100 protein-coding genes, 3 rRNA genes and 1 pseudogene (2 of these 104 cut by a window edge) are annotated in these 113,018 nt (G+C 66.6%); 39 read left to right on the top strand and 65 right to left on the bottom strand.

The genetic code is table 11. The annotated features are described in order from the left end of the window. Positions 1 to 671, top strand: the 3' portion of a protein-coding gene (locus ACZK08_RS02160) for a LysR family transcriptional regulator (protein ID WP_065182533.1). Its footprint begins 211 nt before the window's first position; only the last 671 of its 882 coding nucleotides appear in the window; its start codon lies off the left edge, out of view; it ends in the stop codon at positions 669 to 671. A gap of 66 nt (positions 672 to 737) precedes the next feature. Here the strand turns inward: ACZK08_RS02160 and ACZK08_RS02155 are convergent, their stop codons facing one another. Beyond that, entirely contained in the window at positions 738 to 3,689 is a 2,952-nt protein-coding gene (locus ACZK08_RS02155) for a bifunctional diguanylate cyclase/phosphodiesterase (protein ID WP_231107785.1), read from the bottom strand. Positions 3,690 to 3,976: 287 nt separating this feature from the next. On the opposite strand from ACZK08_RS02155, the gene ACZK08_RS02150 reads away from it, so the two are divergent. Further along, positions 3,977 to 6,088, top strand: coding sequence for a M13 family metallopeptidase (locus tag ACZK08_RS02150; protein WP_065175391.1), 2,112 nt, complete (start codon positions 3,977 to 3,979; stop codon positions 6,086 to 6,088). A 331-nt stretch (positions 6,089 to 6,419) separates the two neighbouring features. Further along, entirely contained in the window at positions 6,420 to 7,034 is a 615-nt protein-coding gene (locus ACZK08_RS02145) for a hypothetical protein (RefSeq protein WP_053518857.1), read from the top strand. 39 nt (positions 7,035 to 7,073) lie between these two features. Here ACZK08_RS02145 and ACZK08_RS02140 read toward each other — a convergent pair whose 3' ends face one another. The 9 genes from ACZK08_RS02140 to ACZK08_RS02100 form a co-directional block, all read right to left on the bottom strand. Continuing rightward, complete coding sequence (locus ACZK08_RS02140; protein WP_053518860.1) at positions 7,074 to 7,418, bottom strand: hypothetical protein; 345 nt, start codon at positions 7,416 to 7,418, stop codon at positions 7,074 to 7,076. A 32-nt stretch (positions 7,419 to 7,450) separates the two neighbouring features. Next, positions 7,451 to 8,218, bottom strand: a complete 768-nt coding sequence (locus ACZK08_RS02135) for a LytR/AlgR family response regulator transcription factor (protein WP_065182534.1) — start codon at positions 8,216 to 8,218, stop codon at positions 7,451 to 7,453. Then, positions 8,208 to 9,470, bottom strand: coding sequence for a sensor histidine kinase (locus ACZK08_RS02130; RefSeq protein WP_053518853.1), 1,263 nt, complete (start codon positions 9,468 to 9,470; stop codon positions 8,208 to 8,210). The genes ACZK08_RS02135 and ACZK08_RS02130 overlap by 11 nt, the downstream gene beginning before the upstream one ends. A 159-nt stretch (positions 9,471 to 9,629) precedes the next feature. Then, positions 9,630 to 11,279: a M28 family metallopeptidase gene (locus ACZK08_RS02125; RefSeq protein WP_065182535.1), complete on the bottom strand. Its 1,650-nt coding sequence runs from the start codon at positions 11,277 to 11,279 to the stop codon at positions 9,630 to 9,632. Positions 11,280 to 11,333: 54 nt separating this feature from the next. Beyond that, the gene (locus tag ACZK08_RS02120) at positions 11,334 to 12,602 is read right to left on the bottom strand and encodes an RNA polymerase sigma factor (protein WP_065175393.1); all 1,269 of its coding nucleotides are present in this window, start codon (positions 12,600 to 12,602) and stop codon (positions 11,334 to 11,336) included. A gap of 45 nt (positions 12,603 to 12,647) precedes the next feature. Then, a complete protein-coding gene (locus tag ACZK08_RS02115; protein ID WP_053518847.1) occupies positions 12,648 to 13,004 on the bottom strand; it encodes a DUF1428 domain-containing protein in 357 nt (118 codons plus the stop codon). 30 nt (positions 13,005 to 13,034) lie between these two features. Then, a complete protein-coding gene (locus tag ACZK08_RS02110; RefSeq protein ID WP_065182536.1) occupies positions 13,035 to 13,445 on the bottom strand; it encodes a VOC family protein in 411 nt (136 codons plus the stop codon). Positions 13,446 to 13,483: 38 nt separating this feature from the next. Next, positions 13,484 to 13,906, bottom strand: coding sequence for a VOC family protein (locus tag ACZK08_RS02105; RefSeq protein WP_065182537.1), 423 nt, complete (start codon positions 13,904 to 13,906; stop codon positions 13,484 to 13,486). Between the two features lie 51 nt (positions 13,907 to 13,957). Next, the gene (locus tag ACZK08_RS02100) at positions 13,958 to 14,371 is read right to left on the bottom strand and encodes a YciI family protein (RefSeq protein ID WP_053518842.1); all 414 of its coding nucleotides are present in this window, start codon (positions 14,369 to 14,371) and stop codon (positions 13,958 to 13,960) included. A 182-nt stretch (positions 14,372 to 14,553) separates the two neighbouring features. Between ACZK08_RS02100 and ACZK08_RS02095 the strand changes: the two genes are divergently transcribed. Beyond that, on the top strand, positions 14,554 to 14,958 hold the full coding sequence (locus tag ACZK08_RS02095; protein ID WP_065175397.1) for a YciI family protein: 405 nt from the start codon (positions 14,554 to 14,556) through the stop codon (positions 14,956 to 14,958). Here the strand turns inward: ACZK08_RS02095 and ACZK08_RS02090 are convergent. From ACZK08_RS02090 to cycA, 4 genes are all read right to left on the bottom strand, one after another. Further along, positions 14,936 to 17,014, bottom strand: a complete 2,079-nt coding sequence (locus tag ACZK08_RS02090) for a gluconolaconase (RefSeq protein ID WP_065182538.1) — start codon at positions 17,012 to 17,014, stop codon at positions 14,936 to 14,938. The two genes, ACZK08_RS02095 and ACZK08_RS02090, sit on opposite strands and share 23 nt — an antisense overlap. A 9-nt stretch (positions 17,015 to 17,023) precedes the next feature. Next, a complete protein-coding gene (locus ACZK08_RS02085; protein WP_155761053.1) occupies positions 17,024 to 18,376 on the bottom strand; it encodes a hypothetical protein in 1,353 nt (450 codons plus the stop codon). 133 nt (positions 18,377 to 18,509) lie between these two features. Continuing rightward, a complete protein-coding gene (locus tag ACZK08_RS02080; protein WP_065182540.1) occupies positions 18,510 to 19,286 on the bottom strand; it encodes a lytic transglycosylase domain-containing protein in 777 nt (258 codons plus the stop codon). 61 nt (positions 19,287 to 19,347) lie between these two features. Beyond that, on the bottom strand, positions 19,348 to 20,721 hold the full coding sequence (gene cycA / locus ACZK08_RS02075; RefSeq protein WP_065182541.1) for a D-serine/D-alanine/glycine transporter: 1,374 nt from the start codon (positions 20,719 to 20,721) through the stop codon (positions 19,348 to 19,350). 226 nt (positions 20,722 to 20,947) lie between these two features. Between cycA and ACZK08_RS02070 the strand changes: the two genes are divergently transcribed. Next, positions 20,948 to 22,564, top strand: a complete 1,617-nt coding sequence (locus ACZK08_RS02070) for an EAL domain-containing protein (RefSeq protein WP_065182542.1) — start codon at positions 20,948 to 20,950, stop codon at positions 22,562 to 22,564. A 3-nt stretch (positions 22,565 to 22,567) separates the two neighbouring features. On the opposite strand, the gene ACZK08_RS02065 is transcribed toward ACZK08_RS02070, so the two are convergent. Next, positions 22,568 to 23,752: an MFS transporter gene (locus tag ACZK08_RS02065; protein ID WP_065182543.1), complete on the bottom strand. Its 1,185-nt coding sequence runs from the start codon at positions 23,750 to 23,752 to the stop codon at positions 22,568 to 22,570. Further along, positions 23,749 to 24,927, bottom strand: coding sequence for a serine hydrolase domain-containing protein (locus tag ACZK08_RS02060; RefSeq protein WP_065182544.1), 1,179 nt, complete (start codon positions 24,925 to 24,927; stop codon positions 23,749 to 23,751). Before ACZK08_RS02060 ends, ACZK08_RS02065 begins: the two co-directional genes overlap by 4 nt. A gap of 197 nt (positions 24,928 to 25,124) precedes the next feature. On the opposite strand from ACZK08_RS02060, the gene ACZK08_RS02055 reads away from it, so the two are divergent. Further along, positions 25,125 to 26,024: a LysR family transcriptional regulator gene (locus ACZK08_RS02055; protein WP_065182545.1), complete on the top strand. Its 900-nt coding sequence runs from the start codon at positions 25,125 to 25,127 to the stop codon at positions 26,022 to 26,024. Positions 26,025 to 26,187: 163 nt separating this feature from the next. Continuing rightward, positions 26,188 to 27,798, top strand: a complete 1,611-nt coding sequence (locus ACZK08_RS02050) for an ATP-binding cassette domain-containing protein (RefSeq protein WP_065182546.1) — start codon at positions 26,188 to 26,190, stop codon at positions 27,796 to 27,798. A 10-nt stretch (positions 27,799 to 27,808) separates the two neighbouring features. On the opposite strand, the gene ACZK08_RS02045 is transcribed toward ACZK08_RS02050, so the two are convergent. Beyond that, positions 27,809 to 29,134 carry a GTP-binding protein gene (locus ACZK08_RS02045; protein ID WP_065182547.1) on the bottom strand — a complete coding sequence of 442 codons (1,326 nt, stop codon included), beginning with the start codon at positions 29,132 to 29,134 and terminating at the stop codon, positions 27,809 to 27,811. 68 nt (positions 29,135 to 29,202) lie between these two features. On the opposite strand from ACZK08_RS02045, the gene ACZK08_RS02040 reads away from it, so the two are divergent. Continuing rightward, positions 29,203 to 29,580 (top strand): MerC domain-containing protein, encoded by a 378-nt coding sequence (locus ACZK08_RS02040; protein WP_053518817.1) that lies wholly within the window; start codon positions 29,203 to 29,205, stop codon positions 29,578 to 29,580. 24 nt (positions 29,581 to 29,604) lie between these two features. Here ACZK08_RS02040 and ACZK08_RS02035 read toward each other — a convergent pair whose 3' ends face one another. Continuing rightward, a complete protein-coding gene (locus ACZK08_RS02035; RefSeq protein ID WP_049417302.1) occupies positions 29,605 to 29,889 on the bottom strand; it encodes a metal-sensing transcriptional repressor in 285 nt (94 codons plus the stop codon). Positions 29,890 to 29,940: 51 nt separating this feature from the next. Between ACZK08_RS02035 and dmeF the strand changes: the two genes are divergently transcribed. Then, a complete protein-coding gene (dmeF, locus tag ACZK08_RS02030; protein WP_065182548.1) occupies positions 29,941 to 30,915 on the top strand; it encodes a CDF family Co(II)/Ni(II) efflux transporter DmeF in 975 nt (324 codons plus the stop codon). 24 nt (positions 30,916 to 30,939) lie between these two features. Here the strand turns inward: dmeF and ACZK08_RS02025 are convergent, their stop codons facing one another. Beyond that, on the bottom strand, positions 30,940 to 31,224 hold the full coding sequence (locus tag ACZK08_RS02025) for a hypothetical protein (RefSeq protein WP_065175406.1): 285 nt from the start codon (positions 31,222 to 31,224) through the stop codon (positions 30,940 to 30,942). An 85-nt stretch (positions 31,225 to 31,309) separates the two neighbouring features. On the opposite strand from ACZK08_RS02025, the gene ACZK08_RS02020 reads away from it, so the two are divergent. The 3 genes from ACZK08_RS02020 to ACZK08_RS02010 all read left to right on the top strand — a co-directional run bounded on the left by ACZK08_RS02020 (position 31,310) and on the right by ACZK08_RS02010 (position 33,505). Next, complete coding sequence (locus ACZK08_RS02020; protein ID WP_053518813.1) at positions 31,310 to 31,726, top strand: hypothetical protein; 417 nt, start codon at positions 31,310 to 31,312, stop codon at positions 31,724 to 31,726. 127 nt (positions 31,727 to 31,853) lie between these two features. Continuing rightward, complete coding sequence (locus ACZK08_RS02015; RefSeq protein ID WP_155761054.1) at positions 31,854 to 32,528, top strand: hypothetical protein; 675 nt, start codon at positions 31,854 to 31,856, stop codon at positions 32,526 to 32,528. A 134-nt stretch (positions 32,529 to 32,662) separates the two neighbouring features. Further along, complete coding sequence (locus ACZK08_RS02010) at positions 32,663 to 33,505, top strand: class I SAM-dependent methyltransferase (RefSeq protein WP_065182578.1); 843 nt, start codon at positions 32,663 to 32,665, stop codon at positions 33,503 to 33,505. A 3-nt stretch (positions 33,506 to 33,508) separates the two neighbouring features. Here ACZK08_RS02010 and ACZK08_RS02005 read toward each other — a convergent pair whose 3' ends face one another. Beyond that, positions 33,509 to 34,477 carry a polysaccharide deacetylase family protein gene (locus ACZK08_RS02005; RefSeq protein WP_065182549.1) on the bottom strand — a complete coding sequence of 323 codons (969 nt, stop codon included), beginning with the start codon at positions 34,475 to 34,477 and terminating at the stop codon, positions 33,509 to 33,511. A 54-nt stretch (positions 34,478 to 34,531) separates the two neighbouring features. Further along, entirely contained in the window at positions 34,532 to 35,176 is a 645-nt protein-coding gene (locus tag ACZK08_RS02000) for a hypothetical protein (protein WP_053518811.1), read from the bottom strand. A gap of 91 nt (positions 35,177 to 35,267) precedes the next feature. On the opposite strand from ACZK08_RS02000, the gene ACZK08_RS01995 reads away from it, so the two are divergent. Beyond that, the gene (locus ACZK08_RS01995; RefSeq protein WP_081284427.1) at positions 35,268 to 36,011 is read left to right on the top strand and encodes a hypothetical protein; all 744 of its coding nucleotides are present in this window, start codon (positions 35,268 to 35,270) and stop codon (positions 36,009 to 36,011) included. Here the strand turns inward: ACZK08_RS01995 and ACZK08_RS01990 are convergent. Together ACZK08_RS01990 and ACZK08_RS01985 are read right to left on the bottom strand one after the other, a co-directional pair. Further along, positions 36,008 to 36,178, bottom strand: a complete 171-nt coding sequence (locus ACZK08_RS01990) for a hypothetical protein (protein WP_196768759.1) — start codon at positions 36,176 to 36,178, stop codon at positions 36,008 to 36,010. The genes ACZK08_RS01995 and ACZK08_RS01990 overlap by 4 nt on opposite strands. Before the next feature lie 20 nt (positions 36,179 to 36,198). Next, the gene (locus ACZK08_RS01985) at positions 36,199 to 37,011 is read right to left on the bottom strand and encodes an alpha/beta fold hydrolase (RefSeq protein WP_065182550.1); all 813 of its coding nucleotides are present in this window, start codon (positions 37,009 to 37,011) and stop codon (positions 36,199 to 36,201) included. 219 nt (positions 37,012 to 37,230) lie between these two features. On the opposite strand from ACZK08_RS01985, the gene ACZK08_RS01980 reads away from it, so the two are divergent. Then, positions 37,231 to 37,707 (top strand): nuclear transport factor 2 family protein, encoded by a 477-nt coding sequence (locus ACZK08_RS01980; protein ID WP_478452414.1) that lies wholly within the window; start codon positions 37,231 to 37,233, stop codon positions 37,705 to 37,707. 113 nt (positions 37,708 to 37,820) lie between these two features. Here the strand turns inward: ACZK08_RS01980 and ACZK08_RS01975 are convergent, their stop codons facing one another. Then, positions 37,821 to 38,960, bottom strand: coding sequence for a YncE family protein (locus ACZK08_RS01975; protein WP_065182552.1), 1,140 nt, complete (start codon positions 38,958 to 38,960; stop codon positions 37,821 to 37,823). 689 nt (positions 38,961 to 39,649) lie between these two features. On the opposite strand from ACZK08_RS01975, the gene ACZK08_RS01970 reads away from it, so the two are divergent. Continuing rightward, complete coding sequence (locus ACZK08_RS01970; protein ID WP_065182553.1) at positions 39,650 to 40,018, top strand: hypothetical protein; 369 nt, start codon at positions 39,650 to 39,652, stop codon at positions 40,016 to 40,018. A 569-nt stretch (positions 40,019 to 40,587) separates the two neighbouring features. Here the strand turns inward: ACZK08_RS01970 and ACZK08_RS01965 are convergent. Both ACZK08_RS01965 and aceE read right to left on the bottom strand, forming a co-directional pair. Further along, positions 40,588 to 43,875, bottom strand: coding sequence for a DEAD/DEAH box helicase (locus tag ACZK08_RS01965; RefSeq protein ID WP_081284428.1), 3,288 nt, complete (start codon positions 43,873 to 43,875; stop codon positions 40,588 to 40,590). Positions 43,876 to 43,979: 104 nt separating this feature from the next. Then, complete coding sequence (aceE, locus tag ACZK08_RS01960) at positions 43,980 to 46,667, bottom strand: pyruvate dehydrogenase (acetyl-transferring), homodimeric type (protein WP_065175416.1); 2,688 nt, start codon at positions 46,665 to 46,667, stop codon at positions 43,980 to 43,982. Between the two features lie 573 nt (positions 46,668 to 47,240). Between aceE and ACZK08_RS01955 the strand changes: the two genes are divergently transcribed. Then, on the top strand, positions 47,241 to 47,798 hold the full coding sequence (locus ACZK08_RS01955; RefSeq protein ID WP_053520111.1) for a PadR family transcriptional regulator: 558 nt from the start codon (positions 47,241 to 47,243) through the stop codon (positions 47,796 to 47,798). A 59-nt stretch (positions 47,799 to 47,857) separates the two neighbouring features. Continuing rightward, entirely contained in the window at positions 47,858 to 48,655 is a 798-nt protein-coding gene (locus ACZK08_RS01950) for a siderophore-interacting protein (protein WP_065182554.1), read from the top strand. Between the two features lie 16 nt (positions 48,656 to 48,671). On the opposite strand, the gene ACZK08_RS01945 is transcribed toward ACZK08_RS01950, so the two are convergent. Beyond that, positions 48,672 to 49,496, bottom strand: coding sequence for a hypothetical protein (locus tag ACZK08_RS01945; protein ID WP_065182555.1), 825 nt, complete (start codon positions 49,494 to 49,496; stop codon positions 48,672 to 48,674). Between the two features lie 181 nt (positions 49,497 to 49,677). Here ACZK08_RS01945 and ACZK08_RS01940 point away from each other — a divergent pair, with 181 nt between their 5' ends. Next, entirely contained in the window at positions 49,678 to 50,079 is a 402-nt protein-coding gene (locus ACZK08_RS01940) for a hypothetical protein (protein WP_065182556.1), read from the top strand. 104 nt (positions 50,080 to 50,183) lie between these two features. Here ACZK08_RS01940 and ACZK08_RS01935 read toward each other — a convergent pair whose 3' ends face one another. Together ACZK08_RS01935 and ACZK08_RS01930 are read right to left on the bottom strand one after the other, a co-directional pair. Then, a complete protein-coding gene (locus ACZK08_RS01935; protein WP_081284429.1) occupies positions 50,184 to 50,894 on the bottom strand; it encodes a YceI family protein in 711 nt (236 codons plus the stop codon). An 85-nt stretch (positions 50,895 to 50,979) separates the two neighbouring features. Further along, positions 50,980 to 51,570, bottom strand: a complete 591-nt coding sequence (locus tag ACZK08_RS01930; RefSeq protein WP_053520115.1) for a malonic semialdehyde reductase — start codon at positions 51,568 to 51,570, stop codon at positions 50,980 to 50,982. 126 nt (positions 51,571 to 51,696) lie between these two features. On the opposite strand from ACZK08_RS01930, the gene ACZK08_RS01925 reads away from it, so the two are divergent. Both ACZK08_RS01925 and ACZK08_RS01920 read left to right on the top strand, forming a co-directional pair. After that, positions 51,697 to 52,656, top strand: a complete 960-nt coding sequence (locus ACZK08_RS01925) for a mitochondrial fission ELM1 family protein (protein WP_065182557.1) — start codon at positions 51,697 to 51,699, stop codon at positions 52,654 to 52,656. 101 nt (positions 52,657 to 52,757) lie between these two features. Continuing rightward, positions 52,758 to 53,324 carry a queuosine precursor transporter gene (locus ACZK08_RS01920; RefSeq protein ID WP_053520117.1) on the top strand — a complete coding sequence of 189 codons (567 nt, stop codon included), beginning with the start codon at positions 52,758 to 52,760 and terminating at the stop codon, positions 53,322 to 53,324. 111 nt (positions 53,325 to 53,435) lie between these two features. Here the strand turns inward: ACZK08_RS01920 and glnE are convergent, their stop codons facing one another. Then, positions 53,436 to 56,231, bottom strand: coding sequence for a bifunctional [glutamate--ammonia ligase]-adenylyl-L-tyrosine phosphorylase/[glutamate--ammonia-ligase] adenylyltransferase (gene glnE, locus ACZK08_RS01915; RefSeq protein WP_065182558.1), 2,796 nt, complete (start codon positions 56,229 to 56,231; stop codon positions 53,436 to 53,438). Positions 56,232 to 56,549: 318 nt separating this feature from the next. Between glnE and ACZK08_RS01910 the strand changes: the two genes are divergently transcribed. Then, positions 56,550 to 58,064, top strand: coding sequence for an acetyl-CoA hydrolase/transferase family protein (locus tag ACZK08_RS01910; RefSeq protein WP_053519658.1), 1,515 nt, complete (start codon positions 56,550 to 56,552; stop codon positions 58,062 to 58,064). Between the two features lie 598 nt (positions 58,065 to 58,662). Here the strand turns inward: ACZK08_RS01910 and hglS are convergent. The 9 genes from hglS to ACZK08_RS01865 all read right to left on the bottom strand — a co-directional run bounded on the left by hglS (position 58,663) and on the right by ACZK08_RS01865 (position 69,337). After that, positions 58,663 to 60,024: a 2-oxoadipate dioxygenase/decarboxylase HglS gene (gene hglS, locus ACZK08_RS01905; RefSeq protein ID WP_065182559.1), complete on the bottom strand. Its 1,362-nt coding sequence runs from the start codon at positions 60,022 to 60,024 to the stop codon at positions 58,663 to 58,665. A gap of 100 nt (positions 60,025 to 60,124) precedes the next feature. Next, entirely contained in the window at positions 60,125 to 60,613 is a 489-nt protein-coding gene (locus tag ACZK08_RS01900) for a hypothetical protein (RefSeq protein WP_053519656.1), read from the bottom strand. A 31-nt stretch (positions 60,614 to 60,644) separates the two neighbouring features. Beyond that, positions 60,645 to 61,397, bottom strand: coding sequence for an HAD family hydrolase (locus tag ACZK08_RS01895; RefSeq protein WP_053519655.1), 753 nt, complete (start codon positions 61,395 to 61,397; stop codon positions 60,645 to 60,647). 95 nt (positions 61,398 to 61,492) lie between these two features. Beyond that, on the bottom strand, positions 61,493 to 61,900 hold the full coding sequence (locus ACZK08_RS01890) for an EF-hand domain-containing protein (protein ID WP_065175425.1): 408 nt from the start codon (positions 61,898 to 61,900) through the stop codon (positions 61,493 to 61,495). 227 nt (positions 61,901 to 62,127) lie between these two features. Further along, positions 62,128 to 62,499, bottom strand: coding sequence for a hypothetical protein (locus ACZK08_RS01885; protein WP_065182560.1), 372 nt, complete (start codon positions 62,497 to 62,499; stop codon positions 62,128 to 62,130). A 71-nt stretch (positions 62,500 to 62,570) separates the two neighbouring features. Beyond that, on the bottom strand, positions 62,571 to 63,284 hold the full coding sequence (locus ACZK08_RS01880) for a M15 family metallopeptidase (RefSeq protein ID WP_081284430.1): 714 nt from the start codon (positions 63,282 to 63,284) through the stop codon (positions 62,571 to 62,573). Beyond that, positions 63,217 to 64,788 (bottom strand): serine hydrolase domain-containing protein, encoded by a 1,572-nt coding sequence (locus tag ACZK08_RS01875; RefSeq protein ID WP_065182562.1) that lies wholly within the window; start codon positions 64,786 to 64,788, stop codon positions 63,217 to 63,219. The genes ACZK08_RS01880 and ACZK08_RS01875 overlap by 68 nt, the downstream gene beginning before the upstream one ends. Before the next feature lie 37 nt (positions 64,789 to 64,825). Continuing rightward, positions 64,826 to 67,825, bottom strand: coding sequence for a TonB-dependent receptor (locus ACZK08_RS01870; RefSeq protein WP_065175428.1), 3,000 nt, complete (start codon positions 67,823 to 67,825; stop codon positions 64,826 to 64,828). Positions 67,826 to 67,876: 51 nt separating this feature from the next. Continuing rightward, on the bottom strand, positions 67,877 to 69,337 hold the full coding sequence (locus ACZK08_RS01865; protein WP_065182563.1) for a transglutaminase-like domain-containing protein: 1,461 nt from the start codon (positions 69,335 to 69,337) through the stop codon (positions 67,877 to 67,879). Between the two features lie 132 nt (positions 69,338 to 69,469). Here ACZK08_RS01865 and ACZK08_RS01860 point away from each other — a divergent pair, with 132 nt between their 5' ends. From ACZK08_RS01860 to ACZK08_RS01835, 6 genes are all read left to right on the top strand, one after another. After that, entirely contained in the window at positions 69,470 to 70,906 is a 1,437-nt protein-coding gene (locus ACZK08_RS01860; RefSeq protein WP_065182580.1) for an SH3 domain-containing protein, read from the top strand. Next, entirely contained in the window at positions 70,903 to 72,009 is a 1,107-nt protein-coding gene (locus ACZK08_RS01855) for a dipeptide epimerase (RefSeq protein ID WP_065182564.1), read from the top strand. Before ACZK08_RS01860 ends, ACZK08_RS01855 begins: the two co-directional genes overlap by 4 nt. Before the next feature lie 73 nt (positions 72,010 to 72,082). After that, the gene (locus tag ACZK08_RS01850) at positions 72,083 to 72,928 is read left to right on the top strand and encodes a MurR/RpiR family transcriptional regulator (RefSeq protein ID WP_065175430.1); all 846 of its coding nucleotides are present in this window, start codon (positions 72,083 to 72,085) and stop codon (positions 72,926 to 72,928) included. A gap of 27 nt (positions 72,929 to 72,955) precedes the next feature. Beyond that, on the top strand, positions 72,956 to 73,732 hold the full coding sequence (locus tag ACZK08_RS01845; protein ID WP_065182565.1) for a L,D-transpeptidase family protein: 777 nt from the start codon (positions 72,956 to 72,958) through the stop codon (positions 73,730 to 73,732). Next, positions 73,729 to 75,027 (top strand): APC family permease, encoded by a 1,299-nt coding sequence (locus tag ACZK08_RS01840; protein ID WP_065175432.1) that lies wholly within the window; start codon positions 73,729 to 73,731, stop codon positions 75,025 to 75,027. The genes ACZK08_RS01845 and ACZK08_RS01840 overlap by 4 nt, the downstream gene beginning before the upstream one ends. Before the next feature lie 111 nt (positions 75,028 to 75,138). After that, entirely contained in the window at positions 75,139 to 75,483 is a 345-nt protein-coding gene (locus ACZK08_RS01835; RefSeq protein WP_478452410.1) for a hypothetical protein, read from the top strand. A 90-nt stretch (positions 75,484 to 75,573) separates the two neighbouring features. On the opposite strand, the gene yiaA is transcribed toward ACZK08_RS01835, so the two are convergent. Continuing rightward, the gene (yiaA, locus tag ACZK08_RS01830) at positions 75,574 to 76,023 is read right to left on the bottom strand and encodes an inner membrane protein YiaA (RefSeq protein ID WP_053519474.1); all 450 of its coding nucleotides are present in this window, start codon (positions 76,021 to 76,023) and stop codon (positions 75,574 to 75,576) included. A 169-nt stretch (positions 76,024 to 76,192) separates the two neighbouring features. Between yiaA and ACZK08_RS01825 the strand changes: the two genes are divergently transcribed. Continuing rightward, a complete protein-coding gene (locus ACZK08_RS01825) occupies positions 76,193 to 77,377 on the top strand; it encodes a PQQ-dependent sugar dehydrogenase (RefSeq protein WP_065182566.1) in 1,185 nt (394 codons plus the stop codon). Between the two features lie 45 nt (positions 77,378 to 77,422). On the opposite strand, the gene ACZK08_RS01820 is transcribed toward ACZK08_RS01825, so the two are convergent. From ACZK08_RS01820 to tsaD, 5 genes are all read right to left on the bottom strand, one after another. Continuing rightward, positions 77,423 to 77,938, bottom strand: a complete 516-nt coding sequence (locus ACZK08_RS01820) for a hypothetical protein (RefSeq protein WP_065182567.1) — start codon at positions 77,936 to 77,938, stop codon at positions 77,423 to 77,425. Positions 77,939 to 78,044: 106 nt separating this feature from the next. Then, complete coding sequence (locus tag ACZK08_RS01815; RefSeq protein ID WP_065175435.1) at positions 78,045 to 80,219, bottom strand: glycoside hydrolase family 3 N-terminal domain-containing protein; 2,175 nt, start codon at positions 80,217 to 80,219, stop codon at positions 78,045 to 78,047. 128 nt (positions 80,220 to 80,347) lie between these two features. Beyond that, positions 80,348 to 81,619 (bottom strand): mechanosensitive ion channel family protein, encoded by a 1,272-nt coding sequence (locus tag ACZK08_RS01810; RefSeq protein ID WP_065175436.1) that lies wholly within the window; start codon positions 81,617 to 81,619, stop codon positions 80,348 to 80,350. A 65-nt stretch (positions 81,620 to 81,684) separates the two neighbouring features. Continuing rightward, positions 81,685 to 82,038 carry a dihydroneopterin aldolase gene (folB, locus tag ACZK08_RS01805; RefSeq protein WP_053519479.1) on the bottom strand — a complete coding sequence of 118 codons (354 nt, stop codon included), beginning with the start codon at positions 82,036 to 82,038 and terminating at the stop codon, positions 81,685 to 81,687. Between the two features lie 124 nt (positions 82,039 to 82,162). Continuing rightward, positions 82,163 to 83,188 carry a tRNA (adenosine(37)-N6)-threonylcarbamoyltransferase complex transferase subunit TsaD gene (gene tsaD / locus ACZK08_RS01800; protein ID WP_065175437.1) on the bottom strand — a complete coding sequence of 342 codons (1,026 nt, stop codon included), beginning with the start codon at positions 83,186 to 83,188 and terminating at the stop codon, positions 82,163 to 82,165. Between the two features lie 167 nt (positions 83,189 to 83,355). Between tsaD and rpsU the strand changes: the two genes are divergently transcribed. Beyond that, positions 83,356 to 83,571: a 30S ribosomal protein S21 gene (gene rpsU / locus ACZK08_RS01795; RefSeq protein WP_002808376.1), complete on the top strand. Its 216-nt coding sequence runs from the start codon at positions 83,356 to 83,358 to the stop codon at positions 83,569 to 83,571. 133 nt (positions 83,572 to 83,704) lie between these two features. Beyond that, a complete protein-coding gene (locus ACZK08_RS01790) occupies positions 83,705 to 84,151 on the top strand; it encodes a GatB/YqeY domain-containing protein (protein WP_065175438.1) in 447 nt (148 codons plus the stop codon). A 78-nt stretch (positions 84,152 to 84,229) separates the two neighbouring features. On the opposite strand, the gene ACZK08_RS01785 is transcribed toward ACZK08_RS01790, so the two are convergent. After that, on the bottom strand, positions 84,230 to 85,168 hold the full coding sequence (locus tag ACZK08_RS01785; RefSeq protein WP_231107787.1) for a hypothetical protein: 939 nt from the start codon (positions 85,166 to 85,168) through the stop codon (positions 84,230 to 84,232). A gap of 212 nt (positions 85,169 to 85,380) precedes the next feature. Here ACZK08_RS01785 and ACZK08_RS01780 point away from each other — a divergent pair, with 212 nt between their 5' ends. The 4 genes from ACZK08_RS01780 to ACZK08_RS01765 are packed head-to-tail and all read left to right on the top strand — an operon-like array spanning position 85,381 to position 89,635. Then, entirely contained in the window at positions 85,381 to 86,307 is a 927-nt protein-coding gene (locus tag ACZK08_RS01780; RefSeq protein ID WP_053519482.1) for a YihY/virulence factor BrkB family protein, read from the top strand. Positions 86,308 to 86,367: 60 nt separating this feature from the next. Then, the gene (dnaG, locus tag ACZK08_RS01775) at positions 86,368 to 88,107 is read left to right on the top strand and encodes a DNA primase (protein ID WP_053519483.1); all 1,740 of its coding nucleotides are present in this window, start codon (positions 86,368 to 86,370) and stop codon (positions 88,105 to 88,107) included. A 27-nt stretch (positions 88,108 to 88,134) separates the two neighbouring features. Next, positions 88,135 to 88,635, top strand: a complete 501-nt coding sequence (locus tag ACZK08_RS01770; RefSeq protein WP_065182568.1) for a protein tyrosine phosphatase family protein — start codon at positions 88,135 to 88,137, stop codon at positions 88,633 to 88,635. 28 nt (positions 88,636 to 88,663) lie between these two features. Next, positions 88,664 to 89,635 (top strand): bile acid:sodium symporter family protein, encoded by a 972-nt coding sequence (locus tag ACZK08_RS01765; RefSeq protein WP_065175442.1) that lies wholly within the window; start codon positions 88,664 to 88,666, stop codon positions 89,633 to 89,635. A gap of 96 nt (positions 89,636 to 89,731) precedes the next feature. On the opposite strand, the gene ACZK08_RS01760 is transcribed toward ACZK08_RS01765, so the two are convergent. The 6 genes from ACZK08_RS01760 to ACZK08_RS01735 all read right to left on the bottom strand — a co-directional run bounded on the left by ACZK08_RS01760 (position 89,732) and on the right by ACZK08_RS01735 (position 94,631). Beyond that, a complete protein-coding gene (locus tag ACZK08_RS01760) occupies positions 89,732 to 90,475 on the bottom strand; it encodes a hypothetical protein (protein ID WP_155761056.1) in 744 nt (247 codons plus the stop codon). Between the two features lie 5 nt (positions 90,476 to 90,480). Further along, on the bottom strand, positions 90,481 to 90,855 hold the full coding sequence (locus ACZK08_RS01755) for a hypothetical protein (protein WP_155761057.1): 375 nt from the start codon (positions 90,853 to 90,855) through the stop codon (positions 90,481 to 90,483). Between the two features lie 363 nt (positions 90,856 to 91,218). Then, positions 91,219 to 92,112 (bottom strand): heme o synthase, encoded by an 894-nt coding sequence (cyoE, locus tag ACZK08_RS01750; protein WP_053519487.1) that lies wholly within the window; start codon positions 92,110 to 92,112, stop codon positions 91,219 to 91,221. 4 nt (positions 92,113 to 92,116) lie between these two features. Continuing rightward, complete coding sequence (locus ACZK08_RS01745) at positions 92,117 to 93,280, bottom strand: COX15/CtaA family protein (protein ID WP_053519488.1); 1,164 nt, start codon at positions 93,278 to 93,280, stop codon at positions 92,117 to 92,119. A 10-nt stretch (positions 93,281 to 93,290) separates the two neighbouring features. After that, positions 93,291 to 93,860 carry a hypothetical protein gene (locus ACZK08_RS01740; RefSeq protein ID WP_053519489.1) on the bottom strand — a complete coding sequence of 190 codons (570 nt, stop codon included), beginning with the start codon at positions 93,858 to 93,860 and terminating at the stop codon, positions 93,291 to 93,293. A 57-nt stretch (positions 93,861 to 93,917) separates the two neighbouring features. Then, on the bottom strand, positions 93,918 to 94,631 hold the full coding sequence (locus tag ACZK08_RS01735) for an SURF1 family protein (protein WP_065182570.1): 714 nt from the start codon (positions 94,629 to 94,631) through the stop codon (positions 93,918 to 93,920). A gap of 57 nt (positions 94,632 to 94,688) precedes the next feature. On the opposite strand from ACZK08_RS01735, the gene ACZK08_RS01730 reads away from it, so the two are divergent. Further along, complete coding sequence (locus ACZK08_RS01730) at positions 94,689 to 94,907, top strand: twin transmembrane helix small protein (protein ID WP_008264755.1); 219 nt, start codon at positions 94,689 to 94,691, stop codon at positions 94,905 to 94,907. A 21-nt stretch (positions 94,908 to 94,928) separates the two neighbouring features. Here the strand turns inward: ACZK08_RS01730 and ACZK08_RS01725 are convergent, their stop codons facing one another. The 6 genes and pseudogenes from ACZK08_RS01725 to ACZK08_RS01700 form a co-directional block, all read right to left on the bottom strand. Then, positions 94,929 to 95,804, bottom strand: coding sequence for a cytochrome c oxidase subunit 3 (locus tag ACZK08_RS01725; RefSeq protein WP_053519491.1), 876 nt, complete (start codon positions 95,802 to 95,804; stop codon positions 94,929 to 94,931). A gap of 13 nt (positions 95,805 to 95,817) precedes the next feature. After that, positions 95,818 to 96,408 carry a cytochrome c oxidase assembly protein gene (locus tag ACZK08_RS01720; RefSeq protein WP_053519492.1) on the bottom strand — a complete coding sequence of 197 codons (591 nt, stop codon included), beginning with the start codon at positions 96,406 to 96,408 and terminating at the stop codon, positions 95,818 to 95,820. Continuing rightward, the gene (locus tag ACZK08_RS01715; protein ID WP_065182571.1) at positions 96,405 to 96,611 is read right to left on the bottom strand and encodes a hypothetical protein; all 207 of its coding nucleotides are present in this window, start codon (positions 96,609 to 96,611) and stop codon (positions 96,405 to 96,407) included. Before ACZK08_RS01715 ends, ACZK08_RS01720 begins: the two co-directional genes overlap by 4 nt. An 8-nt stretch (positions 96,612 to 96,619) precedes the next feature. Beyond that, complete coding sequence (gene ctaD, locus ACZK08_RS01710; protein WP_053519494.1) at positions 96,620 to 98,227, bottom strand: cytochrome c oxidase subunit I; 1,608 nt, start codon at positions 98,225 to 98,227, stop codon at positions 96,620 to 96,622. A gap of 59 nt (positions 98,228 to 98,286) precedes the next feature. After that, the gene (gene coxB / locus ACZK08_RS01705; RefSeq protein ID WP_053519495.1) at positions 98,287 to 99,234 is read right to left on the bottom strand and encodes a cytochrome c oxidase subunit II; all 948 of its coding nucleotides are present in this window, start codon (positions 99,232 to 99,234) and stop codon (positions 98,287 to 98,289) included. A gap of 11 nt (positions 99,235 to 99,245) precedes the next feature. Then, positions 99,246 to 99,723: pseudogene (locus ACZK08_RS01700) on the bottom strand (DUF2244 domain-containing protein). Between the two features lie 273 nt (positions 99,724 to 99,996). Between ACZK08_RS01700 and putA the strand changes: the two are divergent. Then, positions 99,997 to 103,215: a bifunctional proline dehydrogenase/L-glutamate gamma-semialdehyde dehydrogenase PutA gene (putA, locus tag ACZK08_RS01695; protein WP_053520202.1), complete on the top strand. Its 3,219-nt coding sequence runs from the start codon at positions 99,997 to 99,999 to the stop codon at positions 103,213 to 103,215. 118 nt (positions 103,216 to 103,333) lie between these two features. Here putA and pnuC read toward each other — a convergent pair whose 3' ends face one another. Beyond that, positions 103,334 to 103,933, bottom strand: coding sequence for a nicotinamide riboside transporter PnuC (pnuC, locus tag ACZK08_RS01690; RefSeq protein WP_065175455.1), 600 nt, complete (start codon positions 103,931 to 103,933; stop codon positions 103,334 to 103,336). A 105-nt stretch (positions 103,934 to 104,038) separates the two neighbouring features. Then, the gene (locus ACZK08_RS01685; protein ID WP_065175449.1) at positions 104,039 to 105,460 is read right to left on the bottom strand and encodes an outer membrane protein transport protein; all 1,422 of its coding nucleotides are present in this window, start codon (positions 105,458 to 105,460) and stop codon (positions 104,039 to 104,041) included. Between the two features lie 226 nt (positions 105,461 to 105,686). On the opposite strand from ACZK08_RS01685, the gene ACZK08_RS01680 reads away from it, so the two are divergent. After that, positions 105,687 to 106,379: a rhomboid family intramembrane serine protease gene (locus ACZK08_RS01680; protein WP_053520204.1), complete on the top strand. Its 693-nt coding sequence runs from the start codon at positions 105,687 to 105,689 to the stop codon at positions 106,377 to 106,379. A 39-nt stretch (positions 106,380 to 106,418) separates the two neighbouring features. Here ACZK08_RS01680 and ACZK08_RS01675 read toward each other — a convergent pair whose 3' ends face one another. Together ACZK08_RS01675 and ACZK08_RS01670 are read right to left on the bottom strand one after the other, a co-directional pair. Continuing rightward, a complete protein-coding gene (locus ACZK08_RS01675) occupies positions 106,419 to 107,843 on the bottom strand; it encodes a S41 family peptidase (protein WP_053520205.1) in 1,425 nt (474 codons plus the stop codon). A 108-nt stretch (positions 107,844 to 107,951) separates the two neighbouring features. After that, complete coding sequence (locus ACZK08_RS01670) at positions 107,952 to 109,295, bottom strand: murein hydrolase activator EnvC family protein (RefSeq protein WP_428992349.1); 1,344 nt, start codon at positions 109,293 to 109,295, stop codon at positions 107,952 to 107,954. Positions 109,296 to 109,345: 50 nt separating this feature from the next. On the opposite strand from ACZK08_RS01670, the gene ACZK08_RS01665 reads away from it, so the two are divergent. Then, positions 109,346 to 110,008: a DUF4097 family beta strand repeat-containing protein gene (locus tag ACZK08_RS01665; protein WP_053520207.1), complete on the top strand. Its 663-nt coding sequence runs from the start codon at positions 109,346 to 109,348 to the stop codon at positions 110,006 to 110,008. 76 nt (positions 110,009 to 110,084) lie between these two features. Further along, positions 110,085 to 111,806, top strand: a complete 1,722-nt coding sequence (locus ACZK08_RS01660) for a M28 family metallopeptidase (RefSeq protein ID WP_065182581.1) — start codon at positions 110,085 to 110,087, stop codon at positions 111,804 to 111,806. A 146-nt stretch (positions 111,807 to 111,952) separates the two neighbouring features. Here the strand turns inward: ACZK08_RS01660 and rrf (ACZK08_RS01655) are convergent. The 3 genes from rrf (ACZK08_RS01655) to ACZK08_RS01645 form a co-directional block, all read right to left on the bottom strand. Continuing rightward, positions 111,953 to 112,067: ribosomal RNA gene (gene rrf, locus ACZK08_RS01655) — 5S ribosomal RNA — on the bottom strand. A 132-nt stretch (positions 112,068 to 112,199) separates the two neighbouring features. Further along, positions 112,200 to 112,314, bottom strand: a 5S ribosomal RNA gene (gene rrf / locus ACZK08_RS01650). Positions 112,315 to 112,439: 125 nt separating this feature from the next. Then, positions 112,440 to 113,018: ribosomal RNA gene (locus ACZK08_RS01645) — 23S ribosomal RNA — on the bottom strand; it runs 2,302 nt beyond the window's last position.

The raw sequence follows: 113,018 nt of genomic DNA, 5'->3' as shown, positions 1-113,018 counted from the left end.
GCCTGCTGGCGGAGTTCGACGCACTGGAGGCCAGCATCGGCGCACAGGCACTGGAACCGTCCGGCCTGCTGCGCATCAATGCGCCGGTCAGCTGGGGCATCGCCCGTCTCGGCCCGCTGCTGGCCGGCTTCCGCGAGCGGTTCCCGCAGGTGGAACTGGACCTGGCCCTGTCCGACCGCCTGGTGGACATGGTCGAAGAAGGCTACGACGTGGCCATCCGCATCACCCGCGAGCCCGGGCCCACGTTGATCGCGCGTCGCCTGGGCGAATCGCGGATCAGCCTGTGCGCGGCGCCCTCCTACCTGGCTGCGCACGGCACGCCGGCCACGCCGCAGGCACTGCAGGATCACGCATGCCTGGGCTACAGCTACTGGGCCGGCGGCGACCAGTGGCCACTGCACGGCCCCGGAGGCGACGTCCAGGTCACGGTGAACAGCGTGCTGCGCGCCAACAACGGCGACGTGCTGCGCGAGGCGGCCATTGCTGGCATGGGCGTGATCCTGCAACCGGATTTCCTGCTCCAGGAGGCGCTGGCCGACGGCCGCCTGGTGCGCATCCTGCCGGACTGGGAAGCGGCGCCGATCGGCATCTTCGCCGTCTACACCAGTCGCAGCCACCTGGCGCCGAAGGTACGCAGCTTCATCGATTACCTGGTGGAGGCCGGGATCTGACCGCGCCACCGGACAACACCCGTGACACGCGGGCGCAAGGCCGTGCCCGGCGAGCCGCAACATGGGCTAGACAGCGACCTCGTCCAGCATGCCGATGATCCGCTCCAGAGGGGCCGGACGTCCCAGCAGGTAGCCCTGCACCTGGTCGCAACCGTGCGCGGCCAGCCAGTCGAGCTGCCCCGGCGTTTCCACGCCCTCGGCAATGATGGTCAGGCCCATGCTGTGGCCCAGCGACAGCAGCGCCCTGCAGATCGATGCGTTGCGCGGATTGGTCTCCACGTCGGCGACGAAGCTGCGGTCGATCTTGAGGATGTCCAGCGGCAGGTGCTGCAGGTAGGACATGCTGGAGTAGCCGGTACCGAAATCATCCAGCGACACGCAGATGCCCTGCTCGTGCAGGCGCTGCATGGTCTGCATCGCCTGCGCCGGCTTGCGCATCAGGCTGCTCTCGGTCAGCTCCACATGCAGCGCGCCGCGGGCCAGGCCGAAGTCCTGCTGGGCACGGGTGAACTCGGCCACCAGGTCGCTGTTGAAGAACTGCACGGCCGACACGTTCACCGCGATCGGCAGATCGCCCCAACCCGCCTCCACCAGGCGCCGCTGCGCCTGGGCCGCCGCACGGATCACCCAGCGCCCCAGGGCCAGGATCAGACCGGTGTCCTCGCACAGCTGGATGAACTCGTTGGGAGGAATGAAGCTGCCATCGGCCTGCGGCCAGCGCAGCAATGCCTCCAGTGCTGCCGGACTGCCGTCGCTGGCGTGCCGGATCGGCTGGAAGTACAGCTGGAACTCGCTGTCGATCGCCGCATGGATGCGCCCGGCCAGGCGCAGGCGATCAGCCAGGCGCGTGGTCACCGCAGCGTCGAACCAGGCCACCACATCCCCTTCGGCGCGCGCGGCGTGCGCCGCCTGTGCCGCCATGCCGATCACCTGCTCGGCGCTGTGGCCATCATCTGCCGTGTGCACCGCCACGCCGATGCGCGGCTCGAACTGGTGCAGCGAATCCTTGCCACGCATCGGTGCCGACACGATCTGCAGCAGATCGTCGAGTACGCGCCGGGTGTCATGCGCGGCGCCGATGGCGAACACGAAATCTTCCGCCGGCTGGAAGGCCAGCGCGCCGTAACGTGCCGCCAGCACAGCCAGGCGCGAGGCCATCGACTGCAGCACCGCATCGCCGATCTCCCGGCCCAGCGTGTCGGCCACCAGCTGCAGGCCACGCAGCTGCACGAAGGCGATGGTATAGCCCTCCGCCTGGGCATCCAGCTGCTCGGTCAGCGCGCGCACGTTGAGCAGCCCGGTCGCCGGGTTGTGCCGCGCCTGGTAAGCCAGGTCGCGCTCATAGGCCATCCGCTCGCTGACATCCTCGGCCAGTACCAGGCAGGCCGGCTGGCCATCGAAATCCAGCCGGGACAAATGCGCGCGCACTTCGAACACACTGCCATCCTTGCGCCGGTGCAGGCGCACGGCAGCATCGGGAAGGTCGCCCACGCGCGCCCGCGCGATGGCTCCCTTGACCTCGTCCCACCCTTCCCGCGGCCGGATGTCGAGGACGCTCATGGTGAGGAATTCCTCACGGCTGTAGCCGTACTGCCGCACGGCCGCATCGTTGACCTCGATGAAGCGCAGCGTGTCCGGATCGAACACCCAGAACGGCGCAGGATTGCGGTCGAACAGCAGGCGGAAGCGCCGTTCGACCTGGTTCATCTGTTCACGGGCCTGATACCGCTCGCTGAGATCGGTGAGCGCGCCGATCATGCGCCGCTGGCGATCGGCCACCGGCACGCGCTGGCCCCGCGCGCCGACCCAGCGCACCGCACCCCCCGGCAGCACCAGGCGGAATACCTCATCCATCACCGCGTTGCCGGCAAATGCCTGGTCAAACGCCTTCTGCAGCCGTGCGGCATCATCGCGGTGCACCCGGGCAAAGAAATCGGCCACCGGCAGCGCGTCGGTCTGTACGCCGAAGATCTCGCGTGCCAGCGGTGACCAGCGCAGCAGTGCAGCGTCCTCATCGACATACCAGGTGCAGACCCGCCCGACCTGATGGGCCAGCCGCAGTTCCGCATTGCCGGCCTGCAGTTCCTCGGCCATCGATTGCTGCCGGCGGATCGTTCGCCGGACGGCGAACAACAGCACCAGCAGCACGGCCACATAGACCAGCACGATGGCCACCGATGCCTGCAGGTAGGGCCACCACGGCGCCAGCACGTCCTTTTCGGCCAGGCCCACCTGCACCGCCAGCGGGTTGCGTTCCAGCGTACTGATGGTGGTGATGCGCGGCACGCCGTCGACCACGCCGGGCATGTTCCCCAGTTCGATCACCGCCTGCCTGCCGAGCAGATCGCGCCCGGGCAGCTCGTAGCGGTGTCCGACCGTGCCATGCGGATCGGGCACGCGCGCCAACATATAGCCTTCGGCATCACTGATCGACACCAGGCCGTTCGGGCCCACGTCCAGCCCGCCGATGATGCGCTGCAGTTCGCCGCAGCGCAGGCGCGCCAGCAGCCAGCGGTCGTCGTCCAGCGGCAGCGCCAGCGGCACCACCCAGCCATCATCGCTGCCCCGCTGCGGCGGCCCGATGTACAGCGCACTGCCAGGGCCGCGCCGTTGCGGATCGGTCCACAGGGGCAGCTGCAGGTCGCCCTGGCCCGCGGTCAGCGCACGTCCGTAGCTGTCGAGCACCACGATGCTGTGCAGCTCGGCGTGCCGTTGCAGCACGCCGGCCACGGCCGCATCGAGCAGCCGCGGTGCCTGTGCCGGCACGCTCCGGAACAGCTCGGCGGCGTCGGCGGAAATGCCGCCCATTGCCCGCTCCAGATTGCGCAGCTGCAATGCCAGCAGGCGCTCGCTGCCGACCGCCAGTGCCCGGCTCTGCCGCTGCGCCGCTTCCAACCGCCGATGGTGGTCATTGACCAGCATCATCGCCAGACCGGCCACCAGCAGCACGCCCAGCACCACCCCGCCCCAGGTGATGGCGCGCAGTGGCCGGGCCAACGCGCGTCTCAGCGCGGGCATCGGTGGGTGTTCCCTGTCCAGTCGGCTGGCTTCATGCGCGAACGATTCCTCCACATCCCCGACCTCAGCGGCCGGCGACTGCCATTCTTGACCGCCGGGCCCGCCACGCCGGATCACCGCCCTGCGTCCGCGCGGGGGTCCGGCATGCAGCATGCACCACGGCGGTGACGGCGTGAAGATCGCCGCACCGCGTTCAGCCAGATCGTGCACAGCCTTGCGCCACAACGGTGCGACCCATCGCATCGGAGCGGATTAGACTTGGCGTTTTCCCGCCGCAAGAGAAGTCCATGTCCAAGCTGCGCCGTCCCACCCTGGCACTGGCCATTGCTGCCAGCCTGTCCCTGGCCGCCTGCGACCGCGCCGCCGATCCGGCGGCCAGTACCGCCGCGCCGGCCGCATCCGCCCCCGCAGCCGCCAAGCCGATGCTGGGCAGCTTCGGCTTCGATGCCAGCGGCATGGATCGCAGCATCGCCGCCGGCGACGATTTCTTCGGCTTCGCCAATGGCACCTGGGTGAAGAACACCCAGATCCCCGCCGACCGCTCGCGCTTCGGCAGCTTCAACGTCATCGCGGAGAAGACCCAGGCCGACACCCGCGCCATCCTCGAAGGCGCTGCCGGCAATGCCCAGGCCAGCGGCGAGGACAAGCTGATCGGCGATTACTACGCCGCGTTCATGGATGAGGCCGGCATCGAGCAGCGGGGTATCGCACCGGTGCAGCCGCAGCTGAAGGCGATCGATGCGATCACTGACAAGGCCGGCCTGGCCCGCGCGCTGGGCGGCGACATGCGCGCCGATGTCGACCTGCTCAATGCCACCAACTTCTACACCGACCGCCTGTTCGGCCTGTGGGTCTCGGTCGATCTGCTGCAGCCGGACCGCACCGCGCCGTATCTGGTGCAGGGCGGACTTGGCATGCCCGACCGCGACTTCTATCTGGGCGACGGCCGCATGGCCGAACTGCGCAAGCAGTACCAGGCCTATATCGCGCAGCTCCTGCAGCTGGCCGGCAGCGCCGACCCGGCCGGCAAGGCGCAGCGCATCGTTGCGCTGGAAACGAAGATCGCGCAGGCGCACGCCACCCAGGAAGAAACCAACGACGTGACCAAGGGTGCCAACCCCTGGACCCAGGCTGACTTCAACGCCAAGGCCCCGGGCATGGACTGGACCGCCTTCCTCGATGCCGCTGCACTGGGCAAGCAGCAGGACTTCATCGTCTGGCAGCCCAGGGCGGTGGCCGGGCTGTCCAGGCTGGTGGCCACCGAGCCGCTGGAGGTCTGGAAGGATTACCTGGCCTTCCATGCGCTGGATCGCGCCGCGGCGTACCTGCCGAAGAAGTTCGCCGATGCCCGCTTCGCCTTCCACGGCACCGCGCTGAGCGGCACGCCGCAGCAGAGCGATCGCTGGAAGCGCGCGGTGGATGATGCCAACCACGCCGTCGGTGAGGCCATCGGCAAGCGCTATGTCGAGAAGCACTTCGACGCCAGGACCAAGGAGCGCGCGGACGAAATGGCGAAGAACATCATCGCCGCGTTCGCCAGGCGCATCGACGCGCTGTCGTGGATGTCGCCGCAGACCAAGGCCAGCGCCAAGGCAAAGGTGGCCGGCCTGACCGTGGGCATGGGGTATCCGGAAAAATGGCGCGATTACAGCGGTCTGGAAATCCGCCGCGACGACCCGCTGGGCAATGCACAGCGCGCCGAGCTGTTCGAGTACCAGCGCAACATCGCCAAGCTGGGCAAGCCGGTCGACCACGGTGAGTGGGCGATGCTGCCGCAGACCATCAACGCGATGAACGTGCCGCTGGAGAACCGCCTGGTGTTCCCGGCCGCGATCCTGCAGCCGCCGTTCTTCGATGGGGCCGCCGATGATGCGGTGAACTACGGTGCGATCGGTGCGGTGATCGGCCATGAGATCAGCCACGGGTTCGACAATGCCGGCGCGCTGTTCGACGAGACCGGCAAGCTGCACAACTGGTGGACCGCCGAGGACCTGAAGCAGTTCAACGCCGCCGGCGACGCGCTCGCGGCCCAGTTCAGCAGTTACGAGCCGTTCCCCGGCGTGCACGTCAACGGCAAGCTGACGCTGGGCGAGAACATCGCCGACGTCGCCGGTCTGGGAACGGCGTACGACGCCTACCAGCTGTCGCTGCAGGGCAAGCCGGGCCAGACCCTGGAAGGCTTCACCCCGGACCAGCGCTTCTTCCTCGGCTTCGCCCAGGCATGGCGCAGCAAGAGCCGCGAGCAGGCGCTGCGCAATTCGCTGCTGACCGACGTGCACGCGCCGGGCCAGTTCCGCGCGCTCACCGTGCGCAACATCGACGCCTGGTACCCGGCGTTCGAGGTGAAGGAGGGCCAGAAGCTGTACCTGGCCCCCGACAAGCGGGTCAAAGTCTGGTGAGATGAGGGAAACGGGCGCCGCGAGGCGCCCGTTTTCATCCGCACCGGGCCTGGCAGGCTGCGCGGTCGGTGCCGATTCAGGCCGAAGACGAGGCCGATTGCCGGGATCCCTGCTCATCCCCGGTTTCATGTGCGCCCGCAGCACGTTTCACCCTGCGACATCCTGTCGCAGGGTGCGGGCACTGTGCTGCATCGCACAAAACTTCACCCGGCCGGACAAGACCCTTACGCCGCTTGGCGTTCCGCCCATTGCACCGCTCGCTGGAAGTGCTAGAACTGAACCCGCCACACCGTCCAACGCTGATCGACGCACGTTCCACAAGGAGCCAGCCATGATTGCTTTGTTCAAGGGTTTGGGAATTCTGCTTCGCGACAACGAGCTCTACAGCAGCCCGTTCGACAAACAGGTCGCGCACTGGCGCAATCTCAGCGAGCAGCAGATCCGCGATGAAGTGGCGGTGCTGGCCCAGGCCAAGTGCCAGTGGCTGATCGCCTCCATCATCGGCTGGCAGGCGGCGTCGCTGGTGATTCTGGGCCTGATCGCCAACTACCTGTGGCGTGACGACTTCCATATCACCTTCACCCGCGTGGTGATCGTGTTCGGCTCATGGGTCTCGATCCTGTTCGTGATCTGGTTCATGGCCAACATGTTCGACCAGCAGGCCGGCTTCGAGCGCTGGATGAAAGCCTTCAACAGCCGGGCCCGCATCAGTTCCAAGGCCGACAGCGTCGAGCATGTGGCCGAGGCGCTGGACCTGGCCGAGCACTACCCGGAAGTGCTGGACTACAAGCAGGCGGTCACCGCCAGGCGCGAGCTGCGCCATGAGGACATCCGCATCATGACCGAGATCGGACGGATGAAGCAGCACTCCGAACTGGTCGGGCGGCTGAACCATGTAGGCGAAACCGAACACCATCACGAACTGACGCTGCAGCCTGCCTACTGACCCTTGCGGAAAACGGGGGGGTCCACAATGCCACCGTGATCACTCACGGTGGCATTGTTCTATCGGGTCCTGGCTGACGCATTGGTGGAAGCCCTCGGGCAGGCCTCGCATGGTTTCGGTTTGGCCTACGGCCACCGAAAAACGCCGCAGGGGCGGCGTGGCGCAGGTGGCCTCGGTGCTGCAGGCCGGATCCAGCACGAGATAGTGGCACCTGCCACTGCTGCTGGCGATGCATTGGAACCGCGCCTGACCATCGACGACGGTGCCCTTGCTGTACAGCGTGTCCACGCCGTTGGCGCGCGCGCGGGTAATCGAGGAATTACTGGATTTTTCGCAGCCGGCCAGTGCCAGCAGCACAGCACACACAAGCAGCAGACGGGGCATGGTCATTCCTCGGGGCAGATGCAACGTCGCGGCTACATGCCGCGGAACAGGCTCATGAAGGGCTGGCTGACCACCAGCGTTTCCGGCCGCTGGCGCAGGCGCAGCACACCGCGCCCGGTATCGTCGCGGCTGACCGCAGCGACCGATTTCATGTTGACGATGGTCGAGCGGTGGATCTGGCGGAAGTGCTGCGGATCGAGCACTTCCAGCAGTTCGCGCAGCGGGGTGCGCAGCAGGCTCTCGCCGGCGGCGGTGATCACGGTGGTGTACTTGTTGTCCGCGCGGAAGTAGACCACGTCCTCCAGCATGATCAGCTGGGTCTCGCGGCCATTGCTGGCGGTGATCCACGCCAGCGGCGGGCGGTCATCGTTCTGTCCCGGTCCCAGACGCTGCAGCAGGCGTTCCAGCACCGCATCATCGTGGCGCGTGGAGGGCAACCGTGCCAGGATGCGCTCGCGCGTGGCCAGCAGGCGCTCATCGCTGACCGGCTTGAGCAGGTAGTCCATCGCACCCTGTTCGAAGGCATCGATGGCGTACTGGTCGTAGGCGGTGACGAACACCACCTGCGTGCGCGGGCTGAGCTCGGACAGTGCACGCGCGACCTCGATGCCGGTGATGCCCGGCATGCGGATGTCGAGGAAAGCGATGTCCGGCTGCTTCTCGGCCAGCTGCTCCAGTGCACTGGCGCCGTCTTCGCACTCGGCCACCAGCTTCAGCTCCGGCCACAGCCGGCGCAGCTGGTCCACCAGCGACTGCCGCAGCAGTTCCTCGTCCTCTGCAATCAGGGCTTCAAGCGGCATGGCTGCGTTCCTTGCTGGATGGCGGCAATGTCATGGTCGCAGCAACGCCGCTGGGGAAATTGGCGACGATCGCTACGCCGGACTGCTCGCCGCAGGTCAGGCGCAGCCGCTCGCGCAGGTTCTTCAGGCCGATGCCGGTGCCACTGGTGGTGCCTTGGCTGAAGCCGAGCCCATCATCGGCCACGGTCACCGTCACGTGGTCGTCGAAGCCGCGCGCCAGGATCCAGATCGTTCCACCTCCCGGCTTGGGCTCCAGGCCGTGCTTGATCGCGTTCTCGACCAGCGTCTGCAGCGCCATCGCCGGCAGCTTCACCGCATGCAGTTCCGGCGGCACCTGCACCTCCACCGCCAGCCTTGCGCCCATGCGGATCCGCAGGATCTCCAGGTACGCGCGGGTACGCTCCAGCTCCACGCCGAGGGTCGACATCGATTCGTCCACCTGCGGCAACGAACTGCGCAGGTACTGGATCAGGTGTCCCAGCATCTGCTCGGCCCGCGCCGGATCGGTGCGGGTCAGCACTTGGGCATTGGCCAGCGTGTTGTACAGGAAGTGCGGCTCGACCTGCGCGTGCAGCAGGTTCAGGCGCGCCACCGACAGCTCCTTTTCCACCTGGGTCTGCTCCGCGGCGGCCTGCTCGGTGCGGCGCTGGTCGGCCACCCGACGGCTGATCGCACGGGTGACCGCTTCGGCATTCTCGTAGTTGCTGCCTTCGTCCAGCGCCAGCAGATCGGCCCACCAGCCCGCATCGGGCTCGAACAGCAGGGTGACGGTACTGGTGCCCTGCCCGGGCGTGACCGTGGCCAGCACGCCGTTGCGCTTGATCGCCAGCCGCGCGGGCAGGTTCCAGCGCGAGGGCTGGCGGCCGTTCCAGGGGTCGACGCGGCGCACGTAGGCGCGCACCTGCAGGCTGCCGGCCGCGCTTTCCACGTCCTCTACCCGGGGCAGCTCGGCCACGGCCGCCTCGACCACGGCAAAGGCCTGGCCGGCATCCATCGGCAGTTCCACCTGCCGACGCTGGCGCCCGGACAGCGTGCTCGCGTCCAGGCGCCCGGCCACCAGCCAGACCCGGCGCACATGGCTGATCGCACTGCCCAGCGCGGTAATCATCAGGAACATCGCCAGCAGGCCGAAGATCCAGCCCGGGCCATCGTTCATGCCGCTGAAGATGCCGCTCCAGACCATGCCGGCCACGACCAGCGCCGCGGCCCAGGCCAACAGATGACGGAAAATGAGAGTGAGGCTGGCGAACACGGCGGCGCCTTGGTGAAAGGGGTAAGCCGAGCATAGGGCGGCCTGCCGGGCAGACAAGCGGCCTGCGACGAAGTGCGGGAAAGCCGCGATGGAACCCCTCACGGAAACGCCGGGCGTGGCCCGGCGCTACCGGGGGGCGGGGCAGCGCCCCGCCTTCCCTTACTTCCGCTGCCCCGCGCTTTCGTCACGCACGGCGCGGAACGACTCGTCCTTGCTCCAGTTCGGCCAGCTGCGCGAGTTCGCCAGCTGGTTGCCCAGGGTGTACAGCACCTCCAGGTCGCGGGCGGCGCCGGCGAACACCCAGTCCGGCTGCCACTCGTCGCCCTGCTGGTGGTAGCGCTTGGCGGTGTAGTCCTCCGACGCCTTCCTGCCAGCAGCCACGCCCCCGTCCACCCAGTCCTGTCCGGCCGACCAGGACAGCGCCGGCACGCCGCGCTTGGCGAACGGGAAATGGTCAGAGCGGAAGAACAGGCCCGCTTCCGGCTTCGGATCGGGCGTATAGCGGATGTCCCAGCCCTTGGCCACCTCTTTCAGCTGGTCCAGCAGCTCGAAGCGCGCGGCACCGTAGATGCCGAAGTCGCGCGAGGGGCCGAACGGCGCCATGCCATCCATGTTGATCACCGCCACGGTCTTCTCCAGCGGATACAACGGATGGGTCGCGTAGTACTCCGAACCCAGCAGGCCCTTTTCTTCGGCGGTGACCGCCAGGAACAGCAGCGAGCGCTGCGGCTGCTTGCCCTTGGCGAAGCCACGGGCCAGTTCGATCAGCGAAGCGGTGCCACTGGCATTGTCCAGCGCACCGTTGAAGATGCGGTCGCCGCGGGCATCGGGCTCGCCCACGCCGATGTGGTCCCAGTGGGCGCTGTAGATCACGGTCTCGTCCGGGTGGCTGCTGCCTTCCAGCCGCGCCGCCACGTTGTGCGAGGTGATCACCTCGGTCTTCACCGCATACTTCGCGTCCAGGCTGGCGCCGGTCAGCGTGACCGGCGTGAAGTCGCGCTGCTGCGCCTTCTTCTTCAGTGCCTCGAAATCCTGGCCGGCCGCGCGGAACAGGTCCACGGCCAGGTCGCGCTGGATCCAGCCTTCCAGCAGAGGGTGACTGTCGGCCGGGTTGTCGCGCACCACATCGAACATGGTGTTGGTGTTGGAGCCGGCCACCGTTGCCCAGCCGTACGAGGCCGGTGCGGTCTCATGCACGATCAGCACGCCCAGCGCGCCCTGGCGTGCGCCTTCCTCGTACTTGTAGGGCCAGCGGCCGTACCAGGTCATGCCCTTGCCGTCGAAGTCGCCCTTACCGGTCTCGAAGTCCGGGTCGTTGATCAGCACGACCGCGATCTTGCCCTTCAGGTCCACGCCCTTGAAGTCGTCCCAGTTGCGCTCCGGGGCCTTCACGCCGTAGCCGAGGAAGACCAGCGGCGCCTTGCTGATGTCCACCGTGCTGGCGCCGTTCATGGCCGCGCGCACGGCGATCTGCTTGCCCTGCTCCAGCGCGATGGTCCTGTCACCCTGATGCAGGGCCAGCTGCGGCGTCCCCACGATGTCGCCCTTGCGCAGCGGCACGGCCTGGGTCCACAGGCGCTTGCCGTCCTTCAGGTCGCCGCCCGGCTGCAGCCCGGCGTCTGCAAACTGCTTGCTCAGGTAGGCGATGGTCTTCGCTTCGCCCGTCGTGGCCGGCGAACGGCCCTCATAGGCGTCCGAGGCCAGTTCCTTCACGTCGGCGGAAATCCGCGCGCCATCGAATTTCGGCGTGGCCGCCATCAGCGCGCCCGACACCGACAGGGCCAGCACGCCCAGTGCTACTCGCTTCATTGCTCTCTCCAGCAGGGAAATCCCAGCCGAGTGTACAAAAGGGGCCCGAGGGATTTAAGGCGCTTTTGGCACTGTCGGATGGGCCCGTGCCAGCAGGTGATCGCGTTCGCGCACGTTGTCGGTGAGCGCGGCAGCGGCCTGGAACGCCTGCCGGGCGTCTTCGACCCGACCCAGGTGCTGCAGCACCTCGCCACGGACGACCTGCAACGGTGCGTAGTCACGCAGACGGTCATCGGAGAGCAGCGGCTGCAGATGCGCCCAGGCAGCGAACGCGCCCTCACTGCGCAGGATGGCCACCACCCGGTTCAACGCCACCACAGGCGAAGGCTGGATCTGCAGCAGCCGCGAATACAGCCCGGCGATGCGCGCCCAATCGGTCTGGTCGGCCTGGCGCGCCGTTGCGTGGCACTCGGCAATGCAGGCCTGCAGCACGTAGGGATCGTCGCTACCGCCGGCCGACAGCGCGCGCGCCAGCGCCTGCCGCCCGCGTTCGATCTGCAGCCAGTCCCAGCGTGCGCGGTTCTGCTGGTCCAGCAGCACCGGCCGGCCCTGCGCATCCACCCGCGCCGCGGCGCGCGACGCCTGCAGTTCCATCAGTGCCAACAGTCCCAGCACGGCGGCGGCCGGCATGCGGTGGGCGAGAATGCGCGCCAGGCGAAGCGCCTCCTCGCACAGCGCTGGCCGCATCCAGTCATCGCCGGCACTGGCGGCATAGCCTTCGTTGAACACCAGGTAGATCGCTTCCAGCACGGAGGCCAGGCGCGCGGGCAACGCTTCGGCACGCGGCACTTCATAGGGCACCTGCTTCTGCGCGAGCGTGCGCTTGGCACGCACCACGCGCTGGGCGATGGTCGGTTCCGGTTGCAGGAACGCGCGCGCGATCTCGCTCGTGGTCAGCCCGCCGAGCAGGCGCAGGGTCAGCGCCACGCGCGCGTCGGCGGGCAGTACCGGATGGCACGCCACGAACATCAGGCGCAGCAGATCGTCGCCAAGATCGTCTTCCAGCGCGGTGCTGTCATCGGGTGCCGGCAGCGCGGCCGGATGCAGCGCCTCGCCCCACTGCGCATGCTGCTGCGCCACCCGCTGGTGCTGGCGCAGTACATCGATGGCCCGGTTGCGCGCAGTGGTCATCAGCCAGGCTCCAGGATTGTCCGGGATGCCCTGCTCCGGCCAACGCTCCAGCGCAGCCAGCCAGGTGTCCTGGGCCAGTTCCTCGGCACGGCCGACATCACCGCCGAGCAGCCGCGCCAGGCGCGCGATCAACACTGGCGATTCCATCCGCCAGAGAGTCTCCAGGCGCTGGGTCAGGGAGGGCTCGTGCATGCGTCGATCACAGCATGCACGTTCCCGCCGCACAAGCACCGGCAGTCACGCTTCGACGATGGGCCTGAAACCGCCCCAGAACATCCGCCGGGTATCGAACGGCATGTCCTTCGGGCCGATGCCGGCCAGGCGCGGATCGGCCATCACCTTCGCGTTGATGCGGTCACGTGCCGCACGCGATCGGAACACCACGAAGGCCACGATCACGGTCTCGCCCGGCTTGGCCTTCACCGCACGCGGGAACGAGGTCGACGTGCCGGGTTCCACGTCGTCGGCCACGCATTCCATGTACTGAAGCGCACCGTGATCCTTCCACACCGCACCGGCCTTGCGGGCAAGGCGGCGGTAGGCCGCGACCTTGTCCTCCGGGCACGGCAGCACATAGGCATCGACGTAAGCCATGAGCGTTCTCCTGTCGTCCGGCGTAGCCGCTCAGCCCGGCTCGCCGTCCATGTGGACGATTTCCCAGAGATGTCCGTCCAGGTCCTGGAAGCCACGCTGGTACATGAAACCCTCGTCGCGCGCCGGCTGCGGTTCACTGGCACCGGCGGCAAGTGCCTTGTCCACCATCACGTCCACTGCGTTGCGGCTGTCGGCGGACAGGCAGGTGATCACCTCGGTCTGCGCCTGCGCGTCGGCGATCGCCTTGGTGGTGAACTGCTGGAAGAACGGCTTGACCAGCAGCATCACGAAGATGCTGTCGCTGACCACCATGCAGGCCGCGTTCTCATCGGTGAACGCCGGGTTGAAGTGGTAGCCCAGTGCGGCGAAAAAGGCCTTGGACTTGTCCAGATCCTGCACGGGCAGGTTGACGAAGATCATCTGCGGTTGCGGTGTGCTCATTGCTCAGGTTCCCTGGGAAATGGAAAGAAGGCGGGCGATCAGGGCTGCTTCATGCAGTTGACCATCCACGGCTTGCCGTAGCGATCGGTCAACATGCCCCAGCGGTGCGCCCAGAACGTCTCGGCGATCGGCATCTGCACCTGGCCCCCATCGGCCAGCGCGGCGAACACGCGCTCGGCCTCCTCGATGCTGTCGACATCGACATTGATGGTGGTCGAGCCGCCTTCGCCGGCACCGGGGCCGTCGGCGGCCATCAGGATGGCACTGCCGATTTCCAGCTGGCTGTGGGCCACGTGGTCAAGGGTGTCGGCCGGCATCTCGTTGCATCCCGGCGAGCCGTCGGAGGGGGGCATGTCGCGGTACTTCATTTCCGAGGTGACCTGGCCACCCAGGGCCTTGGCGTAGAAGGCCATCGCCTCGTGGGCCTGGCCGCTGAAGCCAAGGAAGGGAATCAGTTTCATCGGGGTGCTCCGTTCGGTTGAAGATGTCGAGTGTTCGCGGCGCGGCGGGGCTCAGCCTTCGAGCTGCTCGCGCAGACGCTGTTCCTGCTGCTGTAATTCGGGGGTGAAGGCTTCGCCGAAGTCTTCGGCGGAGATCAGCGGGCGCACCTCGAGCGTGCCACCACTGCCAAAGGGGGCGCGGCTGGCCCATTCCACAGCCTCGTCGAGCGAGCGGACATTCCACAGCCAGAAGCCTGCGATCTGGTCGGCGACGGGCGCGAACGGGCCGCTCTCGACCTGCGGTCCGGCGCCGCCGAAGTGAATGCGGCGGCCACGCGCGGTGGCATGCAGGCCTTCACCGGCCAGCATGATGCCGGCGGCAACCAGCTGTTCGTTGTAGGCGCCCATGGCCGTCAGCTCCTGCTCGCTGGGCAGGCGTCCGGCTTCGGAATCGGCGTTGGCTTTGACGATCACCATGACTTTCATGTGGGTCTCCCGTGGGGCGCAGGTGCGCGCCCTTCACTGTTACAACGAACGAGGGGACGGGGAATCGACAAATTCTGAAAGTTTTTTTTGGGGGGGGCATCGGGCACCGGTCTCCCGCGCTGCAACATGCCCCGGCGCAAACCTGCGCGATCATGCAGGTCCGCCCCCGCCAGGATCGCGCCATGCAGCAGTACCTGCTTCTGATCTACATCGAACCTGCCTTGCTGCAGGCCCTGCCGACCGAGGCTTTCAACACCTTGATGCGCGACTGCCTGGCCCACGCCGACAGGCTGCAGGCCGAAGGCACGCTGCTTCTGGCGCAGAAGCTTCAGCCGGTGGATACCGCGCAGACCCTGCGCGTCCGCGATGGCCACAGCCGGGTGCTGGATGGCCCGTTCGCCGAAACCCGCGAGCTGCTGGCCGGCTTCAATCTCATTGTGGCGCGCGACCGTGACGAGGCGATGCGCATCGCGCGCGAGTTCCCGTGGGCACGGTTCGGCAGCATCGAAGTGCGCCCGCTGGAGGACATGGACGCCGAGCGTGAGCGCTGCGGCGCCCCGCCCGCTATGGCAGCAGCCGTACTCTGACCTCGCGCTTGCCGATGCCCTCGTTGCCGCTGTAGTCGCGCACGCTGGCACGCACGATGTAGTCCCCCGGCGGCAGTGCTGCCGGCTGCCAGCGACCGGTCTCCATCAGGCCATCGCGCACGGTGTTGGTGACCAGGTAGCGGAAACGGGTGACGGCGCTGCCGTGCACCGTGATGCCGCTGTCCGGTGCGTAGGCAACCTTTACGGCGGCATTCTGCGGCGGCATGCGGTTGAACACGATGTTCCAGCGCGGCTGCTCGTAGCCCTGCAGCGGCCGACCGGCCGCATCCAGGATCTGGTAGCCCACCTGGTACGCGCCCAGCCTGCGCCGGGCCAGGTTGTTGTCGACCTGGTCCCAGGCCTCGACCACGATCTGCACGCCCCGTCCCTGCCGCGCGACCATCACGCTGCCGTCGCTCCCCGCCGTCATCGGTTGGTCGTTGGCGTCCAGCAGCGCCACATCGGTGATGCGCGGCGCGAAGTGATCGGCGAAGTTGCGGAACCCCAGCGCGACCGCGTTGGTTTCAAAGCCGCTGGTGCCCACCGCCAGATGCACGTGCGCCTGGCTGTTGATGCTGCCCAGGCGATCGCCCACGTGGATGCGCGTGCCCCGGCGCACGCGGATGCGTTCCAGCGCGCCCTGGTCGTCATACAGCGCCTGCCAGCGCGCGTCGAACGGTTCCCCGCGCGGCGTGCGGCCCACCCGCATGTGGATGTACTTCAGCCGGTCCACCGCCAGCCCTTCGCCCTGCCCGCCCAGGCTCCAGCTGGCCACCGGGCTGCTGATCTTGCCCTCGGCAATGGCCAGCACGGTCTGGCCGACATCGCCGCGCACATCGAAGCCGCCGTGCAGATGGTGCCGGCTCTCACCCCTGAAATTGCCCCGCACCTCGCCCAGCGTGCCGACCACTTCGTGCCAGCCCTCCTGCGGTGCCAGCGGCCAGCGCCCGGCCGTGTCCGGCAGCGCTGCATCAGCGGCGGGTCCGACCAGCGCAGGGGCCGGAAGCTCGCCCACCGGCAGCGGCCGCAGCCGATGCAGCCGGTATCCGGCCGCGTCGGCCACCAGCAGGCTGCCATCCGCATCCAGCGCCAGGCCGCTGGGGCGCGCCAGCCGCGGCAGTCGGTCATTACCGACCAGTGCGATCTGGTGGCCCTGTGCGGTGACCTGTACCACGCGTCCCTCAAGGTCGCCCACGTACAGCACGCCATCATGGGTCGCGGTCAGCGACAGCGGCCCGTTGATGACCCCGCCACTGCCGACCCACGTGCTGACCGTGCCATCGGCACCGACACGACGCACCGCGTTGTTGAACAGATCCGCCACCAGCAGGACCCCGTGCGCGTCGAAGGCCAACGCCACCGGTGTATCGAACCGCGCCTCGCCTCCTGCCGCGTCGATGAAGCCGGGCCGATCGCCCCCGGCGAGGGTGCGCACACTGCCGTCGGTGCCGATCACCCGGATCCGGTCGTTCCAGGTATCGGCCACGTAGATCTGCCCCTGCGCATCCAAGGCGATACCCATCGGCGCATCGAAACGTGCCTGCGCGCCGGGACCGTCGGCGTATCCCTGCTCGCCGCCGGCCACCGTGGTCACCTGGCCATCGACGCCAATGCGGCGGATCGCATGGTTGCCGGTGTCGGCCACGTACAGATTGCCCTGTGCATCGGCGGCGATGCCGGACGGCGTGTGGAAGCGTGCCTGCAGTGCCGGGCCATCGACGCGACCTTCGCCCTGCCCGGCCACGGTCTCGACGCGGCCATCGGGCAGGCGGCGGCGGATACGGTTGTTGTCGCCGCCATCGGTGAAGTAGACGCTGCCATCGTCCAACCGCAGCAGCGCGTAGGGATCGGCGAAGCGCGCCTGCACGGAGGCCCCATCCCGATCACCCGGATGGCCATCACCGGCCAGCAGTTCGATCTGCGCGGTCCATGCCAGCGGCGTCGGCGCCGGTCCCGCAGGTGTCTCGGGGTGGGGTTCGTCCGGCAGCCAGAAGGTCGCCGCCAATGCACCGGCGGTTGCCACCGCAACCGCCGCCATCCAGTATCGCCGCGCCATCGTGTTCCATCATTCAACGGGGAGCGACGAACTTAGCCAGTAGTTCCACCAATGCCAACCCGCATCGGCCTCAGCCGCACGCTCGGGTGCTGTTGCAGCGCGCACTTTTATTTCGTCAGGCCAGGCATCGCTGTGCTTCAGCGGCCCTACCCTGCGCTCGCACAGCGCAGCCTGGTTGGCCGGCTCCAGCGCGGTGTCGAGCAGCAGCGCGTCGGCGAACAGCTTCCAGTCGCCATCCTGCATGTAGGACGCTACCGCATGGGGATGCGATCTCAGCGCGGGCTGCGGAAACGCGACGGCCCACACCTGCTTTCGCCCGTGCGATTCGCTGCTGCGCAGGTCGCGCCGTACCGCTGCGCAGGAATAGCGGATGTGGGTGGCCATGCAGGTGTTGCCCGCCATCCTGCACGACCCCAGCCGGCGGCCCTTGCCGGTGGCGAAATCGTGCCGGCTCAGGCCCAGGATCAACCGGTCGGGGATCGTGCCGAATGTCTGCTCCAGGCGCGGATGATGGTAGTTGGCCATCGCCGTCGGCGGCTGCGCCGGCACCAGCATGGCCATGCGCAGGTTGCGCAGCGGCGGGAATCCATAGCCATCCAGACCGGCAGCGCGACGGTAGTAAGCGTCCTGCATGCCGCGCAGCGGCGAAGAGCCGTTGCCCAGTGCGTTGTTCATCACGTACGCACCCGAGCTGTGGGTGAACACCCGCAACGGCATGTCCCTGTTGTCCACACCCGCCAGCACCCTGCGCAGCTCCAGCCCCACGTAAGGCCCGTTGAGCTGGGCGGCGCCCCAGATCCGGAACGCATTGCCATGCAGGCCATCCCAGTACACGCGCACGAATGACAACGTCTGCCCGCTGGCCGCCCCGCGCTCGCGGAAATCACGCTCCACCCGTTCGTACCAGGCGGCCGCCTCGCGGTAGTCGTTGTTGTAGCCGTGCACCAGCAGCACCACCACACGGCCGTCCTCCGCAGCACGATCCAGCTGCTGCGAGGCGCGCGCACGCAGCACCTGCTGGATCTGCTGCCAGGTGTCGGTGAAGGCGGCGTCGGGCGTCACCCCGGTATCGGCAAGCAGGCTGCGCCACGCCTCTGCCGAGGCAGCACCTGGCACTGCCGACTGCTGGTAGAGATGCCGGAGCGTCGCGAAATCCGCCGACGACGGGCGTGCCCCTTCCAGCATCTGCTGCACCGGCACCGCTACGCTGGCTGCAGGGTAGAGACTTCCCTCACGGTCCAGGAACAGCGCGGTTGCGTCCTGTCGTCGTTCGGCATCGCGATACAACACGTTCTTGCTGGCACAGCCATTGCATGCGATCGCGAACAACAATGCCGCGACCACGCTCCTGATAGGCTTCATGCACATCCCCCTGTGGATTCGATGCTGCAGGCCGGATCGTCCCTCGACGCCCGGGCCGGCGCTCCCCCGCCCACCCGTGCAGCGCCATCCTGCCGCGGCCGAGGGGCGCCCACAATCACCGTCCGACGAGTGGCTACTTTGCCGGCACCTCGATGCGGATGCCCATCGCCTCGCGATAGCGCGTGTACAACGCCATCACCTTGTCCACGTAGGCCAGCGTTTCCGCGTAGGGCGGTACGCCCTTGTAGCGGGTCACCGCGCCGATGCCGGCGTTGTACGCGGCCGCGGCAAGCGTGCGGTCGCCGTTGTAGCGGCGCAGCAGCGCGCGCATGTAGCGCGCGCCACCGTCGATTGACTGCTGTGGCGAGAACGGGTCGCTCACCCCGTACTCCAGTGCGGTCTCGGGCATCAGCTGCATCACGCCCTGGGCGCCCTTGCTGGACACCGCCAGCGCGTCGAAGTTGCTTTCGGCGTGGGCGATGGCACGCAGCCAGGCATCATCAACACCGGTTGCCTTCGCTGCCGCCCTGAACTGCCGCGCGTGCGGTGCCAGCTGCGGCTTGCCGACCCGGCCCAGGCCCTCATGCGCAGGCTCGCCCGGCGGCGTGGCCACGGTGAATTTCAGGAACACCCGCGAGCCCGGCAGATTGCGGGTGGAATAGACCAGCCGGCCGTCCTGCTCACGTTCGTACAGCACGCCGCTGAACACCCCCATGTTGCCCCACAGGTTCGGGGTCTGGATGGCGTTGTCGTCGATATCGCGCGCGGTGCAGCGCGAACCGGGTTCCGGCGCGGTGGCCAGGCTGACGGTGTTGCCCTGCACGCAGCGGTACACCGTGCGCGCAGCCGCCGTCCCGGCCCACAGGAGGGACAGCAGCATCAGCGCAGCGAGGACGGGGCGGCGGGTCATGGCGGCCGGATCATCCGGCCGCCCCCGCTAACGATGGGTGAATGCGGTGGTGGCCGCGCCCCTAGCGGGCCATCCGGCTGCGCAGCGCATAGCCCACGCCCAACAGCACGAACCACGCCGGGCTCGCGATCAGGGCCTGGCGGGTATCGGCCTGCAGGCTCAGCAGGACCAGAACGCCGGCGAAGAACCCCAGGCACGCCCAGCACATCGCCACGCCACCGGGCATCTTGAAGATCGAGGCCGCGTGGCGCTGCGGGTAACGGCGGCGGTAGACCATGTAGGCCACCAGGATCAGCGACCAGACGAAGATGAAAAGCACCGTCGCCAGCGTCGTCACCAGGGTGAAGGCGGTCACCAGATTCGGGATCAGGTAGATCAGCAGCGTGCCGCCCAGCAGGCACAGGCAGGAGAACAGCAGCCCGCGGGCCGGCACCGCCGCGCGCGACAGTTTCGACAGGCCGCGCGGCGCGTGGCCTTCTTCCGCCAGGCCATACAGCATGCGGCTGGTGGAGAAGATGCCGCTGTTGGCCGAGGACGTTGCCGAGGTCAGCACCACGAAATTGATCAGGCTGGCGGCGGCAGGGATCCCGGCCAATACGAACAGCTGCACGAACGGGCTCTTGTCCGGCACCACCTGCCGCCACGGCGTCACTGCCATGATCGCCACCAGCGCAAGCACGTAGAAGATGATGATGCGCACCGGGATCGAGTTGATCGCCTTGGGCAGGTTGCGCTCCGGGTCGGCGGTTTCAGCGGCGGTGGTTCCCACCAGCTCGATGCCGACGAAGGCGAACACCGCGATCTGGAAACCGGCAAAGAAGCCGACCAGTCCCATCGGGAACATGCCACCGTCGTTCCACAGGTTGGCCAGCGAGGCGGTGTGCCCGCTGGGCGAGGTGAAGCCCCACGCCACCAGGCCGGCGCCGGTGATGATCAGCGCGCAGATCGCCACGATCTTGATCAGCGCGAACCAGAACTCCATCTCACCGAACAGCTTCACTGTCACCAGATTCAGCCCCAGCAGCAACAGCACGCACATCAGTGCCGGAATCCACGCATCCAGGCCGGGGAACCAGAACTGTGCGTAAGCAGCGATGGCGATGACATCGGCGATGGCGGTGACGATCCAGCAGAACCAGTAGGTCCATCCACAGAAGAAGCCGGCCCAGGGCCCGAGCAGATCGGTGGAAAAATCGATGAAGGATTTGTACTGCAGGTTGGACAGCAGCAGTTCGCCCATCGCGCGCATGACGAAGAACAGCATCGCGCCGATGATCAGGTAGACGAACACGATGGACGGGCCGGCCAGGCTGATGGTCTTGCCCGATCCCATGAACAGACCGGTGCCGATGGCACCGCCGATGGCAATCAGCTGAAGGTGGCGGTTGGACAGGCTGCGGCGCAGATGCTCGGGGGGCTGGGCAGGGTCGGTCATGGCGCGGAATCGGCGGGCGAAGCGTCCGACGGTAGTCCTCCCGGGCCGGTTGCGCCAGCTGGGGACGGGCTGAATCCGGCAAAGTTAGCCGCTTTCACCACAATGTGACCGAATACCTGATTCGTCCCATTCCGCCCGGCGCGGCGGCATGCTCAGATAGCCGCATCTGCCCAAGGATCGGCCCGACCATGCGCCCTGCCCTGCCTGCCTTGCTGGAGCCCCGGACGTGAGCCGACTGCGGATCATCATCGGGGGAACCGCGCTGGCGCTGCTGGCGGCGGCCATTCCCATCGCCGTCATGGCCTACGCCACGTGGGACCGCGCCGTGAGCGTGGAGCAGCAGCGCCTGCATGACATCGCCGAACGCACCCTGCGGCGTGCGGACCTGTCCTACCAGGAAGCACTGGCCGCACTGAAATCAGCCGAGGCCACCGCACTCCCCGCCTGCAGCCCGGAGCACATCCGGCGCATGCAGACGCTGGTGATGACCACCCCTTCGGCCGATCAGCTGGGCTATTTCGAAGGCGGCAAACTGCGGTGCACCTCATGGGGGCCGTTCCTGTCCGACGTGAACCAGCCCAGGCCGGACCACGTCACCAGCGACGGCGCCGGCATCGCGGTCGATGTGCGTCCCGAGACCAGCGGCCGCCGCAAGGTGCTGTCGATCCTGTATGGCTCCTACGACGTACTGGTCGATCCCCGCCGCTTCGTCGATGTCATCGTTGATCCGAACGTGCGGCTGGCCCTGGCCAGCCCCGACGGCCGCCTGCTGGCCCGGCAGAACGACATGGATCCGGCGCTGCTGCAGAGCCTGCTGCGCGATCCCGGCATTGGTCTGGACCAGAACACGCTGTACGCCACCGCTCGCAATGAAGAATGGCTGGCCATCGCCACCACCCCGCGGACCGCGCTCACCGCCAGCTTCCGCCAGCAGGCGTGGCTGTTCGTGCCGCTGGGCGTGCTGCTGGCCGCCGCCGGTGCCGGCCTGGTGATCTGGTTGTCGCGCCGCCGGCTGTCGCTGCGGGGTGAACTGGCCACCGCCATCCGCCGTCGCGAGCTGTACCTGCATTACCAGCCGATCATCGAACTGGACACCGGCATCTGCGTGGGCGCCGAAGCGCTGGTGCGCTGGCAGCGTCCGGACGGCACCCAGGTGCGTCCGGACCTGTTCATTCCGCTGGCCGAAGAGGCCGGCATGATCGGCGATGTCACCGATCTGGTGATCGAGAACGTGGTGCGCGACCTGCGCGAACTGCTGGTCGGCGATCGCAGCGCGCACGTGGCGATCAACCTGGCAGCTGAAGACATCAGCAGCGGCCGCGCGTTGAAGATGATCGCCAAGCACATGACCGGCAGCGGCATCCTGCCGCAGCAGATCTGGATGGAGGCCACCGAGCGCGGCTTCCTCGACCTGGACCGCGCCCGCACGATGCTGGCCGCGGCACGCCGCGCCGGGCACAGCGTCGCCATCGACGATTTCGGCGTGGGCTATTCCAGCCTGCAGTACCTGGCACAGCTGCCACTGGATGCGCTGAAGATCGACAAGTCCTTCGTCGATGCGATCGGCACCGACAGTGCCACCAGCCCGGTCACCCCGCACATCATCGGCATGGCGCGCGAGCTGGGCCTGTGGGTCGTGGCCGAAGGCGTGGAGACAGAAGCGCAGCTGGCCTATCTGCACGGTCAAAAGGTGCAGTTCGGGCAGGGCTGGCTGTTCTCCCGGCCGCTGCCACGTGACGAATTCGTGGCGTTCCACCACAAGCGGCAGCAGCGCTACGGCGCAGCGCGCGAACAGATGCAGAACCCGCGCAGCGTACCGATCGAACAGGAGCCACTGCCGTAAGCGTTACGCCCAGGCCTTCGGGCGTGCGATCAGCCACGCCGCACTTGCCGCCAGCAACAGCAGCGGCAGCCAGCCCAGATGGCGCGCGTCACCGGACTGCAGCACCAGGCCACCGGCCACTCCGCCAGCCGCAATGGCCAGGTTCCAGCCGGTCACCAGCATCGACTGCGCAAGGTCGGCCGCCGCGCCGGCGCGCCGCGCCAATGCCGTCTGGAACAGGGTCGGCACCGCGCCGAACGCCACACCCCACGCGATCGTCGCCAGCAGCAGTGCGGTCGCGCTCACCGGCCACAACAGCAGCGCCATGACGGCGGCGATGAAGCCCAGCACCGTGCTCCAGACCAGCGCATGCAGGTGACGATCCACGCCCCAGCCAGCGATCGCGATACCGACAAGGGCCGCCATGCCGAACGCCAGCAGCAGGCGGTCCAGCCAGGCCCCCGCACCGGCCTGCAAGGCCAGAGGCTCGATGTAGGTGTACAGCACGTTGTGCGCGAGCACGTACAGCGCCATCACCAGCAAGGTGCTGCGCACGCCCGGCATGCGCCATACCGCAGCCAGCGACACACGCCGTCCGGAACCAGCTGCGGGCAGGGCCGGCAGGGCCCAGCGCGCATAGACCAGCAGCAGCACCGCCAGCACGCTCATCAGGGCGAACGCCCAGCGCCACCCGATCTGCTGGCCCAGCAGGGTGCCGGCCGGGACGCCCAGTGACAGGGCCAACGGCGATCCGATCATCGCCACCGCGATGGCCCGTCCCTGCAGTTCAGCCACCACCATGCGCGCGGCGTAACCTGCTACCAGCGACCACAGCAGGCCGCCACTGACGCCGGCCAGGAAGCGCGCCGCCAGAATCAGCGCGTAGCTGCTGCTCAACGCGGTCAGCGTATTGACCAGCACGAAGCCGGCGATCGCGGCCAGCAACAGGGGACGACGCGGCAAACGCTGGGTCAGCGCGGTCATCGGCAGCGCCGCCAGTACCGAACCCAGCGCGTACACGCTGACCAGCTGACCCACCGCCGCATCGCTCACACCCAGGCTGGCGCCCATCGGACGCAGCACCCCGGCCGGCAGTGTTTCCGTCAGCAGGGTGATGAAGGCACCGCCGGCCAGCGCCAGCAGGCCGGCCCAGGGCAGGCGCGAGGCCGCACCCGCGGGTGCGGCCGCATCGATCGCGTGGCCACTCATCGTGCAGCCTCCAGATCGGCGTAGATCGCATCGCGCAGTTCATCCACGAATGCACCGTCCATGCCCTCGTACAGCGTATTGGTCAGCGCCACCACGCTCAGGCCCCGTGCCGGGTCGACGAACCAGCTGTGGCCGTAGGCACCGCCCCAGCGCCAGCTGCCCGGCGCCTGCGGCGTTGCGCCGGCAACCGCATCGCGCAGCACGGCAAATCCCAGGCCGAAGCCCCAGCCTGCCGGCTCCGGCGGCCCCGCCTCACCCACCTGCGGCGTGCCCATCTGCGCCAGCAGCGGGGCCGGCAGCAGCGCAGACGCCTGCCCGTCGCGCAGCGCCTCGAGCACGGTCATCAGATCGTCGGCCGTGCCGACCAGGCCCGCGCCGGCCGACGGATAGCGGCTGGCATCGGTGGCCCGGGCCAGGCTGTACTCGATACCGACCGTTTCCGGGAACACCGGCACGACCTCGCCCTCGCGCAGGCGGTGCGGCAGCGGGTCGTCGCTGACATAGGGCGTGGCCAGGCGGCTCGCGTCGCCGGTTGCGAAGGCGGTGTCGCGCAGGCCGAGCGGCGTCGCCAGCAGGCGCTCGAACAACGCCTGCAGGGTCTCGCCCGTTGCGGCTTCGGCCACCGCCCCGGCCACGTCCACGCCCAGCGAGTACATCCACTGGCTGCCCGGCGGGAACAGCAGGGGCACCTGTGCGATACGCCGCACATTGTCGGCCAGCGACAGCGGATTGGCATCCATGCCATCACTGACGCCGGCGCGCGCGTAGGGGCCGTGCGCATCGGCTTCCAGGAAGCGGTAGCCCAGGCCGCTGCTGTGACTGAGCAGCTGGCGCAGGCTGATGGCCGGCGTGCTGCCGTCGGCGAGCGTCGGCCGGAAATCGGGCAGCCAGTGCTGCACGGGCGCATCCAGATCAAGCACGCCCTCGGCGACCAGGCGCAGGATCACCACCGTCAGCAGAGGCTTGCTCACCGATGCCAGGCGGAACAGATGGTCACGGCGCATCGGTTCGCCGCGTTCACGGTCGGCCAGGCCGGTGGCGCTGGCGTGGCGCAGCACCCCGTGCACGCGCACCTGCACGACCGCACCGACCAGCCGATGAGGGTGCACCTGCTGCAGCAGGCGCTGCACCGACGGCAGGGCGGGTTCAGTCACTGGGGAAAGAGCGGCATTCATGACGGCAGTCCGTGGGGGGAGAGGCCGCCACCTTAGGCAGCCTGGACGCCGGCAAAAAGCCGGTTGCCGCTCCGCGCATCATGGACCGGGGAGTCCGCAATGGGCATGATGCCCGGAACCGGAAGGCCATCATCGCGCGTCAACGCGCTGCATCACGGTGTTGCATTCCCCCCGCCGCTCCCCTGCCTGCCACGCCCATGTCCGTTCTCGACAATCTCGCCAACCTGCAGACCTTCGTGCACGCCGCCGACACCCGCAGCTTCGTCGAAACCGGGCGCCTGCAGGGCATTTCCGCCTCCGCGGCGGGCAAATGCGTGGCGCGGCTGGAACAGGCCCTGGGCGTACGCCTGTTCCACCGCAGTACGCGCAGCATCACCCTCACCGCAGAGGGCCAGCTGTTCCTGGCCCGTTGCCGGCGCATCCTCGACGAGCGCGATGCCGCGCGTACCGAACTGGCGCAACCGCATGCCACGCCCAGTGGCACCCTGCGCATCAGCCTGCCGCTGGTCGGCGACCTCACCCTGCCGCTGATGGCCGAATTCATGGCGGCGTATCCGGACATCCGCCTCGACCTGGACTTCAGTGACCGCCTGGTGGACGTGATCGAAGAAGGATTCGACGCAGTGCTGCGCGTGGGCGAGCCCAGCGATTCGCGCATGAACGCGCGTCGGATGGGGGTGTTTCCCCGGCGTGTCGTTGCCTCGCCGGCCTATCTGCGGCGGCGTGGTACGCCCCGCACCCCGGCCGACCTGCTGCAGCACACGCTGCTGCACTACCGCTTCCCCAGCAGCGGCAAGCTGGAGCCATGGCCGATCCACTGGCCCGAAGGCGAACCCGTGCAGGAACTGCCCGTGCACATGGTCGCCAACACCATCGAAGCCCGTGTGGCCCTGGCCCTGCGCGATGTCGGCCTGGCCTTCGTGCCCGTGCATTCAGTGCGCGATACGCTGGCCGACGGGCGCCTGGTGACGGTGCTGGACGAGTACGTGCACTCCTGCGGCACCTTCCACCTGTTGTGGCCCTCGGGACGCCACGTGCTGCCGAAGCTACGCGTGTTCATCGACTTCGTCGGCGCGCGCCTGGACACCGTGCCGTAGCCACGCCGCAGCGCGACCGTTCAGCCGCCGGCGCTATACTGGCCGCTCATTCCTCCTTGAGGCTCGCGACCGATGCGCCATTGATGCCGCCGTCTTCGTACTAGACGGCCCGACGCTTCCCGCCCCTGCGCGCAGGGGAGAACACGGCATCCATGGAGGTCGCATGACCGCACATTTCCTCACGCTCGATCGCGTGTCGTATCGACTGGCCGATGGCCGGTCGCTGTTTTCAGACCTGTCGTTTTCCTTTGAACCGGTCGCCACCGGCCTGGTCGGCGCCAACGGTGCCGGCAAGAGCGTGCTGGCGCGCCTGCTGGCGGGGCAGATCACGCCGGACAGCGGCGACGTGCACCGCAGCGGCAACGTGTTCCTGCTGCCCACGCCCGGCCACCCACCCCGTGGCAGCGTCGGCGAACTGGCCGGCGTCGGCCCGCAGCTGGCCGCACTGGCGCGGATCGAGGCTGGCAGCATCGACGAGGCCGACTTCGCCTGCATTGGCGAGCATTGGGATCTGCGCGAGCGGCTGGCACAGCACTGGCAGGCGCAACAGCTACCGGACGATCTCGATCCTGCGCAGCCGGCGGCCCGCCTCAGCGGTGGCCAGGCGATGCAGGTGGCGCTGTCCGGCGCCTGGGCCAGTGGCGCCGACTGGCTGATTCTGGACGAGCCCAGCAATCACCTCGACGCCCGCCATCGGCAGCAACTCTACGCGCAGCTGCAGCAGTGGACCGGCGGTCTGCTGGTGATCAGCCACGACCGCGAACTGCTATCGCACATGCAGCAGATCGTCGAGCTGGACGCGCACGGCCTGCGTCGCTACGGCGGACCCTGGCAGCACTATGCCGAGGCACGCGCCGCCGAGCGGGACGCAGCGGACGCACAGCTTGACCACGCACGTGCGCAGCACCGGCGGCAGCAACGCAGCGCGCGCGAGCAGCACGAACGCCAACAGCAGCGGCAGGCACGCGGCACACGCGAGGCGAAGCAGGCCAACCAGGCACCGATCCTGCTCGGCCGGCAGAAGCAGCGCGCAGAAGCCAGCCACGGGCGTGCGCAGCAGATCCAGAACGAGCGCTTGCAGGCCAGTGCCGCGCAGCTGCGCGCCGCTTCATCGGCCGTGCAGGCCACACCCGAGCTGGCCCTGTTTGCAGGCGAGGGCGAACGTGGCAGTACGCGCCTGTTGCAGGCGACTGATCTCGTACTGCCGTACGGTTGCAGCCTGCCGTTGCAGCTGGAGATCCGTCGCCGGCAACGCATCGCCGTGATCGGCGACAACGGCAGTGGCAAATCGACCCTGCTGCGTGTGCTGGCCGATCACCTGCCCGCCCGCAGTGGCGCCGTGCAGCGCCTGGCGCCGCTGGCCCTGCTGGACCAGCAGCTGCTGGGGTTGTGCGGTACGCGCAGCATTCTGGACAGCGTGCAGGCCGCCAACCCCGCCGCCGATCCTGGCGAGCTGCGCACGCGCCTGGCGTTGCTGGGGCTGGATGCGCAGCGCATCCAGCGTCCCGCCAGCAGCCTCAGCGACGGCGAACGGGTGAAGGGCGCACTGGCCAGCGTGCTGTATGCCGACCCGGCACCCCAGCTGCTGCTGCTCGACGAGCCCGGCAATGCCCTGGACCTGGGGGCACTGCAGGCGCTGGAACAGCTGCTGGATGCATGGCCGGGTGCGTTGATGATGGTCAGCCACGACCGTCACCTGCTGCAGGCCTTGCGGCCCACGCAGGTACTGCAGGTAACAGCAGACGGTTGGCAATGGCACGACCCACGCCCTTGAACCCCTCCCGTCAGCGCTTCCATGCCGGGAACGACTGAGGCAACTGCTGCCACAACAGCGGGCCGGCGCGGAGCTCCTGGTCATCCAGCAGGCACGCATCCAGTTCCGCGCGCACCGCGCGTTCGTCCATGTGCACGCCGATCACCACCAGTTCCTGCCGACGGTCCCCCCATAGCGGATGCCACAGCCGCGCCATTGCGGCATGCGCGGCGCGATCCGAGAAGTCCTCCACGCCCGGCAGCGGAGCGCTCCAGCAGTTGGCCTGCTGGCGCGCCCAGCCCACATCGCTGTACGGCAGGGGTGTCGGCGGCAGCAGCGGCGTGGTGTCTTCCAGGCCTGCACGTACGCGATCACGCGCGGCGTACCAGAACCCTGCGGCCTGCGTGCGCGTTGCCGCGCCAACCGAGTTCAACTCGCCCACCCAGTCCATGCGGTTGGCCAGCCAGAACCAGCCCTTGCTGCGGATCACGCCGGGCATGCCACTGCGCAACGCGCGCGCGAAACGGGCCGGATGGAACGGCCGCCGTGAACGGTAGACGAAACTGGCAATGCCGTACTCTTCGCTTTCCGGCGTGTGCTCGCCACGCAGCTCCTTCACCCAGCCCGGTGCGCGCTGCGCCCGCTCGAAGTCGAAGCGGCCGGTATCGAGCAGTTCCGTCAGCGGTACATCACCGAAGCTGGACAGCAGCAGCTTCGCATCGCGGTTGAGGCCGCGCAGCACGGCCAGCGTGTCCTGCACCACTTCCTCATCCACCTGGTCGATCTTGCTGACCACGATCACGTCAGCGAACTCGACCTGCTCGCAGAGCAGGTCGACTACCCCGCGGTCGTCGTCCGGTCCCGCCTGCTGGCCACGCTCGGCCAGGCGCAGGGTCGATCCGAAGTCGGCCAGGAAGGCACTGCCGTCGACCACGGTGACCATCGTGTCCAGCCGGGCGATGTCGCTCAGGCTGAAGCCCTGCTCATCGCGCACCGCGAAGGTCGCGGCCACCGGCATCGGTTCGCCGATACCGGTGGATTCGATCAGCAGGTAGTCGTAGCGGCCGCTGTCAGCCAGCCGCCGCACTTCCTGCAGCAGGTCCTCGCGCAGCGTGCAGCAGATGCAGCCGTTGCTGAATTCCACCAGCGTCTCTTCGGTGCGGCGCAGTTCGGCGCCACCGTCGCGCACCAGCTGCGCATCGATGTTGACTTCGCTCATGTCGTTGACGATGACCGCCACGCGCAGGCCCTCGCGGTTGCGCAGGATCTGGTTGAGCAGGGTGGTCTTGCCGGCCCCCAGAAAGCCGGACAGCACGGTGACGGGCAAGCGGCGGTCGGCGCGGGAAACAGTGTTCATGTCGGAGCGGTCTGGCTGCGGAAAAGAAATGTTACTGTATAACAATTGCTACGCAAGGAACCTCCCCCATGAAGTCCCCTTCCCCCGCACTGCTCGATGCCGGAGCCCTCGCCCTGTCGAGCCTGTGCCTGCTGCACTGCCTGGCGCTGCCCCTGCTTGCCGCCGCGTTGCCACTGTTCGGCGCCTGGGCCCAGGCCGAATGGGTGCATCTGCTGTTCGTGGCGATCGCCCTGCCGCTGACCGGCTACGCCCTGTGGCGGGCCGACCGCCGCCATCGCCTGCCCGTCATGGCCTGGACCGCGGCCGGTCTCGGCCTGGGCCTGCTGCTGGCCGGCGCGCTCGAGCTGCCTTCGCATGCCTGGGAAACGCCGCTGACCGTCACCGGCAGCCTGCTGCTGGCCGCCACCCACGTCTGGAACGCGCGGCGCCGGCACCGCCACTGCTGAGCATCGCCGACGGCCCGCTCGGCGTTACTTCCCGTAACGCCGCAACAGTTCGACCAGCACCTCGGCCTCCGCCGCCCGCTGCTGCGGGTCTTCAGCCCCGACCACATGCTCCTGCAGGTGCTCGTGCAGCAACTCCATCAACAGGCTGTGGGCCGCACCACGCACCGCCGCAACCTGCACCAGCACGTCCGCACAGTCGCCCGCTTCACCCTCGGGCCTGTCCAGCGCCTGCTCCAATGCCGCCACCTGGCCGCCAATGCGGCGCACCCGGGTCAGCAGCTGTTTTCGATTTCTGTGTACATGTGCCATGGGTGGATCGTATACCCTATGGGGGTATCAACTCCACCCGCCGGTCACTCCATGCATCTGGACACACTCGCCGCTGCCCGTCGCCACGACCATCGCTTCGACGATGGCAATCCCCTTGCCGAACGCAATACCCGCCGCGCCCTGTGGCTGACCGTCGGCATGATGCTGGTGGAGATCATCGGCGGCTGGTGGTTCAACTCCATGGCCGTGCTGGCCGACGGCTGGCACATGAGCTCGCACGCACTGGCACTGGGCCTTTCGGTGTTCGCCTACCGCTGTGCACGGCGCTACGCGCACGACCCGCGGTTCGCCTTCGGCACCTGGAAGATCGAGATCCTGGCGGGCTATACCAGCGCCATTGCCCTGCTGGGTGTCGCCGCGCTGATGGCCGCGCAGTCCGTGCAGCGGCTGTGGGTTCCCGCGCCGATCCATTACGACGAAGCCATCGCCATCGCCGTGGTCGGCCTGGGCGTGAATCTGCTCTGTGCGTGGTGGCTGCACGACAGCCCCGGCCACGCGCATCATGCGCATGGGCACGACCACGCGCATCATCACGGGCATCACCACGATCACGTTCATGCCCCTTCGCATGGCCACGATCTCAATCTGCGCTCGGCCTACCTGCACGTGCTGGCCGACGCGGCCACCTCGGTGCTGGCCATCGTCGCACTGCTCGGCGGCAAACTGCTGGGCCTCACCTGGCTGGACCCCGTGATGGGTCTGGTCGGCGCCGTGCTGGTCACGGTGTGGGCGGTCGGCCTGCTGCGTGACAGTGGCCGCATCCTGCTCGACGCGCAGATGGACGCGCCGGTGGTGGCCGAGGTCCGCGAGGTGATCGAGCAGGGCCCATGGCCGGCACGCCTGGCCGACCTGCACGTCTGGCAGGTGGGCCGGGGCAAGTACGCGGTCAGCGCCAGCGTGGTCACCAGCGACGCCCGCCTTGATGCCGATACCGTGCGCCAGGCGCTGGCGATCCACGAGGAGCTGGTGCACGTGACGGTCGAGATCCATCACAGCCCGTCCTGACAGCGCCGAGCCCTCGCCCCGGCTTCAGAGCTTCAGCATCATCCGCAGCAGGTACATCAGCAACGGCAGCGCACTCAGCACCGCGCCCACGATACCGATCCAGGGCCAACGCTCGCCCCGCACCCGCGACGCCACCGCCAGCCCGCATCCCACCAGTGCCGAGCCCAGCACGCCCACCCCCAGGCCCGCGGCGATGCCATTGCCTCCCGCGGCCACCGCCGCCTGTGCCGCAAGCGTGCCTGCAGCCCACCCCACGACCAGGCCCAATCCACTGGCCACACCGCACCACGGTGCCTTGCCCTGTGCCATTGCACGCGTCCTCTTGCCGAATTTCTGTACGGGCCACGCCCGCCTGCTGCCTACACTAGCCGCACCTGCCTCGTCGGGACATCCCATGCGCGCGCTTCGCCTGCTGCTGCCCGGTGCCCTGCTGCTGTTCACCGCCTGTGGTGGCGATGCACGGCTGCCGTTCTCCTCCGATGCCCTGCAAGGCTGCTTCGCCACCAGCCCGCGCAGGACCGCCGATTTCCGCATCGAGCGCGAAGGCAGCCAGTACTTCGTTTCCTTCAACCGCGATGGCCAATGGCAGCGCGACCCGAACGGGCTGCACAAGGCCACCTCCAGCGAGATCAGCCGCTACTTCCGCGACGATGCGGCACAGATCGACAGCGCCTTGATCCGCATGGCCGGCGGCTTCGGCCTCTTCCACTTCAACAGGGGCGCCACGCTGAAGGGCAAGGCCAGTGACAGCGACTACATGGCACTGATGCTGATCGGTGCCGGGCCGGTGTATGCGGTGAAGTGCGATTGATCGAAGTGCAGGGATTCAAGCGGATGAGGAAAGTTTCAAATTCGATCAGGCACAACTTCGGTCACAATCGAGATGCCGGATATTGTTGAGCCTACTGTCTCCGCCACCATGAAACGGAGACTCACACATGAGCAGACGCACGCTGATCCTATGTTTAGCGACGGCCATGGCTGTACCTGCGTTCGCAGAAACACCCTTGAGTGTCGACAGAACCGAGTTGGACTCCAAGGGCGAGATCATCATCGTTCGTCGTACAACGTGGCCAGACTTCGACGGAGCACACATCCAGGTTGATCAGCATCTCAAGCCAGATGGATTTGGACGCCTGATCTATCGATACAGTGACCAGTCGGAAGCCACCAAGCTCTATCATCAGGCCTTCTGCGCCTCCATGGATATGGAACCGTCTCAGGGGGAAGGGACGATTGAAGGGCCGGCGGCGGGCTGGGTATGCACTCGTGAGAACGCCCCCGGTAGTTCAGCCTCAAAATTGAACTGGAAGAGTATCGACTGGGTTACAGCAACTGCTCCGAATGGACGTGTGCCTGTGGGCATCTCCTACTACTCAACGGGCCAGATGAACGCAGAAAGTTCTGTCGCCGGCGCCCGAACGGCCACACTTGGTGTTGACAATGGCAGATGCCACCTTAGCGATACACGTCATTTCTCATCCCCCTTCTCTCTCAGCGAGGGAATTGGCGTCATCTGCACCGTAAACGAGTCGCGATTCGTGAGCACCTCGCTGGATGTATGCATACCAAAGCAGTGCGCATCCAATCGCGGAACTCAGTTTGCCCAATAGGCCGTTTCTTCCTGGCGACCTTCATCCTTTCAATGAAGGTCGTCGCAGCAATGCACAGGGGTCCGACACCGCTCTTTCTATCCTTCATGGCAGCTGCGGTACCATGCCCTCCCCCGAACCGCCCGATGCCTGCCGTGCCCCACTACACCGGCCCTCTGCTGACCCGCGACAGCGCCGATGCCCTGCGTCGTGCCCATGACAAGGGCGCGCCCGAGTGGCAAGGCTCGCTTGACCTGGGGCGCAGCCAGGACAGCGTGGGGCTGGACGCGGAAGGCTTCCATTTCCGCGGCCAGCACTACCCGTGGCCGGGCAAGCTGAAGGACCGCACGCTGTACTACTGGGAGGGCGAAGACTTCGCCCCCATCTCACGCTACAGCGGTTCACTGATCAAACTGGTGCCTACCGAGTGGGGTGCGCCGACCTTCGAGATCGACGGCATCAAGATGCTGCCCACCTCGAAGCTGTCGCCGTTCGAGGACGCGCGCCGCAAGGTCGAGCTGGTTGCACCAGCGGGCAAGGCGCTGCTTGATACCTGTGGTGGGCTCGGCTACTTCGCCGCCTGCGCACTGGAGGCCGGCGTCGGCCAGATCCGCTCGTTCGAGAAGAACGCCGACGTGATGTGGCTGCGCACCCTCAACCCGTGGTCGCCCGATCCCGACTCGGCCGCTGCCGGCGGTCGCCTGCACTTCAGCCAGGGCGACGTCTCGCAGCAGATCGAGCAGATCGCCAGCAACAGCGTCGATGCGATCCTGCATGATCCGCCGCGCTTCGGCATCGCAGGCGAACTGTATTCGCAGGTGTTCTACGACCATCTCGCCCGCGTCCTGCGCAAGGGCGGCCGCCTGTTCCACTACACCGGCGCGCCCAACAAGCTCACCAGCGGCCGCGATGTGCCGCGCGAAGTGGCCAAGCGCCTGGAAAAGGCCGGGTTCAAGGCCGAGCTCGCGCTGGACGGCGTGCTGGCGGTCAAGCGCTGAGCGCTACTCCGAATCCACCTTCGCCAGCGTCATCACCCACGCCGGCACCACCGGTTCGCCGGCATAGAAGTCCTTCGGCTTGTTCTCGGCCATCGCCCAGCGATGCAGCCAGCTGGGGCCGTAGCGGCCGTTGTAGCCTTCCGCGCCGCGCGCATAGGCGGGGTCACGCATGGCTTCTTCCAGCGTGATGAAGCGGTAGCCGCGCCGCCGGGTGGCCGCCACCAGTTCGGCGAAGGTGGCCGCGTTCAGTTCATTGGCATGCATCAGCCAGACCTGCGGCAAGGCATAGCCCAGCAGCGCCTGCGACTGCCGCTCGTAGTAGTCCAGCTTGTTGAGCATGTACGGCACATAGCCCTTGCGCAGCTGCGCCAGCGTAGCCTCGCGGGCTGCGGACGGCGGCTGTTCATTCATCACGTTGGCGTAGGCGAAGGCCCAGACCCATTCGCCGTTGTCCACCGTCACCGGCGCCACGCGGTACCTGTGGTCGCGGAAGAATCCGTCCATTGCCGCGCGGTCCTCGGCGGTCCGGCCCGCACGCAGATACGGATGGCGCATCCACTGTGGCCGCTGGCCGCGCTCGGCCAGCAGTGGCCGCAGCACCTGTTCGCCACGCAGGAAATCCTGCTGGAAGGCGGCTACGCCCTGCGCATTGAGGTCCATGTGCGAATAGGTGTGGTTGCCCAGCCCATAACCCGCGTCGAGCCAATCGCGCAGCATCTGCACCCGCGCCGGCTGCACCTGGCCATCAACCTCCAGCTTGTTCTCGTTGACGAAGCCCACCACCGGCACATCGGCCTGGCGGAGCTGCGCCATCAACGCCGCATGGCGCGTCTGCAGATCCGCAGGCAGGATGGTGTCCACGCGCGCCCACGGCAGATCATCAATGGTCACCGCGATGCGCCGGTCCACCTCCGCGGCGTGCACCGCCAGCGACAACAGCAGCAACGGCAGGGCACACAGCCACGTACGCATGGACCATCCTTGTGTCGGCAGGAACGCCGACTGTAGCCCAGCGCGCGAGCGCCGTCAGCGCCCCTCTTCCGCAGCCGCGGCCCGCCACAGCGCAACACCGCCTACCATCGCGGCCGTCAGCAGCGCCACCAGCACCAGGGCCAGGTCATCCGGATTGCGCTGCAGCGGCGCGTGCGCGCGGGTGAAAATATGGAAGACCACTTCCTGGGCCTGCTCCAGTGGCATGCGTCCCTGCTGGGTCAGATCGACCAGACACGCCGTCGGAGACAGCCTGACCACGCTGTTCCATGCGTCTTCGTACAGATGCAGGGTCCACGCCGCCAGCGCCATGGCGCTGGCATGCAGAGCCATCAGCCCAAGCGCGGTGGTGCGCAGGGGCCGCCGTACCCGGTGCCACCAATGCACGCAGATGGCCATCGCACCCAGCAGTGCGAGCACCATGCCCGCTACCGGCAACCACCGCAGTGGCTGCCAATCATCCAGCGCGCCGGCACGCGCCATCAACACTTCGGCCATCCGCAGTCGCGCCGCGGGGTCCGGGCCACCGCAGGCAGCCGTCACCGGCTCCAGCAACAGATCTACACGGTGATGGAAATAGCCTGCGGCCAGGCCAAGGCCCAGCACGGCGACCACCTGCAGCAGAAGCAACATCAGTCCCGGGGCGCGCGTGCGGCCCTGAGGGAACGGAGTGGATGTCATCGTTACACTCGTGTGGGCGGTCTGTCATCGTAACCAAGCCGATCACGGCTGTCGGCTGGCGGATGCGACAACACGTGTGCTCGGCGGTACGATGTCCACCGAGGAAGAACCGCTGCATGGAGTGCGCTGGATGCTGACGCTGTACCTGCTGGTGCATTACGGCACCGGCCTGTTGATGATCGCAGGGGCGGCCTACGCCGTGTCGCGTGTCATCCAGACCCAGCGCGCAAAGCTGCCACCGGTGACGTCGCCCCTCCTGCCTGCGGCCACACCACCGCGCCGTCGCGAACGCAAGGCACTACGGCGCCTGCAACGTCGTCATCCGCAGTGGAGCTACCCCGTTGCCGCACCGGTTCCCCGCCGCTGGTACTTCGTCGGCTGCATACCGATCTTCGCCACGGCAGCGGTATGGGCCGTCGCCATGCCGGACGGCGCACGCTTCCAGGTCATGGTTGAAAGCACCGTCGGCTACCCGGCGAGCATCGCCCAGGTGCGCCTGCCCGCATCCCGGCACGCCGCGCTGTTGCAGGCGTGGCAGCCTGTCATCGCACAGGGCGCACGCACGGTCGAGATGGACTACACCATCGGCCGCCCACCGCTGGCAATCCAGTCGCGCGACGTTCTGCCGGTACAGGTACGGCAGCAGGGTGACCTGCTGCAGGTCGCGTTCGCACAGCCGATGCAGACACAGCGGCTGCAGGCCGCACTGACCGCGCGGGGCGCTCTGGCCGCCGGTGCGGTGCAGGTCCACCCACGCACGTTCGCGCCTTGGCGCGAACGCGGTTGGACGCCCCTGCTCGCCCCTGCACCAGCGGGCCGCCCAACGCCGCGCTAACCGCGCGGCAGCTTGGCCGCCCACATGTTGTCGACCAGGTTCGGATAGGGTCGCCCGTTCTCCTCCGCGCGCCGCCGCGCCGCCTCCTTCTGTGCAGGCGACAACGGCTGCGACTTCTGGCCCTTCGGGTTGGGCTTCTTCCACGGTGGCGTGCGGGTCTGGCGCATGCGACGAGTGTAGAGGCCGGTTACTGCTTGAGGAAGTTCAGCAGCGCCAGATTGAAGTCGTCGGTGTGGCTGGTGTTGCAGCCATGCGGCGCGTTATGCAGCACCACCAGCTCGCTGCCGCGTATGGCGCGCTGGGTGCGCTTGCCCGAGCCCTCCAGTGGCACGGTGGCATCACTGTCGCCGTGCAGCACCAGGGTGGGAACGCTCACCTTCTGCAGGTCGCGACGGAAGTCGGTAGTGGCAAACGCCTTCATGCAACCCAGCGCCGCCGCCTGGTCGGACTGGTGGCACAGCGCGATCGCCGCCTGGCGCTCGGCCTCGGTAACCATCAGCTTGCCGTTGGCGCTGAAGAAATCGCGGGTGAAGCCATCGAAGAAGGCTTCGCGGTCCTGTTCCAGGCCGGTGCGCATCTCGTCCGCCTTGTCCTGGGTCAGCGGGCCCTCCGGGTTATCGTCGGTGCGCAGCAGGTAAGGGGGCACCGCAGCCGCGAACACCACACTGTGCAGGCGCGCCTCGCCGTGATTGGCGATGTAGCGCGCCACCTCGCCGCCACCCATCGAGAAACCGACCAGCGTGACCTCCTTCAGATCGCGTTGCTCGATGATGTCGGCCAGATCGGCCGCCAGCGTGTCGTAGTCATAGCCGTCGGCTGGCTTCTCGGAGCGACCGAAGCCACGCCGGTCATAGCTGATCACGCGGTAGCCCGCATCCCGCAGGATCGGCACCTGATCCTTCCACGCCTCGGCCGAGAGCGGCCAGCCATGGATGAGGATGACCGGGCGGCCCTCGCCGCCGGTGTCTTCGATGTGCAGCCGGATGGGGGAAGCAGGCATGGGAACTCCTGGTGAAAGGATGGCACCAGCCTAGGCAGCGCCGCCTGTGGCGACCGTGAGGGAATCCGCCCGCGCCATGACATGCCCTACACGCCTGGCGCCCGGCACCCGCACCCGGAATCCGGGCGTTCGTACCTGGCAGACGGGGCTTCGTCGCACCCGTGCGCTGACCGCCCCCGCAGCGTGCCACTGTGCGCCCGACATCCACGGAGACGCGCCATGCTGTTCGCCCTGCCCCTGCTCGCCGCCGGCCTTGCCGCCAGCCCTGCCCCGTCCGATACCCTGCGCGAGCAGATCCGCCAGGCCGATACCCAGCTGTTCGCGTTGGCGTTCGAGGCCTGCGATGCCGATCGGGCCGCGGCGATGACCACCGAGGACATGGAGTTCTTCCACGACAAGGACGGCAAGTCGGCCAGCAGCCGCGAGGACTTCCGGCGCAGCGTGGCCCGCATGTGCGACAACGCGCGCGAGGGCGGCTGGCGCCTGCGCCGCGAACTGGTGGACCGTTCGCTGCAGGTGTTTCCGCTGCACGACGAGCGTGCCTTGGAGATGGGCGACCATCGCTTCTACGAACGCGGCAAGGACGGTGTGGAGCGTTGGGTGGGGCAGGCGCGCTTCGTGCAGGTGTGGCGACGCGTGGACGGCACCTGGCAGGTGGAGCGGGTGATCAGCTATGACCACCGCGGGGTGGATTGAGGTTCGGGGTGGCAGGCGGCGGAGGGTCCACGCCGCCACTCTGGCGCCCACCTGGCGAAATCCCATGCCTGTAACAGGTGGCCGCGCCTTCCCAGCGCGGCCACCTCCAGCCGTTACAACTGGATGCGCGCCACGCTCTCGTTCGCGTCCTTGGCATCCTTCTCGCCGTTCTTGATGCTCACGTACAGCACGTTGTTCTTGGCATCCAGCGCCAGGCTGTTCGGGTGGGTCGGCACCGGGTAGGTGGCCACCTTCTGGTAGCTGTCACTGTCGTACGCGGTCACCGTGCCGCCATCGCGGTTGGTCACGTACAGGCGCTTGCGCGGTGCGTCCAACAGGATGCCCAGCGGGCCGGCGTCGGTCGGGATGCTGGCCAGTTCCTTGCCGGTGGTGCGGTCGAGCACCAGCACGCGCTGGCCCGGGTGCTTGCTGGCGAAGCCCGCGCTGCTCTTGGTCATGTAGCTGCGGATCATCTCCGAGCCCTGGTCGGTCACGAACAGGCGCTTGCCGTCCGGGTGCAGTGCGATGTTCATCGGCTGCTCGGCGCTGATCTTGTGCTGGGCCACCACCTTGTTGGCGTCGGTGCCGACCACTACCAGGTCGGCCAGCAGGTTGCTGGTATACACGCGCTTGTTGGCGGCATCCAACGCCAGGCCCGGCGCCTTGGCGTTGCCGAGGCCCGGAATGGTGTTGATCACCTTCAGGATGGTGGTATCAACCACGAACAGCACGCTGCCTTCGCTGGAATGGCCGGTCACGTACAGACGGTTGGCCGGGCTGTCGACCACCAGTTCGCGCAGGTCGTGGGTGTAGGCGGCCTTGCCGTCCTTGCCGACCTTCTTCTCCATCAGCTGCACGATGCCGATGGCCTTGTTCTGGGCGGTATCGACCACGGTTACCGAGGTATCAACGGTGTTGCCGACGTACAGGCGGTTGTGGGCGTCATCCAGCACCACGCCGAACGCCTTGCGCTCCAGCGGGATGCGGGTTTCCACGGCCAGCGTGGCCGGGTTCAGGCGCAGCACCTGCGACGGGCCGGCGTCATCGCCGAAACCACCGGATGAGGCCACGAACACGGCGTTCTGGGTGGGGCTGTACGCCAGTTCGTACAGGCCCTTGGCGACGGCCTGGCGCTGCACGGCAGCGGGGGTGCTGGCGGCGGGCGCGTTATCGGCGAAGGCCGCCGGGGCGCCGACGCTGAGCGAAATGGCAAGGGCCAGGGCGGCCGAGCGGAAAGCGGAATGACGGAACATGCGAGCATCCTTGAAAGGGCACGGAAGGGTGTCCTGGCTCGCTGGGCCGTACGGCGACGGCCCGCCCCGGGTGTGTCTGCGCGGGGTGGGCTGGCTGGGTTGCGGGGGAATGGTAGCAGGCTGGGGAGAGGCGTGGCGCCGAGGACGACGGCCCGAAGTGTCGTTTTTGGCTCGCCTTTTTGGCTGCGGGGCGGTGACGAGGGCCCGATTCCGGTGTGGACGGAGGATTTCGGAAGGCCCTGCGCGATCGGCAGGCGGTTGCGTTCTTTGCGGGCGCACAAGCTGATTACGATCTTTCCTGTCGTAGAAAGCTTCCTTGAAGTTCGATTGCGGAGATTGTCGTCGCATACGGCACGCTGGCCATCTGCGACAATAGTCCTGCTCTGTGGAACTGCGTGTTTTCTCCGCAAATTCCAATTGGATTTCAGGGCGCAGGCGTGAGCAGATTGGCGCGCCACCGGAAAGGGGTGGCGCGGGACTCGAAAACCCGTCTGATACCCAGTGCTTTGCGCTTGTCAGTCGGCGTCACCTCTCGGTGGCGCCGGCTGACAATCCGTTCGCGTTCCATGGCGGGCGGTGCGTGGGGGCCTTCGAGCCCGCCGGCTTGGGTAATCACCGGTTTTCGAGCCACGCATCGTCCCGCCACCTCCATCGGTGGCGACTCTGTTTGTCCTGTACGGAGCATTGCCATGAACGAATCGGATTTCCGTTCCCTGCACGCGCAGTACGATCCGGCCAATACCGAACCCGAGCGCGACGCATCCCCCGATCCCAACGGATTTGTCTCCACCCTGCGTCGCATAGGAAAGGGTGCGGCCGCGGATGGCCAGCCGTGGCCCGAGCGGCATCAGTTGCCTGGGCGTTGTCTTCAACTGGCGGATGCGGATTGCGCGCTAGCGGGATTGCGCGTGGTGGCAGAGCTGATGCTGGCTGCGGAGCGCACGCGGCAGAATGGTGCGCCCGAGGAGTACGTGGGGGATCGGGTGATGGAGGGGTTGAAGATGGCGTGTGTAGCGTTGACTGCGCAGGCTACTGAGCGATTGCAGGTTCGGGAGTAGCGAGCCTTCCGGGTTGCCTCATGAAAGGGTCCGACTCTCCCCAACCGCGCTTGCCGTGCTGTTGCTTACCGTAGTGATCGCGCGGCTCACCTTATCGCTGGCCGATGTTGAGATTCTTGCTTCCGAGAGAATCTCTAGTAATGACTACTCAAGCCTACAAGAAGGGGCCTTTCGAACGACCTAGGCTGAATCGGCAGGTGGAACTTCGCTAGGTTTTAAAGAGAATGAGCGCGGATTCTTTGAACTATTCATCGAAGGAAAACCCTACGTGCTAATCGAAAACTCACTCCATCTGCTAGTTATCGTATTCAATGACCGGAAGCATGATATAGACATTAGTTCCCTACTGGATGAGCGCTGGCATGAGCAACTGATGGAACTGGGCGTGCGGGCTAGTTTCAGCTTAGCCCGCCGCCGCGACCTTTGAACTGTCGACCCACCGCTCAGACAGGTCTAGCAAACGGCACTCAAGATCAAACGGAAGGACAGACCGAAGCAGCATGTAAGCGGAGGCCAGCTAGTTTGGCCACTAGCCAGCCCAAGCCCAGAAGCTTTGTCGACTCCCGTTCCTACGCGCTTGCAACCACCCCCAGCCGCCTCCCGGTAAACTCAAGGACAAAGTTTTCAGCGGAACCCAGAATAGAAGAAAGATCTGGAGTGAGCGCTCCGGCAGAGAGCCCGGGCTGCACAATGAATATCTGCAGGGACATTCTGTAGGTCGACACCCTAGTCTTTAGCGACTTCATCCCGCCAATATCTCCAACTTCAAAGCGAGTGGGGCGACCTCCACGCTGTGACTCACGCCTTATAATGTGAGCCACCAGGTCTTCCGCCCTATTCAGAATTCGGCAACTCTTGATTGCCTGGCCGCAGACTTCGTAGAGATCAGCGACTCTCGCACCGGCACTAGATCCATGTGCGTACTTGCAGTGGTAGAGGGACACTCTAAGTTCTTTACCAACCCGATCATCTTCTATGGCAATTACGTCTGCAACCTCTCCGCTATCATCGTCGTCAATTATGTAGTCATAACTGCCCGACTTCAGCATAGTCACCATAAACTCCTGAATAGAATTACTTCTAAATAGTCCACCTTTCCACATCGACTCGAGCCTCAGGTTAACGCCCGTCCAGTCTGGCGTACTTATCGATGCTGCGCTGAATGAATAGACTGGAGAGGAGAGATACTTAAAGTGATGCCCACCTACTATCTCAGAGCCATCCACAAGTATCAGAGCCGGAGGGTTGTCCGAAAGATAGGACTGCAGAGAAACCTCATGCCCTTCATCCATTACGAAAACGTCAGGCCCCGCTATCCTTGATACTTTATATCCACCACCCCACGTCATTTTCATCAGGATAGTTCCCTGCCCGTCAGCACGAACTTCAAAGTCGATTGAATCAGCGTCTCTTGAAACAACCTGGAAATCCAGATTTGATTGCGTCACACTTAATGTTGACCCGGAATATCGCAGGCGCTTCTCCCCGTGATAGCTTCCGGGAAGGAGCTCATCCGGCGGAATACAGCTAAACACGCGAGTTGGAGGTGGAGATACTATTTCCGTCGGAATAAGCGTAAAAGCAAGGAAGCTGTTCGTAGGAATTGTGCTATCAAGAATCTTTCTTGAAATCTTCCTTGCCCACGCCAACCATTGAGGCAGAGACGCAGATGCCATCGACCACACTTTCCCTCTGAACGAAACGCCGATGCTCTCTTTGACACCATCAACATATCCGGCTGCGAATAGGTTTGATTTGGAGCTCCCGGCCTGTATCGCTTGTGATACGTGTTGGCCGACGTCTATTCCTACTAGCATTTGAAATCTAACCTGCCCTCTTTTGCGTAGCCCGACGTTATGAAGCACAGCACGCTTCATATCGCTAAATGCCCTAAACATATGCTCGCCGGCAATGGGCGAGGCTGTTTTCCGACTCACCGTCTCGACTAAACGCTTGGTCTTCCCGCGCCCAAGAGTGCTATTAACCATGAGCAAACTCTTGTCAGAGTCGTAGGACACTATGAAAAGATTCCACTCAAACCCCCGAGCATCCTTTGTTTTTGACCAATCTGGCGAAGTGTAGTCTCGAGTAATTGCGACAAGCGTTCCATTCTCTTGATCCATCCATATCTGATGGAGCATCGAATCCTTGCTGCTCCACTGAGTCAGCGCCCCAGGCTCAAAATTTTCAACCCGATAGAACTGAGATGAGAGGCCAGGAGATATTAAAGAGATGTCGAATACCTTGTCATCCGGAGAAACCAACTGCCTCATCCTTTGAGCTAGCTCTTTAACTTCAGCGTCAGAATCAATGGCACTTGCACTGAGTTCTGGAACTATTTCGTTCCAGTCGGCGTCCTCGGAGAATAGCTCTGCCACAGCAGTATCGGCCATAGGCTCCGCCGTGTTAATGATGACTGTAGCTGAACCAACGGCATTAGAGGCGCGCGTAAATCTACCCACGAACTGTAGCGTCACGGGGAGGCTTTTATGCAACTCGTGCATTGCCGCTATCTTTAGAGCCGAGAAATCAAATCCCTCCCCTAACATATCGACACATATCACCACTCGACTTACGAGTGACTTCATGCTCTCGATAGCGACTTCCTTCTTCCTCCGAGCCATCCCCGAATGAAGAAGAACCGGGGAATACTCAGGGGCTAAGCGTTGATAGACGTCAAGCAAACTATTCGCATGATCTATAGATCGAGACCTCGCCAAGATCACATGATCGAAACCTTCAACCGCGTCTTGTCGAAGCACCTGCACTGCTGCTCGCGCTATAGCCTCATCAGCAATCTTCGCATCAGATTGATCAACCTTCACCACGTTTATTTTAGTAAAGTACCCATAGCGCTGAGCCAATCTCAATGGAAATTGATACACCAATTCACCAGGAATTCGCTTTCCATCGTTCCTGAACGGAGTTGCCGTTAACGAAAGTATTTTCGTAGAACTAGGAATTCTTTGCCTTATCCGTTCCCAAGAGGCAGCCGGAAGGTGGTGCGCCTCATCGAATGTAACAAGGTCAAATACTTCAAGCAGTTTCTCAATGATTGAGTTTTCCGTTGAAAGGAGCATTTGCGTCGTTGTCACAACTACGTTCGCATTCAGAAGCGCAGAAATATCTTGCTCCGATTTTGGCGATTTTGATAGCAGTCCAACAACTGGGGTAAGGCACTGATCATCGATTACCCCAATTTCCTCAAGCACGCCCAACTTTACGAACTTCTCGACCGTTTGGGCGCGCAATGAGTCACTAGGAACAACGACAAGTGTACGTTCTGCCGATAGAAGTAGTGACGCAGCAATCAAAACTTCCGTCTTTCCTGTCCCTGTGGGGAGTACAACTAGTGCGTGCCCATCTTTTACGCTCCAGTGCGAAGCCAGCGCGTGTAGTGCACCAGCTTGTGCCTTCCGTAAGCCCTTTCTTTGAACGATTCCATCGATGCCAACTATCTCCTCGAGTATGGCAGGATACGTCGACCAGGACTTCTGAACTTGAGACCGTAGCGCGCCCGACTTCGCTTCATTTTGCCTAGGGTGCAACTTCCAGGAAGCGTTCTCGCCAAGGGAGATCGAGGCACCGTTCATTTCCGCCGATGGTGCGTGAATCTCTGCAGTCGCACCGGCCGGAGAGTATCGTTTACCGAGGGCTAAAGTAACCTCCACTTCGTGCAGGCGTAGTTTAGCCTGGGTTAGAACGCCCGCCCGCTGAGATTCGACTGTCAGCGTCGCCGGGCCCAGCCTCCTCTTTTCGACTATAGCGTTTAACTCTACGACTCCTACTCGATCTGATATTCGATACTCTGGAATACAGGCTGTAACGTTATAGATTCCATCCTCAACTCTGATCATTACTATCCCCTGTAGTGAACTAGCAGTTAAGCGTACTTCGAACTGCTGAACATAAAAAAGGGCGACCGATGGCCGCCCCTTCTCACGTCAATCAACTGACGAAATCAAACCCCAACAGGATTAGCCTTCTCCGGATCAATCTTGTACTGCTTGATCGCCCGGGCCACATCCTTCGCGGTCATCTTCCCTTCCTTCGCCAGCGCTGCAATCGCGGCATGCGCGATGTAGTACCGGTCAACCTCGAAGAAGCGACGCAGGTTCGCACGGGTATCCGAACGGCCGAAACCATCCGTACCCAGCACGGTGTAGCTCATCGGCACGAACGCGCGGATCTGGTCCGCATACGCACGCACGTAGTCGGTAGCGGCAATCGCCGGGCCCTGGCGGCCTTCCAGCAGCTCGGTCACGTAGGCCTTGCGCTGCTCGCCTTCCGGATGCAGGCGGTTGTGGCGCTCCACATCGAAGCCGTCGCGGCGCAGTTCGTTGAAGCTCGGGCAGCTCCAGATATCGGCGGTCACGCCGAAGTCCTTGTCCAGCAGCTCGGCGGCGGCGATGGCTTCGCGCAGGATGGTGCCCGAACCCAGCAGCTGCACGCGCAGTTCGCCCTTCTTCGGCTTGCCGGCGTCGGTCAGCAGGTACATGCCCTTGACGATGCCCTCGGCTGCGCCTTCCGGCATGTCCGGGTGGGCGTAGTTCTCGTTCATCAGGGTCAGGTAGTAGTACTCGTCTACCTGGTCTTCCATCATCGCCTTGGTGCCGTGCTGCAGGATCACCGTCACTTCGTAGCCGAAGGTCGGGTCGTAGCTGCGCACGTTCGGGATGCCACCGGCCACCAGATGGCTGAAGCCATCTTCGTGCTGCAGGCCTTCACCGTTCAGCGTGGTGCGGCCGGCAGTGCCACCCAGCAGGAAGCCGCGGGTACGCATGTCGGCGGCCTGCCAGGCGATGTCGCCCACGCGCTGGAAGCCGAACATCGAGTAGTAGATGTAGAACGGCAGCATCGGCACGTTGCTGACCGAGTAGCTGGTACCAGCGGCCATCCACGAGCTGATCGCGCCCGGCTCGCTGATGCCCTGCTGCAGCACCTGGCCGCTCTGGTCTTCGCGGTAGAACATCAGCTGGTCGGCGTCCACCGGCTTGTACTTCTGGCCGAACGGCGCGTAGATGCCAATCTGGCGGAACAGGCCTTCCATGCCGAAGGTGCGGGCTTCGTCGGCCACGATCGGCACGATGTGCGGGCCCAGCTCCTTGTCGCGCAGGGTGATGTTCAGGCTCTGCACGAACGCCATGGTGGTGGAGTACGTGCGTTCGCCGCTGCTCTTCAGCAGGCGCTCGTAGGTTTCCAGCTTCGGTGCGTTGAAGCTCTTGTCGGCCTTGCGGCGGCGCTGCGGCAGGTAACCGCCCAGGGCGGCACGGCGCTCCTGCAGGTACTGCACTTCCGGCGAGTCCGGGCCCGGGTTGTAGAACGGCACCTGGCCGTCCTTGAGCTGCTCGTCGGTCACCGGAATGTTGAAGCGGTCGCGGAAGTGCTTGACGGCTTCGTCGTCCAGCTTCTTGGTCTGGTGGGTCGGGTTCAGCGCTTCACCGGCGCTGCCCATGCCGTAACCCTTCACGGTCTTGGCCAGGATGACGGTCGGCATGCCCTTGGTGTTCACGGCCTGGTGGTAGGCGGCGTACACCTTGTGCGGGTCGTGGCCACCGCGGTTGAGGCGCCAGATGTCGTCGTCGGACAGGCCGGCGACCATCGCGGCGGTCTCCGGGTACTTGCCGAAGAAATGCTCACGGGTATACGCGCCGCCGAAGGCCTTGCAGTTCTGGTATTCGCCGTCGACGGTTTCCATCATCAGCTTCTTCAGGACGCCGTTGGTGTCCTTGGCCAGCAGGGCATCCCAGTAACCGCCCCACAGCAGCTTGATGACGTTCCAGCCGCCGCCGCGGAACACGCCTTCCAGTTCCTGGATGATCTTGCCGTTGCCGCGCACCGGGCCGTCCAGGCGCTGCAGGTTGCAGTTCACCACGAAGATCAGGTTGTCCAGGCCTTCACGGCCGGCCAGGGCGATGGCACCCAGGGTTTCCGGCTCGTCCGACTCGCCGTCGCCGATGAAGCACCATACCTTGCGGTCGGACTTCTCGATCAGGCCACGGTTTTCCAGGTAACGCATGAACTGCGCCTGGTAGATGGCGGCCAGCGGGCCCAGGCCCATGGACACGGTGGGGGTCTGCCAGAAGTCCGGCATCAGCCACGGGTGCGGGTAGGAGGACAGGCCACCGCCGTCCACTTCCATGCGGAACTTGTCCAGCTGCTCTTCGCTGATGCGGCCTTCCAGGAAGGCGCGGGCGTAGATGCCCGGGGCGCTGTGGCCCTGGATGAACAGCAGGTCGCCCGGGTGGTTGTCGCTCGGGGCGCGCCAGAAGTGGTTGAAGCCCACGTCGTACAGGGTGGCACCGGAGGCGAACGAGGCGATGTGGCCGCCCAGGTCGCCCGGCTTGCGGTTGGCGCGGACCACGGTGGCCATCGCGTTCCAGCGGATGATCGAACGGATGCGCCATTCCAGCTCGGCATTGCCCGGGCTCTTGGCCTCGAACTGCGGCTCGATCGTATTGACGTATTCGGTCGTGGGAGAGAACGGCAGGTAGGCGCCCGAGCGACGGGTCAGCTCCACCATGCCTTCCAGCAGCTGATGCGCGCGCTCGGAGCCCTCGACATCAATAACGGCCTTCAACGACTCGATCCACTCCTGGGTTTCCACAGGATTCGGGTCGTTGTTCAGCACCTCGTTCAACCAGTTCATTAGCGCTCCCATAACCGCACGCACGCGCGCGACTGTTGTATAGATATCTAGACCGCAAAGTGTAGCGCACCAAGGGCTTTCGTCACTTGGCTACGCTGGCGTATGGACGCATGCAGCCAGTGTCCGCAAGGCATGTCCCGCCTGTCTTCGGCGGGCCAGCAGGCGCGCTGCAGGCCGCTGCGGCGGGCCTCGGACCGCTTCGGGCACGTCGCGATTGCCCGCCTGGCGCATGTGCAGAACGAAGTGTTACCCAGGGCGATGACCGTTGTAGGGCACGGCCGACCGCGTGTGGGCCTGCGCCGGGGGCACCGCAGCTGAATGACTGATGCGGTGTCGCGCCCGGCTCTGGACCGGGCTGCGCCGGCCGCGCAAGGTGACGGCGAGTGTTGGCACTGCCGCAACGGCCCGCCGTCTGGCTGCCTCGCTCCCTTCCACAGTGGTCCCCGGGGCGCACCGCAAGGGCGCCCTTTCTGTGTACGTGGCCCAAACGCGGCACGGTTGTGGCCGGATCGATGCTTGCCGGCGCCCGTCCTATCGATATATCGTTTCGATACTCGTTACCGATATATCGAAATGAGCCGTTCCCCTTCCCCCAGAACCCGTTCCAGCGAATCGGCCGTGCCCCGCCGCCATGGCCAGCCACGCGTGCTGAGCCGGGGCGACCTGCGCCTGCTGGTGCTGGCCCTGATCGGCGAGCAGCCGCGCCATGGCTACGAGCTGATGCAGCTGATCAGCAACCAGTTCCTGCAGGCCTACACGCCCAGCGCCGGCACCATGTACCCGCTGCTGGCGAGCTTCGAGCAGGCCGGCTGGGTGGCATCGGAGGAAGTGGATGGCCGCCGGGTGTTCCGCATCACCGCCGCCGGCGAGTTCGAGCTGAAGGTGCAGCGCACCCAGGTGCGCCTGGCCCAGCGACGGGCCTTCGATCGCGCCCGCGAGATCACCAAGGCATCGCTGCCGCCGCCGCTGGCCAGCGCCCTGCGTGACTTCAAGCGGGCGCTGGTGCATCACCACGGCCGCTGGGCCGAAGGCGAGGCCGAGCAGGTGGCGGCGCTGCTGTCGCAGGCATCGGCACTGATCAACGGCACCACCGGTAGCGAGCCCACCTCTTCAACGACCCAGCCAGACTGACTCCAGCCAGGTCTCCCCCTACGCCGCGCCCCCTGCGCGACACCTTTACAGGTATTCCCATGACTGAGCATCACAACGCGCGCCTGCGCCTGGATGTGAGATTCCGCGAACTGACGGTGCTGCGCACCGAGGTGGTCACCCCGCACATGCGCCGCGTCGTGCTGGGCGGCGATGATCTGGCCGGCTTCGATTCGCCCGGCGCCGACGACCACATCAAGCTGTTCTTCCCCAACGCCAGCGGCGAAATGGTGCTGCCGGTGCTGACCACCGAAGGCCGCAGCTACCCGGACGGCAAGCAGCCGTCTCCGGCACGCGACTACACCCCACGCTGGTGGGACCACGACGCCGGCGAACTGGCCATCGACTTCGTGCTGCACGACCAGGGCATTGCCGGGCCATGGGCCGAACGGGCGCAGCCGGGCGACAGGCTGGTGATCGGCGGCCCGCGCGGCTCGTTCGTGGTGGCCGACAGCTACGACGCCTATGTGCTGATTGGCGATGAAACCGCGCTGCCGGCCATTGCCCGCTGGCTGGATGTGCTGCCGGAGGGCGCCGAGGTGCAGGCTTTCATCGAAGTGAGCGACGAAGCCGAGCGCCAGGACCTGCCGCAGTACGAGAACGTGCAGATTCACTGGCTGGAGCGCAATGGCTTCCCGGCGGCCAGCAGCACGCTGCTGGAAGACATGCTGACCGACTTCGAGGCACCGGAGGGCGACACGTTCTACTGGATCGCCACCGAATCGCGTCGCGCACGGATGATGCGCAAGTTCATCGAAGGCCATCTGGGCGTGCCGCGCGACTGGATCCGTTCGACCGGCTACTGGAAGGCGCACCCGGACGATACCGACGGCGACTGAGCGCGCCGCGTTTGCCTCAGTCTGCGTGAGCCGGGCATGGCCCGGCTCTGCAGCAGGCAGCCACCGGCATGCGCTCCTGTCGCCATCCGAACCGGTGCGCGGCCCAGATTTCCAGCGCCATCAGCAGCACAACGACCAGCCACGGCAGCAGCAGGCCGAAATACACGCCCGGCATCATGCCGTTGATCTGCGCTTTCACCAGCCGCAACACGCCGCGGGTGTGCAGCAGTTCGTCCACGCGCATCGTCAGCGCTTCGCGCACCACCGTCGGCTCCACGCCCAGTACACCGGCCTTGTCCACCAGGGTGTCTTCCACCAGGCCGCGCAGCACGCCTTCGCGCACCTTGCCGATCACCCAGCCACTGGCGCGTGCCAGTACGCCGTCACCCAGGCGATCCAGTACCGGCAGCGGGTGTTCGCTGAGGTAGGCCGAGGCGACCGCTTCGGCCACATCGCCCACCGTGCCTTCGCTGTGCAGCGCATCGCGCATGCGCGGGTCGTCAAGCGAGTCGGTGAACCCGTGGCTCCACTGGGCCACGAGCGTCTGCAGATGCGGCTGGAAATGGTCCATCTGCTGGAGCAGCGCGCGGTGTGCGCCCGCGGTGAAACCCAGCTGCAGGCCGAAGAAGGCGGTGCCCAGCGGCAACAGCAGCGCGTAACTGGCCAGCAGCCAGTGATGCCAACGCCTGCGCCGCTGCAACCAGCCGCGGCGGCGCAGCGCGTACCAGCCGGCCAGGCCGACCATGAGGCCCAGCAGCGCGCCCAGCACGCTGCCCACTGCCAGATCGAGCACGCTCAACCCGGCCCAGAATTCGTTCAACCAGTACTGCACGTCCTGCATGGCCTTACCTTCCGTGGATGAAACAGCAGGCGATTGTAGGACCGGGTTAACCCTCGGTGGCTCTTCGGCCCATGCCACGGGGTCAGACCCCTTGTCCCACGGAGCGGCGCATGACGCCGGCATCGGATCGACCCGGGCAGATGCGACAATCGCGCTCCTTTCCAGTTGCAACGAGGCCCCTGTGGGCAAACTGACCTTGGCCGGCGTCGATGCGCTGCGCTCCCGCTTCAACGACGACGACGCCTGTGATGGCGCGCTGGCGGCCTTCGCTGATCCGGCCGCCCTGCGTGCACCGCTGCGGGACCTGTTGGACGCCGAACGCCGGTTCCTGCAGGCCGAGTACGAAGTGGCGCAGGTGGCCGATGTGCTGCGCCGCGACCAGAAGTACGCGCCGGTGGGCCGGCCGTCGGTGCATATCGTGCAGCTGCGCAAGCAGCAGGCGGCGACCAGGCAGGCCGCGTTGATCGCACGTCAGGTGGTGGCGCAGGCCGCGCAGACCTTCGTGCGGGTGAGTGGCATGACGGTGAAGGCCAAGCAGAGCCCGAGCGAGGCGTGTGCAGCATGGCTGGGCGCGCTGCGCTGAGCGCACGTACCCGGTAGCGGCCAACGCGCGTTGCCCGCGCTCAAAAAAGAAGGCCCGCTTCGCAGCGGGCCTTCTGCCTTCTCACGACGAGTGAGCGGGGTGCATCAAGCGGCCGGCTTCTCGCCGGTGGCTTCGGTGGTGATGCGGATCTTCACTTCATCGCTGACGTTCGGGGCGTAGGCGCCCACGCCGAAATCGCTGCGCTTGAGGGTGGTGGTGGCATCGAAGCCGGCGGCCGGAACCTTGGCCATCGGGTGCTCGCCGCCGCCGTTGATGGTGACGTCCAGGGTCACCGGCTTGGTGATGTCCTTGATGGTCAGATCGCCAGTGACGGTCAGCTTGTTGGTGCCGGCCGATTCCACCTTGGTGCTCTTGAAGGTGGCCGCCGGGAACTTGGCAGCGTCGAAGAAATCGGCGCTCTTCAGGTGCTCGTCGAACTTGGCGGTGAAGCTGTTGAGGCCGCTCAGCGGCAGCTTCACTTCCACGGTGGACTTGGTCACGTCGGCGGCGTCGTACACCAGGGTGCCTTCAGCGTTGCCGAAGTGTGCGCTCGGGTTGGAGAAGCCGAAGTGGCTCCACTGCGCCAGCACGTCGGTGTGGCTCGGGTCGAGCTTGTAGGTGCCCGAGGCGATCTGGATCGCTTCGGCGGCGGGCGCGGCAGCGGAAGCATCGGCAGCCGGGGTGGCGGCCGGCTGTTCGGTGGCGGCCGGAGCGGCGGCATCAGCGGCCGGGGCAGCGGTATCGGCCGGCTTGGAGCAGGCGGCGATGGCCAGGGTCAGGGCCAGCGGCAGCAGCAGTTTACGGGTGGCGCTCATCTGAGGAACTCTCCGGATCGTAGGGTGGGTACAGGGTGCAGCAATGGCCCGCCGCAACCGGCGGGCCCGAAACCGATACAGCGACTTACGCGATGCGCGCCGCTTCGTCGAACGACAGACGCGGCAGGCGCGGGAACAGGCCCGCCGGGTCACCGTACCCCAGGTTGACCAGGAAATTCGACTTGATGCTGGTGCCGGCGAAGAAGGCTTCATCGACCTTGGCCGGGTCGAAGCCGGACATCGGGCCGGCATCCAGGCCCAGCGCGCGCGCGGCCAGGATCAGGTAGGCGCCCTGCAGGCTGCCGTTGCGGATGGCGGCCTCGTGGCGGCCTTCCTGCGGGCCGTCGAACCAGGACTTGGCGTCGGCGTGCGGGAACAGGTACGGCAGCTTCTCGTGGAAATCCAGGTCGAAACCGATGATGACGGTGACCGGTGCGGCCATGGTCTTGTCATGGTTGCCTTCGGACAGCGCGGGGGCCAGCTTGGCCTTGGCTTCGGCCGACTTCACGAACACGAAGCGCGCCGGGCTGGCGTTGGCCGCGGTTGGGCCCCACTTCACCAGCTCGTACAGTTCCTGCAGCAGGCTGTCGTCCACCGGGGTGTCGAGGAAGGCATTCTGGGTGCGGGCGGTGCGGAACAGCTGATCCAGTGCGGCGGCGTCAAGCGCGTGGGACATCGGTGCATCTCCAGGGCGGCGAAGGGGAGTCAGTGCCCGCGGACAACGCGGGGCGAAACGACCAGCCGCAGTGTAGAGTGTCGCGACTGTTGCAACACCCAGCAGGGCTGAAACGAATTAATGCCAATGGTGAAACGATCGAGCGCACCGTGGACGGTCACCGATGGCCGTGCAGGCAATGTCCGCCAGGCGGTCGCGCTGGCCTCGGCGTTGCGCCAGGGTACCTATCGGCCGGTGGTGCTGCAGCCTCGGGCGCCCTGGCGCTGGATGTCACCACGGCGCCTGCCCGGTGACGTGAACGGCTACGGCGATGCGTTCGCGGCGCTGGCTGCCAAGCGCCCCGCGCTGGCGATCGGCTGTGGACGCCAGGCCGCCGGTGCGCTGCGCGTGCTGCGCGCCCGCGGCACGCAGGTGGTGCAGATCCTCGACCCGCGCATCGGCGCCAGGCATTGGGACGTGGTGGTGGTACCCGAGCATGATCGCCTGCGCGGCAGCAATGTGCTGACCTTGATCGGCAGCCTCAACCCGGTCGATGACGACTGGCTGGCCTGGGGACGGGCCGCGTTCGCCGGCTTCAGCACCCTGCCCGGTCCGCGCACTGCACTGCTGGTGGGCGGCCCGACGCCGCTGGCGCCGTGGGACGAAACGGCGATGGTCGGTGTGTTCCGCGCCCTGGCCGCGCAGATCCGCAGCGAAGGCGGCAGCCTGCTGGCCACCACCTCGCGACGCACCCCGCCGGCACTGGCCGAGATCCTGCGCGCGACCTTCGCCGACCTGCCGCACGTGATCTGGGGCGATGGCGGCGACGGGGTGAATCCGTATGGCGGCCTGCTCGGCTGGGCCAACCGGGTGGTGGTATCGCCCGATTCGGTGAACCTGCTCTCTGAAGCCTGCGCCACGCGCATGCCGGTGATGGTGGCGCTGGCCGATACCGTACAAGGGCGGCTGGCGCGCTTCCAGCTGCAGCTGCACGAGCGCGGGCGATTGCAGACACGCTGGCTGGACTGGCAGTACGACCGCATCGAGCCGCTGCGCGAAACCGCGCGCATCGCCGCCGAGGTCAGGGCGCGGCTGGCATTGGGGTAACGCCCCACCGTTGACGGCTGGTGTGTTCCTGAACGGGTGGTTTTGGATTTGCCTTTGGCCGGGCGGATAATGGGCGATTCCCCTTGTCCTCCTGGCTCGCCATGTCCGTGCGTCCTGCCCCCGTTTTTGCCCCGCTGACCCCGCGCGCCCTGGTGCTGGCCGTGCTGGCGATGGGCGCGGTGGTGCTGCTGTCGAACGTGCTGGTGCAGTACCCGATCAACGACTGGCTGACCTGGGGTGCGTTCAGCTATCCCGTCGCGTTCCTGGTGAGCAATCTGATCAACCGTCGCTTCGGCCCGGGACCCGCCCGGCGCGTGGCCTGGATCGGTTTCGCGGTGGCGGTGCTGTTGTCGGTCTGGGTGGCGACGCCGCGCATCGCCATCGCATCGTGCTCGGCCTTCATCGTGGCGCAGCTGCTGGACATCACCGTATTCGACCGCCTGCGCCGGGGCAGCTGGTGGCGTGCGCCGATGGTAGCCACCACCTGCAGCGCGACGGTGGACACCACGATCTTCTGGTCGATCGCCTTTGCCGGTTCCAGTCTGCCGTGGGTGAGCTGGGCGGCAGGCGATCTGGCCGTGAAGCTGGCCATCGGCGTGTGCCTGCTGGCGCCGTTCCGCGCGCTGCTGTGGAAGATGGCGCCGCTGCGCGCGGAAAGCGCGCGGTGATTCCGCCGGGCATGGCCAGGCGCTACCGCTGCGTTTGTTTGGATGACGCCGGCATGGCGCAGCGCGCCTGTTCGGGTAGCGCCGGGCCATGCCCGGCGGCCTCGCTGCCGATCAGCCGAACGGCAGGCCGGCCGCCCGGCAGGCCGCACTGATTGCTGCGCAGGCCGCTTCGATGGCCGGTGTGGTCGGTGCCAGCCGCGGGCGACGGTCCAGCGTGCAGGCCAGGCCCACATCCAGCAGAGTGGCATGCGCAGCGTGCAGTGCCTGCGCGGTGGCAACCGGCAGGAATTCCGCTGCGGCCAGTGCATCGATCAATGACGGCGTATCGCGGGGTGACAGCAGCGCCGGTACCTGTGCACTGCGCTCGAGCACACCGGTCTGCAGCAGGAACTCCAGGTCCACCACGCCACCGGCGCCCTGCTTCAGGTCGATGCGCGCGGCATCGCTGCGGTCCAGTTCGGTGCGCATGCGCCCTCGCATCTTCAGCACATCGGCATAGAGGGTGGCGGGGTCGCGTGCACGGCCCAGGGTCTGCGCACGCACCTGCTCGAAGTCGGCCAGCAGGCTGGCATCACCGGCCACGCCGCGCGCGCGCACCAGCGCCTGATGCTCCCAGGTCCACGCGCGTTCGCGCTGGTATTCGGTGTAACTGGCCAGCGACGAGACCAGCGAGCCTTTGCCGCCGTCCGGCCGCAGGCGCACGTCGATGTCGTACAGGCGACCGGCGGCGGTGACCGCGCCGAGCAGGGCCATCACCTTCTGTGCCAGCCTCGCGTACCAGCGTCCCGGCTCCAGCGCGCGCGCGCCATCGCTGGTCTCCACGCCCACCGGATGGTCGTGCAGGAACACCAGGTCCAGATCGGAACCGAAGCCGAGTTCGAGGCCCCCCAGGCTGCCATAGCCGATGATCGCAAAGCGCCCGCCGGGAATGCCCCCGTGCGCGGCCTGCATGTCGGACTCGGCCATGGCCAGCACCGTGACCACCACCGCCTGCGCCAGCTCGGCCAGTTGGCGGGTGCTGTCGACCGCGCCCTGGCGGCCGTCCAGCGTGGCCATCGCCATGCGGAAACTCAGGGCCAGCCGGGTTTCGTTGAGCCAGCGCAATGCGGCCTCCGGATCTTCGACCGTCAACGCCTGCTGGCATTCGGCCAGCATGCCGGCCGCATCCGGCATCGGGCCGGACACGCGCACGTCCAGCAGTTCGTCCAGCAGCAACGGATAGGCCGCCAGGCGCTCGGCCAGCAGCGCGCTGCGCGCCAGCACATCCACCAGCCGCGCCAGCGCACTGGGCTGTTCGTCCAGCAGGGCCAGATAACTGGTCCGGCGCAGCACCGCCTGCAGCAGGCCGAGTACGCGCTTGAGCGCGGCATCCGGTTGCGGCGAGCGCGTGGCGGCGTGCAGCAGCGCCGGCAGCACGCGGTCCAGCCGCGCGCGCGCGGCGTCGGACAGCGACTTCACGCCGGTGCTCTGCGCGAAATCGCGCAGCGACTGATCGGCGCCGTTCGCATCGAGGAAACCGGCTTCGGCCAGCAACGGCGCGTCACTGCCACCCGGCAGGCTGCGCCAGTAGTTGGCCAGCGCATCCGGCGCCGCCTGGCCCTTGCGCGGTGCCAGCAACGCAGCGAACTCGGTGCTGACCCGCTGCTGCTGCACGGTCAGTGCGGCGCGCAGCGCCTCCCAGTCCGGGTAACCCAGGCCGAGGGCGATGCGCTCGCGGTCGATCGCATCGCTGGGCAGCACATGCGTCTGCGCATCGCGCAGCATCTGCAGCCGGTTCTCCAGGCGGCGCAGGAACAGGTAGGCCTGCTCCAGCGATGCGCCGTCTTCGGGCGCGATCTGGCCCGCCGCCACCAGCGCGTGCAGCGCCACCAGCAGGCGACGTTCACGCAGGGCCGGTTCGCGGCCGCCACGGATCAGCTGCAGTGCCTGGCACAGGAATTCGATTTCGCGGATGCCACCGGCACCGCGTTTGATGTCTTCATGCAGTTCGCGGCGGGCGACTTCAGCCGTGATCGCAGCCTTCATCTCGCGCAGTCCGTCCAGCGCGGTGAAGTCCAGATAGCGTCGATAGACGAACGGGCGCAGCGTCTGCAGCCACGCCTCACCGGCGGCGATATCACCGGCCACGGCACGTGCCTTCAACCAGGCGTAGCGTTCCCAGTCGCGGCCCTCCCGCTGGAAGTACTGGTCCATCGCAGCGAACGACAGCGCAACGCGGCCGGCACTGCCGAACGGGCGCAGGCGCAGGTCGACGCGGTGGCTGAAGCCATCGACGGTGGTTTCATCCAGCAGCTTGGCCAGGCGCTGGCCGAGCCGCGCGAAGTATTCTTCGGCGGCCAGCGGACGCGGTCCGTCCGATTCACCGCCCTGCGGGTAGGCGTAGACCAGGTCGATGTCGGAGCTGAAGTTGAGTTCGCCACCGCCGAGCTTGCCCAGGCCAAATACGACAAGTTGCTCGACGCGGCCCTCGTCATCACGGATCACGCCGTGGCGCTGTGCGAATTCCTGCTGCAGGGCGTCCAGCGCCAGCCGCAGGCAGTCTTCGGCCAGGGCGGTGGCGCCGGCCAGGGTCTGCGCCACGTCATCCAACCCGACCAGATCGCGCCAGACCAGGCGCGTCGACATCGCTGCACGCCAACGCCGCAGCTGCGCCGGCCATTCACCGGGCTGCACCGGGTCGAGCACCGGCGTCGGCAACGGCGGGCACCCCGGCTGGGCCAATTGCGACAACAGGCCGGGCTGCCGCACCAGCGTGTCCAGAGCGAAGTCACTGGCGATGGCCAGGTGGGTCAGCAGGGGCCGCAGGTCGGCCGGAATCGGTTCCGGAACCACCTGGGCCAGGCGCGACAGGGCACGATCAACCAGGGGCTGCAGCGCGGCGGGCAGTTCGGCGGGGGCGAGGGTCATGCGTTGATTCTCGCGGCGCCGGGCGCCTTTGCCAACGGCGGGAAGTCGCTGCGCCGCCGTCCATCGCGCGCATTCATCCTGGGCAGCGGGCAATAAAAAAGCCCGCTTGCAGCGAACTGCCAGCGGGCTCTGCTCCCTCCCCCACGTCGGGATGCAGGGCCATCCTGCGGGCTGCGAAAGGACTTTGCACGCTGCACTGCAAAACAGAACCGGCGGGTATGGATAGCCCCGCCCGCGAAAAGCCATTCCACGAAGGTAGCCCCCCCGTACGCCGGGGGATGGCCGATAATCGAGGCTCCCCCCAGAAACACTGTCGTCATGTCTGTTGATCGCATCGCCAACGCGCGTCTCCGCGACCGCGTGGTCTCCGCCGAGGCCGCAGCCGCGCTGATCCAGCCGGGTGAAACCGTGGCCATGAGCGGGTTTACCGGCTCGGGCTATCCCAAGGCCGTCCCCGTGGAACTGGCGCGCCGCATCGAAGCGGTGCATGCCCAGGGCCAGCCCTTCCAGATCAAGCTGATGACCGGCGCCTCCACCGCGCCGGAGCTGGACGGTGCGCTGGCCAAGGCCGATGGCATCGCCATGCGCATGCCCTTCCAGAGCGACCCGGATGCGCGCAACCGCATCAATGAAGGCAAGCTGGATTACATCGACATCCACCTCAGCCACGTCGCCCAGCACGTCTGGTTCGGCTTCTACGGCGAGATCGACACCGCCGTGGTGGAAGTCTCGGCCATCCGCGAGGACGGCTCGCTGGTGCCGTCCACCTCGGTCGGCAACAACAAGACCTGGCTGGACCTGGCGAAGAAGGTGATCGTCGAGGTCAACGAGTGGCAGCCGGCCGGCGTCGATGGCATGCATGACATCTACTACGGCACCGCACTGCCGCCGCATCGCAAGCCGATTCCGCTGGTCAACGCCAACGACCGCATCGGCGATACCGCGCTGCGCTGCGACCCGGACAAGATCGTGGCGGTGGTCCGCACCAACGGCCCGGACCGCAACAGCCCGTTCAGCCCCATCGATGCGACCAGCGAGCAGATCGCCGCGCACCTGATCGACTTCCTCAAGCACGAAGTGAAGCACGGCCGGCTGCCGCCGAACCTGCTGCCGCTGCAGTCCGGCGTGGGCAACATCCCCAATGCGGTGCTGGCAGGCCTGGCCAGCAGTGGTTTCCGTGATCTGGCCGCGTTCACCGAGGTGATCCAGGACGGCATGCTCGACCTGCTGCGCGACGGCGTGCTGAGCTATGCCTCGTGCACGGGCTTCGCGCTGAGCCCGCAGGCCAACGAGACGTTCAAGGAGAACATCGACTTCTACCGCGAGCGCATCATCATGCGCACGCAGGAAATCTCCAACCATCCCGAGCTCGTGCGCCGGCTGGGCTGCATCGGCATGAACGGCATGATCGAGGTGGACCTGTACGGCAACGTCAATTCGACGCACGTGATGGGCACGCGGATCATGAACGGCATCGGCGGCTCTGGTGACTTTGCCCGCAACGGGTTCCTGTCGGCGTTTCTCAGCCCGTCCACGGCGAAGAACGGCACCATCTCGGCGATCGTGCCGATGGCCAGCCACGTCGACCACACCGAACACGATGTCTCGGTGATCGTCACCGAGCAGGGCCTGGCCGATCTGCGCGGCCTGACCCCGCGCAAGCGTGCGCAGGTGCTGATCGACCGCTGCGCGCACCCGGATTTCCGCCCGCAGCTGCAGGACTACTTCGACCGCGCCAGCCGTGAGAGCTATGGCAAGCACACCCCGCACCTGCTGCCGGAAGCGTTGTCCTGGCACCAGCGGTGGCTCGATACGGGCACGATGAAGGGTTGAGGCATAGGGTTCGCCGGGCATGGCCCGGCGCTACCCGTGCATCCTTCGCCGTCTCGCCGCGCATGGCCCGGCGCTACCGTTGCGTCCTTCGCCGTTTCGCCGGGCATGGCCCGGCGCTACCGCTGCATCCTTCGCCGCTTCGCCGGGCATGGCCCGGCGCTACCGCTGCATCCTTCGCCGTTTCGCCGGGCATGGCCCGGCGCTACCGCTGCATCCTTCGCCGCTTCGCCGGGCATGGCCCGGCGCTACCGTTGCATCCTTCGCCGTCTCGCCGGGCATGGCCCGGCGCTACCGCTGCATCCTTCGCCGTTTCGCCGGGCGTGGCCCGGCGCTACCGTTGCGTCCTTCGCCGTTTCGCCGGGCATGGCCCGGCGCTACCGTTGCATCCTTCGCCGCTTCGCCGGGCATGGCCCGGCGCTACCGCTGCATCCTTCGCCGCTTCGCCGGGCATGGCCCGACGCTACCGCTGCATCCTTCGCCGTTTCGCCGGGCATGGCCCGGCGCTACCGCTGCATCCTTCGCCGCTTTGCCGGGCATGGCCCGGCGCTACCGTTGCATTGTCCCTGGTAGCGCCGGGCCATGCCCGGCGACCGACGCATCAACTGCGCAGGCTCGCCAGTGATTCGGCCTGCAGGCGCTCGTAGATGTCGAACTCATCGTTCACCGGCACGCCCAACGCCTGCTCGAACGCTTCGCGGTTGGCATGTGCGGCATAGGCGCGCTGCTCTTCGCCCCCCAGGTTCGACTGGAAGATGCCTGCGGCGCTGACCGGCAGGAAATCCTCGTAGACGATCGGGTCGGCCACCACCAGCCCCGCCGCGATCAGGGCTTCCGCCGGCAGGTCACCGATCCCGCCAGGCGCGGCGCGGCCGGCCTCGGTCAGCTGGTAGCGGAAGTAGCCCAGACCCTCGCGGCGCAGGGTGTCATGGTCGTCCGGGAACGCTGCGAACGCTGCCTGCAGGCGCTGGCCATAGTCGCCACCGGTGCTGCCCGCACCTTCGCTGTTGCGCGCCTGCGCCAGCAGCTGGTCGTACAGCGCGCGCCCCTTCGGCGTCAGGGCCAGGCCACGCTGCTCGATCTCGCCGAACCGCGCGGTGTGGGTGCCGGCATCACCGCCCTGCTCATCGGGGAAATGCACGGCTTCTTCCAGCGCTTTGAAACTGGTCTGCCGCAGCAGGATCGGACAGGCGCGGCGCGGCGGACCTTCGATGACCGCCTTGGCGGCCATCCCCTGCTCGATCATCGCTGCCTGCGCGGCATCGATGTCCAGCGTGCGCGGGGTCAGGTGGTTGATGTGCGGGCCACGGAAGCTGACCACGTCGGCCACCAGCCGGTGTGCCTGGTGCAGCGCATGGTAGGTCGGCAGGTCGACGGTGGCGTCACCGTGCCAGCGGAAGGTCTCCAGCGCCTCCGCCACGAAGCGCTCGGCGTCGTGCTGCGACAGCCCGCCATCGCGCTCGGCCTGGTCGATCAGGGCCAGGGCGGCATCGGTGAAGATGCGGCGGCGGGCCAGGATCTGTGCCGACTGCGCACGCAGGGCCTCGTCCTCGATCAGTTCCAGGCGAAGCAGCGAGGTGAACACGCGGAACGGATTCTGCGCCAGCGCCCCACCGGTGAGCGGGCGGAACGCGGTGGAATGCACCGGCACCCCGGCCACCGACAGGTCGTAGTAGCCGACCGGAAACATGCCCATCACCGCGAACAGGCGGCGCAGGGTGGCCAGCTCCTGCACGGTGCCGACGCGGATCGCGCCGTGCCGCTCCTCGTCCAGCCGGCCGCGCTCATCGTTGCGCTGCAGCTGCGCAGCCAATGCCGGGTCCTGCGCCAGCACCTGCGCGTTGATCCGCTCCACCAGTTCCACCAGCGTGCCGTACAGCGGCACTTCGGTGCGGTACATGCGGGACATGGCCTGGGCGAACAGGCGGCGGATCACATCAGGCGAAACGAAAGAGGCGCTCATCAGTCACTCGATTACGGGAACGGGGAACAGCTCGAACCCGTATTGTCGCCGGAGCGCGGGGCCGGCGGCGATATGCAGAGCAGCATGGAGCGGAACGGCGCTACCGGTTGAGCTGGCGCTTCAGGGTGGCATCCAGGGTGATCGGCCGGTCCCAATGCTCATAGCTGGCCACGATGGCGTGGCGCACGGCGCGGTAGTGCAGGTTGTCCGGTGCCTTGGGCATCCGCTTCACCACGGCCTGCCAGCCGCCAGCCGGGTCACGGCTGAAGGCACGCACGCTGTCGCGGCAGGTCTGGCCGCTGGCCTTGGCCCAGAAGCAGGCGAAGTACAGATCACCCGCCTGCCAGCCGTGGGTGCTGAACAGCGCGCTGACATAGCCACGCGGCACATCGGCATAGCGCGAGACCTCGTCGAGGAAGGCATCGGGGTAGCGCTCGGCGTAGTGGTTGATGTCGCGCAGCTGGGCGTCGATCCAGCGGTCGCCGGTGTCCACCTCATAGGCCGCCGAGCGTTCGGCCGTCTGCTGTGCCAGCACGGTGGCCGGCGCCAGCAGCAGGAGCATCAGCAGCGTGAGCAGGCGAGCATTCATGCCCCGATTCTGCCGCAGCCGTCGCGCCCTGTCAGGCCGCGACGCTGGCCTTGGCTTCGATCGCGGCCAGTGCGGCCGGCCAGTCCCAGGCGGTATCGGCGCTGACCATGCGCGGCTCGTCGTCGGCCACGCCATGCTGGGTCTCATGCGCCCAGGTGACCGCATAGGGCGTATGGATGCCCCAGCCCCCCAGCGTGACCACCGGCTCGATGTCCGAGCGCAGCGAATTGCCGACCATCACGAAGCGCTCGATCGGCAGGTCGAACTCGGCCAGCACGCGGGCATAGGTTGCCGGGTCCTTCTCCGAGACGATCTCGATGCGCGGGAACAGTTCATGCAGCCGGGCGACGTTGATCTTCGCTTCCTGGTGGAACAGGTCGCCCTTGGTGATCAGCACCACCGGATAGTGCTCGGCGATGGCCGCCACCGATTCACGCACACCGTCGATCAGCTCGACCGGATGGCGCAGGGTGTCGTGGCCGATATCGAGGATGCGCTGGATGTCCCTGGCCTCGATGCGCTGGCCGGTGATGTCGATGGCCGCCTCGATCATCGACAGCGCCATGCCTTTCACGCCGTAACCGAACACACCCAGGTTGCGCTGCTGCACTTCCAGCAGGTGACGGGCGGTCTGGGTGTCGTGCACGTCGATGTAGCGCGACAGCAGGTCAAGGTAGTCCTGCTCGGCCTTGCGGTAGTAGTCCTCGCTCTTCCACAGCGTGTCGTCACCGTCAAAACCGACCAGGCCGATGGCGCGCGCGGGCGCAGGCGTGGAGGTGTTCATCGGACAAGGATACAGGCGCGGCGAGGGCGAAAAAAACCCGGGCGGCTGGCGCCGCCCGGGTACCCATGCACCGGTTGTCCCGAATCAACGGTGGATCAGCGGCCCTGTGCGGCGCCGCCGGCACCGGCCTGCTGGGCGGCCACATAGGCCTTGTACTCATCGGCGCTCAGCTCGCCGTCCTTGTTGGCATCGGCCTGGTCGAACACCTGGGCAAGCCCGGCGTTGACCTGTGCCTCGGACTTGCTGATGGTGCCGTTGCCGTCGGTATCGATGCTGGCCCAGGTCTGGCCGCCGCCGCTGGCCTGCGCCGACGCGGCCGCCGCTGCGTCAGTGGCCTGGTTCGCGGCCTGGCCTGCCTGCGCGGCGGCCTGCTGGGCCTGCGCTGCATCATTCTGCGCCTGTGCGGCCTGCTGCTGCGCGGTCTGTGCCATGGCCGGAATGGCCAGTACGCTGCCGGCGGCGACAATCAGGGCGATCAGGGGCTTGCGGTTGCGAATGGTCATCAGGGATGTCTCCTTGGGGTGGTGTTGCGCGGCCTGTTGTTTCCGCACGGCACCTACCCTGCCACCCCGTTTCTGAATCGATTTTGCGCCGCGACCGTCATCCACACGCGCGGTTAACCACTGCCCGGCGTGCATGCATTAGCGCGGTGGTTAGGGTGGAGTGATCGGCCCATAAGGCGAACATTCAACGCCCTTGGATTTAACCCGCAGGCAACGAAAAACCTGCGTCATTCGACGTTCTGGGACGATGACCGCGAACTGAACAACACCCATCCCAGCGCCACACCGGCGAGCGCTCCGGCAATCTCCAGCACCACGCGGCTGCCGAGTTCGTTCGGATCGTGGATGGTGGCCAGGAACAACCGCGCATACAGCGGCGACTCCAGCCGCACGATTCCCATGTAGAAGAGCTTCCATGCATCGATGCCGGCCGAGATCACCACGGCGATGACGCACGACCAGCCGATGGCATGGCCTACCGTCCAGTGCAGCAGGCGGCACAGCCGATGCCAGAGCAGGTACACCAGCAGGCCAACCAGCAATGCGATGGCGCCAGCTTCCAGGGTACCGAGCAGGCCGAAATGCAGGGGAAGATTCATCGGGTGCGCAGGAGGGGAAAGGCGGCCAGTGTACGACGGAGGGTCTCGGCGGCGCGGACCCGCCGGTGCTGCTATCGAACGGGCACGTCGTAGGCGGTCATCGGGTCCGGCTCGGGCTGCAGCGTGTAGTGCCACCACTCCTGCGCATAGTTGCTGAAGCCATGCCGGGCCATCGCCTGCAGCAGACGGGCACGGTGGGCCCGCTGTGCGTCATTGAGTCCCTCGGCCGCGGTGTGCGCCCGCGGACCGAAGAAATCGAAATCGGTGCCCATGTCCAGCGGCGTGCACGTGTCGCGCCGGCACGCCAGCAGGCCGACGTCCACGGTGGCGCCGCGACTGTGGCCCGAGCGCTCGGCGATGTAGCCTTCGCTCAACAGCTGCGGCTTTTCCAGATCCGGATACTGCAGTGACTTGCGTGACTGCTCCGCGGGGTCATGTGCCCAGGCCACGAACGCCTGCACCGCGCGCACCGGGCGATAGCAGTCGTAGATGCGCAGAGCGAAGCCCTGCGCGCGCAGATCCGCTTCGACCCGTGCCAGTGCGGTCGCGACCGGCGCCAGCAGATAACAGGCCGGCGCTTCATAGCCAGGCACGCGTGCGCCCGTGAAGTTGCCGGCGCCGGCATAGCGGATGTCCAGCTCGATTCCCGGCGACACCGTGCGGATCTCCACCAGCCCGGCCTGCGACGCATCGGTGGCCGACGATATGCGCGGCGCCTCACTGGCGTGCGCGGGGCTCGCCAGTGCAGTCGCCAGTGCGAGTGAAATGCAGATCCTGGAAGTCATAGCTGAAGTCGATGTCCGGGTCGATCGCGCGCAGTTGCAGGGACGGCACCGGGCCATCGCCGGGCTGCAGCCACGCCTGCGCGTCCTCATCCAGCGTATCCCAACGCAGCAGCCAACGCTGCTGCAGCTGCATCACCCGGGCCTGCAGGCGAGGCGATTTCTCCACGCGGAACCGCAGGCCGTCGGGGCCTGGGCACAGCCAGGCGGTTCCCAGCCATGGATCCGCATAGCGGCCCTGCCACTGCGGCAAGGCCGTGCCGGATACGGCGCGCGCACCTTCCGTCGAAGGCGCCACATGCCCCTGCGCACGCTTGGACGCCTGCGCGCGCTCCAGTTCATCGAGGTAGTCGGCGGCACGCCTGCGGTCCTGCGGCGCGGTGTACGCCTTCAGCATCGACTGCATCAGCGCCGTACGTGCCTGCTCGCCCTCGCCATTGATCAGGATCACCACGCCGATGCCACGGTCGGGCAGCAGGGCCAGCGACGAATACATGCCGGACAGGGTGCCGGTATGCGCCACCTTCCAGTGGCCATCGATGTCCGACAGGCGCCAGCCGTAGCCATAGCCGTGGACGTGTGCGTTGTCCCAGCGCCGCTGCATGTCACCCAGCGGCATCGGCATGTGCAGCGTCCACAGCGCGCGCCGCTGTGGCGTGTCCAGCCAGTCCGGCACCAGGTCGGGATCCAGCAGCACCTGCATCCAGCGCGTCATGTCGCGCAGCGAGCAGCGGATGCCACCGGCCGCCATCGATGGCAGATCGGCGCTGATCTCACCGTCGGCGTTGACCACCGTCGTGCGGCCGTCGCGCCGCGCATGCGGCTGGGCGACGTTGCCGACGTCGCGCACCGACCAGCGGCCGACCTGGCAACGGGCCATGCCCAGCGGCTCAAACACCTGCTCGCGCATCAGCTGGTCATAGGGCTTGCCCCCTGCGGCAGCAGCCACTTCACCGGCGACCACGTACATCAGGTTGTCGTAGGCATAGCCGCTGCGGAAGCTGGTGACGGGTTTCAGATGCGCAAGCCCGGCGATGATGTCGGCGCGGGTGAAGGCATTGGGCTCGGGCCACAGCATCAGGTCACCGGCGCCCAGCCCCAGGCCACTGTTGTGGATCAGCAGATCACGCACCTGCATCTGTTGCCCCACCCAGGCGTCGTGCATGCGGAAGCCGGGCAGATGCCGCTGCACGGGGTCATCCCAGCGCAGCCGGCCCTGCTGCACCAGCCGTGCCAGCAGCGCGGCGGTCATCGCCTTGCTGTTGGAGGCGATCTTGAACAGCGTGTCCTCGTCAATGCGACCGCCATCGCCCCGCATGCCCTTGGCATGGCGGTACACCACCTGTCCCTGGTCCACCACCGCCACCGCCACCCCAGGCAGGTGCTCGCGTGCGACAACGGTGGCGATATCGGCATCAAAGCGCGCGGGCTCCGCCGGCGCAGCAGGCGAGGTGGCAAGTGCAGCAAGGACGATCAGCTGAAGCACAGGCCCGCTCCCTTGTGTCATTGCCCGCGCCGCCCCTTCGAGCGGCGCGGGCACACCGTCAGTAGCTCCAGGTCACCGTCAGCTGCGCATAGCGCGGCGACTGGAAGCCGGTGCCATAACGATACAGCGGGTTCGGCGTACCGATGCTGTCCTGCGGCTCGTAGTCTTGGTCCACCGTCACCACACGCTGCTGGTTGAGTACGTTGTACACCGCCAGCTTCAGGCGCAGGTCGGTGGGGATCGGCACCTTGTACGACACGCTGACGTCGAGGTCGTAGGTCCACGGCGTGCGGCCATCGCCACCGCGCGGGGAATGCACGAACACGCGCTCGGACGGCACACTCGCCTGGCAGTTGGACACGCACACGTAATAGCTGTGGAAGTCGGTATCGTCGAACGGATTGCCGGCGCCGAAGCGGGTGATCGGGCTGCCCGACTGCACGCCCAGCGTCGCCGCCACGCTCAGGTTCTCGGTCAACGCATAGCTGCCACGGAACTTGAACTGATGCCGCCGGTCATTGGCCAGGTAGCCATAGCCGCGGTAGTTCACCCAGGGGTTGTCGAAGTTCTCGGTACGACCGGCATCGGCGAAGTCGGTATCGGAGTTGACCGGGCCTTCGGCGTTGCCACGGCCGTAGGCCAGCGTATAGGACGCATTGAAGCCCCACTTGCCATCCCAGGCGCGATCGACCTGCAACTCCAGCGCCTTGTAGTCGCGCTTGGGCTTCACCCAGCCGCGCTGGCCAACATAGTTGCCGTCATCGTCATACAGCGCCCAGCCTTCCTTCGACGTATCGATGCTGATCCAGCCGTCGTTGCTGCCGTCGCAGTTGGTATCGCCCCAGACGGTATTGCTGCGCCCGGGATTGCCCATGATCCAGACGCTGTCGATGGCACCGCACTGGCCGGTGGCGGTGATGTTCATGTCATCGATCGCGTTGTGCAGGCGCCGATAGGTCACGCTGGCACCGACCGACCAGGCTTCGTTGATCATCTGCTGGAAGCCGAGGATCGCCTCGTCCTGGTAGACCGGGTCCATGTCCCGGTTCACTTCGGCACGCAGGTCCGGCACGCTGCCATCACCCTGCGAATTGTCGACCGGCCCGATCTGTGCCCCCAGGTTCGGCACGTTGTTGGCGGCACCGCTATAGCCGAGGAATTCGTACCAGGTGCGTTCGTCCAGGAAGCCACCGGCCTGCTTGATGTTGATGACGTTGGCCACCGGCAGGAAGTAGCGGCCAAGGTTGCCGAACACCTTGGTGGTGCCATCACCGCGCACGTCCCACGCGAAGCCCAGGCGCGGGGCCAGCATGTCGTCGATCTTGATGTAGCTGCTGCCGTCGCCGCCCTTGTTGTCGAAGGCTTCCAGGCGCAGGCCCATGTTCAGCAGCAGGTTCGGGGTGACCTGCCAGTTGTCTTCCAGGTAATACGCCGAGTTGATGGTTTCAAACGAGCCATCCACTTCATACCGGCGGGTGCGCGCGACCAGGCCACTGGCCGGCACGATGCCCCCATTGAGCGAGCTGCCCGGCGTGCGGTAGTAGATGTCGTAGCGGAAACCACCCGGACCGGGATAGGCGCGGCTGTAGTCGGAGGTGTTCTCTTCGCGGTCCAGGCCGAAGCGCAGCAGATGGTCGCCCAGGGTCCACTCGAAGTCGGCGCGTGCGGCCTTGCGCGTATCCAGTGCCGATTCCAGCAGCGAGCTGCTGGTGCAGCTGCGGTCGCCCTGCAGCTGCGAGGGCACGCCCTGGCTGGCGGTACGGTTGTCGAACACGCGGTTGCAGTTTTCGTCCATCAACGAGCTCTGCGCGCGGTTGCGCTTGTTCTCGCCATACATCAGCTTCATGGTCAGGTCGTTGTTGACCTGCCAGCTGTAGGTGCCCGACCAGTTCCTGCCGCCCACGGTGTTGTAGATCTGGTTGCTGCGCTCACCTACCGTCTGGCCACTGGCATAGTCGTAGTTGTAGACATCGGTAAGCGTCTTGCTCTTGTCCGAGAAGCCGAACAGCGACAGCATCTGGTTGTCGGTGATCTGCCAGTCGATCTTGCCGCCCCAGAACGGGTCATCGGCCTTGCCCTGGCTCAGGCGCGTACCAGCGTCGTTGGTTGAGGTTGGCCGGTAGTCACGGGCCTCGTACATGCCGAAGAAGAACAGCCGGTCCTGGACCAGGGCACCGGAGGCGAACACGTTGAGCGCACTGCGGCTGTAGTCGTCGCGGCTGGCGGTGATGTAACGGCTGCCTTGGCCGTCATAGCGGTCGCGGGCCTGCGACTGCCACGCGCGGGGTTCGAACACCAGCTCGGCACCGGCCTTGAAGTCGTTGCTGCCCGAGCGGGTGACGGCGTTGATGACGCCACCGGTGCTGCGCCCGAACTCCACCGAATAGCCTCCGGTCTTGACCTGGAACTCCTGGTAGAAGGAGAACGGTACTGACGAGAAGCCCACCCGGTTGTAGAAGTCGGTGACGTTCAGTCCATTGATGTACACGGTGTTCTCGGCCACTGACGAGCCGCCGAACGAAATGCCCTGCCCGCCCAGCGAGCCCTTGCCCTTCACTGCGCCCGGCGCCAGCAGCGCGACGGCGGTGATGTCACGGTCCACCGGCAGGCGCGACAGCTCCTCGCGGGTGATGTTGGTGGCCGATTCGGTGGACTTCACATCCACCATCGATACCACCTGCGGCGCGCGCACCTCCACCGTTCCCAGGGTACTGACCGCACCCAGCGGCACATTGACGGTGGTTGCGCTGCCCAGGCCGACGGTGACCTGGCCGACGCGGCTGGCACCGCCGCCGGGCAGGCTCACCTCCATCTCATAGGTGCCCACCGGCAGCAGCGGAATGCGATAGCTGCCGTTGGCATCGGCCTGTACCGAGCGGACGAAGCCGGTGGCCGGATTGCGCACCGTGACCGTGGCGCCGGCGGGAACCTGGCCGGCATCGCTGACCAGCCGGCCGGCGACGGAGCCATCCTGCGCGAAGGCGCCGGGCGCGATCACGCCCAGACAGGTACCCAGGGCGACGCACAGCGCCGCCCGCTTGATGTTGTATGCCTTCATCCCCTGCTCTCTCCTGCAAGAATTGAATGGTGCCGATGGTGGTGTGTCGCGCTAGCGTTGCCCGGCGGGCAGTACCTGCCACTGGAAGTCGTAGCTCCATTGGTCGAAGTACAGGTTGCCGCCTGCCCACTCGGCCTCGCCGCGCTGCGAGTCGACCGTTTCCGAGCGGAAATGCTGTTTGGCCGGCACGAACGGCTGGCCGAAATCGTCGTTGAAGGCGATGCGGTAGCCGTCGAGGCCACCCAGGTAGAAATCGCGCAGCGCAGGTACATCGCTGGCCAGTGCACCGGTGGTCACATCCATCGGCAGCCAGCCATACGGCGCCAGATAGACCTGTCCCCAGTCATGCAGGTTGTTGTAGCCGCTGCCATCGTCGGAGAACACCATGCCCGACTGCCAGCGCGCGGGAATGCCGTTCATGCGCAGCAGCGCGATCAGCAGCAGCGTCTGCTGGCCGCAGTCGGCATGGCCGGCACGCAGCGCGTAGTCGCTGATGTTGCTGAGGGTGGAATACTCGCGTGCGCCGGCCCATGGGATGCGATCGACCGCCGCGAACAGCTTGCGCACGATCTCGTAGGGGCGTGTTTCGCCCTGCAGCACCTGGTCGGAAAACAGTTTCAATGCCGGCGTGAAACGCACATGCGGCAAGTGTTCGCTCAGGTAAGGCTGCAGCGCGGCGTCGGCCGGTGTCGGCTGCACCCGGGCCGGATCGATTGCCGTGTGGCGGGCGAACAGGGTGACGGCATAACGGATCTCGAAGCGCGTGGGCTGCCCGGCGACGGCCTTCGCTTCCAGATAGGCGGTGCGCTGCAGGGTACCGGCGGGTGCCACGCGTGCTTTGTCCGGTGTACTGCCAAGCCATTGCACGCGCTCCTGCTGGCCCGGAATCTCGCGCGGATAGGGAATCCAGGCGCGAACGGTTTCGCCCGCCGGGACCGCATCGGCCTTGACCGTGAGCGACTGCGTGAACGCGATGCGCTGCGGCAGCACCGAGCCCTGGCCGCTTTGACCGGCAGCAGCAACGACACGTGCGTGGTGCGCGTTGAGCACTTCATTCGGGCCCGGAGACGGCATCGGTGCATCGGCGCGGCGGCGTGCACGCGCTTCATCGCTGAGCAGGAACAGGTTTGAGGGCGCGCGCTTGAAGTACGCGCGCCTGCCATCGATATCGAGGTGCTCGATCAGCCCCAGCTGGTCCCAGCGCGCGAACTCCTCGTCGGTCAGATCCGGAATCCAGCGACGCACCGCCGCTTTGGCCGCCGCTTCGTCGAGGGAAAAATCCAGGCGGATGCGGCGCATGCGCTCGCGCTGGAATGCGTCTTCGGCAGCATCGTGCCCGGTCGCCAGCAGCGCCTGGGCGTCGCTGAAGCGCCCGCTGTCGATCAGGTCGATCACCTGCAGCTGCCGGCTGTCGCGCGCGTCTGCCGCGTGCGTGGCCGACGCCCACAGCAGCAGCGCGGCACACAGGCCGGCGGCGGCAGGCAGACGCGGTTTGCGAACGGCAGGATCCACAGCGACACTTCCCAAGCGCGGGTGGTAACGGCTGTGTAACACGGGCCGGAGGACCGGTCAATAATTTATTCTTGCTTTCGCAGGCGAAAGGAATAAATATTCCTTAAGGCATTCGAGGAGGGTGTGCTGCGCATGATCCTGGCTTCCCGCGAACCGCGCCGGCAGTGGCCGCGCCGGTTGACCCTGGCCCTGTGCCTGTTCGCCGCACCGGCCTTCGTGCAGGCTGCCGCGCCCGATCCGGGCGCGCAGCTGCCGTATGTGATCGGTCTGCACGAGGCTTACCTGACCCCGGACTACTGGGCCGCCCGGCTGGACGATGCCGATGCGCCGATCCTCGACCGCGCACAGATCCAGGCGCAGAACGCACGGATGCGCGCAGAGGATGTCCATATCCAGGACATCGCCGCCCTGCCCGCCCAGCTGGATGCGGCACAGGTACGCAGCAGCATCACGGCGCTGTCGAGCTGGCCCACGCGTACGCTCTACAACGCCAAGGGGCAGGCGATCGCACCGGCAGTGCGCAAGGCCATCGAAGCCAACCTCGGCCTGGATGCGATTCCCGCACAGGTGGCGCCCGACTACGGGCTGGTGGTGAAGCGTGCCGCACTGCGCACCTTCCCGACCCGCGAGCGGGTCTTCAGCACGGTGGGCGATACCGATATCGATCGCTTCCAGGAATCGGCGCTGTTCCCCGGTGACAAGGTCGCCGTGGTCCATCGCAGCACCGATGGCCGCTGGTTGTTCGTGCACAGCGAGCGTTACAGCGCATGGATCGAAACGGACGCCGTGGCCACCGGCGACAAGACCAGCGTGCTCGGCTATGGCAGCGCCGGCCCGTACCGCATCGTCACCGGCGCCACCGCGCACACCGTCTACACGCCGGAAGAGCCGCGCGTCTCGCGCCTGCAGCTGGACATGGGCGTGCGCCTGCCGGTGCTGGCCGACTGGCCTGCGGCCACGCCGGTCAACGGCCAGCAGGCCCACGCCTCATGGGTGGTGCAGCTGCCCGTGCGCGAGGCCGATGGACGACTGAAGCTGGTTCCGGCACTGCTGCCGCGCTCGCAGGACACGGCCGCCGATTACCTGCCGCTGACCCCTCGACGGCTGTTGCAGCAGGCGTTCAAGTTCCTGGGTGAGCGCTATGGCTGGGGCCATGACTACGATACCCGCGACTGCAGCGGCTTCGTTTCGGAAATCTACCGCAGCTTCGGCGTGCTGCTGCCGCGCAATACCAGCGCCCAGGCGATCAGCCCGGCACTGGATCGCCTGCCGTTCACCAGCAGGGATGGCAAGGCCGCGCGCGAACGTGCCGTCACCGGCCTGCAGGTCGGTGATCTGGTCTACATCCCCGGCCATGTGATGATGGCCATCGGCCACGTCGACGGCCGCACCTGGGTCATCCACGATACGGCCGGCGGCAGCTGGTTCGGCGCCGACGGCACGCGTGTGCAGGCCCATCTCAATGGTGTTTCGGTCACGCCGCTGGAGCCGATGATGGCCAGCGACACGGTCCGCTACATCGACCGCATCACCAACATCCAGCGCCTGCGGGCCAAGACCCCTGAATGAAGATCACCGCCATTGAACTGGGCATGCTGCGCGTGCCGCTGAAGACCCCCTTCAAGACCGCCCTGCGCACCGTGGAAACCGTGGAGGACGTGGTGGTGCTGGTCCGCACCGACAGCGGCCACACCGGGTACGGCGAGGCGCCGGCCACCGCGGTGATCACCGGTGATACGCATGGCTCGATCATCGAAGCGATCCGCCACTTCATCGCTCCACGCCTGATCGGGCAGGACGTTGCCAACCTCAACCGCCTGTGCGGGCTGGTGCAGACGTCGATGGAGCGCAATACCAGCGCCAAGGCCGCAGTGGAGATCGCCCTGTACGACCTGTGGGCGCAGCTGCATGGTGCGCCGCTGTACCAGATGCTCGGCGGCGGCGACCCGGTCATCACCACCGACATCACCATCAGCGTGGACTACATCGACAAGATGGTGGCCGATTCGCTGTCGGCGATCGAGCGTGGCTTCGAGTCGCTGAAGATCAAGGTCGGCAAGGACATCGGCCTGGACATCGAGCGGGTCAAGGCGATCCACGCGGCGGTTGAAGGCCGCGCCCTGCTGCGCCTGGACGCCAACCAGGGCTGGACCGCCAAGCAGGCGGTGCACGCGATGCGCACGCTGGAGGATGCCGGCGTGGTGCTGGAGCTGCTGGAGCAGCCGGTGAAGGCCGCCGACATCAGTGGCCTGAAGTACGTGACCGACCGGGTCAACACGCCGGTCATGGCCGATGAGAGCGTGTTCAGTCCCAGCCAGGTGATGGACCTGATCCAGCAGCGCGCGGCGGACATCATCAACATCAAGCTGATGAAGACCGGTGGCCTGTCCAATGCCATCCGCATCGCCGACATCGCCGGCATCTACGGCGTGCCGTGCATGATCGGCTGCATGATCGAATCGAGCATCAGCGTGGCCGCGGCCGTGCACCTGGCCGTGGCCAGGAGTGATGTGATCACCAAGGTCGACCTGGACGGCCCTTCGCTGGGCCAGTTCGACCCGGTCAGCGGCGGGGTCAACTTCAACGAGTCGGAGATCACCATCAGCGATGCGCCGGGGCTGGGAATCACCGAGGTGCGCGGGCTGGAGATGATCACGCCGCCGCGCTGGTAGGCCGCTGCGCGGGCGCTACCGCCGACCGTTGATCCCGCTTACCCTTCCTGCAACCGGACCCACGCTGAGCCCCATGCCACCCCTGGTGAAAATCCGCTCCGAGCGCGGGCAGATGTCGGCCATCGAACGCCGCATCGCCGACTTCATCCTCGACAACGCGCACCTGCTGCGCGACTACTCGTCGCAGCAGCTGGCCAGCGCGCTGGGCATCAGCCAGTCCAGCGTGGTGAAGTTCAGCCAGAAGCTGGGCTTCAAGGGTTACCCGGACCTGAAGTACTCGATCGGCCAGGACGTGGCGCGCGCCGGCCACGATCCGCAGGCACGCCCGCCGTCGCCGAGCGCCGATGACTACGCCGACATCGCCGGCCGCCTGCGCCTGAGCCGGGCAGCCGCCGAGGAAGAGACCAGCCTGGCCAATGCGCAGGCTGATGTGGAGGCCATCGTGCGACTGCTCGACAGGGCGCCCAAAGTGTTCGTGTACGGCCTTGGCGATGACGGCCTGTACGCGCGCGAGTTCGCCATGCGACTGTCGCTGCTGGGCATGCTGACCGTGCACCATGCCGATCCGATCCTGATGATGGCCAACCTGTCAGCGGCGCGGGCCGGTGATGCCATGCTGGTGTTCTCCGAGTTCGGCAAGCTTCCGCAGCTGTTCCAGCTGTCGCGGCAGTTCCAGGACGTGGGCGGGAAGGTGGTGTCGATCACCCGCCATACCGCCAACCCGCTGCGCGCACATGCCGACCAGTCACTGGTGGTCTGCGCCCATGACCCTGCACCGCACGTGGCGCAGCTGCTGTACCGTGCTTCACTGCAGTCCCTGCTCGACTTCGTCTTCGTGCTTTTGTGCCATGCCAACCCGGACCGCCACCGCCAGCTCGGGGTGAACCTGGAACGGATCGAACACCTGATCGACGCCTGATCGACCCCTGGTTCACTGGAGTCCACGATGCTGCCGCTGCTGCGTACCGCCCTCGCTGTCACCGCTCTGGCCACCGCGCTGCCCGCTGGCGCGCTCACCCCGCTGCCGCCGATGGCGCGCAGTCTGCAGGCCATCGTGGTGGTCACCGACAGCTGGGATGCCACCCAGGGCCGGCTGCAGGCCTATGAGCGCAGGAGCAGCGACGACACGTGGCGCCCGCACGGCCCGGCCTTCACCGTGGCCGTGGGGCGTCAGGGCAGCGCGTGGGGCGTGGGCCGTGCGTCGCTGCACAACCAGGGGCCGCAGAAAACGGAAGGCGACGGGCGCAGTCCGGCCGGCGTCTTCGATATCGGCCCCGCGTTCGGCTACGCGCCGACGATCGCCAGCGCGATGCCGTATCTGCCGATGACGGCCAGCCACTACTGCATGGATGTACCCGCCTCGCGCTACTACAACCGCATCGTCGATGCGGCGGACGTAGGTACCGCCGCAGTGGAAGGCTCCACCGAACCGATGCGGCTGGACCTGCACAACAAGGGCGATGTTCGCTACCGCGAGGGCTTCGTGATCGAGCATAACAGCAGCCGCAGGCCGGGCAAGGGCAGTTGCATCTTCGCCCACCTCTGGCGCAAACCGGGCGAGGCCACGGCCGGCTGTACGGCAATGGGGCCGCGCCACATGACGGCCCTGCTGGCCTGGCTGAAGCCGGACACGCGCGCGGTCTTCGTCCTGCTGCCCAGGACGGAGTACGACAACCTGCAGGGGCCGTGGCAGCTGCCGGCCCTGACCGGAGCGTTGCGTTGAGCGCCCCGGACGAACCGCAGCTGCAGCGCGCGGTCAGCCGCTGGCAGATCGTCGGCCTGTCGATCAACGACGTGATCGGCAGCGGCATCTATCTGCTGCCGGCGGCCACCGTCGCCCTGCTGGGCCCCTTCAGCCTGTGGGGCGTGGTCGCCGCCGGCATCGTGGTGGCCCTGCTGGTGCTGTGCTACGCGCAGGCCGCCAGTTACTTCGATGAACCCGGCGGCAGCTATCTGTATGCCCGCGAAGCCTTTGGCCGCTTCGCCGGCTTCGAGATCGGCTGGATGATCTGGCTGACCCGTATCAGCTCGGCGGCCGCACTCAGCAATGCACTGGCCGATGCGGTCGCGCGCTTCTGGCCCTGGGCCGGGGCCGGCACGGGTCGCCTTGCCGTGATCGTGCTGTCGCTGGGTTTCCTGACCGGCGTGAACATCATCGGCGTGCGCTCGGCGGCCCGCACCGGCATCGTGCTGGTGATCGGCAAGATGCTGCCGCTGCTGCTGTTCGTGGCCATCGGCGCGTTCTACATCGATCCGCAGCTGGCGTTCTCCGGCCAGCGCCCGGACCCGCACGACCTGCAGCGCATGGGTGAGGCCGCATTGTTGCTGCTGTATGCCTACGCTGGTTTCGAGAACATCCCGGCGGCAGCCGGCGAGTACCGCAATCCCCGTCGCGACATTCCGTTCGCGTTGATCACCATGATCATCACCGTCACCGTCATCTACGGCGCGGTGCAGGTGGTGGCGCAGGGCACCCTGGCCGGGCTTGCGTCGTCGCCGACACCGCTGGCCGATGCCGCAGCCGGATTCGGCGGTGAGGCACTGGCGTTGATCCTGACCGTCGGCGCGACCATCTCCATTCTCGGCACCAACAGCAATACGATGATGATGGGCCCGCGCTTCCTGTTCGCGCTTGCCCGCGATGGCTACGGGCCGAAGATCCTCGCGCAGGTCCATCCGCGCTTCCGCACACCGGCTGCCGCGATCTTCTGCCAGGGGCTGATCGCCCTCGGCCTGGCGCTGTCCGGTTCGTTCGTTCAGCTGGCGCTGCTGTCGATGACCACGCGACTGTTCGCCTACATCGGAACCGCGGCGGCCGTGCTGGTGCTGGCCAAGCGCTACGCCGACCGGCCGGGCGCACTGAAGCTGCCGGGCGGGCCGCTGATTCCGGTCCTGGCCCTGCTGCTCTGCCTGGCCCTGTTCGCCAGTGCCAGCTGGCAGAACATCGCCGCCGCACTGGTCGCCTTCGCCATCGGCGCAGTGATCTACAAACTGCCGCGCAAGGACGTAGGCGCCTGATGATCGGCAGCGACGGCGCGAATGGAGGACACCTTCCCTTCACGCGAGCGGACCGGACTGTTAACCGCCATGGCGGCATGATCGAAGCTCATCCACCACGGAGCCCGATCGATGAGCCCCGAGTACCAGATTCCCGGCCGCGTGCCGGATGACAGCGCACCGCGCCAGGCCGTTTCCGACTTCTGGCGCGAGCGTTACACCGCTGAACCCTATTACGACAACCAGCTGTTCTTCGAGGACTACGAGCCGGCCTATCGCATCGGCCACGCTGCCCGTGCGCAGGACATGGTCCGCGCGTACGAAGAGGTGGAAGCCGAACTCGAGTCACGCTGGGCGAGCGAGCGCGGCAAGAGCCGGCTGGAATGGGCGCAGGCCCGCAACGCCGTCCGCCGCGGCTGGGAAGAAGCGGTCAACCTCGACCAGCGCCTGGACCGGGGCGTACCGCGCGGCACCTGAGGGCACGCCCCGCTGCGGCCGGGCCATGCCCGGCTGTCCTTCGGCACTGCGGCAGAGCCGGGCTGGTCCCGGCTCTGCGCAATCCGGGCGTCAATCGTGTTCCGGCAGCGGCGGCACGGCCTGACCGCGTGCATTGCCGCCGTTGGCGGCGATCAGGTCGCGGGTGTTCTTCTGCACCGCGACCGCGCCGAACAGCGCAAGTGCGAAGGCCATGGCGTAGAAGCCCTTCTCGCTCAACAGCAACGTGGCATTCCACAGGCCCACCAGCAACAGCAGCAGCGCCGATAGCAGGGCGAACCAGCACAGCGCGTAGTACAGGCCGCTGACCGGGATGCCCTCCACGCGGTCGCGCACGCTCTTCTGCAGCGATACCGCCGCAAACAGGCCGTACAGCAGCAGCGCCAGGTAGTAGCCCTTCTCGTTCAGGGCCATTTCGGCGTTGAACAGGCCGATCAGATAAGCCACCGCGCCAAGCAGCAGCGCCACCCAGGAAGCGGCGACGAAGGCGGGAGACGGCTTGTGGGTCGGAACAGTGTGCATTGCAGATCCTTGGCAGACAGACGGGCATGCATTGCCCGGGCGTGCCCACCCTAGACGATCCGCCCCACGTCGCACAGGGGGTAGCAGGACCTTCGGGCCACGACGGTCACACCCGCAGTGGTATACAAGGGAACGCTTGGCCATCCGCATCCCCGCCCTGGAGATTCCCATGACCCGCACGCCCCTGCTGCTTGCCCTCGGCCTGGCGCCGATTCTCGCCACCACTGCCTGCAACGCCGCCGATCCTGCATCCGGCACTGCCGGTACTGCCGCCACCGCTGCTGCGCCCGCTGCGGCTGCGGCCGCAACCGACCAGCGGCCGTTCACCGCCACGGAAGTCAGCCGTTTCGATCAACCGTGGGCAATGACCTTCCTGCCCGATGGCAGTCTGCTGGTCACCGAAAAGCGCGGCAAGCTGCAGCACCTGGACGTGGCCAGCGGCCAGAAGCATGAGATCACCGGCGTACCGAAGGTCGCCTATGGTGGCCAGGGCGGCTTCGGCGACGTCATCCTGCACCCGGACTTTGCCCGCAACCAGGTGATCTACCTCAGCTATGCCGAGGAAGGCACGCTGGATACCCGCGGCGCCGCGGTGGCCCGCGCCACGCTCGCCCTGGACGCCGACGGCGGTGGCCAGCTCAAGGATCTGAAGGTGATCTGGCGACAGACACCGAAGGTCAGCGGGCAGGGCCACTACGGCCATCGCCTGGTGTTCGGTCCGGACGGCAAGCTCTGGATCAGCTCCAGCGAACGGCAGAAGTTCGACCCCGCGCAGGACATGGGCGGCAACCTCGGCAAGATCATCCGCCTCAACGACGATGGCAGCCTGCCGGCGGACAATCCGTTCGCGTCACAGGGCGGCGTGGCAGCACAGGTGTGGTCGCTGGGCCATCGCAACATCCTGGGCATGGCCTTCGATGCCAACGGCAAGCTGTGGGCGCATGAGATGGGGCCGGCGGGCGGAGACGAACTGAACCTGATCGTGCGGGGCGCCAACTACGGCTACCCGGTGGTCTCCAACGGCGACCACTACGACGGCCGGCCGATTCCCGACCACGACACGCGCCCGGAGTTCGCCGCGCCGAAGGTGACCTGGACGCCGGTCATCTCGCCTGCGGGCTTCGTCATCTACAGCGGCACCCTGTTCCCGCAGTGGAAGGGCAGCGGCTTCATCGGCGGCCTGTCCTCCACATCACTGGTGCGCGTGGCCTTCGAGGGCGACAACGCGCGCGAGGCGGAACGTTTCAACATGGGTGAGCGCATCCGTGAAGTGGAACAGGGGCCCGATGGCGCGCTGTGGCTGCTTGAAGATGGCAGCAAGGCGCGCCTGCTCAAGCTCACGCCGAAGACCTGATCAGGTAACGCAGGGTGGCGGGCCAGAGCCCGTCACCCCGCACGCTCACTGGATGGTGATGACCTTCACTTCGGTCCGGGTGCAGGCCGCATCAAGGCACTGGCCGCTCAACCACACCTGGCCATCGCCGATCATCACGCCCTGCTGGTTGACGAACACCTTGCCGAAATCCTGTGCGGACACCGCCTTGACCACGGCCGGCGTGATGATCTTCTCGTAGCTGCGCTGGAATTCGCCCGGTCCGGCGATCGTCTTTCCGCCGCTGATGTTCAACGGGAAACGTATTTCCTCGACGACCGCCGCGCGATCACCGCCGACCACCGCCGTTCTGAAGGCATTGAAGACCTTCTCGTACTGCGCCGCGTCACCGAGCAGTGTCTCGATGCGCGCGCGCGCATCTTCGGTCTGTTCGCTCGCGGGTGCCGCAGGTGCTGCCGGTGCTGCCTGCACGGGCTCGGCTGCCGGTGCGGCAGCGGGCGTTGCCTCCGGGGCCGTCGGCGGCGCCGGCTGTGCACAGGCTGCCAGCAGCAGCGCGGGGGCAAGGAAAGCACTCTTGCGCATGGTCGGGCTCCATCGGATCACGAACCCCGATGGTAGCGCCGGGTCAGGCCCGGCGTGTTTGCCATGGGTGACGACGCCGGGCATGGCCCGGCGCTACCGTTCCCGTTCAGCCCTTCAGCAGTTCGAACTGCACCGGCTCGCCAGCCGCTGACGACGCGCACACCCACAGCTCGAACAGGCCCGGCTCGGCACGCAGCACGCCATCGCGGCCGGTGAACGCCAACTGCTCGCGATGCAGGGTGAACACCACATCGGTGGATTCGCCCGGCTGCAGTGCGACCTTGCGGAAGTCCTTCAGCTCGCGCACCGGCCGCACGCGGCTGGCCACGCGGTCATGGATGTACAGCTGCACCACTTCCTCGCCAGCCACGGTACCGGTGTTGGTCAGCGTGGTGGTGATGGTCAGGGTGTCGTCCCAGCCCAGCTGTGCCGTGCTGAGCTGCGGCACCCCATAGGCGAAGGTGGTGTAGCCGATGCCATGGCCGAACGGATACAGCGGCTCGTTGGGAATCTCGCGCCAGCGGGCCTTGAACTCCGACATCGTCGGCAGTTCGGGGCGGCCGGTACGCGGATGGTTGTAGAAGTACGGCTGCTGGCCGGATACCTGCGGGAAGCTGACCGGCAGGCGGCCGGACGGGCTGTAGTCGCCGAACAGCACATCGGCCACCGCATGACCGGTCTGCGTGCCCAGGTACCAGGTGACCGCCACGGCCTGCGCATTGCGCACCGCGCCTTGCAGGGCCAGCGCGCGGCCATTGCGCAGCAGCACCACCAGCGGCTTGCCGGTCATCGCCACCGCCTCGGCCAGTGCCTGCTGCGCCGGCGGCAGGGTGATCTCCACGCGCGACTGCGCTTCGCCGCTGTAGCGCTGAGGCTCGCCCAGCGCCAACACCACCACGTCGGCACGCAGCGCAGCCGCCACGGCGGCTTCGGTGCCCCCCGGGATCGCGGTTTCCAGATCGCAACCGGGCACGATCTCCAGCAGCGACGCGTCACCGATGGCGGCACGCACACCGGTTTCCAGGTCCACATAACGCTGCTTGTCGCCGAACAGGGTCCAGCAGCCTTCGATGTTTTCGCGGTCCTGCACGAACGGGCCGATCAGCGCGATCTTCTGCCCGGTCTTCTGCAGCGGCAGCACGTTGTCACGGTTGTTCAGCAGCACGATCGAACGGCGCGCGGCATCGCGCGAGAGCTCATCATGTGCGGCGATGTGCGAGTCGTCCGCTTCGCGCGCCGGGTCCAGCGACCGGTAGGGGTCGTCGAACAGGCCGATGGTTTCCTTCAGCCACAGGATGCGGCGCACGCCCTCATCCAGCACCGCCATCGGCACCTCGCCGCTTTCCACCAGGCCTGGCAGGTGCTCGGCATAGAAGCCGCTCTGCATGCTCAGGTCCAGGCCTGCGGTGAAGGCCTTGGCGGTGGCGTCGCGGTCATCGGCGGCGTAGCCGTGCGCCACCAGTTCCATGTCGGCGGTGTAATCGGAGATCACCACACCCGGGAACTTCCACTCGCCACGCAGGATGTCGGTGAGCAGTTCTGCATTGGCGCTGGCCGGCACGCCGTTGATGTCGTTGAACGAGGACATCACCGTGATCGCACCGGCATCGAAGGCCGCCTTGAACGGCGGCAGGTGCACGTCGCGCAGGGTCTGCGGCGAGATGTCCACCATGTTGTATTCCATGCCGGCCATCACCGCGCCATAGGCGGCGAAATGCTTGGGCGTGGCCAGCAGCGAATCGGCGGCACGCAGGTCGCTGCCCTGGAAGCCGCGCACACGGGCGGCGGCGAAGGCACAGCCCAGCACCACGTCCTCGCCTGCGCCTTCGGCGCCACGGCCCCAGCGCTGGTCGCGGGCGATGTCCACGGCAGGCGCATAGGTCCAGTGCAGGCCGGCGGCGGTGGCCTCGACCGCAGTGGCGCGGGCGGTGCGCTCGGCCAGGTCCGGCTCGAAGCTGGCGGCCTCGCCCAGCGGGATCGGGAACACGGTGCGCATGCCGTGGATGACGTCGGCAGCGAGGATGACCGGGATGCCCAGCCGGCTCTCCTCGGTCGCGACCTGCTGGATGCGGCGGCCCAGTTCGGCGCCCACCCCGTTGAACAGCGAGCCGACCTTGCCCTCGCGCACCTGCTGCAGCACCTGGTCGGCATTGCGCACGTTGGCTTCCGGGTTCACGTCCGGGGCGAACGGGCGGACCATGTCCGCGAAAACACCCAGCTGGCCGACCTTTTCCTCGACGGTCATCTGGGCAATGAGGGATTCGATGCGTTCGGAGGCCACCGGCAGTCCTTGATGAAAACGTTTACAAGCCCGGCATTCTAGCGATCCCGGGCCATTTGGCGAGAGGTTTCGGCATTCAGTTTCATCCACCAGCGGGGTCCGTACGGTCCCGCGGGCGGCACGGCAGCTTACTCCGAGCGGGCCGACTGGCGCTGCCCGGCCATCAACATGGCGTCGCTGGACGCCTGGAACACCCTCAGGCCGAAGGCCGGCAGGATCGCCAGCAGATGGTCGAAAATGTCCGACTGCACGGCCTCGTACTCCGCCCAGGCGGTAGTGCGGGTGAAGCAGTACAGCTCCAGCGGCAGGCCCTCGGTGGTCGGTTGCAGCTGTCGCACCAGCAGGGTCATGTCGGTGTGGATACCCGGGTGGCTGCGCAGGTAGCGCTCCACATAGGCCCGGAACGTGCCCAGATTGGTCACCCGGCGGCTGTTCACGTCCGCCACGCCCTGTTCGCGCAGGCGCCCGTTCCACTGCCCCAGCTCCTGCTCCTTGTCGCGCAGGTAGTCGCGCAGCAGGGCGAACTCACCGAGGAAGGCCAGGTCGCCCTCGTCCAGGAAGCCGACGCTGTGCTGGTCCAGGTACAGCGCGCGCTTGATGCGACGGCCACCGGCCTCCTGCATGCCGCGCCAGTTCTTGAACGACTCGGTCACCAGCTTCTTGGTCGGGATGGTGGTGATGGTCTTGTCGAAGTTCTGCACGGTGATGGTGTGCAGGGCGATGTCGATGACGTCACCATCGGCGTTCTGGCTCGGCATCTCGATCCAGTCGCCGATGCGCACGCGGCCATCGCCACTGATCTGCACGCTGGCCACCAGCGAGAGGATGGTGTCCTGGAAGATCAGCATCAGCACGGCCGTGGCCGCACCCAGGCCGGTCACCAGCGGGCCCAGTGCCACGCCCAGCAGGGTGGAGATGATCGCCAGGCCGGCCGCCACGAAGATCACGATCTTGACCACCTGCAGGTAGCCCTTGATCGGCTTGTTGCGCGCATCCGGCTTGCGCTCGTACAGGCTGTTGGCCGCATCCAGCGCATGCGAGAAGGCCAGCGAGACGGTCAGCACCGCCCACACGATGCACAGCTTGACGATGACGCTGACCAGCCCGGGCGGCAGATCGGGAATGAGGGTGATGCCAGAGGCGATCACCTGGCTGGGCACCACGTTGGACAACCGCGAGATGACCCGCATCAGATGGCTGCCACGCCCGGATTCGGCACCGGGCAGGCGCTGCAGCAGACGGCGCAGGCCGCGCACCAGGATGCGCTTGGTCACCCAGTTGGCCAGGCCCGCCGCGAGCAGCAGGGCCGAAATCATCAACGCCAGGTAGGCGCCGGGATAGGGTTCCAGTGTGTTCTGCAGCCGCTCCATCCACTGTACCGCCACCACCGCATCCACCATCAGTCGTCTCCTGTTTCAGTCATTTCGCATGAAGAAGTTGCCGGCCACCGGCCGACGCTGCTGTTTCAGCCGCGTTCGCGCTCGATGATCACGCCGACCGCGCGCGCGCCGCGCACCGCTCCCGGCTTGCTCAGTTTCAGCCGCAGCCAGCGCACATCGAACTCGTCGAGCACGATCTGCGCGCAACGCTCGGCCAGGGTCTCGACCAGGCCGAACTCCGATTCGCGCACGAACTGCTCCAGCCGCTTGCTGACCGCCTTGTAGTTGAGGGTATGGGCGATATCGTCGGTCGCTGCCGGGCGCCGGTTGTCGAAACCCATCTCCAGGTCGAACACCAGGTCCTGCCGGATCCGCCGTTCCCAATCGTAGATGCCGATCAGGGCGTCGATCGTCAGCCCCTCGATGAAAACCTTGTCCATTGCGGTTACCAGCGGGAAAACAGACGGTCATGGTAACGGCACGGAACCACCACTGCCTGAAACGACCGGATCCCGGCACGTCCGCCGCTACGGTCGCAGCCTGTGTGGATGGGTGCGCCGCGGGTCACACCGCGGGCAGCGTCGCCATGTCCCAACGCGGGGTCACGTCAACCTTCGGCGGGTTGTGCTGCCCGGCCTGCAGGCGCAGGGCGCCGGCGAAAGCGATCATCGCGCCGTTGTCGGTGCACAGCGCCGGCCGCGGGAAGCAGGCACGCCCCCCGAGGCGTTCGGCCATCTGCTGCAGGCGTGCACGCAGCCGCGTATTGGCACCGACACCGCCGGCCACCACGATCACATTGGTGCCGGCTGCTTCCAGCGCGCGTTCGCACTTGATCGACAGGGTCTCCACCACCGCATCCTCGAAACCGCGCGCGATGTCGGCGCGGGTCTGGTCGCTCTGGTCGCTGTCACGCCAGGCCATCAGCACCTGGGTCTTCAGGCCGGAGAAGCTGAAATCCAGACCCGGGCGATCGGTCATCGGCCGCGCGAAACGGTAGGCCCCCGGGGTGCCCTGTTCGGCCAGCTTGGCCAGCTGCGGGCCGCCGGGATAGGGCAGCCCCATCAGTTTGGCCGTCTTGTCGAAGGCTTCGCCGGCCGCATCGTCCAGGGTCTCGCCCAGCAGGCGGTAGCGGCCGATGGCATCGACCGCCACCAGCTGGGTGTGGCCACCGGACACCAGCAGGGCCACGAACGGGGCCTGCGGCGGATCGTCCTCCATCAAGGGCGCCAGCAGGTGCCCTTCCATGTGGTGCACGCCCACGGCCGGCACCTCCAGTGCCCAGGCCAGGGCACGGGCCACCCCGGCACCGACCAGCAGCGCACCGACCAGCCCGGGGCCAGCGGTATAAGCCACGCCATCGATGTCGTCCACGCCCAGGCCCGCCTCGGCCAGGGTCTGCCGGACCAGCGGCAGCAGCTTGCGCACGTGGTCACGGCTGGCCAGCTCGGGCACCACACCGCCGTACTCGGCGTGCAGGGCGATCTGGCTGTAGACCGCATGGGCGCGCAGGGCCGCGCTGCCGGTCAGGTCGGTGTCGTACACCGCCACGCCGGTCTCATCACAGGAAGATTCGATGCCAAGGACTCGCATGCCTGCTATTATGACGCCCCTGCCGCCCCCTCGGGGTGACGTGCAGATCCCACTGCATCCGTATTGCTGGCCCGCATTCAGGCTTGCGTGCTTGCAGTTTGTTGATTCGCCGCTATAATGTGCGGCTCGCCGGGCGTGACCCGGTTCTACTGTGTCCCGGAGATTCCATGCCCAGCGTCAAAGTCCGCGAGAACGAGCCCTTCGAGTTTGCTCTTCGCCGCTTCAAGCGCACTTGCGAAAAGGCCGGTGTGCTGGCCGAAACCCGCAAGCGCGAGTTCTACGAAAAGCCGACCCAGGAGCGCAAGCGCAAGGCCGCCGCTGCTGTGAAGCGTCAGCTGCGCCGCTCGTCGCGCGACGTCACCAAGCGTCAGCGCCTGTACTGATCGGACGCATCTTCATTGCGGCGGGTTCGTCCTTCCGCGGTGAAGCCGAAGCCGGCACGCGCGAGCGTCGCCGGCTTTTTGCGTTTCCGGGCCCGGGCAACCGCCCTGCCCCACTACCACCACGAGGTCTCCCATGAGCATGAAGCAGCAGCTCACCGATGACATGAAGGCCGCCATGAAGGCGGGCGAGAAGGACAAGCTGGGCGTGATCCGCCTGATCAACGCCGCGATCAAGCAGAAGGAAGTGGACGAGCGTATCGAGCTCGACGACACCGCCGTGATCGCCGTGCTGGACAAGATGGTCAAGCAGCGCAAGGACTCGGTCAGCCAGTACGAAGCGGCCAACCGTGAAGACCTGGCCGCGATCGAGCGTGCCGAGATCGTGGTCATCGAGGCCTACCTGCCCGCCAAGATGGGTGAGGCCGAGATCGCCGCCGCCATCCAGGCCGCCATTGCCGAAACCGGTGCCACCGGCCCGGCCGACATGGGCAAGCTGATGGGGGCGCTGAAGCCGAGGCTCGCCGGTCAGGCCGACATGGGCGTGGTGTCCAAGCTGGTCAAGCAGGCCCTGGCTGGCTGATCCGCCACCGCCTCTGCCGGACACGACAAGGCCCGCTTCACGCGGGCCTTGTCATTGCTGCAGCGGCCAGGCCAGCGCTTACACCTGGCGGCAGTTGCGCAGGGTCATGGAACTGCCCTCCACCGCGCTGACCTCGCCTTCCAGCTTGGCCCAGTCGCGCTCGCGCAGCATGGCGAAGTTGGCCGCCTGGTCCGGAGCGAATTCGCAACGGATGGTGTAGTTGTTGTTGTTGAAGGTGTCATTCTGGCGGATCCGCAACAGGCCACGGGTCGGCGTCACCAGGTAGTTGATCGATCCGACCTCACCCGGACGGCTGGAGTAGCTGTTCGAGTTGACCGTGTAGATCTGGCCGTCGATCCGGTAGCGGCGACCGATGTACTTGGCATACACCGGCAGGAAGGTGGCCGAGCGGTCGCCCAGGTCTTCCTTGTTGGTGGTGGTGCCCAGCAGCAGGTCCTTGAAGCTGCCCGCAGCGTTGTAGGCCGCCATCGTATCGCGCACCTCCTTACCCATCTTCTTGGACAGGTCCGGCGCGGTCACCTCCTCCGCCACGGAGATCGGATACTGCGCGCGCGCGGCGGCGGCCAGCGCATCCCCCTGGCTGCCGCCCTTGAGCTTGTCCAGCATGTCGCACATCGACTTGCGGGCGTCCTCCTGGGCGATGGTCTGGCCGCGGGCCAGCTTGGTGGCCAGGGTGACCCGGCCGCTGCGGTCGGCGGTGCCGATCAGCACCAGCGGCGTGCGCAGGCCCTTGGTCTGGATCAGGTACTGGTTGCCGGTATCGCCTTCCACCAGCTGGCCGCCCACCTCGAACTGGTCATCGGCACCGATCTTGCGAAGCTGGTCCAGTGCACTCTGCACCTTCAGACCGGGCACCGTCAGGTCGGCCATGTACATCGCGCCATTGCGCGGATCCCCTACCGTCTTGAAGGCCTTTTCGCAGGCCGTGGACGCCGCAGCGGCCGAACCGCTCGTCGCCAGCAGCAACACCATCGTGGTGCAGACCATCCCTTTCATAACGCGTCCTTTTGCAGAGAAGTTGGATTGTCGTGGCCCCGCACACAGGCGGTGGGCCCGGATACCGTGGCGGCAGCCCCAGCGCGCCCTCGGTCCGGGCAGAAGGATAACGCGGACTTCGCTGCATTCCGCGACCGCGCTGCCACTTCACCTGCCGCAACGCCGGCATCTGCTAGAAAAGGAAGCCTGTACCGCTCCAGCCGACGCCGTAGATGCCGCATCCCCGCACCTTCCTGCCCATCGTCCGATCGCGCCTGGAGAAGCTGCAGGACAGCTTCCCGATGGCCGTGGCCAAGCGCTTCGTCGAAATCGACGTCCTGACCCAGGCCGCATCGGTTTCGTTCTATTCCCTGCTGTCGATGGCGCCGTTGCTGGTGCTGCTGCTGTGGTTGACCGCCTCGCTGTACCCGCCCGCGCAGCAGGCGCTGATCAGCCAGATCGGCTCGGTGGCCGGCAGCAGCGTGGCCAGCGTGGCCGATACCGTGCTGCACAACGCCAACAGCCAGCCGAGCATGGGCTCGCTGGCCGGGTTGTGGAGCACCCTGCTGCTGTTCGTCGGCGCCACCGCCGTGTTCGCACAGCTGCAGAACGCACTCAACCGCATCTTCCATACCAGCGGCCAGCGCCTGGAAGGCGTCCAGGCCTGGCTGCGCAAGCGCGTGTTCTCCTTCGGCGTGGTGCTGGCGCTGGGCTTCCTGCTGATCCTGTCGATGACCGCCACCACCGCCCTGCAGGTGGTATTCGCGCAGCTGCCATCGGTGTTGCCGGCCATCGGTTACGTGACCACGCTGCTGCTGTACACGCTGGCCTTCGCCTTCCTCTACCACTATCTGCCCGACCGTCGCGTGGCCTGGCGCCAGGCCTTCATCGGCGGGGCCATCACCTCGCTCCTGTTCGCCCTGGGGCGCTACGGCATCGGCGTCTACATCGCCACCGTGGCACCCGGCAGCGCCTACGGTTCGATGGGCGCCCTGGTGATCGCGCTGGTCTGGATCTACTACGCTACCGCGGTGTTCTTCGTCGGCGCCCTGATGACCGCGGTGATCGACGAGCGCCTGAGTGCCCGGGCACAGCGGGCGGCCGCCAGCGCCGGCGGCAGCAGCGAACAACAGGCCGGCCCGACCATCGCCAGCGAGTAAACTAGGGGGACCTGCCGCCCCTGCTGCGCGCCCCGGCGGCCGCGCCCTGCCCTGCTGCCCATGGCCCGTATCCCCGACGCTTTCATCGACGACCTGCTGGCCCGCACCGACATCGTCGAGGTGGTGGGCAGCCGCGTGCCGTTGAAGCGACAGGGCAAGGAGTACGCGGCACGCTGCCCGTTCCATGACGAGCGCTCGGCCTCGTTCACCGTCTCGCCGACCAAGCAGTTCTATCACTGCTTCGGCTGCGGTGCGCACGGCACCGCAATCAGCTTCCTGATGAACTACGACCGCCTCGAGTTCCTCGACGCGGTGGATGAGCTCGCCAAGCGCGCCGGCATGGACGTGCCACGCAGCGAGAACCCGCGCAGCGCCCAGCAGCAGGACGACAGCCGCGAACTCTATTCGGCACTGGATGCAGCGGCGCGCTTCTTCCAGAAGAACCTGGAGGGCAGCGACAAGGCCCGCGCCTACCTTGACGGCCGTGGCGTGGACGAACAGAACCGCGCCCGCTTCCAGATCGGCTATGCGCCCGACGGCTACAGCGGCCTGCGCGATGCGCTGGGCAAGGACGAGCGGCGGATGAAGCTGCTCGACCGTGCCGGCCTGTTCTCCAAGAACGACCGGGGGCACGTCTACGACAAGTTCCGCGACCGGGTGATGTTCCCGATCTTCGACCGCCGTGGACGGGTGATCGCCTTCGGTGGCCGGGTGTTCGAGAAGGACGACGGTCCCAAGTACCTCAATTCGCCCGAAACCGCGCTGTTCCACAAGGGCCGCGAACTGTACGGCCTGTGGCAGGTGCGCCAGGCGAACCAGAAGATCGAGCGGCTGATCGTGGTCGAGGGTTACATGGACGTGGTCTCGCTGTTCCAGTTCGGCGTCACCCAGGCGGTGGCGACGCTGGGCACCGCGACCACGCCCGACCATGCCGAGCTGCTGTTCCGAAACGCACCGGACGTGTTCTTCTGCTTCGATGGCGATGCCGCCGGCCGCCGCGCCGGCTGGAAGGCACTGGAGTCGGTGCTGCCGCGCATGAAGGACGGCCGCCAGGCCTTCTTCCTGTTCCTGCCCGACGGCGAGGACCCGGACACCATCGTGCGCAAGGAAGGCGCTGAGGCCTTCAACGAACGCCTGAAGCAGGCCACGCCGCTATCGCAGTTCTTCTTCGACGAGCTGACCCGCGAGATCAACATGGGCACGCTGGACGGCCGGGCACGCCTGGCCGAGCGGGCCAGGCCGATGCTGGCGCAGATTCCCGATGGCGCGTTCGGTGACCTGATGAAGCAGCAGCTGGCGCAGCTGACCGGGCTCGGTGCGGCCACGCAGAATACCCGCACGGCGATGCCGCAGCGCCCTCCGGCACGGTCGATCCAGCCGGTGGCCAAGCGCAGCCTGGTGCGGGGTGCGATCGCCGTGCTGCTGCAGCAGCCGTCGCTGGCGCTGACCCTGGGCGGCAAGCATCACTTCCAGGGCCTGCGCCTGCCGGGTGTGGAGCTGCTGCTGGAGCTGCTGGCGCTGGTCGAACAGCGTCCCGATATCAGCACCGGCGCGCTGCTGGAACATTTCGACGGGCGTGAGGAGCAGGCCTCGCTGCACACGCTGGCCGCCCAGACCCTGCCCGGCAGCGAAGCGATCTGGACCCAGGAACTGCACGACGCCGTGGCCCAGTTGGAGAAACAACTGTTGCAGCAACGTCTGGAAGAGCTGTTGGCAAAGCAGCGGCAGCAGGGACTGGACGATACTGACAAGTACGAACTGCGCGAGCTGCTCAAGGCCCGCGCCAGCCTGGGCCGGTAGCGGCGGAACGTTTCAACGGAGAGGACCATGCTGCTGCGCCTGACCTGCCTGCTGTTGCTGTCCCTCTGCCTGCCGCTGGCGGCCTTGGCCGCAGATGCCCCGCTCAATGAAGTCCGCCCCGGCCTGTATGCCGGCGGCCAGCCCAGTGCCGCACACCTGCGCGAACTGGCTGCGCAAGGCGTACGCACCGTGATCGACCTGCGCCAGCCCGACGAGGACCGTGGTTTCGATGAAACCCGCGCGGCCGAATCGCTGGGCCTGCGCTATGTGCGCATCCCGGTGGCCGGCGCCGAGGGCCTGGATGCGGCCAATGTGCGCGCCGTGCACCAGGCCCTGCAGCAGAGCCAGGGGCCGGTGCTGCTGCACTGCGCGTCCGGCAACCGCGCCGGTGCTGTGCTCGGCCTGGTCAATGCACGCTACGAACATGCCAGCCCGGAACAGGCCCTTCAGCTGGGCCAGCGCGCCGGCCTGAAGTCGCTGGAAGCGGCCACCCGCCAGCGTCTGGCCACACCTGTCACCTCGCCCTGAACCCTCCACACCAAGGAGTCTGCCCCCCATGACCCGCTGGTGGTCGCGCCTGCGACCGGACAACTTCACCCTGGCCCTGCTGTGCACGGTCGGCCTGGCGTCGCTGCTGCCGATGAAGGGCGCCGCCGCCATCGTCCTGGACGATGTCACCACGGTCGCCATCGCCGCGCTGTTCTTCCTGCACGGGGCGCGCCTGCCGCGCGAATCGATCATCGGCGGCATGCTGCACTGGCGCCTGCATCTGACCATCCTCGCCTGCACCTTCCTGCTGTTCCCGATGCTGGGCCTGATGTTCAAGCCGCTGTCGGGCTGGCTGTTGACCCCGGAGTTGTACCTGGGCGTGCTGTTCCTGTGCACCCTGCCCTCCACCGTGCAGTCGTCCATCGCCTTCACCTCGATGGCGCGCGGCAATGTGCCGGCGGCCGTCTGCAGCGCATCTCTGTCGAGCATCCTCGGTGTGTTCCTCACGCCGCTGCTGTTGACCGCGCTGGCCGGCACCTCCGGCGGCGTGCACGACCCGCTGCATGCGATCGGCGGCATCATGCTGCAGCTGCTGGTGCCGTTCGTGGCCGGCCACCTGCTGCGCCCGTGGATCGCCGGCTGGGTCGAGAAGCAGCGCGCGCTGCTGCGCTACACCGACCAGGCCACCATCCTGCTGGTCGTGTATTCGGCGTTCGGCGAAGCCGTCACCGAAGGGCTCTGGAGCAAGACCCCTGTGCTGTCGCTGCTGGCAGTGGCCGTGGTAGCTGCCGTCCTGCTCGGTATCGCCATGCCGCTGATCACCTTCATCGCCCGTCGCCTGCACTTCAACCGCGAGGACGAGATCGCCATCGTGTTCTGCGGCTCCAAGAAGAGCCTGGCCACTGGCGTGCCGATCGCCAAGGTGCTGTTCGCCGGGGGCAGCCTCGGTGCCATCGTGCTGCCGGTGATGATCTACCACCAGATCCAGCTGATCGTCTGCGGTGTGATCGCGCAGCGATATGCGCGGCGCAGCTCCTGACCCGGAAATTCATCCACACATGGCGTGGAACTACTGCAGAGCAGAGCCCATGCTCGGCTGATGCCACGCCACGTGTGGACGCCCCTCGCGCCGTCGCTAATCCACGATGGCGGCAGCGATGTCGTGCAGCAATCGGGCGTTACGCTCCACGTCGGTGCCGCGCTCCCCGGTTGCGATCAGGCTGAAGGTCTTGCTGTCTCCCGTCCAGACAAGCTCGACGCGGGTACGGCCAGCGCTGTCAACGCTCTTCTTCAAGTGCGCGAGCGCGCCCTTTACTGTTGTGTTCTGCGCCTCGGCGATGACCTCGATATGCGTGCCCGCAGCGAGGAAGTTGTTCTCGCTGAACTCCACGATGCCGACGCCTTCCAGCTGGAAGAAACGGCTCAGCCCCGAGGACCTGCTTCCATCCAGCACGCCACTGGACTCCATACCGATCAGCTCCGCCGGTCCCAGGAGGCTTGCTTCCAGGCTGCTGGGTGGCTGTGGCAGGCGCTTGCGTAGTTCCGACGCCGAGCGATATCGGCGGGGCAAGGCGGCCAGCAGTTCGGCCCGCGTTGGGATGTTCCCTTCTGCAACCTGCACCACACCCGCTGACCGGTCCATGTCCGTGCGAAGCTGATGCTTCACCTCTTCGGGGGCATCCAGTTCTGCCAGTCGCACGATCTGGTAGCTGCCAGCGCCTACGGACGACCCTCTCGTCATCGAAGCCTCCTGCATTGCAGCTTGCATGGCACGTTGATGTAGCCAACGTCCCACCGGATCAGGAGTTGCATCGGTCTGCGATGCCTGGGCCGACATCGACATCAGCAGTGAGGTTGCAAGACAGCAAAGGCTTTTCATGATGCTCACCACTCCGAAAGTTGGCAGTCGACCGCGCTCGTGGACTGGGTGAATACACGCCCGCCCAGCACCCATGTGTGGTAACCATGAACAACCATCCGTTCCGGATCGGTGCCATCGCCTGCGTAGAAGCGCCAGGAGTACAGTCCATTGTTGGGAGCAGCAAGGACATGCTTCGGCTCGATGTTTCCAAGCGGGATATGCCTGGATGCGGTAGAGCCCTGGAAGTTGCGGAACTGGGGCCGTTCGTAGGTAACGGATTCATTGACGAATCCAATGCAGTTGGCCCGACTCAGTGCTTTTACTTCTGCTGTTGCATTGCCGGCCAAGCACGCAAGCGCAGCACAGAGAACGATGGGCAGAGAAACATGGCATCTCATTGATAGCTCCACAGAATTGCGATTGATCTCGCAAATCCTGTGTATCCACATTCGACCATCCCGCCTGCCGGATCCATCCGTATCTGTGATCCACTGCCCGCGGTGAGTCAGCAGCGCGGCAGATCCCTACACCGTAGCGGCTCGGCGGGTTGGCAAAGTGCCGCCTCCGGCGAGCGGAAGCCGACATTGAACGCACGGAGTTCTGTGGAAGACCGTCCACGCACGGCGTGGCTGCGCAGCACGCGTGCCGCCTCGATCAGGTCAAGCATGTCCTCCCTGCGACGGCCGTCATGCATCCGGCTGATGCGCCCGCCTTTCCCTGGGATACGGTAGCGCCGGGCCATGCCCGGCGGCAGGCGCCCGTTACAACCAGGGCAGGATCCAGTGGTCAATCAGCAGGAAGGCGAACAGCGCCATCAGATAGACGATGGAGTACTGGAACATCTTCATCGAGAACAGCTCATCCGGCGGATCCAGCATGCGCCATGCATACCAGAGGAACACCGCGTTGAGCACGATCGCACCGCCCAGGTAGAACGGTCCGCTCATGCCCACCAGATAGGGCAGCAGGCAGACCAGGGCCAGCACCACCGAATACACCATGATCTGTCTGCGGGTATGCACTACGCCGTGGGTCACCGGCAGCATCGGGATCTTCGCCTTGGCGTAGTCCTCGCGGCGGAAGATCGCCAGCGCCCAGAAATGCGGCGGCGTCCAGATGAAGATGATCAGCACCAGCAGCGACGAGTACGCCCAGTCCGAAGAGCCCTGCATTCCGGTGACGGCGGCCCAGCCCAGCATCGGTGGCATCGCGCCGGCCAGACCACCGATGACGATGTTCTGCGAGGTCGCACGCTTGAGGTAGACCGTATAGATCACCGCATAACCGATCAGCGAAGCGAAGGTCAGCACGGCGGTGATCACGTTCACCCACAGCACCAGGATCGTCATCGACAGCACGATCAGCGCGCCGGCGAACACCAGCACCTGCCACGGCTTGACCTTGCCGACCACCAGCGGCCGCCACGAGGTGCGCGCCATCTGCGCATCGATGTGCGCATCCAGCAGCTGGTTGATCGCAGCCGCAGCCGAGGCCGCCAGCCAGATGCCGAGGAAGCCGAGCAGGCCCGCGCGTACCTGTTCCCAGCTGGGCACGCCTGGAATGGCCAGGACCATGCCCACCAGGGCGGTGAACACGATCAGGGCGACGACCTTGGGCTTGGTCAGGTCCCAGTACTGGCGGTAATTGGAGAACATCGGATCAGTCCGGGGCACGCAGGCGGGCCAGCAGGCTGACCAGCACGAACAACAGGGCAACGGCCACGCCGTTGTGCGCCACCGCCACTTCCAGCGGCAGCGCCAGCTTCACGTTGAGGATGCCGAGGGTGACCTGCAGCACCAGCAACACGATCAGCGCAGTCGCCCAGCCCCGCATGCTCGGCAGGCGGAACAGACGCACGCCCAGCCACAGCAGGTAGGCAGCCACCACGATGGCGAACAGGCGATGCGCCAGCTGGATGGCGATGCGCGAGGCGCCATCGAGCACGCCCCCTTCGTAGTCCACGCCGATGCCACGCCACAGGGTGAAGCCTTCGACGAAGTTGTGCTGCGGCCACCACTGGTTGGCACAGCGTGGGAAGTTGTCCAGCGAGGCGCTGCCGCCGCCGCAGGCCAGCGCCGCATAGTTGGCACTGACCCAGCCGCCCAGTGCGATCTGGGTGACCAGCACGACCACGGCGGCACGCAGCAGCCACTTCAGCCTGGGCGCCTCGGCCAGCGTGATCGGCAGATGCGTGGCCCGCCACGCCAGCCACACCAGCAGGCCGAACATCAGCATGCCGCCCAGCAGGTGGCCCATCACCACGATCGGCTTCAGCAGCAGCGTCACCGTCCACATGCCCAGCAGGGCCTGGAAGATCACCACCGCCAGGGTCAGTACCGCCGCGCGCGCCAGATCGATGTTGTTCCAGCGCAAGGCGGCAATCAGCAGTATCGCCTCACCACTCAGGGCCAGGGCACTGGCCGTTGCATGCCAGCCCATCATGTACAACGGTATGCCGGCAGCCACCAGCACGCAGGCGGTGACGACCGCCGTGGTTCCGAACCGGCGCCTGCGCGTGGCCAGCAGAGCCAGGGTCAGGATCTCGATGCCCAGCGCGCCGGCCAGGAAGCGGTGCACCTGCTCGCGCCAGGCCTTGTGCGTTTCCAGCGGACGGATGTCGGCGGCCGGGTGGCCAACCGTCTCCTCGATGTGCTGCGGCCAGGTCGCGCGGCCATAGCAGGTCGGCCAGTCCGGGCAGCTCAGCCCCGCATCGGACAGACGGACGAAGGCACCGAACATGATCGTGCTCGCGGTCATGATCATGGCGAACCACGCCAGGCGGTGGAAATTGCGGTGCAGCGCCGGACGCGCGGAAAGGCTCATCAAACAGGACTCACTTCAGTTTCAGCAACGTGGCCATGTCCTTGCGCAGGCCCCCGAGGTCGCTGCCCGGGGCATGGCGCATGATCACGAAGCCGTTCGGATCGATCACGTAGACCGGCAGGCCAGCCGGATCGTCGACGCCGGGCAGGGCCGCGCGCAGCGCTGGCGACGGTGCCAGCGGCCGCAGCGCGGGCAGCGAGGCGATCGACGCCGGTGGCGGACCCAGCCACAGGATCTCGACATTATCGGCGTTATGGCCGAACAGCTGCCACACCTTGCCCAGTCCCTGCGACAAAGTGACGCACTGCGCGTCGCAGGCACCGGCCGGTGCCACCAGCAGGCGCCAGGTGCGCGCCTCCGGATTCCAGGGATAGGCCGTGCCGTCGGCCAGGGTCGGTGGCTGCTGGCGCAGGTCCACCGGGGGTTTGAGCAGCTGTCCACTGTTGCGGTGGCCGGTGGGCTGCCATCCGGAGAAGCGCAGCACGGCCGCCAGCGCCATTGCCCCGAAGAACACGGCGAACAACAGCACCAGGGTCCGGCGACCGGAACCGCGCGCCTGCGGGGATGTAGCAGTGTTCATGCGGGCATTTTCTCATGGTTGGACAGGGGATGCCGGGCGCCCGAAGTCGGGCCGGCGCTAGCGTGGAACGCGCCTGCTGCGCCATTCCAGCACCAGCGCAACCACCAACACGGTCAGCGCCAGGCCGAACCATTGCACGGCGTAACCCAGGTGGCGCTGCGGGGGCAGCGTGTTCGGCAGCAGATCGAGGTCGCGTTCATCACCGAAGGGCAGCGCCGGATCAAGCCGCAGCACGCGCTCCGGCAGTGCAGGCAGCCCCAGCGCCGGAGCCAGGCCCTCGGCAGGCAGCCGGCTGGCCAGCCAGCGCTGCGCCTCACCGGTTGCAGAGAACGCCGGGCCCAGCGCCAACCCTGCCGACGGCGGCGGCGCCAGCAGCCCGCGCACGGCCACCGGCGAAGGCGGCGGCGGCAGGTCGGGGAGCGTGCGGTCGGCGGGCAGCGCGCGCCAGCCGAGGTCGACCAGCAGCACGCTGCCGCCGTCGCTGCGGAAGGGGCGATAGATCTTCACCCCGGCCCGGCCGTGCCGGGTCTGGTTGTCCAGCAGCACCACGCCCGGCAGGAAGCGGCCATGGTCGGCCACGCCATGCAGCGCGCCCGGCGCCGCCAGTGCCTGCGCCAGCGGAAGTGCCTGCGCCGCAGCGGGGCCCTGCGCATCCAGCATGGCCTGTTTTGCATGCATGCGCTGCAGCTGCCACAGCCCCAGCGCGGTGAATCCCGTGATCGCCACCAGTGCCAGCAGCCAGCCGATCACCCGCGTGTGCTGGCGCATCATGACAAGTCCGCGCAAACGCGGTCAGATAGGCACATCCACCCTGCCCTCGAGCCGCGCATGAGTGATTCGCTGAAGACCCTGCTGGTGATCGCGTTTCTGATCGTCATCGTCTGGAACCTGGGCGCCGGGCTGTACTACCTGCTGGTCGACCGGGGCCAGACCAAGCGCACGGTCAACGCACTGACGCGCCGCATCGCGGTGTCGGTGGCATTGATCGTACTGGTGATCGTGAGCATCTACATGGGCTGGATCAAACCACACGGCATCGGTGGCTGAGCACGCCACCGGCACCGGCACTTACAGCACGTAGACGAACAGGAACAGCATCAGCCACACCACGTCGACGAAGTGCCAGTACCACGCAGCGGCTTCGAACGCGAAATGGTTGTCGCGGGTGAAATGCCCCTTCGCCGAGCGCAGCCACATCACGATCAGCATGATCGTGCCCAGCAGCACGTGCGCACCGTGGAAACCGGTCAGCATGAAGAACGTCGACCCGTAGATGCCCGAGCCGAGCGTCAGGTTCAGCTCCTTGTAGGCGTGGATGTACTCCTCCGCCTGCAGGGCAAGGAAGCCCAGGCCCAGCGCCACGGTCAGGCCCAGCCAGACCAGCAGCTGGCGACGGTGCCCGGCCTTCAGCGCATGGTGGGCGATGGTGAGCGTCACGCCGGAAGTCAGCAGGATCAGCGTATTGATCAACGGCAGGCCCCAGGCCGGAATGGTCTGGAAGGCCCCGCCGATCGCCGCCGGGCCGTTGGTAGGCCACCCCGCGGAGTAGCCCTGCCACAGCAGCTCGTTGGTCATCACCCCGCGGCCCTCGCCGCTGAGCCAGGACAGGCCCAGGTGGCGGGTGTAGAACAGTGCGCCGAAGAATGCGCCGAAGAACATCACCTCGGAGAAGATGAACCAGACCATGCCCATCCGGAACGAACCATCGACCTGGCGGTTGTAGTTGCCGGCCTGCGATTCGCGCACCACGTCGCTGAACCACCAGAACAGGGTCAGCACCAGCATCGCGATGCCGATGTAGAACGTCCAGCGCCCCCAGCTGGCATCGTTGAGCCAGCTGGCCACGCCCACCATGGTCACCATCATCGCGATGGAGCCCACGAATGGCCATTTGCTCTGGGCCGGGACGAAGTACACGTTGGCGTCGGTCGGTGTCTGGGCCATGTCGTTATCCGGGTCAGGGAGCGGCGTGCGCGCCTTCCGAGGTGGCGGCCGGAGCCAGCCGATCGGACAGCGCGTCGTTGCGGTAGAAGGTGTAGGACAGGGTGATCGTCTTGATTTCCGGCGGCAGATCCGGATCGACGATGAAGCGCACCGGCATGTCGCGCTTCTCGCCGGCCTGCAGCGTCTGCGCGGTGAAGCAGAAGCACTCGGTCTTGCTGAAGAATCCGGAGGCACGTGCTGGCGCGACCGAGGGCACCGCACTGCCGACGATCGCCTGTGGGCCGTCATTGCGGGCGTAATACAGCGCCTCGTTCAGCTCACCGGGCACCACGTCCATGGTCAGCTGCTCGGGATGGAATGCCCATGGCAGCCGCGAATTGACCCCGCCATCGAACTCCACCCGCACGGTGCGCTTTGCGGTGGCAGCCCCCACGCTGGCCTCGCTGCCCGGGCCGCGCTCCAGGCGCACGCCGAACACCTTCTCGCACGCGATGCGATACAGCGGCACCAGCGAGAAGGTCAGCAGGAACACGGCCACGGCAACGCCGATCAGGCGCGGCAGGCCGGCGCTGGGCGACGGTGTGCTGGCCGGTGTCGGGCTCATCGTCCGATCACCCCGCTGAGAATGAAGGTGGCATAGACCAGTACGGCGATGGCGCCCACCACGACCGCCGTGCGCCGCGCACGCCGGCGCTGCTGTTCGATGCCCTGAGTCTCGCCGCCGTACAGCCGGGCCCTGCCCGGCTGCTTTTCGACAGCCGAGCCGGGCTCGGCTCTACAGGTCTGGAGCGGGCTCTCGTTATGCATGCCCCACCTCAATGCGTGATGTCGTCATGCGCCAGATCGCCCGGGCGCAGGATCGGCGGGGTGGTGAAGGTATGGGCCGGTGCCGGCGATGGCAGCGTCCACTCCAGGCCACGCGCCCCTTCCCAGGACCGATCGGCCGCCTTCTCGCCATTGCGCAGCGAGGACAGCAGGATCGCCGCCATCATGAAGGGCGTGACGAACATACCGAATGCGCCGATCGAGCTGATCAGGTTCCAGTCGGCGAACGCCACACTGTAATCGGGAATACGGCGCGGCATCCCGGCCAGGCCGAGGAAGTGCTGCGGGAAGAACAGCAGGTTGACGAACACGATCGACCACCAGAAGTGCACCTTGGCCCACTTCTCGCTGTACATCCGACCGGTCCACTTCGGCCACCAGTAGTACACCGCGGCAATCAGCGCGAACACCGCACCGGTCACCAGCACGTAGTGGAAGTGGGCAACGACGAAGTAGGTGTCGTGGTACTGGAAGTCGGCGGCGACGATGGCCAGCATCAGACCGGAGAAGCCGCCAATGGTGAACAGGATGACGAAGGCCACCGACCACAGCATCGGCGCCTCGAACGTCAGCGAGCCACGCCACATCGTGCTGACCCAGTTGAAGACCTTCACGCCGGTCGGGATCGAGATCAGCATGGTGGCGAACATGAAGTAGATCTCGCCGCCCAGCGGCATGCCCACGGTGAACATGTGGTGGGCCCAGACGATGAACGACAGGAAGGCGATCGCAGCCGTGGCGTACACCATCGCCTGGTAGCCGAACAGGGGCTTGCGGCTGAAGGTGGGAATGATCTCGCTGACCACGCCGAAGGCGGGCAGGATCATGATGTACACCTCGGGGTGGCCGAAGAACCAGAAGATGTGCTGGAACATCACCGGGTCACCGCCACCGGCGGCGTTGAAGAAGCTGGTGCCGAAGAACTTGTCGGTCAGCAGCATGGTCACCGCACCGGCCAGCACCGGCATCACCGCGATCAGCAGGAAGGCGGTGATCAGCCAGGCCCAGCAGAAGATCGGCATCTTCAGCAGGTCGATGCCCGGCGCGCGCATGTTGAGCACGGTGGCGATGATGTTGATCGCGCCCATGATCGAACTGATGCCGGCCACGTGGATGGCGAACACAGTGAAGGCCACGTTGTAGCCGCCCTGCAGCGACAGCGGCGGATACAGCGTCCAGCCACCGGCCGGCGCACCTCCGGGCAGCAGGAAGGTGAGCAGCAGCAGGCTGAAGGCCACCGGCAGCAGCCAGAACGACCAGTTGTTCATGCGTGGCAGGGCCATGTCCGGCGCACCGATCTGCAACGGCACCATCCAGTTGGCCAGGCCGACAAAGGCCGGCATCACTCCGCCGAAGATCATCACCAGTGCGTGCACGGTGGTGAGCTGGTTGAAGGTTTCCGGCCTGACGAACTGCAGGCCCGGCTGCATCAGCTCGGCGCGGATGATCACGCTCATCGCCGCGCCGATGATGAACATGATGAAGCTGAAAAGCAGATACAGGGTGCCGATGTCCTTGTGGTTGGTCGAGAAGAACCAACGCTCGAAGAAACCCGGGTGGTGGTGGTGGTCGTCGTGCCCAACTGCCGAGTGCGCCATTGCAAAACACCTCTCAGAATCGGTTGTCGCCACGGCCGCAGGCGGCCGCGGGATTTACATCACGCGCCGCTGGCCGCGGTGGCAGGGGCGGCACCCGCCTCGGCGGCGGCAGGTTCGGCCGGCGCGGCAGGCGTCTCCGCCGCAGGCGCAGCCGGTTCGGCCGGGGCTGCGGCCGGCGGTGCCGGCTTGCGCTGCGCCAGCCACTGCCTGAACTCCTCCTTGGACACGGCCTCGACCACGATCGGCATGAATCCGTGGTCCTTGCCGCACAGTTCAGCGCACTGCCCGCGATAGACGCCCGGCTGCTCGATGCTGGTCCAGGCCTCGTTGATGAAGCCGGGAATGGCATCCTGCTTCCAGCCCAGCGCCGGCACCCACCAGGCGTGGATCACGTCGTCGGAGGTGATGACGAAACGGACCTTGGTATCGACCGGCAGCACCAGCCGGTTGTCGACATCCAGCAGGTAGTGGGGATGGCTCTCGCGCGTCGGCACCTTGCCACTCTGCCGCATGCGGTCCGACTCGCGGTCCAGGCGGCTGGTGAAGGTGACGTTCTCGCCCAGGTACTCGTACTTCCACATCCACTGGTAGCCGGTGACCTTCACCGTCATCTCGGCATCGCGGGTGTCGTACATCTTGATCAGGTTGGCCGTGGCCGGCCATGCCATCACCACCAGGATGATCACCGGGATCACCGTCCAGATGATCTCGGCCTTGGTGTTGTGGCTGAAGGTGGCTGCGACCGCCCCCTTGGATTTGCGGAACTTGAAGATGGCGTAGGCCATCGCCCCGAACACGATCACGCCGATCACCGTGCAGACGATCAGCGAGAGATTGTTCGACTCCCAGGCCAGGCGCGAGGTCTGGGTTACCCCCTTGCCCATGTTCAGCTGCCACGGCTTGGGATCGGCCGCCTGGGCCCATGCCATCGCCGGAACCCATCCCCCGGCCACCACTGCGGCGGCCATTGCAACGCACTTCGTGCCCCACCTGCTGCTTTGCTTCATTGCCTAGACCCTTAGCGTCGTCGGTTGCCGCCATCGCTGGCGGCGAGCAAGCCTTCAAGTGTCTCTGCGAGCGTCTGACGTTCGGCCGGCGCGAGGAAACTCCCCCACCTCCACCTGCCGGCCGCTGGACGCAAGCCGGACCCTCTCATCGTCGGCGAGCAGGCGCACCCAATGCGGGTGAGCCCGGAACACCGGCAATCCACCGGGTACGGGGATGACCTCCACATACGCCGGCACTACCCGGATTTCCTCCTGCCGTTCGCCGCTGCGCCACAGGGCACGTAACGCGGCTGCCAGCAACAGGCTGTACAGCAGCGCGAACAGGGGGGCGAATGCATTGCCGGCCAACCACCCCAGGGCGGAGACCAGCCACATCGCTCCCGACAACACGGTGAACAACAGGACGAACTGCCGGGCATCGAGCGCCCGTGGGGGACGCAGCCGCAGCTGCGTACCTGACCCATCTGGAGCTGGAAGCACCTCGATCATGTCGCAACCGCGTTCCTGCCGCGGGAAACGTCTCGATGGTAGCCCCGCCATCTCACCGGTAGCAAGGGTGCATTCACACTTTTTGCCATGCTGCAATACAGCATCCGCCCGGCGCCGCAAATGACGAATTCAGCACAAATAGTGTCGCGCTTGCTGAACACGCTGAATCCGCCACCGTTAGGGGCTATCAGCATTCACGAAGGCGGCCGCGGGGCACTTCCGGAGGGCGCAAAAATGATTAAAATCGCCAAGTTTTCCATTGGCCGGACCGGCATGAACGCACCCTCCTCCTCCCTTGCCGCCCACGACGCCCCGCGTCATGGCGCGCTGCTGTCGCCGGAACTGCCGGCGTCCCCCAACCCGTTCCGCCAGGCCATTACCGACGCCTGGCTGAAGGACGAGGCCAGCCACGTCCGTGAGCTGCTGGCGCAGGCCCGCCTGCCCGCCGAGGAACAGGCCCGGGTGCAGGCGCTGGCCGCCGATCTGGTCGGCCGCGTGCGCGTGCGCGCCAAGGACCAGGGCGCGATCGAAGCCTTCATGCGCCAGTACGATCTGGGCAGCGAGGAAGGCGTACTGCTGATGTGCGTGGCCGAAGCGCTGCTGCGCATTCCGGACCAGGACACCGCCGACAAACTGATCCGCGACAAGCTGGCCGACGCCGACTGGGAAAAGCACCTGGGCGGCAGTGACTCGGTACTGGTCAATGCCTCCACCTGGGGCCTGATGCTGACCGGCAAGCTGGTGCAGATGAACGATGCCACCCGTGCCGACGCACCCAGCGCGTTCAAGCGCCTGGTCGGACGCGTGGGTGAGCCGGTGATCCGCCTGGCCGTGCGCCAGGCGATGAAGATCATGGGCCATCAGTTCGTCATGGGCCGCACCATCAGCGAGGCGCTCGCGCGTTCGCACAAGGGCGACAACGCCAGCTATCGCTATTCCTTCGACATGCTGGGCGAAGGTGCCCTGACCATGAAGGATGCGCTGCGCTATCTGGAAGACTACCGTCGTGCGATCCACGCCATCGGCGGTGACCACAAGGCACGCGGTGGCCGTCCCGACGGCGACGTCAACAACGCACCGGGCATCTCGATCAAGCTGTCGGCGCTGTACCCTCGCTACGAACATGCCAAGCGCGAGCGCGTGCTGAAGGACCTGGTGCCGGGCGTGCTGGAACTGGCGCAGCTGGCCAAGAGCTACGGCATCGGCTGCACCGTCGACGCCGAGGAGTCCGACCGCCTCGAGCTTTCGCTGGACATCATCGAGCAGGTGTTCTGCGACGCCTCGCTGGCCGGCTGGGACGGCTTCGGCGTCGTGGTGCAGGCCTACCAGAAGCGCACCCCGTACACGATCGACCACTTGGCCGACATGGCCCGCCGTGCCGGTCGCCGCCTGCAGGTGCGCCTGGTCAAGGGCGCCTACTGGGATGCCGAGATCAAGCGCGCGCAGATCGAGGGCTACCCGGGCTACCCGGTGTTCACCCGCAAGCAGAACACCGACGTGTCCTACCTGGCCTGTGCCAAGCGTCTGTTCACGCATGCCGATGTGATCTACCCGATGTTCGCCACCCACAACGCGCACACCATCGCGGCCGTGCGCAGCATTGCCAACGGCGGCGTGTACGAGCACCAGAAGCTGCACGGCATGGGCGACGATCTCTACGCCGAAGTGGTGCCGGCCGATCGTCTCGGCCTTCCCTGCCGCGTCTATGCACCGGTCGGATCGCATGAGGATCTGCTGCCGTACCTGGTGCGGCGCCTGCTGGAAAACGGCGCCAACTCCAGCTTCGTCAACCGCATCACCGACGAACGCGTGCCGATCTCCGATCTGATCCGCGATCCAGTCGAGATGGTGTCCTCGTTCGAATCGATTCCGCATCCCAAGATCCCGCTGCCGGTTGACCTGCTGCGCAGCCAGAACCACGACAGGAAGAACTCCATGGGCGCCAATCTCGCCAACGACAACGAACTGCGCGCCCTGGCCGGGCAGCTCAACGCGGCAGTGAAGCCGTGGCAGGCCGCGCCGCTGGTGCCGGGTGCGACTCCCGCAGGCGCGCCGCAACCGGTAACCAACCCCGCCGATACCCGCGAAGTGGTCGGCCAGTGGCTGCCCGCCGATACCGCCACCGTGCAGAAGGCGCTGGCCAATGCCGTGGCCGCGCAGCCGGCCTGGAACCGCACCCCGGCAGCAAGCCGCGCCGCCATTCTCGAGCACGCCGCCGACCAGCTCGAAGCACGCATGCCCGAGTTCATGGCGCTGTGCGTGAAGGAAGCCGGCAAGAGCCTGCCCGACAGCATTGCCGAAGTGCGTGAAGCGGTCGACTTCCTGCGCTACTACGCCAAGCAGGCACGCGAGCAGTTCGGACATGCCGAGAAGCTGCCGAGCCCCACCGGCGAATCCAACGAGCTGCAGCTGCACGGCCGTGGCGTGTTTGTCTGCATCAGCCCGTGGAACTTCCCGCTGGCGATCTTCCTGGGCCAGGTGGCCGCCGCACTGGCTGCCGGCAACAGCGTCATCGCCAAGCCGGCAGAGCAGACCAACCTGGTCGGCTACTACGCCGTGAAGCTGCTGCATGACGCCGGCGTGCCGGCCGAGGTGGTGCAGTTCCTGCCGGGCGATGGTGCCACCGTCGGCGCGGCGCTGACCGCCGATCCGCGCGTGGCGGGCGTGGCCTTCACCGGCTCCACCGACACCGCACGTGCGATCAACCGTGCGATGGCCGCGCGTGATGCCGCCATCGGCGTGCTGATCGCCGAGACGGGTGGCCAGAACGCCTTCATCGCCGACTCCTCGGCGCTGCCGGAACAGCTGGTCAAGGATGCGATCGGTTCGGCCTTCACCTCGGCCGGCCAGCGCTGCTCGGCCGCACGCGTGCTGTTCGTGCAGGACGACATCGCCGACAAGGTGATGACCATGCTGGCCGGCGCCATGAAGGAACTGAAGGTCGGCGACCCCGGCCTGCTGTCCACCGACGTCGGCCCGGTGATCGACGCCGATGCGCTGAAGATCCTGCAGGACCATGCCGAACGCATGGACCGCGAAGCGCGCCTGATCGCTGCGGCTGAACTGTCCGCCGAGGCTGCCCACGGCACCTTCTTCGCACCGCGCGCGTACGAACTGAAGAACCTGGGCCAGCTGCAGAAGGAGATCTTCGGGCCGGTCCTGCACGTCATCCGCTGGAAGGGTGAGCAGCTGGACGCGGTGATCGAGCAGATCAATGCCACCGGCTACGGCCTGACCCTGGGCGTGCACTCGCGCATCGACGAGACCGTCGATCGCATCACCAACGGCATCCAGGTCGGCAATGTGTATGTCAACCGCAACCAGATCGGTGCAGTGGTCGGTGTGCAGCCATTCGGCGGCCAGGGCCTGTCCGGCACCGGACCGAAGGCCGGTGGCCCACATTATCTGCTGCGCTTTGCCACCGAGAAGACCGTCACGGTGAACACCACGGCCGCTGGTGGTAACGCCTCGCTGCTGACGCTGGGCGACTGATCACCGGGTTGATGTGGTCAACGAAAAACCCCGCGGAAGCGGGGTTTTTTGTGCCTCGCTTGCTGTAGAACCGAGCCCGCGCTTGGCTTTTCCGGCGCAGCCGAGCGTGGGCTCGGCTCTACAGGGAGCCAGGTGCCGCCGTGGCCTCGGCACGCATCAGATTGCGCCAGTGGCGCAACGCCACCAGTGCATTGATCCAGAAACCGACGTACAGGATCGACGTCAGGTGCAGGCCACGGCTGTAGTACAGGGGCACGGCGATCGTGTTGACCAGCAGCCACACCCACCACGATTCCAGCTTGCGGCGCATCATCAGGATCTGCGCGATCACGCTCAGCACCAGTACCGCCGAATCGACGTAGGGCGCATAGGCGTGGGTCAGGCGGGTCAGCATCCAGCCGTAGCCGAACGTGGCCAGGGCCGCCGTCGGCAGCAGCCACATTCCCGTGCGCGGGCGCAGCGAGGTGATCGGCAGCGGTGCGCCGTGGTTGCCACGCAGCCATTGCCACCATCCCAGCACGCTGATGGCGATGAAGAAGAACTGCAGCACCATGTCGGCGAACAGGTGTGAGCGCTCGAAGACAACGGCGAACAACGCGCAGCCGACGATGCCCAGCCACCAGGTGTGGACGTTGTTGCGTCCCGCCAGCAGGATCGAGCCTGCGACCGCTACGTTGGCGGCCAGCTCCAGCTGGAAGTTCGGATCGGACAGGTTCATGCGGCCATTGTCGTAGATCCACAGCCCGCGTGGATGCGCGCTGCACAAACAAAAGGCCCCGCTTGCGCGGGGCCCTTCGTGTACTGGATTAGGCCGAAGCCTGGATCAGAACTTGTACTGCAGCGATGCGGCCAGCACGTCGCCACTGACCTTGTACTTGCCGATGACGGTGTTGGCCGTCGCCGAGGTCGAGTAGATGTCCGGATCCTTGGTGAACAGGTGGGTGTAGCCCACGCTGTACTCCAGCTTGTCCGACGCTGCGTAGGTCATACCCAGCGACAGCCACTTGCGGGTGGTGTCCGGCACGCGGACGTCACGGTGCTCGTAGGTGGTCGGGGTCTGATCGTAGGCCAGGCCGCCGCGCAGGGTCAGCTTGTCGTTGACCTTGTAATCGGTACCGATCGCCGCGAAGGTGGTATCGCGGTAGTGGAACGGCAGCACGCTGTCCGGCTGGTTGGAGTCATAGTCGACGGTGACCTGGTCGAACTTGCTCCACGCAGTACGGGTGACTTCAGCCATGACCTGCCACTGGTCGTTCACCCGATGGGTGATGCCGACGGTCGCGCTGGCCGGCAGGGTGATGGTGGCGCGGCCGTTGCTGTCGATGAAGGTGCCGGTATTGGCCAGGAAGGCCGCGGCATTCTGCGGAATGGTGAAGTCGGCGGTGCCGTCGGTGATCTTGTGTTCGACCTCCGAGCGGTAGCTGAAGGCGATGTTGGTGCCTTCCACCGGGCTGACGGTCATGCCCAGGGTATAGCCGACCGACACCTCGTCACCCTTGATGCGCAGGTAGCCATCAGCGGTGCCCGGAGCGAAGCCCAGCTGGGCCGCCTGGCGGGCAGCAGCCTGCGAAGCAGCAGCGGCCTGGGCCGGAGTACCACCGGCCTGCAGCACGCGGGCGGCAGCCTGTCGCTGGGCCGTGGCATTGATCGCGGTGCCGGTGTCGACGGCGCTGGTCAGGTCAACGTTCAGGCGCTCGGCGAACACCGAAGCACCAAACGACAGGTACGGGTTGACGTCGTACGAGAACGCGACGCCCAGGTCGATCGCCTGCAGTTCGGTCTTGACGCCGTTGTAGCGGCCGACCCAGTCACGGTCGTATTCGGTCTTGAAGCCGAACGGAACGGTCAGCGAGGCACCGAAGTGCATGTTCTCGTTCTCGCCGAACGGCAGGTGGAAGTAGGCCGCCGGGACCGGGGCGATCATGCCGGCGTCGCCGCCGTTGCCACCCGAGATCGGCGCGCCGTTGCCGTATTCGCCACGGCCGCGGAACTTGGCACCGAAGCTGATCGCGCTGACGTCGCCCTGCAGCAGGGTACCGTCGAGCAGGCGCATGGAGGCCGGGTTGGTGGCGATGACCGAGGCGTCACCTTCGGTCGAGGTGGAGCCGGCGAAGGCGCGGCCCAGGCCCTTGGCGCTGTTTTCCTTCAGCTGGAAGGCAGCAGCGTTGGCGTCGGCGGCGGCCAGCGCACCGGCAACGCCGACGGCCAGCAGGGTCAGACGGGCAATGGTGGAAGCGGTTTGCATCGTAGTTCTCTCTCCGGTAAGCGGTGATGTTGCTCTGAGTGCGCCTGCGCCCGGCAGGCCCTGGGGCCCATCGGAGCGCGCCGGATTCCCCTCCCGACATACGACGCCGTATGCGAGTATTACCCAGAGCCGTTAATGAAACAATAACAGCGGCGGCGCTTTTTTCGTCGCAAAACCTGAACAGGAGCGCCCCCGCCACGGAGCCCGGCGCGCTAGGCTTGTCGCCATGTTCGTTTCCCTTCCGTCGCGCAAGAAGGCCGCCCTGCGCTGGGCCACACCCGTGCTGTTTGCGGCACTGTGGCTGGCTTTCCTGTGGTCGATCTCACGGCCGGATGATGCCAGGGGCAGCCTGTGGCTCGACTGGGGCGCGCTCTCCACCGGGCTGACCCATCCGCTGGACTGGTGGGCCACCCTGCAGGACGGCAGCGTGCTGCGCCTGTTCACAGCCCTGTTCCTGCATGCGGACTGGTCGCACCTGCTGGGCAATCTGGTCTTCCTGCTGATCTTCGGCCTGCCGGCAGAGCGGGTACTGGGGCCATGGCGCCTGTTGCTGCTGTTCCTGGTCGGCGGCGCGGTCTCCAACCTGGTGGCGATCTACACCATGGGCAGCCCGGACCAGATCATCATCGGTGCCAGCGGCGCGGTGTCGGCCCTGATCGGCGCCTACCTGGCCCTGTTCCCGGGCGCGCGACTGGGCGTGGTGATTCCCCTCGGCCTGTTCCTGGAGTTCGTACGCGCCCCGGCCTATCTGCTGATCGGCGTGTGGGCAGCACTGCAGGTGGTGTTCGCCTATATCGGCCCGACCTTCGGCATGGTGGCCTGGTGGGCCCACATCGGCGGCTTCGTGTTCGGCGTGGTGTATGGCGTGTACGTGCGCGCAGCGATCGCGCGCCGCCTGCGCAAGCGGCACGGGTTCTAGGCAACCGGCCGGCGCCGCCGGGCGTGGCCCGGCGCTACCTCAGGGCTTTGCCGGGGCCGGGCTCGGCTTTGCTTCCGGCTTTGCTTCCGGCTTGGCGGTCGCCGCGTCGGCGGCCTTTTCCGCTTCCGCCTTCGCGGCTTCGGCCTTCAGTCGCGCGGCCACCGAACCGGGATGCTTCAGTTCGGCGAGCGCATCGTTGATCGGGCCATCGCCCGGCAACACCGCGCCTGCCCGATAACCTTCGGTTCCTTCATCGTCGCCGCGCAGATGACCCGGCAGGGTGGCTTCGCTGTAGTCGCTCAGGCTGGCCGGCAGCGCGTCATCCTCAGGGCGCGGCGCAGGCTTGAGCTCCACATCCGGCACGATGCCGGTAGCCTGGATCGACTTGCCGCTGGGCGTGTAGTAGCGCGCCGTGGTCAGCTTCACCGAATCGCCGTTGTCCAGCGGCAGCACGGTCTGCACCGAGCCCTTGCCGAACGTGCGGCTGCCAACCACGCGTGCGCGGCCATTGTCGCGCAATGCACCGGCCAGCACTTCCGAGGCGCTGGCCGAACCCGCATCGGCCAGCACCACCACCGGTGCGCCCTTCAACAGGTCGCCCGGCGTGGCGTCGAAACGCGCATCGCTGATGCTGATGCGGCCCCGCGTACTGACGATGTTGCCCTTGTCCAGCAGATCGTCGGCCACCTGCACAGCGGCGGTCAGCAGGCCACCCGGATTGCTGCGCAGGTCCAGCACCAGCCCCTTCAGCGTTCCACCGGACTGCTTCTGCAGCTGCTGCACATGCTTCTGGAAATCCGAACCGGTGTCGGCCTGGAAGGTACTCAGGCGGATGTAGCCATAGCCCGGTTCCAGCAGGCGGCTGCGCACGCTGGTGACGCGGATCGTCTGCCGGGTCAGGCTGACATCGAAAGGCTTCGGCCGGCCGTCGCGCACGATGGTCAGCACCACCTTGCTGCCGGCCGGGCCCCGCAGCGGCTCACTGGCATCGATCGCACTGATCGGCTTGCCATCGATGGCGATGATCAGATCGCCCGCGAGGATGCCGGCCTTGGCCGCCGGCGTGTCATCGATCGGCGCGATCACCTTCATGCTGGCGTTGTCCGGCTGCTGCTGCAGCTCGACGCCGATGCCCTCGTAGGCACCGGAGGCCTGCTCGTCGAAGGCCTGCGCATCTTCCTTGTTGAAATACGTGCTGTGCGGGTCGAGGTCGAGCAGCAGGCCACGGACCGCCGACTGCATCAGCTTGTTGTCGTCGACCGGGTCGACATAGGCCGCGCGCACCGCGTTGTACACCGCCACGAAACGGCGGATGTCTTCCAGCGGCACCTTCGAGGTCACCGCCTCCTCGCTGCTCGCCGCCTGCCCGCTGTTCGCAGCGGTCGGGGCCGGCGCGGTCTGCTGCGCCCAGGACAGCGCTGGCAACAGGGCCAGCAAGAGGGTGGCGGTACGGGCTGCGCGCATGGAGCACTCCTGTCGACGGTGGCATCGTGCCCAAGGCACAGGCACCGATTATGCGCGAAGCACAGCTAAATTCCCGTTGAACCCACGCAGTCCGTGCAGGCCCCGGGTTCAGCGGCGCTGCAGCCAGCTGTCCGGATTGACCGGCTGCCCGCCACGACGCAGCTCGAAATACAGTGCGGTCACGCCCTGGCCGCCGGAGTTGCCGACCTTGGCGACCGCATCGCCACGGCTGACCCGCGCACCTGCATCCTTCAGCAGCGTGTCGTTATGCGCATAGAGGCTCATGTAGCCGTTGCCGTGATCGACGATCAGGATCATGCCGTAACCGGTCATCCAATCGGAGAAGACGACCGTGCCATCGGCTACCGCGGTCACCGTGCTGCCGGCCGGGGCACCGATCAGCACGCCGCTGCTGGTGCGGCCATCCGGCAGCTTGCCGCCATAGCGTGCCAGCAGGTTGCCCGACAGCGGCCACCCCAGTCCCCCCACCTTCGGTGCCGGCGCCGATGCCACGGCCGGCGGCACCTTGGTCGCCGGCGGCGGTCGGCCTTCGGCGGCGGCCTGGCGTGCAGCGCGTTCGGCGGCGGCCTTCTCCGCGGCAGCCCGGCGCGCTGCCGCGCGACGCTCGGCTTCGGCCCGCGCTGCGGCCGCGCGCAGATTGGCCAGCAGGGTTTCCAGTGCCTTGGCATCCTGCCCCAATGCCTGCTCCTTCTCGCGCCGGTCCTTGAAGCGTTCGTCCAGCGAGGCCACGGTCTGCGCACGTTCGCGACGATCGGCCGCCAGCGCAGCCGCCTGCTGCTTCTGCTCGCGCTGGGTCCCCTGCAGCTGCTGCTGGCGTTCGGCAATCTGTGCCTGCAGCGCCTCCAGTTCCTTGAGATCGGCAGTCAATGCGGTGATGCGCTGCGCGCGCTCGCGCTGCAGGTACCGGTGGTAGGCCAGTGCACGGTTGGCATCGGCCACCGTGTCCTGTGACAGCAGCAGCTTGAGCGGGGCGTGGTTGCCCAGCTGATAGGCCGCGCGCAGCAACCCGGCCAGTTCGCGATGCTGCTGCGCCAGGTTGGACTGCAGGGTCGTGCGACGTCGCTCGGCCTCGGCCAGTGCCTGGTTCTGCTCGCGCAGCGCCGCCTCGGTCTGGGCCAGCACACGGCCGCTGCGGGCCACCTTCTCATCGGCCGCGCGCAGCTGCTGAGATGCCTGGCCACGCTGGCCCTCAAGCTGGCGGCGCTCCTGCGCGACGCCCTTCAGCTCGCTGCGCAGCTTCTGCAGCTTGCGCTCCGTTTCGCGCGTGTTCTGTGCACCTGACGGAAGCGGCAGCGCCAATGCCAAGGCCAGCCCCAGCAGCAGGCAGCGCCCGCCGCGGGCAGCGGCGATGTGATGTCGGCGTGAGGGGAAGGCGTTGTTGCGCAAGGGCTTTCCAGTGACTTCAGGCAGTTGCAGGGGCGATTGGGGAATGGTGACATCAACGCACGCGGCCTGCCAGCCGCACATCCACCGAGGGACCCATGAACATTCGATCCATTCCGCTGCTGTTGGGCGTGCTGCTGGCCAGCAGTCCCGCCTGGGCACAGGACAACATCAGCAAGGTCAACGGCAGCATCACCGCCGAAGCCGGGCAGCGCTACGGCAAGCTGGATACCGTCAACGGCGGCATCCGCGTCGGCGAAGGCAGCGAAACCGGCAGCATCGATACCGTCAACGGTGGGGTGAAGGTCGCCGACCGCGCCCGTACCGGCAGCATCGAAACGGTCAACGGCGGGGTGCGCCTGGGCCGTGAGGTGATCGCCCGCGGCAACGTCAGCACGGTCAATGGCAGCATCTTCAGTGATCGCGGCAGTCAGATCGAAGGCGGCGTGGAGACCGTCAACGGTGGCATCGGGCTGGTCGAGAGCCGCGTCAGCAAGGACGTGGAAACCGTCAATGGCGATATCACCGTGGGCATCGGCTCCCAGGTCGACGGCGGCGTGCGCGTGCGCAAGCCCAGCTTCAGCGTCTCGCTGACGGCCGTCCGCAAGCCGCGGGTCATCATCGGCCCGAACGCCGTGGTCAGTGGCGCCCTGCACTTCGAGCGGGACGTGGTGCTGTACGTGCACCGCACCGCGCGCATCGGCCCGGTCAGCGGCGCCGATCCCATTCCGTTCGACAGCGAAACCGCGCCGGCGGACTGAGCCCAACGATTCGGGGATACTCCCCGTTCCCGGCCGCACCACCATGCGGCCATCCCTTGTTTCCCAGGAACCGATGATGCCCCGCAAACTCCTCCTGTGCCTGGCCGCCGCGGCCGCGCTCAGTGCCTGCAAAGGCAATGACTCCCCGGCGCCGAGCGCCGGCACCGACAGTACCGCCCCGTCCACCGCGACCGCGACCGCGGGCCATGCGTTCTCGCCGGAGATCAATGCCGCCGATTTCGCCGAGATGGTCAAGACCCTGGCCTCCGACGAGTTCGAAGGGCGAGCACCGGGCAGCAAGGGCGAAGAGCTGACGGTCAACTACATCCGCGACCAGATGCAACGCATCGGCCTGAAGCCAGGCAATGGCGACAGCTGGTTCCAGGACGTGCCGATGACCGAAACCACGGCCGATGAGTCCACCGTGCTGAAGATCAACCAGGGCGGCAAGACCACCGAGCTGAAGTTCGGCACTGACATGGTGGTCGGCACGCGTACCGGCCAGGCCGAGATCAGCATCGATGCCAGCGACCTGGTGTTCGTCGGCTACGGTGTCGATGCACCGGAACAGAAGTGGAACGACTATGCCGGCCAGGACTGGAAGGGCAAGACGGTCGTCATGTTCGTCAACGACCCGGGGTTCCACGTCGATGACGAGACCCTGTTCGACGGCAAGCGCATGACCTATTACGGCCGCTGGACCTACAAGTTCGAGGAGGCCGCACGCAAGGGCGCCGCTGCTGCCCTGATCGTGCACGACACGGCCGGCGCCTCCTACGGCTGGGACGTGGTGAAGAACTCCTGGGCCGGACCGCAGTACGACCTGCCGGCCAAGGACGATCCGGAAGCACGCATCCCGGTGCAGGGCTGGCTGAGCGCCGACGCCGCACGCTCGCTGTTCGCCGCTGCGGGCCTGGACCTTGACCAGGCCTACAAGGACGCCAGCAAGCGCGGCTTCAAGCCGGTGCCGCTGAAAGCCACCGCATCCGTCGACCTCAAGAGCCGTATCGCACAGAAGCAGTCGCGCAACGTGGTCGGCGTCCTGCCGGGCACCAAGCGTGCCGACGAGGCCGTGCTGTACATGGCCCATTGGGATCACCTGGGCAAGCACGAGGGCGAGGAAGGCGACAACATCTACAACGGTGCGATCGACAATGCGACCGGCGTGGCAGGCATCCTGGAAGTCGCCGAAGCGATGGCCCACCAGGATCCGAAGCCGGAGCGTTCGGTGGTGTTCCTTGCCGTGACCCTGGAAGAATCCGGCCTGCTCGGCTCCAAGTACTACGTTGCGCATCCGACGTTCCCGCTGGACAGGATCGCCGGCGTCATCAACATCGACGCCATGTCCGTGGCCGGCCGCGCCAAGGACGTGACGGTGACCGGCTTCGGCAGCTCCGAGCTGGAAGACATCCTCAAGCCGCTGGCGGCGGCCCAGGGACGCACCCTGCACGGCGAAAGCTCGGTACAGAGTGGCTTCTACTTCCGTTCCGACCACTTCAATTTCGCCAAGGCAGGCGTCCCGGCGCTGTACGCCGACGGCGGCGAAGATCTGCGCGAAGGTGGGGTGGAAGCCGGCCGCAAGGCAGCAGCCGACTACGGCGCCAACCGCTACCATGGCCCGAAGGATGAGTTCGATGCGGCCAGCTGGAAGCTGGACGGCACTGTCGAAGACCTGCAGCTGATGTACGGCGTCGGCAAGGAGCTTGCCGGTGGCGACCGCTGGCCGAACTGGTATGAAGGCAATCCCTTCAAAGCCGCCCGCGACACGATGATGAAGGCCAAGACCCCGGCCCGCTAACGTCGCGCCATGCTCGACTGAACGCTATCGAGGTCAGAGCGGCGCCCTACGGGGCGCCGCTTTTTTTGTGCGATCGCAGCTCGGTGGCCGCTTTCCGCGCATAAAGAAAAACCCCGCTGCGCGAGCAGCGGGGTTTTGGGTGTAAACCCTGGCGATGACCTACTCTCGCATGGCTTGAGCCACACTACCATCGGCGCGGCTGCGTTTCACTTCCGAGTTCGGGATGGGATCGGGTGGTTCCACAGCGCTAATTTCACCAGGGAGACGGTTGCAGCAGCGCCTGCGGCGCCAGCTTCGCGATCTTGCCCTTGGGCGGAAGCCACCCGGAAAATGCAGTGCCTTCATTAAAAGGAAAAACCCCGCTGCGTGAGCAGCGGGGTTTTTGGGTATAAACCCTGGCGATGACCTACTCTCGCATGGCTTGAGCCACACTACCATCGGCGCAGCTGCGTTTCACTTCCGAGTTCGGGATGGGATCGGGTGGTTCCACAGCGCTAATTTCACCAGGGAGGCTTTTGGAGAGTCGCACTCGTCCCGGGGGACAAGGCGCCAGCCTCGCATAGTTCTTGTGACGTAGCGTGCACTTGGATGCTCTTACGACGCTGTCGTAAAGCCAAGGCAACTTGAGGTTATATGGTCAAGCCGCACGGATCATTAGTATCAGTTAGCTCAATACATTGCTGTACTTACACACCTGACCTATCAACCACGTAGTCTACATGGTTCCTTCAGGGGGCTTGTGCCCCGGGAGATCTCATCTTGAGGCGCGCTTCCCGCTTAGATGCTTTCAGCGGTTATCGCTTCCGAACATAGCTACCCGGCAATGCCACTGGCGTGACAACCGGAACACCAGAGGTTCGTCCACTCCGGTCCTCTCGTACTAGGAGCAGCCCCTCTCAAATCTCCAACGCCCATGGCAGATAGGGACCGAACTGTCTCACGACGTTCTGAACCCAGCTCGCGTACCACTTTAAATGGCGAACAGCCATACCCTTGGGACCGACTACAGCCCCAGGATGTGATGAGCCGACATCGAGGTGCCAAACACCGCCGTCGATATGAACTCTTGGGCGGTATCAGCCTGTTATCCCCGGAGTACCTTTTATCCGTTGAGCGATGGCCCTTCCATACAGAACCACCGGATCACTAAGTCCTAGTTTCCTACCTGCTTGATCCGTCGATCTTGCAGTCAAGCACGCTTATGCCTTTGCA

It is taken from the genome of Stenotrophomonas sp. 112478_Sma (assembly GCF_056479905.1).
This window is presented reverse-complemented; position numbering and strand designations above follow the sequence as displayed.

Bases quoted from the DNA above. Each gene is read 5' to 3' on its own strand.
- ACZK08_RS02015 (WP_155761054.1), top strand. From the start codon at position 31,854: ATGAGCAGACGCACGCTGATCCTATGTTTAGCGACGGCCATGGCTGTA.
- coxB (WP_053519495.1), bottom strand. From the start codon at position 99,234: ATGAAGCAAAGCAGCAGGTGGGGCACGAAGTGCGTTGCAATGGCCGCC.
- ACZK08_RS01935 (WP_081284429.1), bottom strand. From the start codon at position 50,894: ATGAGCGCCACCCGTAAACTGCTGCTGCCGCTGGCCCTGACCCTGGCC.
- ACZK08_RS02090 (WP_065182538.1), bottom strand. From the start codon at position 17,014: ATGGCGCGGCGATACTGGATGGCGGCGGTTGCGGTGGCAACCGCCGGT.
- ACZK08_RS01910 (WP_053519658.1), top strand. From the start codon at position 56,550: ATGTCTGTTGATCGCATCGCCAACGCGCGTCTCCGCGACCGCGTGGTC.
- ACZK08_RS01675 (WP_053520205.1), bottom strand. From the start codon at position 107,843: ATGCGCGCAGCCCGTACCGCCACCCTCTTGCTGGCCCTGTTGCCAGCG.
- glnE (WP_065182558.1), bottom strand. From the start codon at position 56,231: ATGACCCTCGCCCCCGCCGAACTGCCCGCCGCGCTGCAGCCCCTGGTT.
- ACZK08_RS01885 (WP_065182560.1), bottom strand. From the start codon at position 62,499: ATGAATCTTCCCCTGCATTTCGGCCTGCTCGGTACCCTGGAAGCTGGC.
- ACZK08_RS01900 (WP_053519656.1), bottom strand. From the start codon at position 60,613: ATGAATGCTCGCCTGCTCACGCTGCTGATGCTCCTGCTGCTGGCGCCG.
- ACZK08_RS02120 (WP_065175393.1), bottom strand. From the start codon at position 12,602: ATGCACGAGCCCTCCCTGACCCAGCGCCTGGAGACTCTCTGGCGGATG.
- ACZK08_RS01860 (WP_065182580.1), top strand. From the start codon at position 69,470: ATGATCCTGGCTTCCCGCGAACCGCGCCGGCAGTGGCCGCGCCGGTTG.
- ACZK08_RS02005 (WP_065182549.1), bottom strand. From the start codon at position 34,477: ATGCGTACGTGGCTGTGTGCCCTGCCGTTGCTGCTGTTGTCGCTGGCG.
- ACZK08_RS02145 (WP_053518857.1), top strand. From the start codon at position 6,420: ATGATTGCTTTGTTCAAGGGTTTGGGAATTCTGCTTCGCGACAACGAG.
- ACZK08_RS01745 (WP_053519488.1), bottom strand. From the start codon at position 93,280: ATGAGCCTTTCCGCGCGTCCGGCGCTGCACCGCAATTTCCACCGCCTG.
- ctaD (WP_053519494.1), bottom strand. From the start codon at position 98,227: ATGGCGCACTCGGCAGTTGGGCACGACGACCACCACCACCACCCGGGT.
- ACZK08_RS02155 (WP_231107785.1), bottom strand. From the start codon at position 3,689: ATGCCCGCGCTGAGACGCGCGTTGGCCCGGCCACTGCGCGCCATCACC.
- ACZK08_RS01950 (WP_065182554.1), top strand. From the start codon at position 47,858: ATGACTGAGCATCACAACGCGCGCCTGCGCCTGGATGTGAGATTCCGC.
- ACZK08_RS01780 (WP_053519482.1), top strand. From the start codon at position 85,381: ATGCCGCATCCCCGCACCTTCCTGCCCATCGTCCGATCGCGCCTGGAG.
- dnaG (WP_053519483.1), top strand. From the start codon at position 86,368: ATGGCCCGTATCCCCGACGCTTTCATCGACGACCTGCTGGCCCGCACC.
- ACZK08_RS01740 (WP_053519489.1), bottom strand. From the start codon at position 93,860: ATGAACACTGCTACATCCCCGCAGGCGCGCGGTTCCGGTCGCCGGACC.
- ACZK08_RS01730 (WP_008264755.1), top strand. From the start codon at position 94,689: ATGAGTGATTCGCTGAAGACCCTGCTGGTGATCGCGTTTCTGATCGTC.
- ACZK08_RS02150 (WP_065175391.1), top strand. From the start codon at position 3,977: ATGTCCAAGCTGCGCCGTCCCACCCTGGCACTGGCCATTGCTGCCAGC.
- ACZK08_RS02085 (WP_155761053.1), bottom strand. From the start codon at position 18,376: ATGAAGCCTATCAGGAGCGTGGTCGCGGCATTGTTGTTCGCGATCGCA.
- ACZK08_RS02095 (WP_065175397.1), top strand. From the start codon at position 14,554: ATGCAGCAGTACCTGCTTCTGATCTACATCGAACCTGCCTTGCTGCAG.
- ACZK08_RS02045 (WP_065182547.1), bottom strand. From the start codon at position 29,134: ATGAACACTGTTTCCCGCGCCGACCGCCGCTTGCCCGTCACCGTGCTG.
- ACZK08_RS01945 (WP_065182555.1), bottom strand. From the start codon at position 49,496: ATGCAGGACGTGCAGTACTGGTTGAACGAATTCTGGGCCGGGTTGAGC.
- ACZK08_RS01770 (WP_065182568.1), top strand. From the start codon at position 88,135: ATGCTGCTGCGCCTGACCTGCCTGCTGTTGCTGTCCCTCTGCCTGCCG.
- ACZK08_RS02035 (WP_049417302.1), bottom strand. From the start codon at position 29,889: ATGGCACATGTACACAGAAATCGAAAACAGCTGCTGACCCGGGTGCGC.
- ACZK08_RS01660 (WP_065182581.1), top strand. From the start codon at position 110,085: ATGCCCCGCAAACTCCTCCTGTGCCTGGCCGCCGCGGCCGCGCTCAGT.
- ACZK08_RS02100 (WP_053518842.1), bottom strand. From the start codon at position 14,371: ATGAAAGTCATGGTGATCGTCAAAGCCAACGCCGATTCCGAAGCCGGA.
- ACZK08_RS01735 (WP_065182570.1), bottom strand. From the start codon at position 94,631: ATGATGCGCCAGCACACGCGGGTGATCGGCTGGCTGCTGGCACTGGTG.
- ACZK08_RS02040 (WP_053518817.1), top strand. From the start codon at position 29,203: ATGAAGTCCCCTTCCCCCGCACTGCTCGATGCCGGAGCCCTCGCCCTG.
- ACZK08_RS01755 (WP_155761057.1), bottom strand. From the start codon at position 90,855: ATGAGATGCCATGTTTCTCTGCCCATCGTTCTCTGTGCTGCGCTTGCG.
- ACZK08_RS02080 (WP_065182540.1), bottom strand. From the start codon at position 19,286: ATGACCCGCCGCCCCGTCCTCGCTGCGCTGATGCTGCTGTCCCTCCTG.
- ACZK08_RS01990 (WP_196768759.1), bottom strand. From the start codon at position 36,178: ATGCGCCAGACCCGCACGCCACCGTGGAAGAAGCCCAACCCGAAGGGC.
- ACZK08_RS01850 (WP_065175430.1), top strand. From the start codon at position 72,083: ATGCCACCCCTGGTGAAAATCCGCTCCGAGCGCGGGCAGATGTCGGCC.
- ACZK08_RS01965 (WP_081284428.1), bottom strand. From the start codon at position 43,875: ATGATCAGAGTTGAGGATGGAATCTATAACGTTACAGCCTGTATTCCA.
- ACZK08_RS02110 (WP_065182536.1), bottom strand. From the start codon at position 13,445: ATGAGCACACCGCAACCGCAGATGATCTTCGTCAACCTGCCCGTGCAG.
- cyoE (WP_053519487.1), bottom strand. From the start codon at position 92,112: ATGTTCTCCAATTACCGCCAGTACTGGGACCTGACCAAGCCCAAGGTC.
- ACZK08_RS02105 (WP_065182537.1), bottom strand. From the start codon at position 13,906: ATGAAACTGATTCCCTTCCTTGGCTTCAGCGGCCAGGCCCACGAGGCG.
- ACZK08_RS02125 (WP_065182535.1), bottom strand. From the start codon at position 11,279: ATGAAGCGAGTAGCACTGGGCGTGCTGGCCCTGTCGGTGTCGGGCGCG.
- ACZK08_RS01845 (WP_065182565.1), top strand. From the start codon at position 72,956: ATGCTGCCGCTGCTGCGTACCGCCCTCGCTGTCACCGCTCTGGCCACC.
- ACZK08_RS01785 (WP_231107787.1), bottom strand. From the start codon at position 85,168: ATGAAAGGGATGGTCTGCACCACGATGGTGTTGCTGCTGGCGACGAGC.
- ACZK08_RS01875 (WP_065182562.1), bottom strand. From the start codon at position 64,788: ATGACACAAGGGAGCGGGCCTGTGCTTCAGCTGATCGTCCTTGCTGCA.
- hglS (WP_065182559.1), bottom strand. From the start codon at position 60,024: ATGAGCGCCTCTTTCGTTTCGCCTGATGTGATCCGCCGCCTGTTCGCC.
- ACZK08_RS01955 (WP_053520111.1), top strand. From the start codon at position 47,241: ATGAGCCGTTCCCCTTCCCCCAGAACCCGTTCCAGCGAATCGGCCGTG.
- ACZK08_RS01665 (WP_053520207.1), top strand. From the start codon at position 109,346: ATGAACATTCGATCCATTCCGCTGCTGTTGGGCGTGCTGCTGGCCAGC.
- ACZK08_RS01985 (WP_065182550.1), bottom strand. From the start codon at position 37,011: ATGCCTGCTTCCCCCATCCGGCTGCACATCGAAGACACCGGCGGCGAG.
- pnuC (WP_065175455.1), bottom strand. From the start codon at position 103,933: ATGAACCTGTCCGATCCGAACTTCCAGCTGGAGCTGGCCGCCAACGTA.
- ACZK08_RS02000 (WP_053518811.1), bottom strand. From the start codon at position 35,176: ATGACATCCACTCCGTTCCCTCAGGGCCGCACGCGCGCCCCGGGACTG.
- ACZK08_RS01810 (WP_065175436.1), bottom strand. From the start codon at position 81,619: ATGGTGGATGCGGTGGTGGCGGTACAGTGGATGGAGCGGCTGCAGAAC.
- rpsU (WP_002808376.1), top strand. From the start codon at position 83,356: ATGCCCAGCGTCAAAGTCCGCGAGAACGAGCCCTTCGAGTTTGCTCTT.
- ACZK08_RS02065 (WP_065182543.1), bottom strand. From the start codon at position 23,752: ATGAGTGGCCACGCGATCGATGCGGCCGCACCCGCGGGTGCGGCCTCG.
- ACZK08_RS01715 (WP_065182571.1), bottom strand. From the start codon at position 96,611: ATGCATAACGAGAGCCCGCTCCAGACCTGTAGAGCCGAGCCCGGCTCG.
- ACZK08_RS01970 (WP_065182553.1), top strand. From the start codon at position 39,650: ATGAACGAATCGGATTTCCGTTCCCTGCACGCGCAGTACGATCCGGCC.
- ACZK08_RS02140 (WP_053518860.1), bottom strand. From the start codon at position 7,418: ATGCCCCGTCTGCTGCTTGTGTGTGCTGTGCTGCTGGCACTGGCCGGC.
- ACZK08_RS02025 (WP_065175406.1), bottom strand. From the start codon at position 31,224: ATGGCACAGGGCAAGGCACCGTGGTGCGGTGTGGCCAGTGGATTGGGC.
- aceE (WP_065175416.1), bottom strand. From the start codon at position 46,667: ATGAACTGGTTGAACGAGGTGCTGAACAACGACCCGAATCCTGTGGAA.
- ACZK08_RS01725 (WP_053519491.1), bottom strand. From the start codon at position 95,804: ATGGCCCAGACACCGACCGACGCCAACGTGTACTTCGTCCCGGCCCAG.
- ACZK08_RS01920 (WP_053520117.1), top strand. From the start codon at position 52,758: ATGTCCGTGCGTCCTGCCCCCGTTTTTGCCCCGCTGACCCCGCGCGCC.
- ACZK08_RS01925 (WP_065182557.1), top strand. From the start codon at position 51,697: ATGGTGAAACGATCGAGCGCACCGTGGACGGTCACCGATGGCCGTGCA.
- ACZK08_RS01890 (WP_065175425.1), bottom strand. From the start codon at position 61,900: ATGACCATTCGCAACCGCAAGCCCCTGATCGCCCTGATTGTCGCCGCC.
- ACZK08_RS01870 (WP_065175428.1), bottom strand. From the start codon at position 67,825: ATGAAGGCATACAACATCAAGCGGGCGGCGCTGTGCGTCGCCCTGGGT.
- ACZK08_RS01895 (WP_053519655.1), bottom strand. From the start codon at position 61,397: ATGAACACCTCCACGCCTGCGCCCGCGCGCGCCATCGGCCTGGTCGGT.
- putA (WP_053520202.1), top strand. From the start codon at position 99,997: ATGAACGCACCCTCCTCCTCCCTTGCCGCCCACGACGCCCCGCGTCAT.
- ACZK08_RS01880 (WP_081284430.1), bottom strand. From the start codon at position 63,284: ATGACTTCCAGGATCTGCATTTCACTCGCACTGGCGACTGCACTGGCG.
- ACZK08_RS02060 (WP_065182544.1), bottom strand. From the start codon at position 24,927: ATGAATGCCGCTCTTTCCCCAGTGACTGAACCCGCCCTGCCGTCGGTG.
- yiaA (WP_053519474.1), bottom strand. From the start codon at position 76,023: ATGCACACTGTTCCGACCCACAAGCCGTCTCCCGCCTTCGTCGCCGCT.
- ACZK08_RS01825 (WP_065182566.1), top strand. From the start codon at position 76,193: ATGACCCGCACGCCCCTGCTGCTTGCCCTCGGCCTGGCGCCGATTCTC.
- ACZK08_RS01855 (WP_065182564.1), top strand. From the start codon at position 70,903: ATGAAGATCACCGCCATTGAACTGGGCATGCTGCGCGTGCCGCTGAAG.
- ACZK08_RS01685 (WP_065175449.1), bottom strand. From the start codon at position 105,460: ATGCAAACCGCTTCCACCATTGCCCGTCTGACCCTGCTGGCCGTCGGC.
- dmeF (WP_065182548.1), top strand. From the start codon at position 29,941: ATGCATCTGGACACACTCGCCGCTGCCCGTCGCCACGACCATCGCTTC.
- ACZK08_RS01975 (WP_065182552.1), bottom strand. From the start codon at position 38,960: ATGTTCCGTCATTCCGCTTTCCGCTCGGCCGCCCTGGCCCTTGCCATT.
- ACZK08_RS01760 (WP_155761056.1), bottom strand. From the start codon at position 90,475: ATGAAAAGCCTTTGCTGTCTTGCAACCTCACTGCTGATGTCGATGTCG.
- ACZK08_RS02050 (WP_065182546.1), top strand. From the start codon at position 26,188: ATGACCGCACATTTCCTCACGCTCGATCGCGTGTCGTATCGACTGGCC.
- ACZK08_RS01930 (WP_053520115.1), bottom strand. From the start codon at position 51,570: ATGTCCCACGCGCTTGACGCCGCCGCACTGGATCAGCTGTTCCGCACC.
- ACZK08_RS01720 (WP_053519492.1), bottom strand. From the start codon at position 96,408: ATGAGCCCGACACCGGCCAGCACACCGTCGCCCAGCGCCGGCCTGCCG.
- ACZK08_RS01790 (WP_065175438.1), top strand. From the start codon at position 83,705: ATGAGCATGAAGCAGCAGCTCACCGATGACATGAAGGCCGCCATGAAG.
- ACZK08_RS01835 (WP_478452410.1), top strand. From the start codon at position 75,139: ATGAGCCCCGAGTACCAGATTCCCGGCCGCGTGCCGGATGACAGCGCA.
- ACZK08_RS01980 (WP_478452414.1), top strand. From the start codon at position 37,231: ATGCTGTTCGCCCTGCCCCTGCTCGCCGCCGGCCTTGCCGCCAGCCCT.
- ACZK08_RS02020 (WP_053518813.1), top strand. From the start codon at position 31,310: ATGCGCGCGCTTCGCCTGCTGCTGCCCGGTGCCCTGCTGCTGTTCACC.
- folB (WP_053519479.1), bottom strand. From the start codon at position 82,038: ATGGACAAGGTTTTCATCGAGGGGCTGACGATCGACGCCCTGATCGGC.
- ACZK08_RS01995 (WP_081284427.1), top strand. From the start codon at position 35,268: ATGTCCACCGAGGAAGAACCGCTGCATGGAGTGCGCTGGATGCTGACG.
- ACZK08_RS01680 (WP_053520204.1), top strand. From the start codon at position 105,687: ATGTTCGTTTCCCTTCCGTCGCGCAAGAAGGCCGCCCTGCGCTGGGCC.
- ACZK08_RS02115 (WP_053518847.1), bottom strand. From the start codon at position 13,004: ATGGCTTACGTCGATGCCTATGTGCTGCCGTGCCCGGAGGACAAGGTC.
- ACZK08_RS01765 (WP_065175442.1), top strand. From the start codon at position 88,664: ATGACCCGCTGGTGGTCGCGCCTGCGACCGGACAACTTCACCCTGGCC.
- ACZK08_RS02055 (WP_065182545.1), top strand. From the start codon at position 25,125: ATGTCCGTTCTCGACAATCTCGCCAACCTGCAGACCTTCGTGCACGCC.
- ACZK08_RS02135 (WP_065182534.1), bottom strand. From the start codon at position 8,218: ATGCCGCTTGAAGCCCTGATTGCAGAGGACGAGGAACTGCTGCGGCAG.
- tsaD (WP_065175437.1), bottom strand. From the start codon at position 83,188: ATGCGAGTCCTTGGCATCGAATCTTCCTGTGATGAGACCGGCGTGGCG.
- cycA (WP_065182541.1), bottom strand. From the start codon at position 20,721: ATGACCGACCCTGCCCAGCCCCCCGAGCATCTGCGCCGCAGCCTGTCC.
- ACZK08_RS01820 (WP_065182567.1), bottom strand. From the start codon at position 77,938: ATGCGCAAGAGTGCTTTCCTTGCCCCCGCGCTGCTGCTGGCAGCCTGT.